Annotated in this window: 109 protein-coding genes, 1 tRNA gene and 2 pseudogenes (2 of these 112 only partly in view); 41 read left to right on the top strand and 71 right to left on the bottom strand. The window is 70.2% G+C overall.

From position 1 onward, the window contains the following. Positions 1-645: the 5' portion of a hypothetical protein gene (locus OG589_RS39125; RefSeq protein ID WP_405143627.1), read on the bottom strand. Its footprint begins 420 nt before the window's first position; the window shows 645 of its 1065 coding nt (coding positions 1-645); its start codon is at positions 643-645; its stop codon lies off the left edge, out of view. A gap of 146 nt (positions 646-791) precedes the next feature. Between OG589_RS39125 and OG589_RS39120 the strand changes: the two genes are divergently transcribed. Continuing rightward, the gene (locus OG589_RS39120; protein ID WP_405143626.1) at positions 792-1100 is read left to right on the top strand and encodes a PLDc N-terminal domain-containing protein; all 309 of its coding nucleotides are present in this window, start codon (positions 792-794) and stop codon (positions 1098-1100) included. A 124-nt stretch (positions 1101-1224) separates the two neighbouring features. Here the strand turns inward: OG589_RS39120 and ccsB are convergent, their stop codons facing one another. From ccsB to OG589_RS39055, 13 genes are all read right to left on the bottom strand, one after another. Further along, on the bottom strand, positions 1225-2208 hold the full coding sequence (gene ccsB, locus OG589_RS39115; RefSeq protein WP_405143625.1) for a c-type cytochrome biogenesis protein CcsB: 984 nt from the start codon (positions 2206-2208) through the stop codon (positions 1225-1227). Continuing rightward, complete coding sequence (locus tag OG589_RS39110; RefSeq protein ID WP_405143624.1) at positions 2198-3781, bottom strand: cytochrome c biogenesis protein ResB; 1584 nt, start codon at positions 3779-3781, stop codon at positions 2198-2200. Before OG589_RS39110 ends, ccsB begins: the two co-directional genes overlap by 11 nt. Continuing rightward, positions 3781-4512, bottom strand: coding sequence for a cytochrome c biogenesis CcdA family protein (locus OG589_RS39105; RefSeq protein ID WP_405143623.1), 732 nt, complete (start codon positions 4510-4512; stop codon positions 3781-3783). The genes OG589_RS39110 and OG589_RS39105 overlap by 1 nt, the downstream gene beginning before the upstream one ends. Before the next feature lie 12 nt (positions 4513-4524). Further along, complete coding sequence (locus OG589_RS39100) at positions 4525-5103, bottom strand: TlpA family protein disulfide reductase (protein WP_405143622.1); 579 nt, start codon at positions 5101-5103, stop codon at positions 4525-4527. 89 nt (positions 5104-5192) lie between these two features. After that, positions 5193-5834 carry a histidine phosphatase family protein gene (locus OG589_RS39095; RefSeq protein WP_405143621.1) on the bottom strand — a complete coding sequence of 214 codons (642 nt, stop codon included), beginning with the start codon at positions 5832-5834 and terminating at the stop codon, positions 5193-5195. Positions 5835-5847: 13 nt separating this feature from the next. After that, positions 5848-6819 (bottom strand): LysR family transcriptional regulator, encoded by a 972-nt coding sequence (locus OG589_RS39090; RefSeq protein WP_405143620.1) that lies wholly within the window; start codon positions 6817-6819, stop codon positions 5848-5850. A gap of 49 nt (positions 6820-6868) precedes the next feature. Then, positions 6869-8173, bottom strand: coding sequence for a glutamate-1-semialdehyde 2,1-aminomutase (gene hemL / locus OG589_RS39085; protein WP_405143619.1), 1305 nt, complete (start codon positions 8171-8173; stop codon positions 6869-6871). Between the two features lie 60 nt (positions 8174-8233). After that, the gene (locus OG589_RS39080; protein ID WP_405143618.1) at positions 8234-8887 is read right to left on the bottom strand and encodes a bifunctional DNA primase/polymerase; all 654 of its coding nucleotides are present in this window, start codon (positions 8885-8887) and stop codon (positions 8234-8236) included. Positions 8888-8969: 82 nt separating this feature from the next. Then, complete coding sequence (hemB, locus tag OG589_RS39075; RefSeq protein WP_405143617.1) at positions 8970-9959, bottom strand: porphobilinogen synthase; 990 nt, start codon at positions 9957-9959, stop codon at positions 8970-8972. A gap of 76 nt (positions 9960-10035) precedes the next feature. Next, positions 10036-11664 (bottom strand): uroporphyrinogen-III synthase, encoded by a 1629-nt coding sequence (locus tag OG589_RS39070; RefSeq protein WP_405152214.1) that lies wholly within the window; start codon positions 11662-11664, stop codon positions 10036-10038. A gap of 50 nt (positions 11665-11714) precedes the next feature. Next, positions 11715-12647, bottom strand: a complete 933-nt coding sequence (gene hemC, locus OG589_RS39065; protein ID WP_405143616.1) for a hydroxymethylbilane synthase — start codon at positions 12645-12647, stop codon at positions 11715-11717. Then, positions 12644-13987: a glutamyl-tRNA reductase gene (locus OG589_RS39060; protein WP_405143615.1), complete on the bottom strand. Its 1344-nt coding sequence runs from the start codon at positions 13985-13987 to the stop codon at positions 12644-12646. The genes hemC and OG589_RS39060 overlap by 4 nt, the downstream gene beginning before the upstream one ends. Beyond that, on the bottom strand, positions 13984-14679 hold the full coding sequence (locus OG589_RS39055) for a redox-sensing transcriptional repressor Rex (protein WP_405143614.1): 696 nt from the start codon (positions 14677-14679) through the stop codon (positions 13984-13986). Before OG589_RS39055 ends, OG589_RS39060 begins: the two co-directional genes overlap by 4 nt. A 243-nt stretch (positions 14680-14922) precedes the next feature. Here OG589_RS39055 and OG589_RS39050 point away from each other — a divergent pair, with 243 nt between their 5' ends. Then, positions 14923-15171: a glutaredoxin family protein gene (locus tag OG589_RS39050; protein ID WP_405143613.1), complete on the top strand. Its 249-nt coding sequence runs from the start codon at positions 14923-14925 to the stop codon at positions 15169-15171. Positions 15172-15179: 8 nt separating this feature from the next. On the opposite strand, the gene OG589_RS39045 is transcribed toward OG589_RS39050, so the two are convergent. Then, a complete protein-coding gene (locus tag OG589_RS39045) occupies positions 15180-16799 on the bottom strand; it encodes an antibiotic biosynthesis monooxygenase (RefSeq protein ID WP_405143612.1) in 1620 nt (539 codons plus the stop codon). 175 nt (positions 16800-16974) lie between these two features. Between OG589_RS39045 and OG589_RS39040 the strand changes: the two genes are divergently transcribed. From OG589_RS39040 to OG589_RS39030, 3 genes are all read left to right on the top strand, one after another. Continuing rightward, positions 16975-17628: a sigma-70 family RNA polymerase sigma factor gene (locus tag OG589_RS39040; protein ID WP_405143611.1), complete on the top strand. Its 654-nt coding sequence runs from the start codon at positions 16975-16977 to the stop codon at positions 17626-17628. Positions 17629-17748: 120 nt separating this feature from the next. After that, positions 17749-18438, top strand: a complete 690-nt coding sequence (locus OG589_RS39035) for a DUF5667 domain-containing protein (protein WP_405143610.1) — start codon at positions 17749-17751, stop codon at positions 18436-18438. Between the two features lie 179 nt (positions 18439-18617). Continuing rightward, positions 18618-19484 carry an HAD family hydrolase gene (locus OG589_RS39030; RefSeq protein ID WP_405143609.1) on the top strand — a complete coding sequence of 289 codons (867 nt, stop codon included), beginning with the start codon at positions 18618-18620 and terminating at the stop codon, positions 19482-19484. A gap of 146 nt (positions 19485-19630) precedes the next feature. Here the strand turns inward: OG589_RS39030 and OG589_RS39025 are convergent, their stop codons facing one another. Then, positions 19631-20098 (bottom strand): hypothetical protein, encoded by a 468-nt coding sequence (locus OG589_RS39025; RefSeq protein ID WP_405143607.1) that lies wholly within the window; start codon positions 20096-20098, stop codon positions 19631-19633. A 371-nt stretch (positions 20099-20469) separates the two neighbouring features. Between OG589_RS39025 and OG589_RS39020 the strand changes: the two are divergent. Further along, a pseudogene (locus tag OG589_RS39020) lies at positions 20470-20781 on the top strand (alpha/beta hydrolase); the annotation flags it as partial. A gap of 14 nt (positions 20782-20795) precedes the next feature. Here the strand turns inward: OG589_RS39020 and OG589_RS39015 are convergent. The 10 genes from OG589_RS39015 to OG589_RS38970 form a co-directional block, all read right to left on the bottom strand. Further along, positions 20796-21740: a lysophospholipid acyltransferase family protein gene (locus tag OG589_RS39015; RefSeq protein WP_405143605.1), complete on the bottom strand. Its 945-nt coding sequence runs from the start codon at positions 21738-21740 to the stop codon at positions 20796-20798. Continuing rightward, the gene (locus OG589_RS39010; protein WP_405143603.1) at positions 21737-22777 is read right to left on the bottom strand and encodes an NAD-dependent epimerase/dehydratase family protein; all 1041 of its coding nucleotides are present in this window, start codon (positions 22775-22777) and stop codon (positions 21737-21739) included. Before OG589_RS39010 ends, OG589_RS39015 begins: the two co-directional genes overlap by 4 nt. A gap of 105 nt (positions 22778-22882) precedes the next feature. Continuing rightward, positions 22883-22981 (bottom strand): 30S ribosomal protein bS22, encoded by a 99-nt coding sequence (locus OG589_RS39005; protein WP_018654693.1) that lies wholly within the window; start codon positions 22979-22981, stop codon positions 22883-22885. A 342-nt stretch (positions 22982-23323) separates the two neighbouring features. After that, positions 23324-23527: a helix-turn-helix domain-containing protein gene (locus tag OG589_RS39000; protein WP_030456159.1), complete on the bottom strand. Its 204-nt coding sequence runs from the start codon at positions 23525-23527 to the stop codon at positions 23324-23326. Positions 23528-23848: 321 nt separating this feature from the next. Next, a complete protein-coding gene (locus OG589_RS38995; RefSeq protein WP_405143598.1) occupies positions 23849-24646 on the bottom strand; it encodes a phosphatase in 798 nt (265 codons plus the stop codon). Positions 24647-24731: 85 nt separating this feature from the next. Next, positions 24732-25895: an acetoin utilization protein AcuC gene (locus tag OG589_RS38990; RefSeq protein WP_405143596.1), complete on the bottom strand. Its 1164-nt coding sequence runs from the start codon at positions 25893-25895 to the stop codon at positions 24732-24734. A 189-nt stretch (positions 25896-26084) separates the two neighbouring features. After that, on the bottom strand, positions 26085-27269 hold the full coding sequence (locus OG589_RS38985; RefSeq protein ID WP_405143595.1) for an ABC transporter permease: 1185 nt from the start codon (positions 27267-27269) through the stop codon (positions 26085-26087). Beyond that, on the bottom strand, positions 27266-27991 hold the full coding sequence (locus tag OG589_RS38980; RefSeq protein ID WP_405143593.1) for an ABC transporter ATP-binding protein: 726 nt from the start codon (positions 27989-27991) through the stop codon (positions 27266-27268). The genes OG589_RS38985 and OG589_RS38980 overlap by 4 nt, the downstream gene beginning before the upstream one ends. Beyond that, the gene (locus tag OG589_RS38975) at positions 27988-29400 is read right to left on the bottom strand and encodes an efflux RND transporter periplasmic adaptor subunit (RefSeq protein WP_405143591.1); all 1413 of its coding nucleotides are present in this window, start codon (positions 29398-29400) and stop codon (positions 27988-27990) included. The genes OG589_RS38980 and OG589_RS38975 overlap by 4 nt, the downstream gene beginning before the upstream one ends. Positions 29401-29473: 73 nt before the next feature. Further along, a complete protein-coding gene (locus OG589_RS38970; RefSeq protein ID WP_405143590.1) occupies positions 29474-30721 on the bottom strand; it encodes an MFS transporter in 1248 nt (415 codons plus the stop codon). A gap of 239 nt (positions 30722-30960) precedes the next feature. On the opposite strand from OG589_RS38970, the gene OG589_RS38965 reads away from it, so the two are divergent. Beyond that, the gene (locus OG589_RS38965) at positions 30961-31179 is read left to right on the top strand and encodes an EF-hand domain-containing protein (RefSeq protein WP_405143588.1); all 219 of its coding nucleotides are present in this window, start codon (positions 30961-30963) and stop codon (positions 31177-31179) included. Positions 31180-31267: 88 nt separating this feature from the next. On the opposite strand, the gene proC is transcribed toward OG589_RS38965, so the two are convergent. Then, positions 31268-32062 carry a pyrroline-5-carboxylate reductase gene (gene proC / locus OG589_RS38960; RefSeq protein WP_405143586.1) on the bottom strand — a complete coding sequence of 265 codons (795 nt, stop codon included), beginning with the start codon at positions 32060-32062 and terminating at the stop codon, positions 31268-31270. Between the two features lie 96 nt (positions 32063-32158). Next, a complete protein-coding gene (locus OG589_RS38955) occupies positions 32159-33073 on the bottom strand; it encodes a proline dehydrogenase family protein (RefSeq protein WP_405143585.1) in 915 nt (304 codons plus the stop codon). A 211-nt stretch (positions 33074-33284) separates the two neighbouring features. Between OG589_RS38955 and OG589_RS38950 the strand changes: the two genes are divergently transcribed. The 8 genes and pseudogenes from OG589_RS38950 (at position 33285) to OG589_RS38915 (ending at position 43306) form a co-directional block, all read left to right on the top strand. Then, the gene (locus OG589_RS38950; RefSeq protein ID WP_405143583.1) at positions 33285-34847 is read left to right on the top strand and encodes an alpha/beta hydrolase; all 1563 of its coding nucleotides are present in this window, start codon (positions 33285-33287) and stop codon (positions 34845-34847) included. 128 nt (positions 34848-34975) lie between these two features. Next, positions 34976-35431, top strand: coding sequence for a hypothetical protein (locus OG589_RS38945; protein ID WP_405143581.1), 456 nt, complete (start codon positions 34976-34978; stop codon positions 35429-35431). 229 nt (positions 35432-35660) lie between these two features. Continuing rightward, positions 35661-37544, top strand: coding sequence for a molecular chaperone DnaK (gene dnaK, locus OG589_RS38940; protein ID WP_405143580.1), 1884 nt, complete (start codon positions 35661-35663; stop codon positions 37542-37544). Further along, positions 37541-38197 carry a nucleotide exchange factor GrpE gene (gene grpE / locus OG589_RS38935; protein ID WP_405143579.1) on the top strand — a complete coding sequence of 219 codons (657 nt, stop codon included), beginning with the start codon at positions 37541-37543 and terminating at the stop codon, positions 38195-38197. Before dnaK ends, grpE begins: the two co-directional genes overlap by 4 nt. A 35-nt stretch (positions 38198-38232) precedes the next feature. After that, entirely contained in the window at positions 38233-39420 is a 1188-nt protein-coding gene (gene dnaJ, locus OG589_RS38930; RefSeq protein ID WP_405143578.1) for a molecular chaperone DnaJ, read from the top strand. Positions 39421-39440: 20 nt separating this feature from the next. Continuing rightward, positions 39441-39693 (top strand): annotated as a pseudogene (locus OG589_RS38925) (heat shock protein transcriptional repressor HspR); the annotation flags it as partial. Between the two features lie 222 nt (positions 39694-39915). Beyond that, the gene (gene clpB / locus OG589_RS38920; RefSeq protein ID WP_405143577.1) at positions 39916-42495 is read left to right on the top strand and encodes an ATP-dependent chaperone ClpB; all 2580 of its coding nucleotides are present in this window, start codon (positions 39916-39918) and stop codon (positions 42493-42495) included. A gap of 97 nt (positions 42496-42592) precedes the next feature. Next, positions 42593-43306 carry a hypothetical protein gene (locus tag OG589_RS38915; RefSeq protein ID WP_405143576.1) on the top strand — a complete coding sequence of 238 codons (714 nt, stop codon included), beginning with the start codon at positions 42593-42595 and terminating at the stop codon, positions 43304-43306. 125 nt (positions 43307-43431) lie between these two features. Here the strand turns inward: OG589_RS38915 and OG589_RS38910 are convergent, their stop codons facing one another. Next, the gene (locus OG589_RS38910; RefSeq protein WP_405143574.1) at positions 43432-43974 is read right to left on the bottom strand and encodes a tetratricopeptide repeat protein; all 543 of its coding nucleotides are present in this window, start codon (positions 43972-43974) and stop codon (positions 43432-43434) included. Positions 43975-44134: 160 nt separating this feature from the next. Here OG589_RS38910 and OG589_RS38905 point away from each other — a divergent pair, with 160 nt between their 5' ends. Then, on the top strand, positions 44135-44470 hold the full coding sequence (locus OG589_RS38905) for a hypothetical protein (protein ID WP_405143573.1): 336 nt from the start codon (positions 44135-44137) through the stop codon (positions 44468-44470). Positions 44471-44477: 7 nt separating this feature from the next. Here the strand turns inward: OG589_RS38905 and OG589_RS38900 are convergent, their stop codons facing one another. From OG589_RS38900 to OG589_RS38880, 5 genes are all read right to left on the bottom strand, one after another. Beyond that, positions 44478-45320: an alpha/beta fold hydrolase gene (locus OG589_RS38900; protein ID WP_405143572.1), complete on the bottom strand. Its 843-nt coding sequence runs from the start codon at positions 45318-45320 to the stop codon at positions 44478-44480. Positions 45321-45351: 31 nt separating this feature from the next. After that, a complete protein-coding gene (locus tag OG589_RS38895; RefSeq protein ID WP_405143570.1) occupies positions 45352-46212 on the bottom strand; it encodes a phosphotransferase in 861 nt (286 codons plus the stop codon). A 198-nt stretch (positions 46213-46410) separates the two neighbouring features. Then, positions 46411-47184 carry a TetR/AcrR family transcriptional regulator gene (locus tag OG589_RS38890; RefSeq protein WP_405143568.1) on the bottom strand — a complete coding sequence of 258 codons (774 nt, stop codon included), beginning with the start codon at positions 47182-47184 and terminating at the stop codon, positions 46411-46413. 23 nt (positions 47185-47207) lie between these two features. After that, complete coding sequence (locus OG589_RS38885; protein WP_405143567.1) at positions 47208-48923, bottom strand: SDR family oxidoreductase; 1716 nt, start codon at positions 48921-48923, stop codon at positions 47208-47210. 70 nt (positions 48924-48993) lie between these two features. Further along, entirely contained in the window at positions 48994-50136 is a 1143-nt protein-coding gene (locus tag OG589_RS38880) for a CapA family protein (protein WP_405143565.1), read from the bottom strand. Positions 50137-50261: 125 nt separating this feature from the next. On the opposite strand from OG589_RS38880, the gene OG589_RS38875 reads away from it, so the two are divergent. From OG589_RS38875 to OG589_RS38855, 5 genes are all read left to right on the top strand, one after another. Further along, complete coding sequence (locus OG589_RS38875) at positions 50262-50678, top strand: Fur family transcriptional regulator (protein ID WP_405143563.1); 417 nt, start codon at positions 50262-50264, stop codon at positions 50676-50678. 93 nt (positions 50679-50771) lie between these two features. After that, positions 50772-52220, top strand: a complete 1449-nt coding sequence (locus OG589_RS38870) for a catalase (RefSeq protein ID WP_405143561.1) — start codon at positions 50772-50774, stop codon at positions 52218-52220. 295 nt (positions 52221-52515) lie between these two features. Further along, positions 52516-54696 carry a molybdopterin-dependent oxidoreductase gene (locus OG589_RS38865; RefSeq protein ID WP_405143559.1) on the top strand — a complete coding sequence of 727 codons (2181 nt, stop codon included), beginning with the start codon at positions 52516-52518 and terminating at the stop codon, positions 54694-54696. 60 nt (positions 54697-54756) lie between these two features. Then, positions 54757-55368, top strand: a complete 612-nt coding sequence (locus tag OG589_RS38860) for an HD family hydrolase (protein ID WP_405143557.1) — start codon at positions 54757-54759, stop codon at positions 55366-55368. Between the two features lie 63 nt (positions 55369-55431). Further along, positions 55432-56373 carry a Rieske 2Fe-2S domain-containing protein gene (locus tag OG589_RS38855; RefSeq protein ID WP_405143555.1) on the top strand — a complete coding sequence of 314 codons (942 nt, stop codon included), beginning with the start codon at positions 55432-55434 and terminating at the stop codon, positions 56371-56373. 3 nt (positions 56374-56376) lie between these two features. On the opposite strand, the gene OG589_RS38850 is transcribed toward OG589_RS38855, so the two are convergent. The 4 genes from OG589_RS38850 to OG589_RS38835 all read right to left on the bottom strand — a co-directional run bounded on the left by OG589_RS38850 (position 56377) and on the right by OG589_RS38835 (position 59332). Beyond that, on the bottom strand, positions 56377-56604 hold the full coding sequence (locus OG589_RS38850) for a hypothetical protein (RefSeq protein ID WP_405143553.1): 228 nt from the start codon (positions 56602-56604) through the stop codon (positions 56377-56379). Positions 56605-56634: 30 nt separating this feature from the next. Then, positions 56635-57393 (bottom strand): sulfite exporter TauE/SafE family protein, encoded by a 759-nt coding sequence (locus tag OG589_RS38845; RefSeq protein ID WP_405143551.1) that lies wholly within the window; start codon positions 57391-57393, stop codon positions 56635-56637. Positions 57394-57481: 88 nt separating this feature from the next. After that, positions 57482-58402, bottom strand: coding sequence for an SPFH domain-containing protein (locus tag OG589_RS38840; RefSeq protein WP_405143549.1), 921 nt, complete (start codon positions 58400-58402; stop codon positions 57482-57484). 135 nt (positions 58403-58537) lie between these two features. Next, the gene (locus OG589_RS38835; protein ID WP_405143547.1) at positions 58538-59332 is read right to left on the bottom strand and encodes an ABC transporter ATP-binding protein; all 795 of its coding nucleotides are present in this window, start codon (positions 59330-59332) and stop codon (positions 58538-58540) included. 134 nt (positions 59333-59466) lie between these two features. Here OG589_RS38835 and OG589_RS38830 point away from each other — a divergent pair, with 134 nt between their 5' ends. Next, positions 59467-60261 (top strand): hypothetical protein, encoded by a 795-nt coding sequence (locus OG589_RS38830; protein WP_405143545.1) that lies wholly within the window; start codon positions 59467-59469, stop codon positions 60259-60261. On the opposite strand, the gene OG589_RS38825 is transcribed toward OG589_RS38830, so the two are convergent. Together OG589_RS38825 and OG589_RS38820 are read right to left on the bottom strand one after the other, a co-directional pair. Continuing rightward, positions 60243-60899, bottom strand: coding sequence for a response regulator (locus OG589_RS38825; protein WP_405143544.1), 657 nt, complete (start codon positions 60897-60899; stop codon positions 60243-60245). The two genes, OG589_RS38830 and OG589_RS38825, sit on opposite strands and share 19 nt — an antisense overlap. Continuing rightward, a complete protein-coding gene (locus tag OG589_RS38820; protein ID WP_405143542.1) occupies positions 60896-62053 on the bottom strand; it encodes a GAF domain-containing protein in 1158 nt (385 codons plus the stop codon). The genes OG589_RS38825 and OG589_RS38820 overlap by 4 nt, the downstream gene beginning before the upstream one ends. Positions 62054-62239: 186 nt before the next feature. Here OG589_RS38820 and OG589_RS38815 point away from each other — a divergent pair, with 186 nt between their 5' ends. The 4 genes from OG589_RS38815 (at position 62240) to OG589_RS38800 (ending at position 65479) form a co-directional block, all read left to right on the top strand. Beyond that, positions 62240-62941 carry an SDR family NAD(P)-dependent oxidoreductase gene (locus OG589_RS38815; RefSeq protein ID WP_405143541.1) on the top strand — a complete coding sequence of 234 codons (702 nt, stop codon included), beginning with the start codon at positions 62240-62242 and terminating at the stop codon, positions 62939-62941. Next, positions 62938-63951, top strand: coding sequence for an S-adenosylmethionine:tRNA ribosyltransferase-isomerase (locus OG589_RS38810; RefSeq protein ID WP_405143539.1), 1014 nt, complete (start codon positions 62938-62940; stop codon positions 63949-63951). The genes OG589_RS38815 and OG589_RS38810 overlap by 4 nt, the downstream gene beginning before the upstream one ends. A 75-nt stretch (positions 63952-64026) precedes the next feature. After that, positions 64027-64602, top strand: a complete 576-nt coding sequence (locus tag OG589_RS38805; RefSeq protein ID WP_405143538.1) for a hypothetical protein — start codon at positions 64027-64029, stop codon at positions 64600-64602. Positions 64603-64906: 304 nt separating this feature from the next. Further along, positions 64907-65479 (top strand): hypothetical protein, encoded by a 573-nt coding sequence (locus OG589_RS38800; protein ID WP_405143536.1) that lies wholly within the window; start codon positions 64907-64909, stop codon positions 65477-65479. Positions 65480-65568: 89 nt separating this feature from the next. On the opposite strand, the gene OG589_RS38795 is transcribed toward OG589_RS38800, so the two are convergent. Next, positions 65569-66423, bottom strand: coding sequence for a lysophospholipid acyltransferase family protein (locus OG589_RS38795; protein WP_405143535.1), 855 nt, complete (start codon positions 66421-66423; stop codon positions 65569-65571). Further along, positions 66420-67271 carry a GNAT family N-acetyltransferase gene (locus OG589_RS38790; protein ID WP_405143534.1) on the bottom strand — a complete coding sequence of 284 codons (852 nt, stop codon included), beginning with the start codon at positions 67269-67271 and terminating at the stop codon, positions 66420-66422. The genes OG589_RS38795 and OG589_RS38790 overlap by 4 nt, the downstream gene beginning before the upstream one ends. Before the next feature lie 112 nt (positions 67272-67383). Between OG589_RS38790 and serB the strand changes: the two genes are divergently transcribed. Continuing rightward, positions 67384-68640 carry a phosphoserine phosphatase SerB gene (gene serB / locus OG589_RS38785; RefSeq protein WP_405143532.1) on the top strand — a complete coding sequence of 419 codons (1257 nt, stop codon included), beginning with the start codon at positions 67384-67386 and terminating at the stop codon, positions 68638-68640. On the opposite strand, the gene OG589_RS38780 is transcribed toward serB, so the two are convergent. The 4 genes from OG589_RS38780 to OG589_RS38765 form a co-directional block, all read right to left on the bottom strand. Beyond that, entirely contained in the window at positions 68606-69094 is a 489-nt protein-coding gene (locus OG589_RS38780) for a SixA phosphatase family protein (RefSeq protein ID WP_405143531.1), read from the bottom strand. The genes serB and OG589_RS38780 overlap by 35 nt on opposite strands. A 103-nt stretch (positions 69095-69197) precedes the next feature. Further along, the gene (locus OG589_RS38775) at positions 69198-71534 is read right to left on the bottom strand and encodes a sodium-translocating pyrophosphatase (RefSeq protein WP_405143530.1); all 2337 of its coding nucleotides are present in this window, start codon (positions 71532-71534) and stop codon (positions 69198-69200) included. A 667-nt stretch (positions 71535-72201) separates the two neighbouring features. Then, a complete protein-coding gene (locus tag OG589_RS38770; RefSeq protein WP_405143528.1) occupies positions 72202-72675 on the bottom strand; it encodes an ATP-binding protein in 474 nt (157 codons plus the stop codon). A 2-nt stretch (positions 72676-72677) separates the two neighbouring features. Continuing rightward, positions 72678-73028: an STAS domain-containing protein gene (locus OG589_RS38765; protein WP_114029683.1), complete on the bottom strand. Its 351-nt coding sequence runs from the start codon at positions 73026-73028 to the stop codon at positions 72678-72680. Positions 73029-73183: 155 nt separating this feature from the next. Here OG589_RS38765 and OG589_RS38760 point away from each other — a divergent pair, with 155 nt between their 5' ends. Then, positions 73184-75520: a DEAD/DEAH box helicase gene (locus tag OG589_RS38760; RefSeq protein ID WP_405143525.1), complete on the top strand. Its 2337-nt coding sequence runs from the start codon at positions 73184-73186 to the stop codon at positions 75518-75520. Between the two features lie 91 nt (positions 75521-75611). On the opposite strand, the gene OG589_RS38755 is transcribed toward OG589_RS38760, so the two are convergent. The 8 genes from OG589_RS38755 to OG589_RS38720 all read right to left on the bottom strand — a co-directional run bounded on the left by OG589_RS38755 (position 75612) and on the right by OG589_RS38720 (position 84440). Further along, on the bottom strand, positions 75612-75953 hold the full coding sequence (locus tag OG589_RS38755; protein ID WP_405143523.1) for an Rv3654c family TadE-like protein: 342 nt from the start codon (positions 75951-75953) through the stop codon (positions 75612-75614). A 20-nt stretch (positions 75954-75973) separates the two neighbouring features. Next, positions 75974-76606, bottom strand: coding sequence for a TadE family type IV pilus minor pilin (locus OG589_RS38750; protein WP_405143521.1), 633 nt, complete (start codon positions 76604-76606; stop codon positions 75974-75976). 231 nt (positions 76607-76837) lie between these two features. After that, on the bottom strand, positions 76838-77134 hold the full coding sequence (locus tag OG589_RS38745; protein WP_405143520.1) for a DUF4244 domain-containing protein: 297 nt from the start codon (positions 77132-77134) through the stop codon (positions 76838-76840). A 382-nt stretch (positions 77135-77516) separates the two neighbouring features. After that, on the bottom strand, positions 77517-78092 hold the full coding sequence (locus tag OG589_RS38740) for a type II secretion system F family protein (RefSeq protein WP_405143519.1): 576 nt from the start codon (positions 78090-78092) through the stop codon (positions 77517-77519). Between the two features lie 744 nt (positions 78093-78836). Next, positions 78837-79559, bottom strand: a complete 723-nt coding sequence (locus OG589_RS38735) for a type II secretion system F family protein (protein ID WP_405143517.1) — start codon at positions 79557-79559, stop codon at positions 78837-78839. A 524-nt stretch (positions 79560-80083) separates the two neighbouring features. Continuing rightward, positions 80084-81250 carry a TadA family conjugal transfer-associated ATPase gene (locus OG589_RS38730; RefSeq protein WP_405143515.1) on the bottom strand — a complete coding sequence of 389 codons (1167 nt, stop codon included), beginning with the start codon at positions 81248-81250 and terminating at the stop codon, positions 80084-80086. Positions 81251-81587: 337 nt separating this feature from the next. Next, the gene (gene ssd, locus OG589_RS38725; RefSeq protein ID WP_405143513.1) at positions 81588-82628 is read right to left on the bottom strand and encodes a septum site-determining protein Ssd; all 1041 of its coding nucleotides are present in this window, start codon (positions 82626-82628) and stop codon (positions 81588-81590) included. Between the two features lie 981 nt (positions 82629-83609). Beyond that, complete coding sequence (locus OG589_RS38720; protein ID WP_405143511.1) at positions 83610-84440, bottom strand: oxidoreductase; 831 nt, start codon at positions 84438-84440, stop codon at positions 83610-83612. A 417-nt stretch (positions 84441-84857) separates the two neighbouring features. On the opposite strand from OG589_RS38720, the gene acs reads away from it, so the two are divergent. The 4 genes from acs (at position 84858) to OG589_RS38700 (ending at position 89265) form a co-directional block, all read left to right on the top strand. Beyond that, complete coding sequence (gene acs / locus OG589_RS38715; RefSeq protein WP_405143510.1) at positions 84858-86834, top strand: acetate--CoA ligase; 1977 nt, start codon at positions 84858-84860, stop codon at positions 86832-86834. A 441-nt stretch (positions 86835-87275) separates the two neighbouring features. Next, complete coding sequence (locus OG589_RS38710; protein ID WP_405143509.1) at positions 87276-87797, top strand: phage holin family protein; 522 nt, start codon at positions 87276-87278, stop codon at positions 87795-87797. A gap of 8 nt (positions 87798-87805) precedes the next feature. Beyond that, on the top strand, positions 87806-88732 hold the full coding sequence (locus OG589_RS38705; RefSeq protein ID WP_405143508.1) for an alpha/beta fold hydrolase: 927 nt from the start codon (positions 87806-87808) through the stop codon (positions 88730-88732). 29 nt (positions 88733-88761) lie between these two features. Continuing rightward, positions 88762-89265: a DUF309 domain-containing protein gene (locus OG589_RS38700; RefSeq protein ID WP_405143507.1), complete on the top strand. Its 504-nt coding sequence runs from the start codon at positions 88762-88764 to the stop codon at positions 89263-89265. Here OG589_RS38700 and OG589_RS38695 read toward each other — a convergent pair. After that, the gene (locus tag OG589_RS38695; protein WP_405143506.1) at positions 89262-90452 is read right to left on the bottom strand and encodes a MarP family serine protease; all 1191 of its coding nucleotides are present in this window, start codon (positions 90450-90452) and stop codon (positions 89262-89264) included. The genes OG589_RS38700 and OG589_RS38695 overlap by 4 nt on opposite strands. Positions 90453-90798: 346 nt before the next feature. Between OG589_RS38695 and OG589_RS38690 the strand changes: the two genes are divergently transcribed. Next, a complete protein-coding gene (locus OG589_RS38690) occupies positions 90799-91419 on the top strand; it encodes a HEAT repeat domain-containing protein (protein ID WP_405143505.1) in 621 nt (206 codons plus the stop codon). Positions 91420-91426: 7 nt separating this feature from the next. Here the strand turns inward: OG589_RS38690 and OG589_RS38685 are convergent, their stop codons facing one another. Both OG589_RS38685 and nth read right to left on the bottom strand, forming a co-directional pair. Beyond that, positions 91427-92077 (bottom strand): NUDIX hydrolase, encoded by a 651-nt coding sequence (locus tag OG589_RS38685; RefSeq protein WP_405143503.1) that lies wholly within the window; start codon positions 92075-92077, stop codon positions 91427-91429. A gap of 95 nt (positions 92078-92172) precedes the next feature. Next, the gene (gene nth, locus OG589_RS38680) at positions 92173-92829 is read right to left on the bottom strand and encodes an endonuclease III (protein WP_405143501.1); all 657 of its coding nucleotides are present in this window, start codon (positions 92827-92829) and stop codon (positions 92173-92175) included. 192 nt (positions 92830-93021) lie between these two features. On the opposite strand from nth, the gene OG589_RS38675 reads away from it, so the two are divergent. Continuing rightward, positions 93022-93702 carry a Crp/Fnr family transcriptional regulator gene (locus OG589_RS38675; RefSeq protein ID WP_405143500.1) on the top strand — a complete coding sequence of 227 codons (681 nt, stop codon included), beginning with the start codon at positions 93022-93024 and terminating at the stop codon, positions 93700-93702. Here the strand turns inward: OG589_RS38675 and OG589_RS38670 are convergent. The 4 genes from OG589_RS38670 to OG589_RS38655 are packed head-to-tail and all read right to left on the bottom strand — an operon-like array spanning position 93684 to position 96004. Beyond that, entirely contained in the window at positions 93684-94481 is a 798-nt protein-coding gene (locus OG589_RS38670; RefSeq protein ID WP_405143499.1) for an MBL fold metallo-hydrolase, read from the bottom strand. The genes OG589_RS38675 and OG589_RS38670 overlap by 19 nt on opposite strands. Next, positions 94478-95338: an NUDIX hydrolase gene (locus OG589_RS38665; protein ID WP_405143497.1), complete on the bottom strand. Its 861-nt coding sequence runs from the start codon at positions 95336-95338 to the stop codon at positions 94478-94480. The genes OG589_RS38670 and OG589_RS38665 overlap by 4 nt, the downstream gene beginning before the upstream one ends. A gap of 52 nt (positions 95339-95390) precedes the next feature. Beyond that, positions 95391-95852 carry a RidA family protein gene (locus OG589_RS38660; protein WP_405143496.1) on the bottom strand — a complete coding sequence of 154 codons (462 nt, stop codon included), beginning with the start codon at positions 95850-95852 and terminating at the stop codon, positions 95391-95393. Next, entirely contained in the window at positions 95849-96004 is a 156-nt protein-coding gene (locus OG589_RS38655) for a DUF4177 domain-containing protein (protein ID WP_344934403.1), read from the bottom strand. Before OG589_RS38655 ends, OG589_RS38660 begins: the two co-directional genes overlap by 4 nt. Positions 96005-96443: 439 nt before the next feature. On the opposite strand from OG589_RS38655, the gene OG589_RS38650 reads away from it, so the two are divergent. Together OG589_RS38650 and OG589_RS38645 are read left to right on the top strand one after the other, a co-directional pair. Further along, positions 96444-97448 (top strand): ArsA-related P-loop ATPase, encoded by a 1005-nt coding sequence (locus OG589_RS38650; protein ID WP_405143495.1) that lies wholly within the window; start codon positions 96444-96446, stop codon positions 97446-97448. A 65-nt stretch (positions 97449-97513) separates the two neighbouring features. Next, complete coding sequence (locus tag OG589_RS38645) at positions 97514-98614, top strand: ArsA family ATPase (protein ID WP_405152213.1); 1101 nt, start codon at positions 97514-97516, stop codon at positions 98612-98614. Between the two features lie 120 nt (positions 98615-98734). On the opposite strand, the gene OG589_RS38640 is transcribed toward OG589_RS38645, so the two are convergent. After that, the gene (locus OG589_RS38640; protein ID WP_114029663.1) at positions 98735-99031 is read right to left on the bottom strand and encodes a WhiB family transcriptional regulator; all 297 of its coding nucleotides are present in this window, start codon (positions 99029-99031) and stop codon (positions 98735-98737) included. Between the two features lie 269 nt (positions 99032-99300). Between OG589_RS38640 and OG589_RS38635 the strand changes: the two genes are divergently transcribed. Then, complete coding sequence (locus tag OG589_RS38635; protein ID WP_405143493.1) at positions 99301-101580, top strand: transglycosylase domain-containing protein; 2280 nt, start codon at positions 99301-99303, stop codon at positions 101578-101580. 238 nt (positions 101581-101818) lie between these two features. On the opposite strand, the gene OG589_RS38630 is transcribed toward OG589_RS38635, so the two are convergent. After that, positions 101819-102274, bottom strand: coding sequence for a GatB/YqeY domain-containing protein (locus OG589_RS38630; protein WP_405143491.1), 456 nt, complete (start codon positions 102272-102274; stop codon positions 101819-101821). A 176-nt stretch (positions 102275-102450) separates the two neighbouring features. On the opposite strand from OG589_RS38630, the gene OG589_RS38625 reads away from it, so the two are divergent. Further along, positions 102451-103356: a metallophosphoesterase gene (locus OG589_RS38625; protein ID WP_405143489.1), complete on the top strand. Its 906-nt coding sequence runs from the start codon at positions 102451-102453 to the stop codon at positions 103354-103356. A gap of 121 nt (positions 103357-103477) precedes the next feature. Further along, positions 103478-103551, top strand: a tRNA-Pro gene (locus tag OG589_RS38620). A 181-nt stretch (positions 103552-103732) separates the two neighbouring features. Here OG589_RS38620 and OG589_RS38615 read toward each other — a convergent pair. Next, positions 103733-104065, bottom strand: a complete 333-nt coding sequence (locus OG589_RS38615; protein WP_405143487.1) for a winged helix-turn-helix domain-containing protein — start codon at positions 104063-104065, stop codon at positions 103733-103735. Beyond that, on the bottom strand, positions 104065-104538 hold the full coding sequence (locus OG589_RS38610; RefSeq protein WP_405143485.1) for a hypothetical protein: 474 nt from the start codon (positions 104536-104538) through the stop codon (positions 104065-104067). The genes OG589_RS38615 and OG589_RS38610 overlap by 1 nt, the downstream gene beginning before the upstream one ends. A 166-nt stretch (positions 104539-104704) precedes the next feature. Between OG589_RS38610 and OG589_RS38605 the strand changes: the two genes are divergently transcribed. Beyond that, a complete protein-coding gene (locus OG589_RS38605; RefSeq protein ID WP_405143483.1) occupies positions 104705-104842 on the top strand; it encodes a hypothetical protein in 138 nt (45 codons plus the stop codon). On the opposite strand, the gene OG589_RS38600 is transcribed toward OG589_RS38605, so the two are convergent. From OG589_RS38600 to OG589_RS38585, 4 genes are read right to left on the bottom strand one after another with little or no spacing between them, the layout of a single operon-like run. After that, on the bottom strand, positions 104843-106651 hold the full coding sequence (locus OG589_RS38600; protein ID WP_405143481.1) for a dipeptide ABC transporter ATP-binding protein: 1809 nt from the start codon (positions 106649-106651) through the stop codon (positions 104843-104845). Then, on the bottom strand, positions 106648-107568 hold the full coding sequence (locus OG589_RS38595; protein ID WP_405143479.1) for an ABC transporter permease: 921 nt from the start codon (positions 107566-107568) through the stop codon (positions 106648-106650). The genes OG589_RS38600 and OG589_RS38595 overlap by 4 nt, the downstream gene beginning before the upstream one ends. After that, on the bottom strand, positions 107565-108545 hold the full coding sequence (locus OG589_RS38590) for an ABC transporter permease (RefSeq protein WP_405143477.1): 981 nt from the start codon (positions 108543-108545) through the stop codon (positions 107565-107567). Before OG589_RS38590 ends, OG589_RS38595 begins: the two co-directional genes overlap by 4 nt. A 33-nt stretch (positions 108546-108578) precedes the next feature. Beyond that, entirely contained in the window at positions 108579-110255 is a 1677-nt protein-coding gene (locus OG589_RS38585) for an ABC transporter substrate-binding protein (protein ID WP_405143475.1), read from the bottom strand. A gap of 640 nt (positions 110256-110895) precedes the next feature. On the opposite strand from OG589_RS38585, the gene OG589_RS38580 reads away from it, so the two are divergent. Next, complete coding sequence (locus tag OG589_RS38580; protein WP_405143474.1) at positions 110896-111699, top strand: polysaccharide deacetylase family protein; 804 nt, start codon at positions 110896-110898, stop codon at positions 111697-111699. On the opposite strand, the gene OG589_RS38575 is transcribed toward OG589_RS38580, so the two are convergent. Both OG589_RS38575 and OG589_RS38570 read right to left on the bottom strand, forming a co-directional pair. Next, the gene (locus OG589_RS38575; RefSeq protein ID WP_405143473.1) at positions 111678-112781 is read right to left on the bottom strand and encodes an acyltransferase family protein; all 1104 of its coding nucleotides are present in this window, start codon (positions 112779-112781) and stop codon (positions 111678-111680) included. The two genes, OG589_RS38580 and OG589_RS38575, sit on opposite strands and share 22 nt — an antisense overlap. 75 nt (positions 112782-112856) lie before the next feature. Further along, positions 112857-113273, bottom strand: the final stretch of a protein-coding gene (locus OG589_RS38570; protein WP_405143472.1) for a hypothetical protein. 939 nt of this gene lie beyond the right edge of the window; only the last 417 of its 1356 coding nucleotides appear in the window; the start codon falls outside the window, past its right edge — the gene reads right to left on this strand; its stop codon occupies positions 112857-112859.

Raw genomic sequence — 113273 nt, 5'->3', positions numbered from 1 at the left:
GCCGCCCGGCCCGACGTAGATGCCGTCGAGTCCGACCGCCAGGAGGGCCTTCAGGCGCTCGGGGAGCCTGGCGAGGCTGTCCACGGCGCGCACCGCGTCGGCCGACGGGGGGCCGTCCAGGGCGTCCCACTGGCGGTAGAGGATCTGTTCGAGCGGCCCGCAGTGCCGCAGCCCGTCGCGCAGGTCGGGCGTGTCGGGCGAGTTGGGCTGGGCCAGCGGGGGCTCGTCGTCCAGCTCGAAATCGCGCCAGATGTACTGCGGCCTGTCGACCACGGGGGCGGTGACGGCCCGCATGGCATCGGCCCTGGGCTGCTCGCCCTCCCAGAACGCGTCGGCGCGGCTCTCGCGGCGGTTCGCCCTGCGCCCGCTGTCGCGGTAGTCCGCGCGGTCGCGCGCCTGGTCGGCGCGGCCCTCGCGGCCCTCGCGGCCCTCGCGGAACGACTCAGGACGGCCCTCGCGGAAGGACTCGGGACGCCCGTCCGAGGGCTCGGGGGTTCCCTCGCGGGGGGCCTCTCCACGGCGGGGAAGGCCGTACGGCGCCTTCTGCCGCCAGCGCGGGCCCCTGCGATGGCGACCCCTGTCGCCGGAGTACGCCGTCAAGGCGACGGCCAGGGGGCCCGAGCGAGCGCGAACATCTGCACGCACCTCTCCCGTCCGCGAAGCGTGGTCACGGTCCACGGTACGACGAGGCCGCGCGGGAAGTCATCAGGAATCTCCTACGGGGATGGATCCGCGGCACGCTGTCACGCCCCGAAAACACGATCTACCGTCGAATGGCTTACGCTGCGGACATGCCTAGCGTGCTTCTTGGCCTGGCCCTGTTAGCCTTCTGGCTTTACTGCCTGTTCGATGTGATCACCACACCGGAGGAGGACGTAAGAAACCTGCCCAAGCTTCTGTGGGTTCTCATCGTCGTCCTCCTGGTCGACCTCGGCGGCCTCCTGTGGCTGCTGCTCGGCCGCCCCCAGAGTGAGCAGGCAGTTCAGCGGCAGCGCATCGGCCGCTCCGGCCGCCCCCGGCCCTCCGTGCCCCGTGGACCCGACGACGACCCCGACTTCCTCCGCGACCTAGACCGTCGCCTCCGCAGGGAGGACGACTGACCCCCCGCGCGTCTCCCTGACCGCCTGGAGACAGCACGCCCGTGCCGGCCCGATCGGCGGGCACGGACGCCGAAACGGCCCGCTCGTAGGGGAGCAGCGGGCCGTTCAGGGGACGCTTAGGGGCTCAGGGCACCTGCGCGTAGGAGTGCAGGCCCGACAGGAAGATGTTCACGCCGATCAGGTTGAACAGCAGGCACCCGAAGGCGACCAGCTGGACGATCACCGCCGCCCTGCCGCGCCAACCGGCGGTGGCCCTCGCGTGCAGGTACGCCGCGTACGCGATCCAGGTGATGAACGCCCAGACCTCCTTGGGGTCCCAGCCCCAATAGCGGCCCCACGCCTTGTCCGCCCACAGGGCGCCCGCGATCACCGCGAACGTCCAGATCGGGAAGGCGATCACGATGGCCCGGTGGGCGACGCGCTCCAGATCGTCGCGCCCGGGCAGCCGGGAGGGGCCGTCCTTGCGCGCCAGGAACAGGATGCCAGAGACCCCGGCGACGATGAACAGGCCGCTCGCGAAGATCGCCGCGGTGACGTGGATGGCGATCCAGTACGAGTTGAGCGCGGGCACGACCGGCCCCGCCTGCACGTGGAGGTAGCGGACGGCGAAGCCGAGCCCGAGTGCCGCCGCGACCGAGACGAAGGCCCCGAGGAACCTCACCGGCTGGCGGGCCTGCATCACCAGGAACGCGGTCACGGCGGCGAAGCAGATCGCCACCACGAACTCGTACATGTTGCCCCACGGCCAGCGGCCCACCGCGACGCCCCGGGTGATGATGGCCCCGAGGTTGGCGGCCCACCCGAGGCAGCTCACGGCGACCGCGAGAGTGCCCGCCCGGGCGGCCCAGGCGGGCGGTGTGCGGCCCGCGTCACCCGCGCCCGTGGAGCCCGCTCCGGCCTCCCCCGTACGGGCGGCGGTGGTGCCGGCCTCGGCGACGGCCGTGCCGCCGCCGACCGGGACGAGCTCGCGCGCCGCCTCGGCCGGCCGGGCCCGGCCGAAGCCGAGGTCGAGCGCGTAACCGATCATGGCGAGGACATACAGCAGGACGGTCGCCAGTATCAGCTGGTCGCTGAGCGTGGCGAGCCCTGAGTTGACGTCAGTGGGCATCCTTTACTCCTTGACGCGAGGCGGCATCGCCGGCCTCGGGACCTCGAAGGGCCGTGACGATCTGGGAGAACTCCTCGGCGAAGCCGGGGCCGCCCTCGGTGCGCGTCAGCCCGCCGACCTCGACCTCGGTGGAGCCCTCGCCCTCCTTCACCCGCGCCCAGACCCGGCGGCGGCGGACGGTGAGCGAGAGCACGAGCCCGAGGACCGAAAGGCCCGCGGCGAGCAGGGCCGGGATCCTGCCGGGGTCGTAGGCGATCTGGAGGCTGATCCATTCGCGCACCCCGGTGAGCTGGATCGACCCGGCGCCGCCCGGCAGCGGCAGGGTTTCGCCGACGGCGAGCGGCTTGGTCTTGAGCCCCATGACCAGGGGCTTGAGGTTCTTGGTGTCGAGCTGGTAGACCGACTGCGGCTCCCCCGACTTCATCCCGAGGTCGCCGGAGAAGGCGAACACCTGGGCCGTGGGGTTGGCCGCGCCGGGGAAGACCGAGACGTACGAGCCGTCCTGCGCGGGAACCGTCGTCGGCAGGAAGCGCACCAGGAATCCGAGCTGGTCGGGCACGGCGTCCGGCACCTTGATCACGCACTCGGACGTGTAGGTCACCTGGTCGGCGGTCAGGCACGGCACCGAACCCTCGAAGGCCACCTGCCCCTTCCCGTCGAGGACCTTGAACGTCGGGGCGTACCCGTGCCCGATCAGGTAGGTCTGGGTGCCGTTGACGTCCAGCGGCTCGTTGACCCGCAGGTCGTACGGCCGCTCACGCGCGCCTGGGCGGTCGGTCACCATGAGCGCGGCCGAGAAGTCGAGCGGCTGCCCGCGCCGGTCGCCCGTGGCGACGTAGGTGGCCTGGAAGTCCTTGAGCGTGAAGGAGAACGGCTCCAGCGACTCCGCCGACACGTTCTGGCCGGGGATGTACCTGTCGTACGCCGCCACGGTGTTGGCGAAGCCGTTGCCCTCGACGATCAGCACGTTGCCCCGGTAGCCGTACAGGCCGCCCGCGCCGACCGCCACCAGCAGGGCGAGCAGGGCGACGTGGAACAGCAGGTTGCCGGTCTCGCGCAGGTAGCCCTTCTCGGCGGCCACCCAGCCCGGGCCGGTGACCGTGCGGAAGCGCTTCTTCCTGAGCTGCGCGGCGATGGACTCCACCGTGGCGCCGGGGGCCTCGAAGGACGCGTGCTGGGGAAGCCTGGACAGGTTGCGCGGGGCGGCCGGAGGCGTGCGCCGGACCTCGCGCAGGTGGGCGGCCGCCCGGGGGATGACGCATCCGGCCAGCGAGAGGAACAGAAGCAGGTACGTCGCCGCGAACCACGGGGAGGTGAAGACGTCGAAGAGCCCGAGCCGGTCGAGCCACTTGGCCGCGCCGGGGCTGTCCTTGAAGTACTGCGCGACCTTCTCGGGGCTGATCGACCGCTGCGGGTAGATCGAGCCCGGCACGGAGGCCAGCGCGAACAGGAACAGCAGGATCAGCGCCGTGCGCATCGAGGTGAGCAGGCGCCAGGCCCAGCGCAACCAGCCCACCGGGCCGAGACCGGCGGGGCGCACCGGGTCAGCGCGGACCTCCTGGGTGAATGTCATCAGATCATCGGCTCGAATCCGCCCACCCAGCCCTGCATGCCCGCGATGATCTGGCCCCAGAGGCCGGTCACCAGCAGCACGCCGACGAGGACCAGCATGGCCCCGCCGATGCGGGTGATGAGCTGGGAGTGGCGGCGAACCGCCTTGAACGTGTGGAGCGCCCTGCGGTAGGCGAGGGCCGCGAGGACGAACGGCAGGCCGAGGCCCAGCGCGTACGCGAAGGCCAGCACCGCGCCCCGCACCGCGCTGCCCTGGTCGAGCGACAGCGTGAGCACGGCCGACAGCGTGGGGCCGATGCACGGGGTCCAGCCGAGGCCGAACACCACGCCGAGCAGGGGCGCGCCCGCGATGCCGGCGGCGGGGAAGCGGTGGATGCGCACGTCCCGCTGAAGGCCGGGGATCAGGCCGAGGAAGCCTAGGCCGAGCACGATCGTGAGGCCGCCGAGCACGCGGGTGACCACCTCGGCGTTGCCGAACAGCATCTGCCCGAGCCCGCCGAACAACGCGCCCCCCAGCACGAAGACCAGGGAGAAGCCCAGCACGAACAGGGCGCTGCCCGCCACCATGCGCCCGCGCCTGGGGTCGCCGCTCATGCCCGTGACGTACGACAGGTATCCGGGGACCAGCGGCAGCACGCACGGCGACAGGAACGACACCAGCCCGGCCGCCAGCGCGATGGGCAGGGCCACGATGAGCGAGCCGGCCGCGACGGTGGTCGTGAGGTCGCTCACGGCGCACCGCCGCTACTTCTCATCGCCGACCTTGGTGACCACGTCGTAGAGGTCGGAATACTTGACCTCTCCGAGGGCGCGGGCCGCGACCCTGCCCTGCCGGTCGAGCACGAGCGTGGAGGGGATCGCGGCGGGGTTGACCATGCCGTGGAACGCCAGCGCGACCTTGCCGGGCTGGTCGTACAGGCTGGGATAGCCGGGCTGCTGGGTGCGCTGGAAGGCCATGGCCTGCGCCTTGTCGTCCTTGAAGTCGACGCCGAGGAACTGGACGCCGAGGTCCTTGGTCTTGGCGGCGATGTCCTTGAGCACCGGGGCCTCGCTGCGGCAGGGCGCGCACCAGGAGGCCCAGAAGTTCAGCACCACGACCCGGCCCTTGTGGTCGGCGAGGCTCGCGGGGGTGCCCTCCAGCGTCTCCCCCTCGATCGCGGGGGCCGCCTGCCGCTGCCCGGCCGGGAAGAGCTGCACCGCGCCGTTGCCCGCCACGAAGCGCGTGTCGCCCGACTGGGGCTGTGATGCCTGGGTTCCGGCGCAGCCCGCGAGAGCCGTCATGGCCAGCACCATGGTGACGAGGGCACGTGACTTCGCGGACACGGAGGAGGATCTCCTTGCACTACAAGCGGTAGAGCTTCAAACCCTACCGAGCGCACCGCACGCCCTCGAAATCGGGGCGGCTCCGGTGACTACCGCCGTTTGGCCGATTTGAGTAGTTTAGGCGGTTTGATGAGCGCCCCTGCCGGTTCGCTGTAGCCCACGCTGGTCAGCCGGTCGCCTTCGAAGGTGAAGCTGGTGAGGCTCGCGAGCGCGCACTGGCGCCTGCGGGGGTCGTGCGCCAGCCTGCGGCCCTCGGCGGCCAGCCGGATGATCCAGATCGGGAGCTGGTGGCTGACCAGCACGACCTCGTGCCCCCGCGCCTTTGCGCGCGCGTCGTCGATCACGGGGCGCATGCGCTTCACGATGTCGACGTACGGCTCGCCCCAGGAGGGACGGGCGGGGTTCCACAGATGGCGGTAGTTGGCGGGCGCCCGGAACATCCCGCCGACGGCCAGGCCCTCGAAGACATTGTCGGCCTCGATCAACCTGGCGTCGGTCTGGATCGGGAGCTCCAGCGTCTTCGACAGGGGGGTGGCGGTCTCCTGGGCGCGCTCCAGCGGGGAGCTGTACAGCGCGACGATGTCGCGCCCCGCGAGCGCCTTGGCCACCATCTCGGCCATCGAGCGACCGTTCTCCGAGAGGTGGTATCCGGGCAACCTGCCATAGAGCAGACCCTGGGGATTGTGCACCTCTCCATGGCGGAGCAGGTGAACAACGGTGCTTTCAGTCATGACGGACACCAGCCTACTGGCCAGAACGGGCCGCGGCATGACCTGACGTGGCGGACGTGCCGACATCGCCGGAGACGGACAGCAGCCCCGGGGGCGGGGTCATCTGCCGCAGCACGTCGACGGCCGCCCGGATCGCCGGGCGCCTGGCGGCGTCGGTGCGCCACAGGGCGAAGATGCGGCGGGTCGGCCGAGGCAGGATCGGCACCGCCCGGACGTCGGCCGACAGTGTCTCCCTGCCGAGGCGCGGCACGATGGCACAGCCGTGCCCGGCCCCGACCAGGGCGATCTGCGTCGGGTACTCGTCGGCCATGCAGGAGAACTCCGGCTCCAGCGACGCCGTCCTCAGGGTGAACACCAGCCAGTCGTGACAGACCGTGCCCGGTGAGGAGCTGATCCACCGCTCGCCGTGCAGCTCGGCGAGGTCGATCTCGCGCCGGTCGGCCAGGGGATGGCTCGCGGGCACCACCACGTCGGCCACGTCGTCGAAGAGCGGGGCACGCGAGAGCCCCTCAGGGATGGCCATCGGACGGTTCAGCCAGTCCTGCACCAGGGCGAGGTCGAGCTCGCCCCGGGCCACCTCGCGCACCTGACGCTCGGGCTCCCGCTCGTAGAGCACGAGGTCGAGGTCGGGATGGCGGTGCTTCAGCTCCCTCAGTGCGCTCGGGAGCACGCCCCTGGCGGCCGTCGGGAAGGCGGCGATCGACAGGCGCCCGACGACCGTGCCCCGCAGCGCCTCGAAATCGGCCTCCGCCGTCTCCACCAGTGCCAGGATGCGCTCGGCGTGCTCGGCGAGCAGGCCGGCCGCGTCGGTGAGCTTCACCCCGCGCCCGCTGCGCTCGATGAGCGTGGAACCGGTCTCGCGTTCGAGCTTGGCGAGCTGCTGGGAGATCGCCGACGGGGTCACCATGAGCGCCTCGGCGGCGGCGCCGACCGAGCCGTAGACGGCGACGGCGTGCAGGGCCTTGAGACGGTGCAAATCCAGCATATAGCGATGCTAAACGATTTATCGTGTAAGTCTCGCCTGAGCTGAAGGGTCAGCCTCGCGAGGACGCGGAAGCGGCGGCCTTCGCGGCGGCGGGCAGCGCCTCGGCGACCCGGGTGATGGCCTCCTCGTCGTGCGCCGCGGACAGGAACCACGCCTCGTACGCCGACGGCGGGAGATAGACGCCCTGGTCGAGCATGGAGTGGAAGAACGCGCGGTACGCCAAGGTGTCCTGGGTCTGCGCGCCCGCGAAGTCGGTGACCGGGTCGGCGGTGAAGAAGACCGAGAACAGGTTGCCCGCCGTCTGCAGCCGGTGGGGCACCCCTGCGGTGGCCAGGGCGTCCGACGCGGCGCGGCCGATGATCAGGGCCGCGGCGTCCACCCGGTCGTACACCTCCTCGTCGCAGGCCCGCAGGGTGGCGAGGCCGGCGGCGCACGCCAAGGGATTGCCCGAGAGGGTGCCCGCCTGGTAGACGGGGCCCTCGGGCGCGAGACGGTCCATGACCTCGGCCCGGCCGCCGAACGCCGCTGCGGGCAGGCCGCCGCCCATGACCTTGCCGAACGTCATCAGGTCGGCGTCCACAGGGTCCAGGCCGTACCAGCCGGAGGCGGAGACGCGGAAGCCCGTCAGCACCTCGTCGATGATGAGAAGGGCGCCCCTGGCCGTGCACAGCTCGCGCAGCAGCGCGTTGAACCCCGGGCTGGGCGGCACCACGCCCATGTTGGCGGGGCAGGCCTCCGTGATCACGCAGGCGATCTCGTCGCCGAAGGCCTCGAAGGCCTCGGTGACCGCCTCGGGCGAGTTGTAAGGAAGGACGATGGTGTCGGCCGCCGACGCGCCCGTCACACCGGGGGTGTCGGGCAGCCCGAAGGTCACCACGCCCGAGCCCGCGGAGGCGAGCAGCGCGTCCACGTGCCCGTGGTAGCACCCGGCGAACTTGACGACGCGGGAGCGGCCGGTGAAGCCGCGCGCCAGCCGCACCGCCGACATGGTGGCCTCGGTGCCCGAGCTGACCAGCCGGACCTTCTCGACCGGGTCGACCCGGGAGACGATCTCCTCCGCCAGCTCGACCTCACCCGGCGTCGCCGTGCCGAAGGACGTGCCGCGCGAGACGGCCTCGGTGAGCGCCTCGACGACGGCGGGGTGCCGGTGGCCGAGGATCATCGGACCCCAGGAGCAGACCAGGTCGACGTAGCGGTTGCCGTCGGCGTCGACGATGTAGGGGCCCTGCCCCGACTCCATGAACCTCGGGGTGCCGCCGACGGCGCCGAAGGCGCGCACCGGGGAGTTCACGCCGCCCGGCACGACGGCCCGGGCGCGCTCGAACAGGTCCTCTGAGATCTTCGTAAGGCTCACGCGTCAAGGTTAGTCCCCGCGTTGCGAGGCCCGTCAGCCGAGTAGGGGGCGCGACGGCTCTCAGTCGATGGCGTCGGCCAGGCGGTCGAGGACGTGCAGCGGGTCGGGAAGGGGACGCCCGTCGGGTGGCCGCAGCCAGCGGGCCTGGCTGCCGTCGGCCAGCGACGACGGCGGGGCGATGACGTAGCTGTCGCGGCAGTGCCAGCGGAGCCCTGGGGAGTCCTCGATGGTCTCGGGGCCGTAGTCGAGGTGGCAGGACCACCACTCGTCCTCGTCCTCGGGAGCGCCTCGCGTGGCGACGTAAAAAAGGACCCGGTCGCCGCCTGCGGCAACCGGGCCCGTCGCGAAGCCAGAGGCCTCCATGGCGGCGAGGGTGGTCTGGCCCGCCGCCGCGGGTACGTCGAAGACGTCGAACACCCTGCCCGTGGGAAGGATCACGCTCGCCTCGGGATTCTGCTCCCACCAGCGGGTGAGCAGCGCGGTGTCCGTGGTGGCCATCATCTGCCAGGCCGGAGACAGCGGATGGGCCCCCGGGTCGGGACAGCCGACGCGGTCGCACGAACACGCCCGGCGTCCCTCACGCAGTGGATGGGCGCCCAGACAGCTCGCCCACCCCAGCTCGGCGTACTCGAGCACCGAGGCGATCGTCTGCGCTTTCGCATGGGAACGACCGCGCCTTTTCGCCCGGCGAGCCGTCAGTGGTACCCCCACCATCGTGTTCCTCCCCCACCCTGCCTTTCCCCGATGATGCCCGATGGCGACCGGGTCAGGTGACCCGACCCCCGGAAATGGCCCGTCAGGATAGTCTCCTGGCCACTTCTGTAGCCCAATAGGTGAGGATCATGTCCGCCCCGGCGCGCCGGATGGCGATGAGCGACTCCATGATGATGCGCTCGCGGTCGATCCAGCCGTTGGCCGCGGCCGCCTCGACCATGGCGTACTCGCCACTCACCTGGTAGGCCGCGACGGGCACGTCTACGCTGTCGCGGACCTGCCGCAGGATGTCCAGGTAGGCCAGCGCGGGCTTGACCATGACGGCGTCCGCGCCTTCGGCCAGGTCAAGGCGCACCTCGCGGAGCGCCTCGCCCACCGGGCCCGCGGGGTCCTGCTGGTAGCCGCTGCGGTCCCCGAACCGCGGAGCGCACTCGGCCGCCTCCCTGAACGGCCCGTAGAAGCCCGAGGCGTACTTGGCGGAGTACGCGAGGATCGGGATGTGCGAGAAGCCGTTGGTGTCCAGCGCGGCGCGGATCGCGCCGACCTGGCCGTCCATCATGCCGCTGGGGGCGACCACCTCCGACCCCGCCGCCGCCTGGGCGACCGCCACCGACGCGTAGCGCTCCAGGGTCGCGTCGTTGTCGACCTCGCCGTCGGCGGTGAGGATGCCGCAGTGCCCGTGGTCGGTGAACTCGTCGAGGCAGGTGTCGCTCATCACCACGATCGAGTCGCCGAGGTCGGCGCGCAGGTCTCCGAGTGCCAGCTGGACGATGCCCTCGGGGTCGTCGCCCGCCGATCCCCTGGCGTCCTTGACGGCCGGGATGCCGAACACGATCAGCGCGCCCACGCCCGCCTCCGCCGCCTCGTGGGCGGCCTTGCGCAGCGAGTCGCGCGTGTGCTGGAACACGCCCGGCATCGACGTGACCGGCTGGGGGTCGCTCACGCCTTCCTTGACGAACATCGGCAGCACCAGCTCGGCCGGGTGCAGCCGAGTGCCCGCCACCATGCGGCGCATGGGCGCGGTGCGCCGCAGCCTCCGAGGCCGTGCCACCGGAAACTCCGCGTTGCTCATCCTGTCTCCCCTCCCCGACCCTGTCCCGGATCTCGCGTACGCGCGAGGCGCGACGATGGGGAAATCGACTGTTCGGTTATCTGGCCCGGCGGCGAGCACCCCTGCGCGTCTGCGAGGGCCGCCGGGGGACGTCACCGGCCGCGACGGCCGCCTGACGTTGCTTGGCGCCGTACTCCGCCAGCGCGGACGCCAGCGCCGACGCCGAGGGGTTGTCGGCCATGATGTCGACCCGCAGGCCGAACTCCTCGGCGGTCTTCGCGGTCTGCGGCCCGATGACCGCGATCACCGTGACGTTGTGCGGCTTGCCCGCGATGCCGACGAGGTTCCTGACCGTGCTGGACGAGGTGAACAGCACGGCGTCGAAGCCGCCGCCCTTGATCGCCTCGCGGATCGGGGCGGGCGGCGGGGCCGCCCGCACCGTGCGGTAGGCGGTCACGTCGTCGCACTCCCAGCCGAGTTCGGTGAGCCCGGCGATGAGCGTTTCTGTCGCGATGTCCGCCCGGGGCAGCAGGACCCGGTTGATCGGGTCGAGCATGGAGTCGTACGGCGGCCACTCGGCGAGCAGCCCCTCGGAGGAGTGCTCGCCCACCGGCACGAGGTCGGGCTTGACCCCGAACTCCACCAGCGCCCTGGAGGTCGCCTCGCCGACGGCCGCGACCTTCAGGCCGGCGAACGCCCGAGCGTCGAGGCCGTACTCCTCGAACTTCTCCCTGATCGCCTTGACGGCGTTGGCCGAGGTGAACGCCACCCACTCGTAGCGGCCGGTCACCAGGCCCTTGATGGCGCGGTCCATCTGCTGGGGGGTGCGCGGCGGCTCCACGGAGATCGTCGGCACCTCCTCCGGCACCGCGCCGTACGACTGGAGCTGCTCGGACAGCCCGGCCGCCTGCTCCTTGGTGCGGGGAACGAGGACGCGCCAGCCGAACAGCGGCTTGTTCTCGAACCACGACAGGCGGTCGCGCGTGCCGACCGCGTCGCCCACGACGATCAGCGCGGGCTCGGCGATGCCCGCGTGCTTGAGGTCGGCGGCGAGCCTGCCGAGCGAGGACACCACGGTGTACTGCTCGGTGGTGGTGCCGCTCTGGGTCACGGCCACCGGGGTGGTGTCGGGCTTGCCCCCGGCGATGAGGGCCTTGCCGATGGCGACCGCCTCGGTGATGCCGTTGTAGATCACCACGGTGCCCGCGGAGGCGGCGTGGACCGACCAGTCGTCGACCTGGGTGGCGTCCACGATGCGGAACTCCGGCACCGCCACGGCCGGCGCGATGCCCGCGTAGGTGAGCACCGCCGTGGCCGGCGGCACGCCGGGGACGATCTCGAAGTCGACCTCCGCCTTGGCGCAGGCCGCCACCTCCTCGGTGACCGAGGAGAAGAAGCCGGGATCGCCCGCGCACAGGCGCACGACGCGGCATCCCGCCTTGGCCTCCTGCACGGCCTTCAACGACACCGCGCCCATCTCGCCGGCGACGTCCACGACCTTGACGTCCTCGGAGCAGTGGCGCAGCAGGGCCCCGTACGCCTCCCTGTCGAGGACGACGACGTCGGCCCGTGACAACAGGTCGGCGCCGCGCAGGGTGAGGAGGTTCTCGTCACCCGGCCCGGCTCCCACGAAGGCGACGAACCCGGCAGGGCGCTCACCGGCCGTCTCCGTCGCACCCGTCGTGGCCGCGCTCCTCTCCACTGCCTCGCCGCTCTCATCAGTCATGGTGCCGGCCGTCGTGGTGTCGGCCGTCTTGCCGGTCTTGCTTCCGGAGCTCAATGGGTCCGCTCCCCCATCAACATGCCGGCCCCCTCGGAGATCATGGCGGTCGCGAGTTCGCGTCCGAGCTCCATGGCTGCCGAGGGATCACCGGCGGTGGACTTGCGCACCGACCGTGTGCCATCGAAGGCGACCACGGCGGCGGTCAGGTTGAGAATGTGCCCGTCATCGGCCGCGTACGCACCTACGGGCGCGCTGCAACCGGCTTCGAGGGTGGCGAGCACGGCGCGCTCGGCGGTCACCGCGGCGCGTGTGCGCGGGTCGTCGAGCACTCCGAGCAACTCGATCAGCGCCGCGTCGCCGGCGCGGCACTCGACCGCGAGCGCCCCCTGCCCCGGCGCGGGAAGCATCTCGGAAACTTCGAAGAGCTGGGCGATCTCGGTCTCGCGCCCGATGCGGCCGAGCCCGGCGGCGGCGAGCACGATGGCCCGCAGCTCTCCGGAGGTCACCTTGCCGATGCGGGTGTCGGCGTTGCCGCGGATCGGGACGTACTCGAGATCGGGCCGCAGCACGCGCAGCTGGGCCACGCGGCGCGGGGAGCCGGTGCCCACCAGGGCGCCGGGGGCCAGGTCGACGAGCTTGGCGGAGCCGACGAGGGCGTCCCTCGGGTCGTCGCGCGGCGGTATGGCCGCGATGACGACGCGCGGGTCGGGCTTGGTCGGCAGATCCTTGAGGGAGTGGACCGCGAAGTCGATCTCACCATCGATCAGCTTGTCGCGAAGGGCGCTGACGAACACGCCGGTGCCGCCGAGCTGCGCCAGGTGGGTCTTGGTGACGTCGCCGAAGGTCGTGACGCCGACGAGCTCCACAGGACGCCCTGTCAGCTCGGTCAGCCGGTCGGCCACGAGCTGCGACTGGGTGGTCGCCATGAGGCTCCGCCGGGTGCCCAGCCGGAGGACGCTCCGCGCTGTGATCAGGCCCTCGGTCATGCCTCCTCCTCGCCGGCTCGACCGGTCAAGTCGGTCTCCACCTCGGCCACGTCGGCTCTCGTCACTGCCTCGGGCACCTTCGGGTTCAGGTCGAACAGCTCGCGCAGCGCCTCAGCATAATGATCGCCCGCTGGGGACGCCGCCAACCTTTTGACACGCACAGTCGGCTCGTGGAGCAGTTTGTCCACGACCCTCCTGACGGTCTGGGAGATCTCACCGCGCAGCCGCCCGTCGATCTCGGGCACCCGCGTGACGAGGCGCCCCAGCTCGGCCTCGACGACGTCGGCGGCCTTGGCCCGCAGCGCCACCACGGTCGGCGTGACCTTGGCCGCGCGCTCGGCACGGAGGTACTCGCAGACCTCTGCGGCCACGATGGACCTGACCGCGACGATGTCGTCGGAGCCGCCGCCCTGGCCCTGATCACCGACCCCCGCCTCCTGCATCGACTCGAGGTCGACGAGCGTGACGCCCGGAAGCGTGCGCACGCCCGGGTCCACGTCGTGCGGGAGCGCGAGGTCGAGCAGGAAGAGCGGCTTCTCGCGTACGGCTCGCGCCACCATTTCGGTGCCGATGACAACGCTACCCGCTCCTGTGCAGGAGATGACCAGGTCGGCGCCCGGCAGCTCGCGCTCGACCTCCGCCAGCTCGACGGCACGGCCGCCGACGGTCTGGGCCAGGCGGGCGGCGCGCTCGAAGGTGCGGTTGGCGACCACGATGTCGGTGACCCCGGCGCGGGCGAGCGTCGCCGCGGACAGCGCGCTCATCGACCCGGCGCCCACCACGAGCGCCCGCCTGCCCGCGATCGGGCCGAGGACGCGCTCGGCGAGGGTGAGGCCGACGCCGACGAGGGAGGCGCCCGCCCGGTCGATGCCGGTCTCGGTGTGGGCGCGCTTGCCGACGCGGAGCGCCTGCTGGGCCAGCTCGTTGAGCACAGTGCCCGCTGTGCCCTGCTCCTGGGCCAGCCGCAGCGACTGGCGCACCTGGCCGAGGATCTGCCCCTCGCCCACCACCATCGAGTCGAGACCGCAGGCCATCGTGAACAGGTGCTCGACGACGCGGTCCTCGTAGTGGACGTAGAGGTGGCGGGTCAGCTGCTCCTGGGGGACCCCGGAGTGGTCGCTGAGAAGGTCGGTGACGGCGGTCACCCCGGCGTGGAAGCGGTCGACGTCGGCGTAGACCTCGACCCGGTTGCACGTGGAGACGATCATGACCTCGGACACGTGCGCGTCGCTCCGCAGATCGTGCAGGAGCTTCACGAGGGCGTCGCCGGTCACCGCGACGCGTTCGAGCAGCGCCACCGGCGCTGTCCTGTGGCTGAGACCAACCGCGAGAAGGCTCATGCGTCCATCGCCTCGGCCCAGTCTCCGGCCATCATGGGACTCCCTGTTTCGCGATCCGCTTTGCGCTGCTCATGAAACGCAAGAATTTGCAGTTCGATCGAGAGATCGACCTTGCGGACATCGACTCCGTCAGGCACGGTCAGCACGACGGGGGCGAAGTTCAAGATACTCGTGATCCCGGCTGCGATGACCCGGTCGGCCACCTGCTGCGCCGCCGTCGCGGGTGTGGCGATCACCACGATCGAGACCCCCCGCTTGTCGATCACGCTTTCGAGCTGGTCTATGTGGTCGACGGCCATGCCGACCAGGCGCTCGCCGACCACGCTCGTGTCGGCGTCGAACAGCGCGGCCACCCGGAAGCCCCGGGAGACGAACCCGCCGTAGTTCGCGAGCGCCCGTCCGAGGTTGCCCACCCCGACGATGGCCACGGCCCAGTCCTGGGTGAGGCCCAGCTCGCGGGAGATCTGGTAGATCAGGTACTCGACGTCGTAGCCGACGCCGCGCGTGCCGTACGACCCGAGGTGCGACAGGTCCTTGCGCAGCTTGGCGGAGTTGACTCCGGCAGCGACCGCGAGATCCTCCGAGCTCACCGTGGCGATGCCCCGCTCCGCGAGCCCGTTCAGAGCGCGCAGGTACAGCGGAAGCCTCGCGACGGTCGCATCGGGGATGCCACGCTCACGCGCTTGGGACATGCGGCGGATCACTTGGCCGGAACTCCAGGGGACGGGCGGCCGGTGCGCCCCCGGCCGCGCTCGCGGTTGACGGATGTCGAGGAGAGGGCGCAGGCATCCAGGTTAGTACCTTTGTGAAGCTATGCACAAAGTGCGAGCGCGGACTCTCGGGTGTCAACTTTCCCAGGTAGGGGTGGCGGTCCGGGATCCGGCCCTCATGACTGTGATCCATGACACGGCCGGCGGGGCCGTTAGGCTGGGCTCATGGCTCCGCGAGACCACACGATCACCCTGCTCGGCAAGCCCGGGTGCCACCTGTGCGACGACGCCAGGGCCGTCATCCAGCGCGTGGCCGCCGATCTCGGGGTCTCCTGGGAGGAGCGCGACATCACCGCCTCCGAGGCCGACCAGCGGGACTACTGGGAGATGATCCCCGTCACGCTGATCGACGGCGTGCAGCACGACTTCTGGCGCGTCGACGAGACCCGCCTCCGCGCCGCCCTGACCTCGTAGCTCTTTCGTCAGACGCGGAACGCCGTGGGCAGCGGCACCACCTTGGCGGCGTTGACGTTCAGCTCGATCACGTTCGCCGCGAGCACGTGCGCCACCCGCTCGCGGGCGAAGCGCTCCATGTGCGCCTGTCGCTGGTGCTCGGTGAACGCCACCTCGTCGCGGTAGAGCTCGTAGACGATGCGCTGGAGCGGCGCCGACTTGACCGCGTGGCAGATGAAGATCAACGTGTCCGGCTCGCTCCGGCGTACGGCCTCGACGGTCTCCTCGGCGAGGCGGTCGAACGCCTCACCGGCTCCGTCCATCAGCGTGAAGACGGTGAGCAGGCCGTAGATGCTGGGCGAGGGCCTGACCGAGCCGGAGCCCACGAGCGGCACGTCGGCGCGGCGCCCTCCTCCTGAGGCGGCGGCCTGGTCGAGACGTCCTCCGAAGGGCGGCTGCAGCTCGTTGCCGGGGAACAGCGCGCCGGTGGCGGGCATGGAGTAGTCCTGCTGCCCCGGCGCGTGGTGCGACCCGTTCTGCCCGGGGTAGCCCGGGTCGGATGGTCCGGGAAGTGGGTTCTGGGCGTGCCGCGACCCGGGCTGGCCCGGCATGTTGGACCCGGTCACGCCTCCGAGGCCGGGCCCACCTTGTCCAGGGAGACCTTGTCCGGGGAGGCCTTGTCCGGGGAGGCCGCCGGCCGTGTCCGGGCCTATGACCTCGCCGGTCCTCGGGCCGCCCGAGGCGCCGTACCCGCCGGAGGGCTGCATGCGGGCGGCGAAGTCCACATCACCCTGGTCGCCCGCGCGGTACTCCGCCACGAGGTCGCCGAGGCCGGAGCGTCGCGGAGGCGGCGTCGAGGCGGCGGCGGGGGTGGCGGGCAGCGGCCCGGACTCGTACGCGGCCTCGGGAGCCTGGCGGCGGAAGGGCGGGCGCTCGTCGTCCCAGTCATCGTCGTCGGAGTCGTCCCGCTCCTCGTCGTACGGCGCGAGCGGGCGGGCGACGGCGTACCACACGGCCCCGACCATGAGCGTGATCACGAGCGCCGCGAAGACGCCGGGGATCGCGAAGCGGACGGCGCCCACCAGGGCGAGCCCGGTCGGCGCCAGCACCACGCCCGCGTGCATGTTGTCGGCGTCGAGGTCGTCCCCATTGCGCCAGCGCAGCACCGCGACGATGAGGCAGCCGATCAGGATCAGGTACGTGAGGGCGTGGGCGGCGTTCAGCAGGGCCGTCGGGATGATGGTCCAGTGGATGTCGCCGAGCGGCAGGGTGTAGGCGAACTTGTCGGGGTCGCTGATGGGGTCCAGGATCATGATCACGGTCGTGATCAGCGTGAACGCGATGCCCAGCAGCCAGGCGGCGAACTTCGCGGGCGCCTTCTGCGCGAGCATCTGGATCATGCCGACCGCGAGCCAGAACGGCGCCAGGAAGGCTCCGGTGATCTGGTAGACGCGGAAGGTGACGGGCCCGAACTTCATCAGGTGCCCGACGGCGACCGCGCCGAGTGCGAGGCAGAGCGCTGAGGTGGTGATGGTCCAGGCGATCAGCCAGCCGCTCCGTTCGTCCCGGAGACGTCCGACCAGGATGCCAGTGGTGATGGCGGCGAACAGTGCACCGGCGAAGGCGGTGACGGCAACGAGGACTTCCATGATGGCCCAACTCTGCCGGACATTACCTCCAAACCGGTAGCCGATGCCCGAACTGCCGCATCACTCCTGTTACGCGTGGTAGTTACTGAGGCAAAGTGGATTGTGTAATTTCCCGATGATTTCTAGAGTGTTCGAGCACGCACGCGCCCTTCCCTTTCCTCCCCAGGGATACCGGATGTCGAACTCATGGTCGGTCGCCGGGCTTTCCCCTCCAGGATCGGCCGACACTGTGAACTCCACGCGCGCCGCCGCTGACCAGCGGGAGCGCCCCTCCCCGGACATCGATGAGCTCCGGAGAGTGGTCCTCCGCGCCAAAACCGGCGACGCCGACGCCTTCGCGTCGTTGTACGACCGATACGTCGATCTTGTGTATCGCTATGTCTACTTCCGGGTCGGCTGCCACGCCCTCGCGGAGGATCTGACCAGCGAGACGTTCCTGCGCGCCCTCCGGCGCATCGCCGACTTCACCTGGCAGGGCAGGGATTTCGGCGCTTGGCTGGTGACGATCGCCAGGAACCTCGTGACCGACCACTTCAAGTCCGCCCGCTACCGCATGGAGGTCTCCACCGCCGAGGTGCTGGACACCCCGATGGACGGCCCGCACATCCCCGAGAACGCCGTGGTCACGACCATGATCAACGAACGCATCCTTCGGGCGGTGCGCGATCTCGGACCAGAACAGCAGGAATGCGTGGTCCTGCGCTTCCTGCACGGTATGTCGCTCGCCGAGACAGCGCTGATCATGGGGAAGAAGAGCGGCGCGATCAAGGCCCTCCAGTTCCGCGCGATCCGCGCCCTGGCCAGGGCACTCCCGGACGACCTGAGTTGATCTATGGTGACGCTCGTGAGGAGACCGGAGTGAGCAGGGCAGCCGTAACCTGAGGGCTCCCCGCATCGTTGGGCAAGTAGCACCTATGGATCATCGTAGTGCGCGCGGCAGGGAGCTTTCATGGGCAAGTGGGGGCCTACGCGGTGGCTGCTCAGGCGTTGGGCGGCCGCCACGCGACGGGAGCCCCAAGCCCATTTCGTGTCCCGGCTCAACGAGATCGGCGCCGAGCCCGGCCACGGCCCTCGGCCCGACTTCCGCGCCCGGCTGCGTGGAGAGCTGCTCGCCGCCCAGGCGACCACCCCGGAGACCGCTCCCGAGACCGCCCGGCACGCGCGTCGCATCCCCATGCTGGTCCGGTTGCGCCCGGGGGCGCTCATCGTGACGGTGACGGGCCTGATGCTCTTCACCGGGGTGGAGACCTACGGCTCGGTGCCCGGCGACCGCCTCTACCCGATCAAGCGCGCGGCGGAGGCCACCCTGCTCAGCCTCACGACCGACGACGTGGAGCGCGCCCAGCGCGAGCTGAGCGCCGCGCACTCCCGCGCCACGGAGGCCGCCGCGCTGCTCGGCTATCCCGACTCCCGGCGCTCCGAGCTGATCGGGCCGACCCTGGACGAGATGACCTCGACGACCCGCTCGGCCCTGTCCGCCCTGGGCCACGTGAAGCGCCCGGATACGCACGCGCCCGCGTTGAAGCGCTTCACCGAGGAGCAGCGGGACGTGGTGGAGCCGATGATCCCCCAGCTCGGCGACGACGACCGCATGAAGGCCAGCGCGTACCTGGACATGATCGACGACCTGACCCCGTGACGTACGCGGGAGGACGCCTCTTCACGACGTGGGCGGGACACGCCCATGACCTGCACGATCTTCCTGTCTCCCTCAGGTCCGCCTACCTGGGCGCACCCTACGACGTGCGCCAGACGTCACGCCACGCTAACGCCACGTACACCGACTCCACCCCCTGCTCCCAGTTAAGCTGAGGTGCTATGAGGCGGTTACTGCGACGGCGCACCGAGGCGGAGATGGCCGGAGAGGTCGCTGCCGCGGCCGCCGTGGCCGCGCCCATCGCCGATCCCGACCCGACCGCGGCGGCGTTCTTCGACGTCGACAACACGATGATGCGAGGCGCCTCGATCTACCACTTCGCCCGGGGTCTGGCCTCCCGGGGGCTGTTCACCACCAAGGATCTTCTGAGGTTCGCGATGGGCCAGGCGCTGTTTCGCGTACGCGGCAACGAGAACCCCGAGCACATCGCGCAGGCCAAGGAGACCGCGCTCGCCTTCGTCGTCGGGCTCAAGGTCAACGACGTCGTACGGCTCGGCGAGGAGATCTACGACGAGGTGATGGCCGACCGCATCTGGGCCGGCACCCGCGCCCTCGCCCAGAGCCACCTGGACGCCGGCCAGCGCGTGTGGCTCGTGACCGCCACGCCTGTCGAGCTCTCGCGGGTGATCGCCCAGCGCCTCGGCCTCACGGGCGCACTCGGCACGGTCGCCGAGACCGAGGACGGCGTCTACACCGGCCGCCTGGTGGGCGACCTGCTGCACGGACCGGCGAAAGCCGAGGCCGTGAAGGCCCTGGCCCGGCGCGAGGGCCTCGACCTGTCACGCTGCACGGCCTACAGCGACTCGGCGAACGACCTTCCTCTGCTCCAGCTCGTCGGCCACCCTTGCGCGATCAACCCCGACAGCGAGTTGCTGGAGCACGCCAGGGACAACAACTGGATGATCAGGGACTTCCGCACCGGCCGCAAGGCCACCATGATCGGCCTCCCCATCGCAGCGGGCGCCGGCGCCATCGCCGGCGGCGTAGCCGCCGCCATAGCCCTGAGAAAGCACTACCGCTCCTCCTGAAGCTCTCTCGGCCTGAAGGTCAGCGTCGGCGCTGGTTCTCTGACGCTTGGGACAGGAGCGCGGACCACCCTTGCGCGGCTTGGCGGTCTACGAGGCACACGACCCAGCCGGTCGGCCGTCGTGCCTCGTCGCCACGACCCAACCTCTCACTCATTGGTCGTGCTGGGTCGTGGCAAGTCAGTGGCGGTGGTGGTGTCGAAGGGCCCGCGAAGGCGGCGGGCGAGTTCGGGGTCGGAGTAGATCTCAGCGGTGGACATCCATTCGCGCAACGCGCGGGAGAACGGTACGAGCAGCCCAGTGTCGGCACCGGCTAGCAGGTGGTCCAGCAGTTCGGTCACGCACTCGGGACGGGCCTCGGCGGGCAGCCACTTCAACCACGGGAGCTCTTCGGAGAAGGCCTCTTCAGCAACGCTGCGATTCGAGCGCGCGATGATCGACAGAGACCGAGCCGCGAGGCGAAGACCTTCGGTCATGGCCTGGAACCGCTCAGAGCGCATCAAGACGAGGTTCTCGGCATCCCTCCGTTCCAGGATGACATCGGCGTCGTCCAGCGCCGGGAACACGCTGGTCTGCTTGTTGATCAGCGTCGAGAACGGAAACGACCGTGTTGTCATGCCACCACCCTACCGCTCAACTTCGAAAGTAGTTCAGTTATCGTCTCCAGTCTCCGAACTCCACGTCCCGCACCGGCCGGCTCGAACGGCCGGCGCATGCCTTAGACGCGAACGTCGAGGTCCGCCTGACCCCCCGCGCTCCAACGGCCTGAGCCCCGGTCACGTCTAGGGAAAGAGCCTCGCTCCGCTCGGACTGATACGCGAGGCACTACCGCCGCCCGCGAGTCAGCCCGGCGGCGGCGCCGCCGAGAATGTCGGCACCGTCGCCTAACCTCACCACGAAACCGGAAGCGCGGCCTGCTCGTCGATTTCACCGGAGCCAGGCTGCAGGTGGCGTCTCGATCGGGATCTGAGCAGCGGAAGGGGGCTGGGTGACCACATTCGTCTTGATCCACGGCGCTGGCGATGTCGGCTGGTACTGGCATCTGGTGGAGGCCGAACTGCGTGCACGAGGTCATGACACCATCGCGCCGGATCTTCCATGCGACGACGACTCGGCGGCCCTGCCCGAGTACGCGGACACCGTGACCGGCGCGATCGGCGACCAAACCAATCTAATCGTCGTCGCGCAATCGCTCGGTGGCTTCATCGCCCCGCTCGTCTGCGACCGGGTGGCGGTGGAACTGCTCATCCTGGTCGCGCCCATGATCCCCGCGCGCACCCGTTTTCGCCGCCTGGGCCGGCGGCTCTGGCCGGGTCAGAAGAACGGGGGGAAGGCGTGGCCGCGTTGGAGGCGGAGACGGTTGAGTTGTTGCTGCACCAGCTCGCGGACCTGGTCGGTGAGGTTGAAGACCAGCATCGGGTCGTCGGCCTCCTCCGGGTCGTACTCGTCGGTGCGCACGGGCTCGCCGAACTGGATCATCCACTTGGACGGCAGCGGCAGCAGGCCGAGCGGCCCGAGCCACGGGAACAGCGGCGTGATCGGGATGTACGGCAGGCCGAGCAGCCGCGCGAGCGACCGGATGTCGCCGATCTTGGGATAGATCTCCTCCGCGCCGACGATCGAGCACGGGATGATCGGCACTTGGGCCCTGATCGCGGAGGCCACGAAGCCGCCCCGGCCGAATCGTTGCAGCTTGTACCGCTCCGAGAAGGGCTTGCCCACGCCCTTGAAGCCCTCGGGGAACACCCCGACCAGCTCGCCCTTGCGCATCAGCCGGTCGGCGTCCTCGGGGCAGGCGAGCGTGTGGCCCGACTTGCGTGACAGGTGGCCGAGGATCGGAAGCTGGTAGACCAGGTCGGCGCCGAGCAGCCGCAGCGGGCGGTGCGCGGGATGCTCGTCGTGGAGGGCCACCTGGAGCATGAGGGCGTCGACCGGGACGGTGCCGGAGTGGTTGGCGACGACGAGCGCCCCCGCCTCGCGCGGCACGTTCTCAAGGCCCACGGCCTGCACCCGAAACCAGTGCCGGTAGAGCGGGCGGATCAGCTCAAGGAGCACCTTGTCGTTCAGCTCAGGGTCGAAGCCGAACTCGTCGACCTCGTACTCCCCGGCGAACCGGCGCCGCAGGAAGGCCAGGAACTCCGCGAGGCGGTCCTCGACGGCGTCGGCCCTGCCGTTGCCGGAGCGCCGCCGCGCAGCCGTGATGGGGATGACCTGAGCGTCTCGGGACTCCTCATCGCGCAAGTCGTGCGGTAGCTTCACCGTTTCACCCCTCCACCCATGACTGTCGTGATCCAGTCGATCACAGCGAGTGGCATACCACCAAACAGGCCACGCGAGTGGAGGAAGTCATCGAACGCCGACGCGGTGGTGAACTTGGGCCGCCAGCCGAGCTCGGCCACGAGCCTGTCGGGGTCGACGGCGCGCCCGTAGCTCATCAGGGCGAGTTGCTCGGGAGAGAAGTCGACCCGCCCGACACTGCGGGCGAGGTCACCGATGACGCGGAAGGCGGTGGCCGGCACCGGCACCGTCGGCCGGCCGCTCCTGCGTACGCACTGCGACAGCAGCATGACGCCGTCACCGACCACGTTGAACGTGCCGGGGTGGTCCTCCACGGCCATGCGGCGCAGCACCTCCACCCCGTCGTCCTCGTGGACGAACTGCAGGCGGGGGTCGAAGCCGAGCACGGTCGGCAGGACAGGCTGGACGAAATAACGCGTCAACGGCGAGTCGACGCCCGGCCCCATGAAGTTCGCGAAGCGCAGGGTCGAGACCGTCACGTCGGGCCGCCGCCGGGCGAAGCCGCGGACGTACGCCTCGACCTCGGTGGCGTCCTTGGCGTAGCCGGAGCTCGCCACCTCGATCGGCTCGGCCTCTTCTGTGAAGACCGCCGGGTCGTGCGAGGAGGAGCCGTACACCGCGGTCGTGGAGCGGACCACCACCCTGCGCACCGTCGCCGACCGCTGGCAGGCCGCCAGCAGCTGCATGGCGCCGATGACGTTGTGCTCTTTCATGTACAACCGGCCGGCGCTCTTCGAGGGAGCGCTGACCAGGCTCATGTGCACAACGGTGTCGATGTCGGCCGCCGCGATGACCTGTGCGATGTCCGGGCTGCGCAGATCAACCCGGACGAACTCCGTACGGCCCAGCGCGACGCCGCCGCCGTCTCGCGTGAGCGAGGGCGGCGGCACGGTGTCCACTCCGATGACCCGGTCGATGTCCGGGTCCGCTGCGAGGACGCTCGCCACTCGGGCGCCGATGTGTCGGGAGACCCCGGTGACAAGCACTGTGTGGGTCATCGGCGCCTCGCAGAATCACGTTTGTGGGTCGCGCTTGCTCGGGTGCTCACCGGGCTCGTGATCCCTCACACCCGGCCCGCCGCTCTGCGTCGTCGGTCCGCGCTGTTACTTCTTGTTACGCCGCTGGATGCGGGTCTTCTTCAGAAGCTTGCGGTGCTTCTTCTTGGCCATGCGCTTACGACGCTTTTTGATCACAGAGCCCACGGGACCCCCAGGTGAAGGTAGGTTTTGTCAAGTCGGTGTGTGCCCTCCGGCGAGTCGCGCGCCGCCCTGAGCGCCTGGACACGCCGTTGCCACGGCATACCCGGGAACCCAGATCGGCGCCTCGCAAGAAGCACACCGATTCAACAGCCTACCGGCGATTCACGGTCGATCGCTCCCCGGGGGGAACCCGCGTAGCCCGCCGAGGGGTCGCGCCCCACGACCGGCCAGACGTGGGCGGTCGGCCGCCCACCCCGCTCCGGTCGGTTTCGCACCCCTGGCGAACCATGCGCTCATAGTCCAGCGGTCTCGACCAGGTGAACGGTTATGTCGCTACTGGTCCAGTCAACCCGCTTCGATGAACGCATCCCTCAGGTAGTCGTGCACCGCTTGCTCAGGCACCCTGAAGGATCGCCCGACCCGGATGGCCGGTAACTCACCCGAGTGGACGAGCCGGTACACCGTCATCTTGGACACCCGCATGACAGTGGCAACCTCTGCCACCGTCAGGAACTTCACCTCGCTGAGAGGTCTTTCGCCTGCACCCATCGGACGCCTCTTCCGCACGTGTTTCCGGGTTATCCCCACTGGTGCCATTGCTCACGCACGTGTACTGCTGTCAGCGTAGAACGCGTCTCCGATCGCGCAAACCCCCTATTCCATCAGTCTGCGGAGACGCCTGCCACCAGAACGGAGAAAATCGCTGGCCAGCAGCCAGGCCGAGCCCTGATCCTGATCTTGTGGCCGGTCTAACTGTGTCCCATTAGAGTCGCCCGGGATCATAAAAAAGTTGGCAAACGGTCGACGTCAGACCCCGAATGCGCGCGCGAAACAGCGGTTAGGGGACGACCGGATTGGGTGGAGGTCGCCTCACAGGCCACTCTCGACCCGTGAGACCAGATAGCGCGTCAACGGATCGTAGTGACGCGGAAGCACGTTGTCATCGAGCGGCACGGTCACGGCGATCTTGCCCTCGGCCTCGCCGACGAACAGCCCGGGGTCGTTGCTGTCGGCGAATCCGACCGTCTCGACCCCCGCCTCGCCCGCCGCACCGGCCCAGCCGTGATCGCCGATCACCAGATCGGGCTTCTCGTCCCCGAGCTCCGCGAGCATCGCCTGCATCGGGGCGGGGTCGTGGGTGTGGACCAGGGCGCCACCGTCGTCCAGCATCGCCACGTCGTCCAGGTAGCGGATGCGGCGCTTGCGGCCGAGGCCTCCGCTCGCGAAGGACCGCTGCTCTCCGGGGGTGAGGATCGTGGCCCCGTGCCCCCTGGCGAGCCGCGCCAGCGCGAGGTGCGTGGTGAGAAGCCCCGTGGGGTGGCCCGTGGCGATGAGGACCCTGGGGTTGTCGCGCTTGAGCACGGCGGCGATGCGGTCGCCCATCGCGTCGAGGGCGTCGATCGTGCGGTCGGGGTCGATCGTGTCCTGCCCGTGGCGGTACTCGGGGTCGGCCACGACCCCGGCGGCCTTCGACATCAGCGAGAGGATGTCGCGGTAGGTCCAGTCACCGTCCATGGTGAGGCCGAACATGTAGTGGGGATCCCGTACGGCGAGCGAGCGGTAGTGATCTAGGTTGTTCTCCCGGCTGGTGGCCACGTCACCGGCGATCTTCGTCCGGATCAGGTGGTCTCTCAGCTCTTCCCGCGAAAGAGCAGTCGCGGTCTCCATCGTTCACTCCGTCCACTTTGCAGGTTGTGCACCCTTGTGCAACCTTCACGGCAGTACGCACCGGCGGCCACCACGCCTGGCGGGATCAGGGCAGGGGGTCCAGCCCGTGAAAAGGGAAGATCGCCTTCCGCGTTGCCATGATGGCTCGGTCAATAGCGTCCCCAGGGTCGTAACCACCGGAGAAATGCTGAAATTCCGGGCTACGGCCGTCGGTCATGGTCAGCGGCGGCACCTCGCCCGTACGCACCCTGACGAAATCACGCCAGCTCTGCGGCGTCGGCGTGCCCGGGTCGACCGGGTCGCCCGCGGCCTCGGCGATCAGATGGCTCCACGCGCGGGGGACCACCTGCACCAGCTCGTAACCGCCACCGCCCGTCGCCAGCCACCTGCCGCCCGCCGTCTCGTGGGCCAGCGAGTGCAGCGCGGCGTACGCCTGGCGCTGGCCGTCGAGGCTCAGCATGAGGTGGGCCAGCGGGTCGAGGGCGTGGCTGTCGCAGCCGTGCTGGGTGACCAGCACCTCGGGGTCGAACTCCCGCAGCAGCGGCGGGACCACCGCGTGGAACGCCCGCAGCCACCCGGTGTCCCCGCAGCCGGCCGGGAGCGCGACGTTGACGGCCGTCCCCTCGGCGCCGGTCTCGGTGGGGAAGCCGGTGCCGGGGAACAGCGTGCGCGGGCTCTCGTGCAGGCTGATCGTGAGAACCCTCGGGTCGTCGTAGAACATCGCCTGGACGCCGTCCCCGTGGTGGACGTCGACGTCGACGTACGCGATGCGCCGCGCGCCCTGCGAGAGCATCCACGCGATGCCCAGCGCCGGGTCGTTGTACACGCAGAAGCCGCTCGCCGACCCCGGCATGGCGTGGTGCAGCCCTCCTGCGATGTTCAGCGCGTGCTCGGCCCCGCCCGTCCACACCGCGCGGGCGGCGGCGAGCGTGGCGCCCGCGACCAGGGCCGACGCCTCGTGCACGCCGACGAAGGCGGGGTTGTCGGGCGTGCCCAGCCCGCACGCGAGGTCGGGCCTGCCGTCGGCGGACACGCGCCGCACCGCGTCGATGTAGTCGCGCTCGTGCACCAGGGCCAGCTCGTCGTCGGTCGCCGGGGCGCACCCCACCAGCTCGACCTTGTCGAGCACTCCGAGCTCGCGGGCCAGCGCCATCGTCAGCTCGACCCTGACGGGCGCCAGAGGATGATCCGGCCCGAAGTCGTACGAGACCAGTTCGTCGTCCCAGACAACCCGCACGGACCGGCTCACGCCATCACCTCGCCCACGACGGATCGGCCACGGCGGAGCGTAAAGGCTCGGCCGGACCGGGGGCGCGGGATCGAAAGCTCACCGCGCACGCTCATGAAAACGACCGTACCGCACCGCTTGTGATCACCCGCCGACGCCGTCACCCGTACGAACCAGAACACGGCAGTACGGCCCCATGTGTCACGTGGGTCACTCCGCTCGCAGGGCGATGACGGGATCGAGGCGGGCGGCCCTGCGCGCCGGGGCGACGCCGAAGAAGACGCCGACCGCGACCGAGACGCCGAAGGCCAGGACGATCGACCACCAGGTGATCGCGGCCGGCACCGGCGAGACCGCCTGGATCAGCAGGGAGCCGCCCACCCCGATCAGGATGCCGAGCACCCCGCCGATCGTGGTGAGCAGCACGGCCTCGATGAGGAACTGCCCGAGGACGTCCCGCTGGCGGGCGCCGAGCGCCTTCCGCAGCCCGATCTCCCGCGTGCGTTCCCGCACGCTGACCAGCATGATGTTGGAGACGCCCACGCCGCCGACCAGCAGGGAGATGCCCGCGATGGCGGCCAGGACTCCCGTGAGCATGCCGAGCACGCTCCCGATGGTGCCGAGGAGCTGGGTCTGCGTCACGGCGCTGAACCGCTCGCCGGGGTAGCGCCCGCCGAGCGCCTGGACGACCCGCTCTCGCAGCGGCTCGATCTCGTCCGGCCCCGAGGCCCCGACGGCGATGCCGTTGATCCGCGAGAGCCCGATCAGGCGCTGCGCGGTCGTGACGGGGACGTGGACCTCCTGGTCGCGGGCCACGCCGAACGTCGCGCCCAACGGCTCGTACAGGCCGATCACCCGGAACCGCACCCCGGAGATCGTGACCTGGCGGCCGACCGGGTCGACGTCCCCGAACAGCTTGGCCCCGACCTCGGAGCCGAGGACCGCCACCCGCCGCCGCGTGTCCACATCGGTGGCGCTGAGGTAGCGGCCCCGGCGGAGCGGCCGGTCGAAGATGTTCGGCAGGTTCTCGTCGGTGCCGGTGATGGTGGCGAAGACCTCGGTGCGCCCCACCCGCACCGATTCGCCCGAGTTGACGGCCACCGTGACCTTCGCCGGGTCGCCCACGACCCGGCGGACGAACGCCACGTCCGCGAGGTTCAGACGGCTCTGGGTGGGCGCGGCCCCGAGGCCCACCTGCCCGGGGACGACCAGGATGATGTTGCTTCCGAGCCCCGCGATCTCCCTCTCGATCGCCTCCTTGGCGCCGGTGCCGATCGCGACCAGGATGACCACGGCCAGCACCCCGACCACGACGCCGAACATCGTCAGCGCGCTGCGCAGCCGGTTGACCCTCAGCGCCTCAAGCGCCATGCGCAACGCCTCGGCGGTCCTCACGGCGCGCCCTCGTCGCCGTCCCCGTGTGCGGTGTCGAGCTCGATGAGGCCGTCGCGGACGTGGATACGCCGATGGGCCAGGTCGGCGACCTCGCGCTCGTGGGTGACCAGGACCACGGCCACGCCGCTCTCGGAGTTGAGGTCGGCCAGGATGCCCATCACCTCCTGGCCGTTGCGCGAGTCCAGGTTGCCGGTCGGCTCGTCGGCCAGCACCACCTTGGGATCGCCGACCAGCGCCCGGGCGATCGCCACCCGTTGCTGCTCGCCTCCGGACATCTGGGACGGCCGGTGGTCCAGCCGGTGCGCGAGACCGACCGCCGAAAGCGCCCGCCTGGCCCGCTCGCGCCGTTCGGCCCTGCCCACTCCCCTGTAGACGAGCGGCAGCGCGACGTTCTCCAGCGCGGAGGTGCGGCCGAGCAGGTGGAAGGACTGGAACACGAACCCGACCGCCTGGTTGCGCAGCTCGGCGAGGCCGGTGTCGTCCAGCGTGGACACGTCGACGCCGTTGACCCGCAGCGTGCCGGAGGTGGGCCGGTCCAGGCAGCCCAGCAGGTGCATGAGCGTCGACTTGCCCGACCCGGAGGGACCGATGATGGCGACGAACTCGCCCCGGTCGATGCGGAGGCTCACCCCGCGCAGCGCGTCGACCGACACCCCCTCCAGCTTGTAGGACCGGGCGAGATCTATGGCCTCGAACGCGGGAGCGCCGTCCAGGTCGGTCACGTGAGCTTCTGACCTGGGCGTACGGTGTCGGCGCCCTTGACGACGACCCGCTCGCCCGGGGAGAGGCCCCGCGCCACCTCGACCACGGCCTCGCCCTGGGCGCCGAGCTTGACCACCCTGCGCTCCGCCGAGCCGTCGGCGCGTACCACCCACACCACGGTCTCCCTGCCGCTGGTCACGATGCTGGACGCCGGCACGGCCACCGCGTCCTGCGACTCCCGCACGGTCAGCCGGACGACCGCGCTCATGCCCGGTTTCGGTACGGGCGCGTCTCCCCCGTCGTCGTACGCCCCCTGGCCGAGCGTGAGACGTACGGGATAGCTCACCCCTCCGGTGGTGCCCTCCTTGGGGGTGACGCCCACCCCGGTGACCTTCGCCCGGTAGGTGGCCCCCGAGGCCGCGTCGAGCTCGACCTCGGCCTTGGTGCCGGGACTGACCATGAGCACGTCGGTCTCGTCCACATCGGCGGTGAGGGTCAGCCTGGAGATGTCCGTCACGGTCGCGATGGCGTCGCCCGCCGCGACCGGGACGCCCGTGGCGATCGTGCCCCCGGAGGTCGCGGCCCCCGCGCCGCCGGACGAGCCCGCGGCGGCGCCCGCCTGGCCGGCCAGGTCCGCGGGGAGCTGCCCCAGCAGGGAGCCGAGGCCCGGAGAGCCGCCGCCCGACGGCCCGCCCAGGGTGACCACCCCGTCGAAGGGAGCCTTGATCACCAACCCCTTGACGTTCGTCTCGGCGATCTTCACCGCGGCCTTCGCCTGCGACTTGGACGCCGCCTGGAGGGAGGACATGGAGGACGCCAGCCCGCCCAGCCCCGCTCCGATCTGGCCGCTGACCTGGGAGAGCACCTGGTTCACCGATCGCGTCAGGCTCTGGGTGATCTGGTTCAGCGCGGCGCGCTGGGCACGGTGCTGCGTCTCGGCGCCGTCGATGGCGGCGAGCAGTTGCGCCCTCACCTGGCGGTCCTTGATCTTCCTCGCCGCCGCGCGCGCCCTCGTGAACCCTCGCGCGACCTTGCGGTCGAGGGACGAGGGGGTGCGGAGGCCCGCGAGCCGGATGGCCGGCGCCGCGACCCCGCCCCCGAGCCGCACGGGCCTGGACGCCTGCCGCTCGGCCTGCCGGGCCTGCTTGAGCTGGTCCTCGGCCTGGGGGGAGCTGATCCTGGCGAGGATCTCCCCCTTGTCGACCGTCTCGCCCTCACGGACGTACAGCTTGGTGACCGTGCCCGCCGCGGAGGACCGCAGCGTGGCGGTGGCTCGGGCGCCGACGGTCGCCGGGGCCTCGACCACCTCGCTGACCGGGGCGCGCCTGACCTCACCGATCTGCACCTTGGGCGTCTCGTCCTGCGAGCAGGACGAGAGCAGCAGCGTGAGACCGACGACGAGCGGGGGGATACCGCGACGAATCGTCACCTGGCCATCGTAGGAGCGGAAGCCCTGCCCTGCTCGGGCAATCCGGATGCGAAGCCGTACGGGCCGGCGTGGGCTACGACGGGGCGGACACGCGGCGCAGGCGGCGGATCGCGGGCACGGAGAGCAGGACGACGCATCCGGTGACGGCGACCGCCGAGGAGATCGCCAGCACTTCCCTGGCCCCCAGCAGGGAGGCGACGGGACCGGCGAGCGCCTGGCCGACCGGGAGGGCCATGACCGAACCGGCGACCTCGTAGGCGTGGACGCGGTTCAGCACCTCGCGGGCCACCTGGGTCTGCACGCTGGTCATCCACATGACGCCCCAGAACGCGGACCCCATGCCCGCGATGAGATGGCAGGCCGCCATCAGCGCCAACGGCAGGCCGAGCGCGATCGACAGCGGTTCCAGCGCGAAGAAGCACATGGCCAGGGCCCCGGCGGCGAGCGGCCGTCGCGGCTTGACCCTCATGGCGATCAGGCCGCCGACGATCGTGCCGGCGCCGTGGGCGGAGACGACGAACCCGTACCCGGTGGCGTTGTAGGCGGAGTTGACCAGGATGGAGCCGAGCGGGACCACGGGACCGAAGGCCGCGATGCCCATGACCGCCCAGATCACGATCACCCCCCACATCCAGGTGCGGGAGCTGAACTCGTGCCACCCCACCCTGAGGTTGGTCCAGATCGACCCCTCCTCGGCCGCGCCCGTGCCGGGGGTCAGCCGCAGGAGGGCGAGGCAGAGCGCGCTGACGCCGAAGCCGGCCGCGTCGATCAGGAACACCACGCCCACGTCGGCGAACGTCACCAGGAGCCCCGCGACCGAGGGGCCCATCAGTTGCATCGCCGACTCGGACGTGCGCTGGGTCGCCACGGCCCGCTGCACGTCCCGGGCTATCTGGGGGATGAGGCTCGCCAGGCCGGGCTGGAACATCGCCGCGGCCGACCCGTTGACGGCCGAGACGACCATGAGCTGCCAGAGGGCGGGCGTGCCGGTGAGGAACAGCACCGCCGTGACCGACTGCGAGACCAGGCGGACGATGTCGGCGCCGACCATCATGCGGCGCGGCGTGAACCGGTCGGCGAACACCCCGCCGAAGAGCACGAGGAGTGCCATCGGCACCGTCGAGGACGCGAGGGTGTAGCCGACGCCGCTGGCGCCGTACCCGGCCTGGATGACGCCGAGCGTCATCGCGACCGGCACCATGGCCGTGCCCAGCATGGACACGGATCTCGCGGTGAAGAAGAGCCGGAACTCGCGGGTCCAGACGGCCGGCCCCTCCGGCCGCCCCGTCTCCTGATCCGTCGCCCCTGCGGCTGCCGCCACGATGCCCCCATGTCCGCCGTTCCCACCGCCGGCCATGATGCACTCTAACTACAAAGTTTCCTATCGATTTAACGGCCCCACCACCACCCACCTGGTGCGACTCCACCGCTACCCGGCGACAGGGGCGCCCACGCCCGTCACACACGGGCGTTCGGGACAGGCCCGCGCTCGTCTCGGCCCTGTGCCCGAACTATGGTGTTCGCCGTACGAGTCACTTCTCGCGTCGGAGGCGGATCTCCTTGTCGGCAGTACCCGCGGATCAGCGATGGGCGCAGCTCAAGAAGCAGTTCGAGTCGATCGACGGCGACGGTGACGGCTTCATCACCCATGCGGAGTTCGCCGAGCACTTCCCGCACCTTCCCGCCGAGGCGCTCGGAGCGCTGGACCGGGACGCCGACGCGGACGGCGACGGCCGCCTGTCGTTCGAGGAGTTCGTCAGGCTGGCCTCCGGCGGCTGACACGGCGGCCGGCCTCGGCCGGCCCGAGGCTCAGGTCGTGCGGGTCAGGCCGTGCGGGTCAGGCCGTGCGGGTCAGGGAGCGCGCGGGTCAGCCGGAGGCGAGCTGGCTGCTGCGGTCGCGCGCGGCCTCGATGGCGGCGAGGAACGCCGCCCGGACGCTGTGGCGCTCGAGCTCGGCGATCGCGGAGATCGTGGTGCCACCGGGCGAGGTGACGGCCTCCCGCAGGATGACCGGATGCTCGCCGGAGTCGCGGAGCATGATCGCCGCGCCGACGATCGACTGGGTCACCATGTCGAGCGCGGCGGCGCGGGGCATGCCCAGCAGGATGCCCGCGTCGACCATGGCCTCGACCAGATAGAAGAAGTAGGCGGGGCCGCTGCCGGACAGGGCGGTCGCGGCGTCCTGCTGGGACTCGGGGATGCGCAGCACCTTGCCGACCGGCTTGAGAAGGTCCTCGGTGTGCTTGAGGTGGATCTCGGAGGCGTGCGCCCCGGCGGAGATGACGCTCATGGCCTCGTCGACCAGCACCGGGGTGTTGGACATGACCCGCACGACCGGCACCTCGTCGCCCAGCCGGGACTCGACGAAGGAGGTGGTGATGCCCGCCGCCACCGAGATGACGAGCCTGCCGGCGGGCACGTGGGCACCGATCTCGCCGAGCAGCGCGGCCATGTCCTGCGGCTTGACGGCGAGGATCAGGGTGTCGGCGATCTTGGCCGCCTCGCTGTTGGACACGATCTGCACGCCATAGCGCTCGTGGAGCGCCCGCGCCCGCTCCTCGCGCCGCGCGGTGGCAATGATCTCGCCCGGATCGACGCCGGCGCGCAGCAGCCCGGACAGCAGGGCCTCACCCATCTTGCCGGTACCGAGAATCGCGATCATTTGAAGGCACCTCGCGTAGGAGTCGGGAAACTCTCGCAGCCTACCGACTCCCCGCTGGTACGAGCCCTGCCGCCGGCCCGCCTGTGGACAACTCGGCTAGCGCCTCACCAGCGAGCGCGCGAGCAGGGCGAGGTTGGCCGGGCGCTCGGCCAGGCGGCGCGTGAGGTGGCTGTACCAGTCGACCCCGTACGGGATGCGCACGCGCACCTGCGAGCCGAGGTCGGCGAGCCTCCGCTGCTCGGCCAGGCGCACGCCGTACGACATCTGGTACTCGAAACCGCCGGGCTCGCGCTCATTCAGCACGGCGAGCGCGGAGGCGACCTCGATGAGCCGCCGGTCGTGCGTGGCGACCATCGGGTGGCCCTGGCCCGCCATGAGCGCCTTGAGGCAGCGCACGTACGAGCGGTCGATGTCGGCGGGCGAGGTGTAGGCGATCGAGGCCGGCGCGTCCACGGCGCCCCTGGTCAGGCGTACACGGCCCGAGGCCAGCGACCGGCAGTGGTCGTCGGCGCGGCGCAGGGACGACGCGATGGAGACGCCGGTGGCGGGGTGGTCCTCCAGCAGCGCGGCGTGCACGCCCAGGGCGGACTCGATCACCGCGGCGTCCTCGGTGTCGAGGGTGACCGTGACGCCGACCTCGCGGGCCGCCTCGCAGACGCGCGCGGCGTTCTCCTTCGCGAGCTTCTCGTCGACGTGGAGCCCCACGGACGTGAGCCGCAGCGACAGGTCGGCGCCCTTCGCGATGCCGCGCCTGGCGAGGGCGTCGAGGAGGCCGAGAGAGGCCTTGACCGCGCGGGCGGCCTGGTCGGGATGCCTGGTCTCCTCGCCGAGGTGGTCGAACGTCACCAGCAGGCCGTCGGCGATGACACCCGCGGCCACCGAGGCGGCGTCCTCCGCGGTGTTCCCCGCCACGTAACGGCCCATCAGCCTGCGGGTCACCCCAGCAGTCCTGACGACGCTCTCGACACGGTCACTGCTCGAAGCGGCCAGCAGAACCTCACGCAACACCATTGGCACCCTTCCCGGCACGACGGCTGTTGGGGAGAGACCTCCCCACCCTACGGCGGTTCAGGCGTCGATCATCGGGATCAGAACCTCATGTTGCGGTTTGACAACCAAGTGAAGACACGTGTCGTCTTATTAGTTCTTTATCCGCATGATCTACCCGATGGTGCCATAAGTCGGTTCCAACGATGGATCCGCGGGCATCGAAGGGGTAAACGTGAAGAAGATCCTCATAGCGCTGGCCACAGCCGGCCTGGGTCTGAGCGGAGCACTGGTCGCGGCGCCCGCGACGGCCGGAACCCAGAAGGCCCCCGACTACACGCCACCCGCTCCGCAGTGGGCGCAGTGCGCCGACCTGCCGGAGGGCATCGAGTGCGCGTCGGTCACGGTTCCGCTTGACTACGACCGCACCTCGGGCAAGAAGATCAAGATCGCCGTCTCACGAAAGAAGGCGACCGACACCGCCCACTACCAGGGCGCGATCCTGTTCAACCCCGGCGGCCCCGGCGGCAGCGGCCTCTCCTACCCGGCGGTGATGCAGAACCGCCTGGGCGCCCCTCTGGCCGCGCAGTACGACCTGATCGGCTTCGACCCCCGCGGCGTCGGCTCCAGCGAGCCCGCGCTCCGCTGCGACCCGCACTTCTTCGACCCGGTGCGCCCGGACTACGTCCCGGCCAACTGGGGCGAGGAGGCGGCCTGGGTGAAGAAGATGCAGAACTACTCCAAGGCCTGTGACGCCACCTACGGCGACCTGCTCAAGCACATGACCACGGTCGACGCCGCCAAGGACATGGACCAGATCCGCAAGGCCCTCGGCCAGAAGCAGATCAGCTATGTCGGCTACTCCTACGGCACCTACCTCGGCGCCACGTACGCCACCCTGTTCCCCGGCAATGTGCGCCGTCTGGTGCTGGACAGCATCGTCAACCCCGAGCGTGTCTGGTACGACGCCAACATCGACCAGAACCACGCGTTCGAGGCCCGCGCCAAGGCCTTCTTCGCCTGGATCGCCCAGTACGACGCGAACTACCACCTCGGCACGGCCGCGGCCGACGTCGAGAAGGCCTTCTACGCGGCCCGCGCCAAGCTGAAGGCCACCCCGGCCGAGGGCAGGGTCGGGCCGTCCGAGCTCGACGACACCTACCTTGCGGGCGGCTACCTCAAGAGCCGCTGGCCGCTCCTCGCCAACGCGCTGTCGAGGTACGTGACCGCCGGCGAGACCGCTCCCCTGGCCCAGGCGTACGCGACCTACGGCGACAGCAGCGGCGACGACAACACCTTCGCGGTCTACTCGGCCGTGGAGTGCAGCGACGCCCGCTGGCCCCGCGACTGGGGCACCTGGCACCGCGACTGGTGGGAGTCCTACCGCACCGCTCCCTTCCTGACCTGGGGCAACGCCTGGTTCAACGCCCAGTGCCAGTCGTGGCCGGTACGCGGGCACGAGGACCTGCGCATCAACGGCAAGTCCGTCAAGAACGCCCTGTTCTTCCAGGACACCAAGGACGCGGCGACGCCCTACCAGGGCGGCGTGGAGATGCACAAGCGCTTCCCGTCCTCGCGGCTGGTGGTCATGGACGGCGGCGGCAACCACGGCCTCACCGGCCGGGGCAACGCCTGCATCGACGACATCTGGAAGGCCTACCTGACCGACGGCACGCTGCCGGCGAGCCTGCCAGGACCCGACGCGCACTGCGCGCCGTTCGCCGACCCGGTGCCGCCCGCGGCGAGCCTGCGTTCCGCGCCCACGGCCGACGACGACTGGGTGCCCGGCGAGCGCTGAGCCCCGCCGAGCCGCCTGAAGGGCCCCCGACCGCCACGGTCGGGGGCCCTTCCCCGTAGGTGGCACGATCCGGACGCCCGGCGAGGTTCGAACCCGCGCGAGACCGGATACGTCAAAGAGATATGCGGATGATGACGGCGACACTGGCGACCGGATCCCTGCTACTTAGCCTGGGCTGCGGCAACGCTCCGAGCGCCACGACCACGAGCCCCGCCCCCGAACCCCCCGTGGCGTCGAGCGCCGGCCAGTCGGGCGGCACGACCACGCCGGCGACCGCCCCCTCGCCCACGAAGCCGAAAGGCCACACGATCAAGCCGCACAAGGTGCGGTGGGTGAAGGCGACCCCCTCGCGCGACGGGCGCAAGCTCAAGATCGTCTGGTGGTCGGGCGTCGAGCCGTGCAACGTGCTCGACCACGTGAAGGTCAAGGAGACCGCCAAGAGCGTGACCGTCACCCTGTACGAGGGGCAGGCACGCCGGTCGCCTGACGTCGCGTGCATTGAGATCGCCATCCAGAAGACCACGACCGTCAAGCTCAAGGCGCCCCTCGACGGGCGCAAGATCATCGACGGCGCCCGTCACTGAGCCGGGGTCCTAGTAGTCGCGCTACCAGCGCTTTTACCGGAACTCGGGATGAGTGCCGCCCGTTTCCAGGATATTCACGCGAGTTTGCCAGCTTTCTTGCCCCCAGGCCCACGGAATGCGTCAGGCGCGCGTAGGGTTGAGCCGGTTAGACTCAAGTCGCTTGACAAACGGTCGAGCGGGATCCACCATTGAGTCATACAGACTCAACTTTGACTACAAGGACGTACTCATGGCACGTGCGGTAGGTATCGACCTGGGGACGACCAACTCCGTCGTCTCGATTCTCGAGGGCGGTGAGCCCACGGTCATCGCCAACGCGCAGGGCTCGCGGACCACGCCGTCCGTGGTCGCCTTCGCGAAGAACGGCGAGGTCCTCGTCGGCGAGGTGGCCAAGCGGCAGGCCGTCACCAACGTCGACCGGACCATCCGTTCCGTGAAGCGGGAGATGGGCTCCAACTGGAGCGTCGAGATCGACGGCAAGAAGTTCTCTCCCCAGCAGATCAGCGCCTTTGTACTGCAGAAGCTCAAGACGGACGCGGAGGCCTACCTCGGCGAGAAGATCACCGACGCGGTGATCACCGTCCCGGCGTACTTCAACGACTCGCAGCGCCAGGCCACCAAGGAGGCCGGCACCATCGCGGGCCTCAACGTCCTGCGCATCATCAACGAGCCCACCTCGGCCGCTCTGGCCTACGGGCTCGACAAGGACAAGGACCAGACCATCCTGGTCTTCGACCTCGGCGGCGGCACCTTCGACGTGTCCCTGCTCGACGTCGGCCAGGAGGACGGCCACGGCTTCGTCGAGGTCAAGGCCACCAGCGGCGACAACCACCTCGGTGGTGACGACTGGGACCAGCGCGTCGTCGACGAGCTGGTGACCCGCTTCAAGAACGCCCACGGTGTCGACCTCTCCAAGGACAAGATGGCGCTCCAGCGCCTGCGCGAGGCCGCCGAGAAGGCCAAGATCGAGCTGTCGGCCCAGACCGAGACCTCGGTCAATCTGCCCTACATCACCGCCTCCGCCGAGGGCCCGCTTCACCTTGAGGAGAAGCTGACCCGCTCGGAGTTCCAGCGCATCACCGCCGACCTGCTCGAGCGCTGCAAGGGCCCGTTCCACCAGGTCATCAAGGACGCCGGCATCAAGGTCGCCGACATCGCCCACGTGGTGCTCGTCGGCGGGTCCACCCGCATGCCGGCCGTCAGCGAGCTGGTGAAGGAGCTGACCGGCGGCAAGGAGCCCAACAAGGGCGTCAACCCGGACGAGGTCGTCGCCATCGGCGCCGCCCTGCAGGCCGGTGTCCTCAAGGGCGAGGTCAAGGACGTCCTGCTCCTCGACGTCACCCCGCTGAGCCTCGGCATCGAGACCAAGGGCGGCATCTTCACCAAGATCATCGAGCGCAACACCACGATCCCGACCAAGCGGTCGGAGGTCTTCACCACCGCTGAGGACAACCAGCCGTCGGTGCAGATCCAGGTCTTCCAGGGTGAGCGCGAGATCGCGGCCTACAACAAGAAGCTGGCCACCTTCGAGCTGACCGGCATCGCCCCGGCGCCGCGCGGCATCCCGCAGATCGAGGTCACCTTCGACATCGATGCGAACGGCATCGTCAACGTCGGCGCCAAGGACCTCGGCACCGGCAAGGAGCAGTCGATGACGATCACCGGCGGCTCCGCGCTGCCGAAGGACGACATCGAGCGCATGATGCGCGAGGCCGAGTCCTACGCCGAGGAGGACAAGCAGCGCCGCGACGACGCCGAGACGCGCAACAACGCCGACGCCCTCGCCTACCAGACCGAGAAGTTCCTCCGCGAGAACGACGAGAAGGTCCCGGCCGAGGTCAAGACCGAGGTCGAGGAGGCACTCTCCGAGCTCAAGAAGACGCTGGAGGGCACCGACTCGGCCGCCATCCGCGCCTCGGCGGAGAAGCTCGCCACCGTCAGCCAGAAGATGGGCTCGGCGATCTACGCCCAGTCGCAGGCCGCCGGAGAGGCCCCGGCCGACGCCGCCGGCGCCACCGGTGGGCCCGGAGCCGGCGCCAAGTCCTCCGACGACGACGTCGTCGAGGCCGAGATCGTCGACGACGAGCCGAAGCGGGAGGGCGGTGCCGCGTGACGTCCCCGAACTCTGGGAGCGAGCACGAAGGCCTGGTGATCCGCGACAACCGGCGCATCGACCCCGAGACGGGGGAGGTGCGTGAGGGGGCGGGCAAGACGGCCGACAAGTCGTCGCCCGCCGCCCCTGCCGGGGCACCCAGGCCGGACGACGGTCTGGCCGCCGAGCTGACCGCGCAGCTCGCCGAGCGCACGGCCGACCTCCAGCGGCTCCAGGCCGAGTACTCCAACTACCGCAAGCGCGTCGAGCGCGACCGGGTCGTCGTCCGCGAGCAGGCGGTCGCCAACGTGCTGACCGAGCTGCTCCCGGTGCTCGACGACATCGGCAGGGCGCGCGACCACGGCGAGCTCACCGGCGGGTTCGCCAAGGTCAGCGAGGCGCTCGACAGCGCGGTGGGCAAGCTGGGCCTCACGGCCTTCGGCGCCAAGGGCGACGCGTTCGACCCGACCGTGCACGAGGCCCTGATGCACAGCTACTCCTCCGAGGTCATCGAGCCCACCTGCGTGGAGATCCTCCAGCCCGGCTACCAGATCGGTGACCGCATCCTGCGCCCGGCGCGGGTCGCCGTCGCCGAGCCCGAGGGGCCGGCGGCCGGCTCGGAGCCGGGGGCGGGCGAGGCGGGGGAAGCCGCGGCCGACCCCGAGGACAATTGAGCGACTACCCCTTTGGCTCGCGAAGGAAGAGATAGATGAGCACCAAGGACTACCTGGAAAAGGACTATTACGCGGTCCTTGGTGTGTCGAAGACCGCCACCGCCGAAGAGATCAAGAAGGCGTACCGGAGACTGGCCAGGAAGTACCACCCGGACGCCAACCAGGGCAACACCGAGACCGAGGCCAAGTTCAAGCAGGTCTCGGAGGCCTATGACGTCCTCTCCGACACCAAGCGCCGCAAGGAGTACGACGAGGCGCGCGCGCTGTTCGGGTCGGGTCTCGGCGGGTACGCGGGGGGCGGCGCCCCCCGCGGCGGCGGTGGCGGTTTCCCGTTCGAGTTCGGCGACCTCTTCGGAGGCACCGCGCAGGGCGGAGGCACGGGCGAGCGCATCGGCGACCTGTTCGGCGGCCTGTTCAACCGCGGCGGGCGTCCCAGCTCCACCACCGCGACCAGCCGCCCCCGCCGAGGGCAGGACATCGAGTCCGAGGTCACGCTGTCCTTCACCGAGGCCGTGGACGGCACCACGGTCGCGCTCCGGCTCACCAGCTCCTCGGCCTGCACGGCCTGTCACGGCACGGGGGCCAAGGCCGGCACGACCCCGAGGGTCTGCCCGACCTGTGAGGGCACCGGGGCCGCCAGCCGCAACCTCGGCAACTTCGCCTTCTCCGAGCCGTGCCGCGACTGCAAGGGCCGAGGGCTGCTCGTCGACGACCCCTGCCCGGTGTGCGAGGGCAGCGGGCGTGGCAAGAGCACCCGCACGCTCCAGGCGCGCATCCCCGCCGGGGTGGCCGACGGCCAGCGCATCCGGCTCAAGGCCAAGGGCGCGCCCGGCGAGAACGGCGGGCCGGCCGGCGACCTGTACGTCCAGATCCACGTGAAACCGCACACCATCTTCGGCCGCTCGGGCGACAACCTGACCATCACGGTGCCGGTCACCTTCACGGAGGCGGCTCTCGGCGCCGAGATCAGGGTGCCGATCCTGCAGGGCATGCCGGTGACCCTGAGGATCCCCGAGGGCACGCCCAACGGCCGCACATTCCGCGTGCGCGGCCGGGGTGTCACCCGCAAGGACGGCACCAAGGGTGATCTGCTCGTCACCGTGGAGGTCGCGGTGCCCCAGCACCTCGACGACAAGGAAAGATCCGCCCTGGAGGAGTTCCGGTCGGTCTCCGACTCGGCAGACCCCCGGGCCGACCTGCTCAAACAGGCAAGTAGCGAGTAGCCCGAAGGGAGGCGACGCCGATGGACGCCAACTACTTCGACCTGTCCGACGACACTCCCGTGTACGTCATCTCGGTCGCCGCCCAGCTTTCCGGGCTGCATCCGCAGACACTCCGGCAGTACGACCGTCTCGGCCTGGTCAGCCCAGGCCGTACGGCCGGCCGTGGCCGGCTCTACTCCACGCGCGACATAGTGATGCTGCGCGAGGTCCAGCGGCTCTCCCAGGAGGAGGGCATCAACCTCGCGGGCATCAAGCGCATCCTGGCCCTCGAGACCGAGAACCTCCGCATGCGCGAGGAGCTCAGCCGCCTGCGGGGCGAGATGACGATGATCAGAGCACTGATCCAGTACCAGCTTCCCCCCGCGTGAGGGCACCCACGCCGAGCCCCCGGGCGCGTCCCGCGCCGGGGTCTGCGGCGCACATATAGCGAAGCGGCGCGGCACCGGCCGCCCGGCGAGCACCCGGCCGGCCGCCATGCGAGAAAGGCGAGGAACCGTGGACTACAAGCTGACGCGTAAGAGCCAGGACGCCCTGTCGGGGGCCATCCGGCGCGCCGCCGCCGAGGGTCACCCCGAGGTCTCCCCGGCCCATCTGTTCACCAGCCTCCTCGCCCAGAACGACGGCACCGCCGTGCACCTGCTGGAGGCCGTCGGCGCCGACTGGAAGCGCCTGCGCACCGAGGCCGAGCAGCAGCTCGAACTGCTGCCGAAGGCCCAGGGCGCAACGGTCAGCGCCCCGTCCAGCTCGCGCCAGCTGCTGGTCGCGCTCAACACCGCGGCGGCCCGCGCCAAGCAGTTGGAGGACGAGTACGTCTCCACCGAGCACCTGCTGGTCGGCCTCGCCACCGACGGCGGCCAGATCGCCGAGCTGCTCAAGGCGCAGGGCGCCACCCCGAGCGCGCTGCTGGACGCCTTCGAGAAGGTCCGCGGCCACGCCCGGGTCACCAGCGAGAGCCCGGAGGACACCTACCGCGCGCTGGAGAAGTACGGCGTCGACCTCACCGAGCAGGCGCGGGCCGGCAAGCTCGACCCGGTCATCGGCCGCGACAACGAGATCCGCCGCGTCGTCCAGGTGCTGAGCCGCAGGACCAAGAACAACCCCGTGCTGATCGGGGAGCCGGGCGTCGGCAAGACCGCCGTGGTCGACGGCCTAGCCCAGCGCATCGTGGCCGGCGACGTCCCCGAGAGCCTGCGAGACAAGCGCCTGGTCTCGCTCGACCTCGGCGCGATGGTCGCGGGCGCGAAGTTCCGCGGTGAGTTCGAGGAGCGGCTCAAGGCCGTGCTCAACGAGATCAAGGAGAGCGACGGCCAGGTCGTCACCTTCATCGACGAGCTGCACACCATGGTCGGCGCGGGCGCCGCCGAGGGCGCGATGGACGCCGGCAACATGCTCAAGCCCATGCTGGCCAGGGGCGAGCTGCGCATGATCGGCGCGACCACCCTCGACGAGTACCGCGAGCGCATCGAGAAGGACCCCGCCCTGGAGCGGCGCTTCCAGCAGATCTACGTCGGCGAGCCCACGGTCGAGGACACCATCGCGATCCTGCGCGGCCTCAAGGGGCGCTACGAGGCACACCACAAGGTGCAGATCTCCGACGGCGCCCTGGTGGCCGCCGCCACGCTCTCCGACCGCTACATCACCGCGCGCTTCCTGCCCGACAAGGCGATCGACCTCGTCGACGAGGCCGCCAGCCGCCTCCGCATGGAGATCGACTCACGCCCCGTGGAGATCGACGAGCTGCAGCGGGCCGTCGACCGGCTCAAGATGGAGGAGCTCGCCCTCACCAAGGAGACCGACGAGGCCAGCATCCAGCGCCTGGAGAAGCTCCACAAGGAGCTCGGCGACCGCCAGGAGGACCTCGACGCCCTCGTGGTCCGCTGGCAGAAGGAGAAGGCCGGGCTCAACCGCGTGGGCGAGCTGAAGAAGCAGCTCGACGAGGCCAGGTCGGCGGCCGAGCGCGCCCAGCGCGACGGCGACTTCGAGGCGGCCTCCCGCATGATGTACGGCGACGTGCCTCGCCTGGAGAAGGAGCTGGAAGAGGCCAGCGCCCAGGCCCAGCCCGAGGACCCCATGGTCAAGGAGGAGGTCGGCGCCGACGACATCGCCCAGGTGATCTCCGCGTGGACCGGCATCCCCGCCGGGCGCCTCCTGGAGGGCGAGACGGCCAAGCTGCTCCGCATGGAGGACGAGCTGGGCCGCAGGCTCGTCGGGCAGCGCGAGGCCGTGCAGGCAGTCTCGGACGCCGTGCGGCGCGCGCGGGCGGGCGTGGCCGACCCCGACCGGCCGACCGGCTCGTTCCTGTTCCTCGGTCCCACCGGCGTCGGCAAGACCGAGCTGGCCAAGGCCCTCGCGGAGTTCCTGTTCGACGACGAGCGCGCCATGACCCGCATCGACATGAGCGAGTACGGCGAGAAGCACAGCGTGGCCCGCCTGGTCGGCGCCCCGCCCGGCTACGTCGGGTACGAGGAGGGCGGCCAGCTCACCGAGGCGGTGCGCCGCCGGGCGTACACCGTGGTGCTCCTCGACGAGATCGAGAAGGCCCACCCCGAGGTGTTCGACATCCTGCTCCAGGTGCTCGACGACGGGCGGCTCACCGACGGGCAGGGCCGCACGGTCGACTTCCGCAACACGATCCTGATCCTGACCTCCAACATCGGCTCGCAGTACCTCGTCGACCCCACGCTCGACACACCGGTCAAGCGCGACAAGGTCATGCAGGCGGTCAGGGGCTCCTTCAAGCCGGAGTTCCTGAACCGGCTCGACGACGTGATCCTCTTCGACGCGCTCGGCTCCGAGGAGCTGTCCCAGATCGTCGAGCTGCAGGTGGCGAGGCTCGCGCGGCGGCTGTCCGACCGGCGGCTGACGCTGACCGTGACGCCCGCGGCCCGCGATTGGCTGGCTCTCACCGGCTACGACCCGATGTACGGCGCCCGGCCGCTGCGCCGGCTGGTGCAGTCCGCGATCGGCGACAAGCTCGCCAAGAGCCTGCTGTCGGGCGAGATCCACGACGGCGACGAGGTCACCGTCGATCTCGACGCCGCCGGAGACACCTTGACCGTGCGGGCCTCTCGGTAAGGAATTCGCCAGCATTGGGTTAACGACCCGCCGACGGCGAAGCTCCCTGACTACTTTCAGTCCTCGTCAAAGCACTGGAAGTAGTCAGGGAGTCTTCATGCGTACGTCACTCAGTATCCGCGGGGTCATCGCGGTGGCCGCGGTCACGGCGGGCGCCGGCTGGCTAGGGATGGGCAGCGCGCTCGCCGCGACGCCCGCCGAGAGCCGCCCGCTCACCTCCCCCGCGGACATCTCGCCGAACACCGTCAACGGGCTCAGGCTGCCGGCGCTGCGCGTGGCCGGTCGCGGCGGCTACGGCGACGGCGGCGACCTGATGCTCGGCATCGAGCAGATCGGCCGGTCGTCCGGCATGCCCACCCGCACCACCACGGTGGTCGGCCTGACCGACCTCCCCGCCATCGTGCGGAGCACCGGACTCCCCCGCGTCATGAGGGGGCAGTACGTCTACGACGTGGCCCGCGGCAGGGACCTCTCGCACGTGCTCCGTCGCGAGGACCCGCCCGTCCCGGGCGATGACGCCGCGCTGAACACTCCGGGGCTGGACACTCCGGGGCTGGACACTCCGGGGCTGAACACTCCGGGGCTGAACACTCCGGGGCTGGACCCGGCGCCGGGCCTGAATTCCACGCCCGGCCTGGACTCCACGCCCGGCCTGGACTCCACGCCCGGCCTGGGCTCCGCGCCGGACGTCCTCATGCTGCCCGTCGAGCCGCAGACCCCCGTCCTCGTGGACCCGGGTAACGACGGCACCGTGGTCACCGCCGAGATCCCCTCCCTCGGCACGTCGCTCAGGGACCTGCGGGTCCGCTGACGCGCCCGCCTCAGGGCGGCCACCAGCGCCGTGCGGGCCGTGGCACTTGGGGGTCACGGCCCGTGCGGCCCTCACACGAAGACGGCCCTGCGGCCTTTGCGTTAAGGCGGGCCGTCTCGTGGGGCTCAGCGGGAGACGTCGAGGAGCGCGTCGATGTCGTCCTCAGGGAGGCCGAGGTCGACGCGGATGCGGTAGCGCGTACGCAGGAGCGCCTCGCGCGTGCCGCCGCCCGCGCCTTCGCCGGCGAGCACCCCCTCGGTGGCCCACTCGTGCGCCCGGTTGAGGTCGCCGTAGGCCAGCAGGGTCTCGGCGACGTGCAGGGCGGTGCTGGGATCGACCCGCCCGTCCGCCTTGATGGACTCGATCAGCTCCTGGGCCTCGGCGGGCCGGTCGAGCTCGAACAGGGTGTCGGCGATGCCGGCCCGTGGATCGACGCTCACCTCACCCCCGTCGTCCAGCGCCCGCTGGAAGCATTCGAGAGCCCTCGCCGGCTGGCCCGCCTGCCGCCACTCCTCGGCGGCCAGCACCAGGATCGCGGCACGGGACACCTCACCGGACGCGTAGCCGCGCGCCAGATCGTCGAGCCTCCCGGCGAGAGCCCCGTGATCGTCGTGCAGGAGCGCCTGTTCGAGCAGCCGATCAAGCTGCCCACGCGTCACATGTGCCACAAGACGAGATTACCGAGCGCCGCTCAACTATGCGCGGACAACAGCAGGCATTGCTCCGGTACTGATTCGCACATGTTTGACTACGCTCCGCGTGTCCCCCGAGACGAGCGGGCATATTCGCTCCGCCTGGAAGGTCACAAACGCCGTTCGAGGAGCTGCGATGGACATGTCCTGGCAGACGACCTTCACCCTCGCCTGTGCCGCCGTGCTCGCCGCGATCGTCCCGGGCACCCTCGGATACACCAGTGCCCGGCTGGAGACCGCCGCCCAGCAGCGCCAGGAGCTCGTCAGGTTACGAGCTGAGCTCCAGGCGGCCCGGCAGGTCGTCCAGCAGGTGTCCACGCCGTGCATGCCGCCGGTCGCCGGCCCTTCCGACGACCCGGCCCACCTGCCGCCGCAGGCGAAGTCGGAGAGGCACGTGGACCCGCCTCCCACCGGCGTGACGTCGCCCGAGCAGGAGACCGACCCGGCCATCGCGCCGCACGACCAGGAGTAGCCCCGCCTCACGGACACTCGCCGAGGACCTCGCGCAGCCGTACGGCGAACGCCTTCGGGTGGGTCGTGGGCCCGTTGTGCCCGCCGGGGAACTCCGCCACGGCGGTTCCGAGATGGCGGGCCAGCTCCTGGACGCACTGGAAGTCGAAGAACCCCCGCGAGGTCGTACGTCCCGCCGCCGGCACGACGCGGACCCGCGCGGCGCTCAGCGCGGCGACGTCCGCGACGCCCACCTCGCAGCGGCGCATCGCCGGGATGTCGTACGTGAAGAAGAATTTCATGTTGGCGATGCGCTCCCTGGAGAGCGGCGGAGGCAGCTCGACGTCGGGCTCCCTTCCCTCGGAGCCTGAGCCGGTGATCTCCGCCAGCTTCTTGAAGGCGGCGCCCCAGCCCTCGTCGCGGTAGGTCTCCTCCAGCTCGTCGAGGACGCGCTCCGTACCCTCCCGCGCGGGCTCGGGGAGGAGCCGGACCGCGGGAGGCTCGTGGGTGACCAGCGTGCCGATCTGGCGCGGGTGGCGGACGGTCAGCGTGAGCCCGACCAGGCCGCCGAAGCTGGAGCCGAACACGATCGCGGGCTCGGTGGTCAGCTCCGCCAGCAGGCGATGGGCGTCGTCGGCGTGCGTCTCCATCGTCAGCGGGGCCGCCGGGTCGTCGGGCCTGCTCCGCGACAGGCCCCGGCGGTCGTAGGTCACCACCGTGTAGTCGGCGGCGAGCCGCGTGACCAGGCCGCCCGTGCGCCCGGCGTCGCCCTCCCCGCCCTGCGACACCAGCAGGAGCGGCCCGGTCCCCCGCACCTCGTAGTAGATGCGGGCACCGGGCACGGCCAGCATGTCGTTCTTCATAACGCTCATCGGTTTCCTCCCCTGCGGGGGATACCCACCGTCAGCCGCCCCTGCCCGCACGCCACTGGTCGAGCGCCGCCACCACCCGCGCGACCTCCCCGGGAAACGCCCGCCCCTTCGCGAGCATCCACAACGCACCCTGCATCCGCCGCGCCCGGAGGAACAACTGGAGCCCCGGGTCGTCCGGGTCCGCACCGTACTCCCGGAGGGCCTCCGGCCCGTCGAGCAGCCCCGTCTTCACCAGGCATGCGAGGTCCCAGCCGACGGGGCCCGAACAGGTCTCCTCGAAGTCGATCCAGAGCGGTCCGCGGGCGGTGGCGAGGAGATTCCCCGGGTGGGCGTCACCGTGAAGGGCCTGCGCGGGACCGGGCGCGCCGCGCAGTTCGGCGCCCAGCCGATCGAGGTCGTCGCGCAGCCCGGCGAGCGTCCCGGCGTCGACACCCGGCAGCGGGGCCAGGCGGTCGAGCAGGCAGGCCGTCTCGTCCAGCGCCGGGCCGAGATAAGGCAGCTCACCGGGATACTCGCGAAGGACCTCGTGCAGCTCCGCCAGGGCCCGGCCCACGTCCGCGGGCTTGTAGCGCCGGTCGCCGTCGTGCTCGGCGTAGGTCCAGAAGGACACCGCGTAGCCGTCCTGCTCGAAGGGCCCCGGCGGCAGCAGATCACTCACTGGGACGACCGGCACCCCGCGCTCGTACAGGAAGGAGACGACGGACACCTCGCGCGCCAGCGCCTCTGCGGGGCGGGGGCGGCCGAGCGCTGTGACCGTGGGGACGCGCGCCACGATCGGCGCGGGACGCAGGTGGACCCGGATGCTGAACGAGTCCTTCAGCACCACCGGATCGGCGACGCGCACCCCGTGGCGCGCGGCGACCGACACGGCGGCGGCGACGGCGGGCCTCACGCGAACATTGTGGCCCATCGGGCGTGGCGGGGGTTCAGGTCAGGTCTTTGGCGGGGCCGCGCCGCAGCAGGGGGATCAGCACGGACGCCAGGGCGAGGTGCATCAGGGACAGCGTTCGCCAACGCCTTCAAGCGGGAGTACGGCACAGCCCCCGGCAAGTACCGCCGCCAGGGGCGACCCGAGCCGGCGCCGGCAGGCTCATAGCCGGCCGGCCGGGCCGGCGTGGGAGGCGGCGGACGCCTGGGGGTCCGCGGGGCTCTCCGACGTCGTGGCCTGTGGCTGGTCCTCGGAGGTGCGGCGACCCTTGAGGCCCGACTGCGTGCGGCGGAGCTGGCTCGAAAGGTATTCGCGGATCAGCCGCTTGGCCTCGTCGACCAGCGGCGGCCATCCCATCGGGTCGCGGCGGAACGCCAGCGCGAGCACCGCGCCACCCGCCTCGACCGCGACGGTGAGGCTCAGGTCGAGCTCCTCGCTGTCGGCCATGCCGAACTCCGCGAGGAGCAGGCCGCGGAGCCGACCGGCGATCACGGTGTTGTTCTCCGAGACCGAGTCGAGCAGGTTGAGGTCGACGGCGTCGCCGAAGCGCAGCGAGCGGAAGCCTGGAACGGTCCTGTGCATGTCGACGTACTCGCCGATGATGGCGTCGACCGCGTGCCACCAGCCCGGGTAGTCCTCGGTCATGAAGCGCCTGCCGACGCGGGCGATGAACAGCTCCACATTGCGCTGGGTGAGCGCCTGGGTGATCGCCCGCTTGTCGGGGAAGAACTGGTAAACGGAGCCGATCGCGACGTCGGCCCGCTCGGCTATGCGCGTGGTCGAGAGGGCGTCGTAGCCGATCTCGTCGAGCAGCTCGGCGCACGCGTCGAGCATGCGCTCGACGCGCCGCGCACTGCGGCGCTGGGAGGGCTTGCGGCGCAGCGGAGGCTGTTCGTCGTCACAGTGGTCAGTGGGCGAGCTGGACACGGAATTCATATTGCCCCCTCGATGTCCAGCGGTCAGTCCTTCCCGGCCAGTCGTCCTATATCGGAAGCCGCAATTCGGGCGAGCCCCCGCATCAATCCCGGAGACAGGCGCGACAGCGCGTACCCTATCTTGCCCTCCGCGTTCACCGGCACGACCGCGGTGTCGCGGTGGACGGCCCGCAGGATGTGCGCCGCGACCCGCTCCGGCGGGTACGCGCGCCGCTGGAGCGCCGACTCGCTCAGCGACCGGTCTCCCCCTCGGTACGTCGCGTTGCTCGCGATCGCGGTGGAGACGAACCCCGGGCAGATCACGCTCACGCCGACGCCCTTGCCCGCCAGCTCGGCGCGCAGGCAGTCGCTGAGCATCTTCACCGCCGCCTTGGACGTCGAGTACGCGGGCAGCAGCCGCGACGGCATGAAGGCGGCGAGCGAGGCGACGTTGACGATGTGCCCGCCTTCCCCGCGCTCGACCATCTGCCGCCCGAACAGGCGGCATCCGTGGACGACGCCCCAGAGGTTGACGCCGATGGTCCGCTCCCAGTCGCCGAGCTCGTGGTCCAGGAAGGGGCCGGTGACGGCGATGCCCGCGTTGTTGACCACGATGTCAGGGACGCCGTGCCCGTCCCGCACGGCCTGGGCGAACCGTTCCATGTCCTCCGCGCGGGAGACGTCGACCTGGTGGGCGTGGGCGGTCCTGTAGAGGCGCTCGATCTCGGCGGCCGTACGGCGGGCGGCGTCGAGGTCGAGGTCCGCGCAGACCACCTCGGCGCCGTGGGCGGCGAAGGCGCGGGCCGTGGCCCTGCCGATGCCGCTTCCCGCTCCCGTGACCACCACGAGCCTGTCGTCGTACGGCCCGCGCACCCCGGCGACGCGCGCGCGCCGGAGCTCGCGGGAGGGCTCGGTGCCGTACTCGATGTGGCGGGCGAACTCGCCGATCATGCGGGCGACCGTCCCCGGGCTGCCGCGCTGCGCCCAGTGGCCGGCCGGGATCGTACGGTGCCACATGCGCGGCACCCAGCGGTGCAGGGACGCGAGCAGGCGCGCCGAGACGAACACGTCCTTCTCGGCCTCGATGAGCTGCAGCGGGACCTCGACGTACGGCTCGGGCACGACGTCGCGCGCGGTGAACATGTTCGCCCGGTAGAGGTTGACCCCGTTCGTCCCGTCCCGGACCAGCGTGTCCGCCGGGTGGCCGTCACGCGGCGCGATGCCTTCCGACAGCCGCATGACGCGGGCGAGCGCCCGGGGCATCACCGTGCGCCAGGCCAGCTCGGGCACCCCCGGCGCCTGGAACGCGGCCATGTACCAGGACCGCAGCGCCTGCCCGGCGACCTCGCGCCTGCCGGCGTTCCTCATGAAGTCGGCCCACTGGTGCAGGCCGGGACCCCCAAGGGACGTGAACGAGGCGAACCTGCGGGGGAACCGCCGCGCGGCCTCCCATCCCTGGATGGACCCCCAGTCGTGGCCGGCCAGGTGCACGGTGTCCTTGCCGATCGCGTCGAGCACGCCGGCGAGGTCGTCCACCAGGCGGTCGAGGGTGTAGCCGCGGGTGTCGCGCGGGGCCGACGAGCGGCCCGCTCCCCGCACGTCGTACCGGACGATGTGGAAGTCCGCCGCGAGCAGGCCGGCGACCTCGTCCCACACCCGGTGGGTGTCGGGGTACCCGTGGACGAGCAGCATCGTGGGCTTCGCCGGGTCACCCTCCTCGTAGAGCGCCAGCCGTACGTCGCCCGCCTCGATGAACCGCATACGCCCCACTCCACACCCTGGAAGGCTGTTGGACAACATGTCCAAAGCTAGGACGTGAAGGAAGCCCGCCTCAGGCCTTGGATTCCAGCCCCGCGCAGCTCCGCAGGGCCTTCCAGCTCGTCACGGCCTGCTGCTTGGCGGCGCCGGTCACCGGGATCGGGATGCCCCCGTTGATGCGCGCCGGAGTCCACTGGTCCTTGAGCACCTTCCTGCCGTTGATCGTCAAGGTCAGCACGCCGGTCGCGCCGGTCTCAGGGCCGGAGTTGTAGAAGACGAAGTTGCCCATGCCGTAGTTGACGTAGCGGCCCTGGAGGTAGCCGCTGCCGAGCAGGATGTGGGCGTGACCGCCGACGATCACGTCGGCACCCGCCGCGATCAGCTTGGGCGCGAGCGCGAGCTGCGCGGGGTTCGGGCACTTCTGCAGCTCGGTGCCCCAGTGGAGATGGACGATCACGGTGTCGGAGGTCCTGCGCGCCTGCTTGACTGCCTGGATGAGCCGCTCCTCGTTCTTGGCCGAGGCGAGGCCGCCCTGGGTGTTCGTGGCCGTCCACGCCTGGATGAACTCGGAGTCCAGCACCTGGGTGGCGCCGATGATGGCGACCCGGTTGCCGTTGACGGTCCTGCGGAACGGCTTGTACGCCTCCGCGGCGTTCTTGCCGATGCCGACGATCGGGAACTTCGAGGCGCGGATCGCCGCGAGGGAGTCGCGCAGCCCGCTCTGCATGTAGTCCATGCCGTGGTTGTTCGCCATGGAGGCGACGTCGACCCCGGCCGCCTTGAGCGCGGTGAGCGCGGCCGGAGGCGCGCGGAAGGTGAACTGCTTGCCCGGCGCGGGAGTGCCGCCCGTGGTGATGGCGGTCTCCAGGTTCACCATGGCCAGGTCGGACCGGCGCAGCACCGAGGAGATCGGGCCGAGGGCGGTGCGGGGGGCGGCGAGGCGGTTCCTGAGCACGCCCTCGAAGTGCACGTCACCACCGAAGGAGATGGTGAACGGCTTGCGCTGCGGTTTGTCCTTGGGGCCCGCCGACGCGGGGGCGGACGAACCGGTCTCCTTGGCCCCGGGGCCGGCCGACTCCGCGGCCGAGCACGCCGCGGCCGGCACGGCGGCGAACGAGGCCACCAGCGTGACGGCGGCGAAACGCCGGGCACGCGCTCCGGCGAGGGGGATCTTCGGCGGGTCGGGCAGGGCGGGCGTGACGGGGTGACTTCTCATCGCTCCAAGAGCATGCCATCTTCCGCCCGTAGATGGACACCGCCACCCCAGTCCGATCGACATTCGCCAAACTGGGAGGATTCCTTTACTTGAATGATTCAGGTTTAGCGCCTAAGGTGCAGGTCGTGGGTGATATCGAGCGACTTCGTGACGCCGGGCTGCGGGTGACAGCGGCCCGAGTCGCGATCATGCACACCGTTCGAGAGGGCGACCACCTCGATGTGGACGCCATCCATCGCGGTGTGCGCGACCGAGTGGGCCAGGTGTCCCTCCAGGCCGTCTACGACGGGCTGCACGCGTTACACCGAGCCGGGCTCCTCCACAAGATCGAGCCCATGGGCAGTCCCGCCCGCTACGAGGCCAGGGTGGGTGACAACCACCATCACCTCGTCTGCCGCCGGTGCGGCACGGTGACCGACGTCGACTGCGCGACCGGGGAGGCTCCTTGTCTCGATCCCGTGGACGCCGCCGGCTTCCTGGTCGAAGAGGCCGACGTGATCTATTGGGGCATCTGCCCCGGCTGCCGATCCCCAGGCGACTGACCGCCGCACCCAGCACTTCACACGGAGTTCAGGGCACCAGCCGTACTCCATCAATAGCCGTACTCCATCAATGACGACCCGGAGGACCGCGCGATGACCGACCGGCCCATCACCACTACGGACGCGGGCATTCCCGCGCCGAGCGACGAGTTCTCGCTCTCCGTTGGCCCCAACGGCCCCCTGCTGCTGCAGGACCACTACGTCATCCAGAAGATGGCCCAGTTCAACCGGGAACGGGTTCCCGAGCGCGTGGTGCACGCCAAGGGCGGCGGCGCACACGGCGTACTGCGGATCACCGAGGACATCAGCCAGTACACCAAGGCCAACCTGTTCCAGAAGGGGAAGGAAACCCCCCTCTTCATCCGCTTCTCCTCGGTGGCGGGCGAGCTCGGCAGCCCTGACACCCAGCGCGACCCGCGCGGCTTCGCGATCAAGTTCTACACCGACGAGGGCAACTACGACATCGTCGGAAACAACACCCCGATCTTCTTCATCCGCGACCCCTCGAAGTTCTCGGACTTCATCCACAGCCAGAAGCGGCGCGCGGACACCAACCTGCGCGACCACAACATGCAGTGGGACTTCTGGACTCTGTCCCCCGAGTCGGCCCACCAGGTCACGTTCCTCATGACCGACCGCGGCACGCCGACGAGCTGGCGGCACATGCACGGCTTCGGCTCGCACACGTTCCTCTGGTACAACGCGAGCGGCGAGAAGTACTGGGTGAAGTACCACTTCAAGACCGACCAGGGAGTGGAGAACTTCACCGACGCCGAGGCCGGCGCCGTGATCGCGCAGGACGCCGACCACCACATCCGCGACCTGCACACCGCGATCAAGAACGGCGACCACCCGTCCTGGACGGTCAACGTGCAGATCATGCCGTTCGAAGAGGCGGCGGACTACCGCTTCAACCCCTTCGACCTGACCAAGGTGTGGCCGCACGGCGACTACCCCGAGATCACGATCGGCAGGTTCACCCTCGACCGCAACCCGGAGAACTACTTCGCCGAGGTCGAGCAGGCCGCCTTCGAGCCGGCCAACCTCGTGCCGGGCATCGGCGCGTCGCCGGACAAGATGCTCCAGGGCCGGCTGTTCTCCTACCCCGACACCCACCGCTACCGCATCGGGGCGAACTACCTTCAGCTCCCGATCAACCAGCCCATGTCGCCCGTCCACAGCTACAACAAGGACGGCGCGATGCGCTACAGCAACCCCGGCGACCCGGTGTACGCGCCGAACACCGCCGGCGGCCCCGCGGCCGACCCGGCGTTCTTCGCCGGCGAGAACTACCAGGTGGCGGGCGAGATCATCCGTAGCGCCTACCAGAAGCACGCGGAGGACGACGACTTCGTCCAGCCGCGCGCCCTGTGGGAGAACGTCCTGTCCGACACCGACCGCTCCCACCTCGTGAGCAACATCGTCGGCCACGCCTCCGCCCCGGAGGTCACCGGCGACATGAAGAAGCGCGTCGTGGAGTACTGGACCAACGTCCACAAGGACCTCGGCGACAGCGTCGCCAACGGTCTGGGCGTTCTCTGACCGGTAGATGAGCGGCGGCCCGCCGGTACGAACCGTGCCGGCGGGCCTTTCGCCGTCCTGGGCCGTTTCCGGCCGCGAGAGGCCGGGCCGAAGGCTGCCACCTCGCGGCCCGGCGGGGGGTTGAGAACAGTTGAGAACACAGAATCCGAGAACCATCGAAGGGCGTCTCTGATCGCGGGACCACGGTACCAAGCCGGTCCTGAATTCTCAGGGTTTGCGGCCCACAATCGCCCTTCCATGCGATCGACATGCGCGGTAAAGATGGGTTTGTCCCTCGAAGCTCAGGAGGCAGACCATGCGTACGGCGCACCGCACGTGCCCGCTCTGTGAAGCTGTCTGCGGCCTCACGATCACCCTGGACGACGACGACCACGTGGTGGGAGTGCGAGGGGACGACGCGGACCCCTTCAGCAAAGGGTTCATCTGCCCAAAGGGCGCGAGCCTCGGCCGGCTCGACGAGGACCCCGACCGCCTGAGCGTGCCGCTGATCCGCGAGGGCGGCGAGTGGCGGGAGGCAAGCTGGGCGGAGGCCTTCGAGGCGGTCGAGCGCGGCCTCGCCGCCGTTCCCGGCCCCGCTCGCGGCGTCTACCTCGGCAACCCGAGCGCCCACACGATGGCGGGAGCGCTGTACGGCGCTCCGCTGATCCGCAGCCTCGGCACCCGGCAGGTCTACTCCGCCAGCACCGCCGACCAGATGCCCAAGCACGTGGCAGCGGGCCTGATGTTCGGCCACCCGCTCACGATCCCGGTGCCGGACCTCGACCGCACCGCGTACCTGCTCATGCTGGGCGCCAACCCGCTGGAGTCGAACGGCTCGCTCTGCACCGCTCCCGACTTCCCAGGACGCCTCAAGGCCCTGCGCAGGCGGGGAGGGCGCCTGGTCGTCGTCGACCCGCGCCGCACGCGCACGGCCGCGCTCGCGGACGAGCACGTCTTCATCCGCCCGGGAACGGACGCCTACCTGCTGATGGGCATCGCCCACACGCTCTTCGCCGAGAAGCTGACGAACGTGCGCGTGCCGGTGAACGGGCTGGCCGAGGTCGAGGCGGCGGTGGCGGCGTTCACCCCCGGGGCCTGCGCCGCCGCGTGCGGGGTGCCCGCCGAGCTGATCGTACGGCTGGCGCGCGAGCTGGCCGCCGCGCCCTCCGCCGCCGTGTACGGACGCATCGGCACGTGCACGGTGGAGTTCGGCACGATCGCGCAGTGGCTGGTCGACGTGGTGAACGTGCTGACCGGCAACCTCGACCGGCCAGGCGGCGCCATGTTCCCCCGTCCGGCCACCGAGGGCCCGCGCCGGCGCAAGCCGTACGCGATCGGGCGCTGGCACAGCCGCGTGCGCCACATGCCCGAGGCCAACGGCGAGCTGCCGGTGGCCACGCTGGCCGACGAGATCGAGACGCCCGGTGAGGGGCGCATCAGGGCGCTGATCACGGTCGCGGGCAACCCGGTGCTGTCGGCGCCGAACGGCTCGCGGCTCGACCGGGCGCTTGCCGGCCTGGACTTCATGGTCAGCGTCGACCCCTACCTGAACGAGACGACGCGGCACGCCCACGTCATCCTGCCTCCGCCGCGCGTGACGCAGGCGGGGCACTACGACTTCGCGCTGCTGGGCTTCGCCGTGCGCGACTACACGCGCTACTCGCCGCCCGTGGTCTCCCTGGAGCCGGGACGGCCCACCGAGGCGGTCATACTCGCGCGGCTCGCCATGATCGCGTCCGGGCAGGGCGCGGGCGCCGACCCCTCCGCCCTGGACGAGCTGATCCTCGGCGAGATGCTCCGCAAGGCGACGGAAACGCCCGGGTCACCCGTCGAAGGGCGCGACCCGGCGGAGCTGCGAGCCCTGCTCACCGGCTCCAGCGGGGCCGAGCTCCGCCTCGACGCGATGCTGCGCCTCGGCCCGTACGGCGGCTGGGGCGGGGACGACGGCCATGACCTGTCCCTGGCGCGGCTGCTGGAGAGCCCGCACGGCATCGACCTCGGCCCGCTACGGCCCCGGCTCCCCGGCATCCTCAGCACCGCCTCAGGGGCCGTCGAGCTGGCCCCAGACCCGATCCTGGCCGACGTCGGACGGCTCCGCGAGGCGCTCGCGAGGGAGGCCGGCGGCTTCGTCCTCATCGGACGGCGGCACCTGCGCTCCAACAACAGCTGGATGCACAACGTCGCGCCGCTGGTGGGCGGCACCAACCGCTGCACGCTGCAGATCAACCCGCAGGACGCCGCCGAGCTGGGGCTGGCCGAGCAGGCGGTCGTACGGTCGGCGGCCGGCGAACTCACCGTACGGCTCGAACCGACGGACACGATCATGCGAGGGGTGGTGAGCCTGCCCCACGGCTGGGGCCACGCGGGCACCTCGCAGCTCGTGGCGGCCAAGAACGCCGGGGTGAGCGCCAACACGCTGACGGACGAGTCGATCGTGGATCCGCTGTCGGGAAACGCGGTGTTCAACGGGGTGCCGGTGACGCTCGCACCCGCCTGATCGGGGGTCAAGGCGCGGGCCTGGGCAAATCCGGGCGCTTCCGGTAATAGGCTGTGGCGCGTGACCACCGTGCCCGATAAGGAACGTCTGCTGGCCCAGGTCGGTTTCGCCGTGGAAATCGACAAGCTGAAGCGTGTGCTCCGCCGCAACACCCTGATGGACGGCTCCCGCAGGGAGAACGACGCCGAGCATTCGTGGTACCTCGGGATGCTGGCCATGGTCCTCGGCGAGCACGCGCCACCCGGCACCGACCTCGACCGCGTCTGCGCCATGCTGCTCGTGCACGACATCGTCGAGATCGACGCCGGCGACACCTTCATCTACGACCTCGCGGCGGTCGAGTTGCAGGAGAAGGCCGAGCGCGCCGCGGCGGACCGCATCTTCGGCCTGCTGCCCGAGGACCAGACCACCACACTGCGTGCCCTGTGGGAGGAGTTCGAGGAGCGGAAGACGCCCGAGGCGAGGTTCGCGAGGGCTCTCGACCGGCTGGCGCCGATGATGGCCAACCATCAGAACGAGGGTGGAAGCTGGGTGCGCCACGGGGTCACCGTCGATCAGGTGATGGAGAAAGTCGAGATCATCCGGGAGGGCTCAGCGGCCCTCGGCGACTACGCCGCCGAGATTGTCGAGCTGTCGGTGGCCCGCGGCCACCTGGCCCGGAGCCGCGCGTAGTCGCCTTCGCGGTGTTCTCTTCGGTTCTGGGGGGTAGGTCCCCTAGGGCGAGAGGGGGCGAAAGTGGAGGAAACTTCGAAGGCCGTCAACTCGCGACGCCGTACGCTCATGGAGTCCCTCGGCTTCGGCCGAATGTCCGTTCCGGTAGGCCTGACCGAACGCCTTGAGCACGTGAGGGCGCTCGACCGCGTGGTCGTGCCGGTGGCGAAGACGATCCGGCGCAGGCTCCCGTCCGGGAGCGCGCTCAGGGACATGCTGCACGGCGTGCCCACCGGGCATCCCCTGCACCCCCCGCTGGCGACGATCAGCCTGGGCTGCTGGACGGCGACGGCGGTGCTCGACCTCATCGACGTGGATCCCCGGGCGTCCCGGGCCGTGCTGGCCACGGGCATCGCCGGCGCCATCCCGGCCGCCGCCGCGGGCATCACCGACTGGTCGATGCTGCACCTGGAGCAGCAGAGGGTGGGATTCGTCCACGCCATGGTCAACCTGGCGGCGCTCGGGCTCTACTCGGGGTCGCTCATGATGCGGCTGTCCGGGAGGCACCAGGCGGGGCGCGCGCTGGCGTTCGCCGGCCTCGGCGCCGCGGGCCTGGGCGGCTACCTCGGCGGGCACCTGGCCTACCGCATGGCGGCCGGGCCGACCCACGCGGAGCCGACGACGCACCTCGTGCCGCTCGGCTGGCATGACCTGTGCCGCTTGTGGGACCTGCCCGACGGGCGTCCGGTCTCGCGCCGGCTGGGCTACATCAACCTCTTCGTCCTGCGGCACGGTGCCCAGGTGAAGGTCCTCGCCGACCGCTGCTCGCACCTCGCGGGCCCGCTGCACCAGGGGCGGCTGAAGCTGGAGAACGACGAGGCCTGCGTCGTCTGCCCGTGGCACGGCAGCACGTTCCGCCTGGAGGACGGCGCCGTGGTGCACGGGCCCGCCACCGCGCCCCAGCCGGCCTTCGAGGTCAACATCAGGGGCGACGGCATCGTCCAGGTCCGTCCGCGCGAGGTCTGAGGCTCATTCGTCCTCGCGGTCGGCGGCCGGGTACTCGACGAGGGCGAGGATGCGGCTCGCCATGAAGCGGGCGGTCCGCACGGCCGTACCGCTCCTGGTCACCTCGCTGACCTCCACGAGGCCTCTCCGGGTGGCGACGTCGACCCGCCGCCCGGCCTTCGTCGCCACGACCTCGTACGTGCGCGGAGCATCGCCCGCGTCTATGACGATCTCGACCCGGTCACCCTTCATGTCCAGATAAATACCCACTTGTGGGTGTGGTCAGCCGTACACCAGTTTGATAATCGCGACGATGCCGACGCACACGATCAGGCCGCGCAGCACCAGGGCGGGCAGCCTGCGGCCGACGCGCGCGCCGAGGAACCCGCCGACCAGCGAGCCCAGCGAGACCAGGAGCACGGCCCACCAGTCGACGGGCGCGATCAGCGCGAACAGGATGGCCGCCGTGCCGTTGACCACCAGCGACAGCACGTTCTTCGCGGCGTTGACGCGTTGCAGGTGCTCGTCCAGGAAGATGCCGAGCAGCCCGATCAGCACCACTCCCTGCGCGGCGCCGAAGTAGCCGCCGTAGACCCCCGCTCCGAACACGCCGAGCCAGAGCCACGGCCCGCCGTGCGGGTGGGGGCTGTCCTGCCGCTTGGAGAGCCAGGCGTTGAGCCGGGGCTGCGCGACGACCAGCACACAGGCGAGCGCGATCAGGATGGGGACGATCACCTGGAAGGCCTTGGCGGGCAGGGAGAGCAGGAGCAGGCCTCCCGCGAGCGACCCGACCATCGAGCCCACGGCGAGCCGCAGCAGCCGCTCTCGCTGGCCCTTGAGCTCGGCCCGGTAGCCCAGCACGCCGGTGACGTTGCCCGCCACGAGCCCGACGTTGTTGGACACGTTCGCGACGATCGGCGGATACCCGAGCGCGAGCAACGTCGGGAACGTGATCAGCGAACCCGACCCGACCACGGCGTTGATGCCCCCGGCCGCGAACCCGGCCGCGAGGACCGCGACCACCTCCCACGGTGTCAACATGCCACCTTTCGTACGGCTTCGCCCGATGGTAGGCGGCACCCGTACCCAGCCGGCGGGGAGGGGTCACACCGGACGGCCCACCGGGCGCTCACCGGGCGGGAGGGCCCTCCTTGGGCTGGGAGAAGAGACCGCCCAGGCTCTCAAGGGCCTTGCCCATCTCGGAGGGCACGATCCAGAGCTTGTTGGCGTCGCCCTTGGCGATCTCGGGAAGCGTCTGGAGGTACTGGTAGGCGAGCAACTGCTGGTCGGGGTTTCCCTCGTGGATGGCCCGGAACACCATCGCGATGGCGTCCGCCTGGCCCTTGGCCCGCATGGCCTGGGCCTCGGCGTCGGCCTGCGCGCGCAGCACGGCGGCCTCGGCCTCCCCGCGCGCCCTGAGGACGGCGGCCTGCCGCTCGCCCTCCGCCGTGAGGATCGCCGACTGCTTCTGCCCCTCGGCCGACAGGATGGAGGCGCGCTTGTCGCGGTCGGCCCGCATCTGCTTCTCCATGGAGTCCTGGATGGAGGCAGGCGGGTCGATGGCCTTGAGCTCGACGCGGTTGACCCGGATGCCCCACCTGCCGGTGGCCTCGTCGAGCACCCCGCGCAGCTCGGAGTTGATCTCCTCGCGGGAGGTCAGCGTGCGCTCGAGATCCATGCCGCCGACGACGTTGCGCAGGGTGGTGACCGTGAGCTGCTCGACGCCGGTGAGGAAATTCGCGATCTCGTACGTCGCGGCCTTGGGGTCGGTCACCTGGAAATAGATCACCGTGTCGATCGACACGACGAGGTTGTCGGAGGTGATGACCGGCTGCGGGGGGAAGGAGACGACCTGTTCTCGCAGGTCGACGGTGGTCTTGACCCCGTCGATGAAAGGCACGACGATGTTCAGCCCCGGGGTGAGCGTGCGGTGATAACGCCCGAGCCGCTCGATGATGTACGCCTGTGCCTGCGGCACGATGCGAATGGTGCGATATAAAGCGAACCCCGCGATGGCCACCACGATCATGGCGACGACAAGTTGTGTCATGAGCCACTCCGACCCGACGAATCCGATGAGCCCCCGGCCGGAATGATATTTGGTTTGGCCTTTACTTGTTCGATAACCACGCGGGTGAATCGGCTCGAATCGAAAATCATCCGCCCGCGTGGCCGATTTACCCGATCACCCCGGAAGCGCGCGGGCGTACCACCGGCCGTCCGCGCTGCGCTCAAGGCTCAGGGGCACGCCGAAGGTGCGAGAGAGGTTGTCGGCGGTCATGACGTACTCGATCGGGCCCTGGGCCACCACGGACCCGTGGCGGAGCAGCAGCACGTGCGTGAACCCGCTCGGCACCTCCTCCACGTGGTGGGTGACCAGCACCATGGTCGGGGCCTTGGCGTCGTAGGCGAGCGCCGACAGGCGGCGCACGAGGTCCTCACGGCCGCCGAGGTCGAGCCCGGCCGCCGGCTCGTCGAGCAGCAGCAGCTCGGGGTCGGGCATGAGGGCCCGCGCGATCTGGACGCGCTTGCGCTCGCCCTCGGACAGCGTGCCGAACTTCCGCCGGATCAGATGGGCGCAGCCGAGCTGGTCGATGAGCTCCACCGCGCGCGTGACGTCACCCGAGTCGTACTCCTCGTTCCAGCGGCCGAGGATGGCGTACGACGCGGTGAGCACGAGGTCGATGACCTTCTCCTCCGGCGGCACCTTCTCGGCCAGCGCGGCGCTGGCGAGGCCGATGCGAGGCCGCAGGTCGAAGACGTCCGTCTGGCCGAGCCGCTCGCCGAGGATCTCCACCGAGCCCTCGCTGGGATAGAGAAGAGCCGCCGCGACCTGCAGCAGCGTCGTCTTCCCCGCCCCGTTGGGGCCGATCACGACCCAGCGCTCGTCCTCCTCGACGGTCCAGTCGATGCCCCGCAGCAGGGCCGCGCCATCTCTGCGGACGGCGACGTCCTGGAGCCGAAGCACCTGACCACCCATCCCGAATACCTCCTGACCTGTTCACCCGGATCAACCCGGTTCATCCGGATCAACCCGGCGCCACCGGGCGAGTCGCCCCGCCCAGTGTCCCTCCGGACCAAACCTATTGCAGCATCAGCGCATATCGTGGTTCGGTGCACCCCGATTCACCGATCTCCGCCACCTTGGTCGCATGGGGCAACGCCTGGCTTGCCGGACATGTCGGCCTGGACGAGGCCGTCGACCGGCTGGAGCGCGCGGCGGGACCACAGGTCGTCTCGAGTGAGGTGACCGACACCCCCTTGCGCCGGTTCCTCGCCGACCTGCGCGTCGAGGGCCTTAGCGCCCTGCGCCTGGCTCTTCCCGCCGCGGGCGACCCGCTCGGCCTGACCGGCCCTCCCCCGTTCAACATGGCCGCCGTGGACGCCGGGCAGGCGGCCACGGCCGTGCTCCCCGGCAGGTCCCTGGGCCTGGTCCCCTCCCTCGACCGTCGCGGCTCGTCCTACTCCGGAGTCCGCTGGACCTCGATGGAGGCGGGCACGGCCGCGCCGGACCTCCCCGGCCTCACCGACGCCGAGCACGCGCTCACCATGGCCATGCGCTCGGCGACCGACGCGCTGCTGTCGGTCGAAGGCCCGGCCAAGGCCCAGCCCTCGATCAGCACCACCGACGACGGCCTCGCCCCGGGATACCCCGCCCGTGCCCACAGGGTGGCCGCCCTCACGGCGCGCCTCGCCTCGGTGCTGCGCGTCGCGGACGAGCGCGGGCTCACCTCCGGGCAGATCGCCGTACGCGACGAGGCCCTGCGCGACCTCGACCGCGCGGTACGCCGCGCCCGCGTGGCCGCCCACCACGCGATCATCGAGGCCCGTCACTCGCCCGACTCGCTGAGGACCCCTCCCGGCGGCTCCCGGCCCCGGCCGGACAACGCTCATCCGCGCGGCGCGTAGCCGTGACGCACGGCGTACAGGGCGGCCTGCGTGCGGTCCTGTACGCCGAGCTTCATCAGCACGTTCGAGACGTGGGTCTTGACGGTCTTCTCGGCCACCACGAGCTCCCTGGCGATCTCGCGGTTCGACCGTCCTGATGCGATCAGCGCGAGTACCTCGCGCTCGCGCTCGGTCAGCACGGCGATGGGCGCGTGCTCGGCCGGGGCCTCCGTGCCGGCCGGCACGTCCAGCCCGGTCAGCATGGCCTCCGCCGCCTCGGGCGCCAGCAGCACCTGGCCGCCGCGCACCGCGCGGATGGCCTGCACGAGCGCCGCCGGGTCCACGTCCTTGTAGAGGAAGCCCGACGCCCCCGAGCGCATGGCGGGGGCCACGTCGCCCCTGTCGCTCACCGAGGTCAGCACGATCACCCGTACGTCGAGGCCGCGCTCGGACAGCTCGCGCAGGGCGCCCAGGCCGTCCAGCACGGGCATCTTGAGGTCGAGCAGCAGCACGTCGGGGGCCAGCGACGCGACCAGGGCGACGGCCTCGGCCCCGTCCGCGGCCTCGCCCACGATCTCGAGGTCGTCCTGCAGGTCGAGGAAGGTGCGCAGGCCCTGGCGCACGACGGGGTGGTCGTCCGCGATGAGAACACGGATCACGCGGGCACCTCCAGCCGGACGACCGTCCCCGCGCCCTGCTCCGAGGACACCAGCAGCGAGCCGCCGGCCGCCTCGGCCCGATCTCTCATCGACACGAGCCCGAGGCCGCGGAAGGCGGGCGTCTCGACCTCGAAACCGTCTCCGTCGTCCCTGACCTCCAGCGTGAGGCGCGATCCCTCGGCCTGGAGGCACACCTCTATCGACGACGCGTTCGCGTGCCTGAGCGCGTTGTGCAGGGCCTCCTGGGCCACCCGCAGCACGGCCACCTCCGTCGCGGGGGGCAGGTCGCCGGACGGTGCGGACGCGAAGGTGATCGTCACGGGATACAGGCGGTCGAGCAGGGTGACGTGCTTGCGCAGTGTCTCGGCCAGCCCGTGCCGGTCGAGCTCGGCGGGGCGCAGCTCGACGATCACCGCCCTCAGCTCGGCCAGCGCCTCTCCCGCCAGCCGCTGGACGCGCTCGATCTCGGCCATCGCCCGCTGCGGGTCCGAGGTGACCAGCGAGGCGGTCGCCTGGGCCGTGAGCCGCAGCGAGAAGAGCTTCTGGGTCACGGCGTCGTGCAGCTCGCGCGCCATGCGGGTGCGCTCCTCGACGATCGTCAGCTCGCGGCTCCGCTCGTACAGCCGGGCGTTGGTCAGGGCGATCGCCGCGTGCGCCGCGAAGAGGGTGAGCAGATCCTGGTCCTCCTGGGTGAATCCGCCGGGCGTGCGCTTGTTGGACAGGAAGATGATGCCGAGGATCTGGTCGGCGTCCCGGATCGGCACCCCGATGAAATCCTTGAGCACCGGGTGCGCTGCCGGCCACCACTCGAAGCGCGGGTCCTCACGGATGTCCGGCAGGCGCACCGGAGCCGCCTCCTGGAGCATCGCGGCCAGCATGCCGTGCTGGCGAGGGAGCGGGCCGATGGCGTCCCACTGCTTGTCGCTGACGCCGTCCGCGACGAACTCCGCGAACGAGCCGTCGTCGTCGGGCACGCCGAGCGCGGCGTAGCGGGCGGCGAGCAGCGTGCGCGCCGAGCGCACGATCACCTGGAGCACCTCGCGCACCGAGAGGTGCCGGGTGACGGCGAGCACCGCGGAGCTGACCGCGTGCAGCACGGCGTCGCGCTCGATGTCGCGCCCGGTGTCATGCTCTGTGGCCGGTTCGGTCGTCACGACCACACTGTAGGCGCGGCGGCCACCTGGGGCGGCTCGGCCGATGGTCCTAGGTCCGTACCACCGCGCCGCCTAGGTCTATGAGCCCGGGCGGGAGGGACCGGAGGCCCGATGTCCCGCGGGCGCCCCGCTCCTAGCGTCGTGGCCATGGCTGAAGACATCCGACCCACCCCAGACACTCGGCCGGTGACGGGCACCCCGTCCCCGGCGGGCACTCCCGCGCGGTCCCGGCCCACGGCCCTGGTCACCGGGGCCTCGCGCGGTCTCGGACTCGCCCTGGCCCGCGCCCTCGCCACAGACGGCTGGCGGCTGGTCGTCACGGCGCGCGGCGCCGCCGACCTCGCGGAGGCCGCGCGGGAGACCGGCGCGACGGCACTGGCCGGCGACGTCGCCGACCCGGCGCACCGCGAGCGCCTGGCACAGGCCGTACACGAGCTGGGCGGCCTGGACCTGCTGGTGAACAACGCCGGTTCGCTCGGAGCCGTGCCGCTGCCCCCGCTGGCGGCCTACCCCCTGGACACGCTCTCCGAAGCCCTCGCGGCCAACGTGCTCGCGCCTCTCGGGTTGATCCAGGCGACGCTGCGCGGGCTGCGCGAGCACAGGGGCGCCGTGATCAACATCTCCTCCGACGCCGCCGTGGAGGCGTACGAGGGCTGGGGCGGCTACGGCCTGACCAAGGCCGCGCTCGACCAGCTCTCCCACGTGCTGGCCGTCGAGGAGCCCGACCTCGCCGTCTGGTGGGTGGACCCCGGGGAGATGCGCACGCGCATGCTGGCGGACGCCATCGGCGAGCGGGACGCGGCGAGCGCGGCCGATCCGGATACCGTGGCCCAGTTCCTGGTCGACCTGGTCAAGAGGCGGCCCGAGAGCGGCCGGGTGACCCGGTGATCGCCTTCGACCTGCCGAGGGTCCGCGAGGCGCACGAGCCGCCGGAGGCGCGCGGACTGGCGCGCGACGCCGTACGCCTCATGGTGACCGGCACCGACGCGGGCTCAGTCACCCACCACACCTTCACCGACCTGCCCGACCTGCTGCGTCCCGGTGACGTGCTCGTGGTCAACGACTCGGCGACCCTGCCCGCGGCCGTGCCGCTGGACCGGCTCGCCGTGCACTTCTCCACCGAGCGCCAGGACGGCTCGTGGCTGGTGGAGCTGCGGCGCCGCTCAGGGTCCGCCACAGGGCCGTACGCGGGAGGGGAGCCCGGGGAGTGGCTGCCGCTCCCCGGAGGCGCCACGCTGCGCCTGCTGGAGCGCGAGACGCCGAGACTCTGGCGGGCGACCGTCGACCGGGACGTCCCGAGCTACCTGAGGGAGTACGGGCTGCCCATCCGGTACTCCTACGTGGAGCGCGACTGGCCGCTGTCGGCCTACCAGACCGTCTTCGGCGTGCGGCCGGGCAGCGCCGAGATGCCGAGCGCCGGGCGGCCGTTCAGCCACGAACTGGTCACCGCCCTCGTCAGCAGGGGCATCGTGGTCGCACCGATCACCCTGCACACCGGCGTCGCCTCGCCGGAGAAGGACGAACCGCCCTACCCCGAGCGCTTCGCGGTGTCACCGCAGACGGCGCGCCTGGTCAACCAGGCCGAGGGCCGGGTCATCGCCGTGGGCACGACGGTCGTGCGGGCTCTGGAGACGGCCGTGCTGTCCGGCACGGGAGAGGTGCGCGCGGCCGAGGGCTGGACCTCGCACATCGTCACGCCCGCCGTGGGCGTCCATGCGGTGGACGGGCTGATCACCGGACTGCACGAGCCCCGTTCCAGCCATCTCATGATGCTGTCGGCCATCGCGGGCGAGGAGCTTTTGTCCAGGTCGTACGAGGAAGCGCTCCGCGAAGAGTACTTGTGGCATGAATTCGGTGACCTTCACATGATCACACCGCATCAAATCCGCATAAAGTGATGCACAAGGACGTTCCAAGTCGATAGCTCGATGCTGGATCGCGTCCATTCGAGCCACTTCTACGGGAGATCACCCATGCGTCGGCACCTCTCCGCACTTGCCGCACTCACCCTCGCCGGGTCCCTGGCGGGCGCCTCGCTCGCCATTCCCGCGTCGGCGGACACCGCAGCGGCCACCACCGCGGTCACGGCCGCCCCCGCGAGCGCCACAAAGGCGGTCGCCGCCCCGCAGTCACCGCTTTACACCCGCGTCGTCTGGAACAAGGCCGTTCGGCGTGGCGGCGTCATCACGTATTCACTGAAGAGCACCAACAAGGGCGAGTGGCCCACGGACCTCGCCGGCGTCTTCGGCCAGCTTCCCAAGGGCGCAAGCAAGGCCCGCGTGGTCGGAAAGGCCTCGTCGACCTACTGCGGGCTCTCGGGCCGCGACCTGTTCTGCGTTTTCGACACGCTCAAGCCGAACCGCTCGACCACCCTCAAGATCCGGGTGTGGCTGAAGAAGAGCACCAAGGGAACGGCCGTCGCCCAGTTCGCCCACTTCTCGGTGGACGTCCCCGAGGGCGTCGACGTCACCAACGAGGAGGAGCTGGACAAGCTCGACCTTCAGAACCAGCTCAACTACCGCGCGTTCAAGACCAAGATCCTCCGCTAACGTTCATGTAGCCCTTTCCTGAGCGGCCACCGCACACGCGGTGGCCGCTCCTTCGTCTGGTTCGGGGAACTTCTCCGGACGCGCGGTCGTTTCACTCGTCTATCCGTCAGGGCGCTTTTTGTAAGCATTTCAGGAACAATGTCCGGATAAAGGCTAATTGAGTGGTCAGGGCGCAGTGGATCATGATAGAAACACTGCGGTTTACCCATGGACTTTCCGGTCCGCACCCCTGGACAAGCCCGTGTTCCCCGCCCGGGAACCACGAGTTCCCGCCTCTGTTCCCTGACCCCCCTGGGAGACGTGCATGCGCCACCCCCTTGGCAAGATCGCGACTACGGTCGTCACCGTCCCGCTCGCGGGCGCTCTGCTGTTCGGCGCCGCCCCCGCCTCCGCCGCCCCGGCCACCAGCGCCGCCGCCAAGACCAGCACGGTCAAGGCCGCCGGCGACCCCTACTCCACCTTCTCGGTCAAGGTGACCGCGACCAAGAAGGTCAAGCGCGGCGGCATGATCACCTACCGGATCAAGGGCCTCAACAAGGGCCCCTGGCAGGCTGACGACTTCTACTTCGGCGGCATCCTGCCGAAGGGCATCAGCGGCACCATCTACTACGACGGCCCGAAGGGCACCAAGTGCGACTTCTTCCCTGACGGCTTCTGGTGCTGGCCGCCCTACGTCCTGGAGAAGGGCGAGGACAGCTGGCTGACCATCTCGTTCAAGCTCAAGAAGAGCGTCAAGGGCACCGTGAAGGCGGACCTCGGCGTGAACAGCTGGGACTGGCCGACCGGTTCTGAGGACCTCAGCAGGGACGAGCTGAAGAGGCTCGGCATCAAGGGCTGGTACTTCACCAAGAAGGTGAAGACCACGGTCGTCGGCTAGCCGTACGATCTCCGAGGCCGCCCGCCGGCGCGCGGGCGGCCTTTTCGCGCCCGGTGCGCCGCGCGGCCGTACGGCGCCGGACGGGGCGGTCAGGCGGCGATGGCGGCGTCGTGCCGCAGGCGGGGGCCGCCGGACACCGTGGCCTGGGCGATCCCGGCGAGGACGCGCCTGGTGGCCTGCCCCTCGGACGCGTATGTGATGACCGGGAACATCGTCACCTCCACGACGAGGCCCCTGGCCGCGATCACCCGGCCGAGGGAGGCCAGCAGGGTGTCGTCACCCACGAACGCGGGGCCGGTCGCGAGATCGCCCTCGCGGTCGCAGAACTTCAGGCCGATCGGCCTGACCGGCGCGCCCGCGTCGATCGCCGCCTGGAACACCGCCGGCCGGAACGGGCCCACTGCCCGCCCGCACCAGGTGGTGCCCTCCGGGAACGCCGCCACCGACTGGCCGCCGCGCAGCGCGTCCGCCACCGCGCGCACGGTCGCGGGAAGCGTCGAGAGACGATCCCGGTCGATGAAGATCGCACCGCCGCCCGCCACCAGGGAACGGATCACGGGCCATGCCGCGATCTCGCTCTTGGCCAGAGGCCGGCACGGCACCGTCGCCGCGATCACCAGGGGGTCCAGCCAGGAGACATGGTTGGCGACCAGGAGGGCGCCACCCGGCCCCTCGGGCGCCGGGGGAAGCGCCTGGTCGCCCACCTGGTGGACCTCCAGGCGAATCCCGAGGACCCGCAGGAACAGCCTGGCCCAGACCATGGCGACCACCGCGCGACGGGCGTCGCCGAACCGATGCGAGACGAGGGCCCAGGGAAGGCCCGCCAGCACCACCAGGACGGCCCCCAGCGTGCGGAGGGCGCGCCGGGCCGGTCCGGCCGCGTCCGCCGGGGCGGCGACGCAGGAGGCGACGGTGCACGGCGCCACGGGCAGCCAGGGGCTCATGCCGTCACCCCGAGGAAGTGCCGCAGGTACCGGGTGTCGATGTTGGCCAGCGAGAGCAGGACGAAGAAGTCCGCCGTGCCGAAGGCCGGGTCGTGCGCGGGAGCGCCACAGATCCACGAGCCGAGCCTCAGGTAGCCGCGCAGCAGCTTCGGCATCACGAACTCACCCGGACGCGGCACACCCTCGCCGGACCAGGGGTTGCGCGGCGTCACGCGGTACTCCTCGGGCCCGAGGGGGATCCTGTCCAGTACGCCCGCGGCCGTCGCCCCGCCGTCGTCCAGCGGGATCGAGCAGCATCCCCCTAGCCAGGTGTAGCCCTCGCTGATCATGTAGCGGGCGATGCCGGCCCACATCAGCCCGACGACCGCCCCACCGCGATGGTCGGGGTGCACGCACGTACGCCCCACCTCGACCATGCCCCCGCGGATGCCCGCCAGCGCGGACAGGTCGAACTCGCTGTCGGAGTAGAGCCGGTCGGCCCGGCCCGGCGCCAGCATCCGATAGGTCCCGACCACCGTGTCGCCGGAGCGCACCAGCAAGTGGTCGCAGTAGGTGTCGAACCGGTCGACGTCCAGCCCGGAGATCGGGGAGTCCAGCTGGGCCCCCATCTCCTCGGCGAAGACCTCGTAGCGGAGCCGCTGGGCCGCCCGCATGTCGGCGGCGGTCCTGGCGAGTCCCACGGTGTAGCGGCCGCGCGCGTCGGCGAGGACTCGATCGTCGAGACGGGCACGGGGGCCGGGGCCGGGGTCCGTGAAAGCACCGGCGGAGTCCGTGAAGGCACCGGCGTTGTCCGTGAGGGCACCGGCGCCGCTTCCGCCGTGGACGGGATGGGCAAAAGCCTGGGTCATGGCATGCCTCCTCATGTGGCACACCCATGAAGACATGGGCAGATGGCCATCTCCCGTCCGTATGGTGAACCGCTTGCACGCTCACTCTGAGCGGTCGGTAGCGTTGTCCGCGATGAAGCAGCGCACGCTTTTGATCACGCTGACCGGCCCCGACCGGCCTGGAGTGACATCCAGGTTGTTCACCGTGCTGGCCTCCTTTCCCGTCAACGTCGCCGATGTCGAGCAGGTCGTCATCCGCGGCCGGTTGATCCTCGGCGTACTCGTCTCGTACGCCGGCGGGCCCCCGACCGGCACAGGCGGCACGCTCGGCGCCATGTGGGCCGCCGTGGAGCGCGTCGCGGAGGACCTCGGCATGGAGGTCGAGCTCACCACGGGCACCGACCTCAAGGAGAAGCGCCGCCGGGGGCGCCTCCACGTGACCGTCCTCGGCAACCCCCTGCAACCGGCCGCCATGGCCGGCATCGCGGGCCGCATCGCCGCGGCGGGGGCCAACATCGACCGCATCGAACGGCTGGCGCACCTGCCGGTCACGTGCATCGAGCTGGCGATCTCCGGGGCCGACTCCGCCGCCCTGCGCGCCGAGCTCACCGCCGAGGCCGTCCTCCAGCAGGTCGACGTCGCGGTGCAGCGCTCGGGCCTCCACCGCAGGGCCAAGCGGCTGATCGTGATGGACGTCGACTCCACGCTCATCCAGGCCGAGGTGATCGAGCTGCTGGCCCGCCACGCGGGCTGCATGGACGAGGTGGAGAAGATCACCACGTCGGCCATGCGCGGCGAGCTGGACTTCGCGGCGTCCCTGCGCGAGCGGGTCGCGCTGCTCGAAGGGCTCCCTGAGAGCGTCTTCGACCTCGTCCGCAAGGAGGTCGTGCTCACCCCGGGCGCCCGCACCCTGGTGCGCACCCTGAAGCGGCTCGACTACCGCTTCGCCATCGTCAGCGGCGGCTTCACCCAGATCACCGACTCGCTGGTCTCCGAGCTCGGCATCGACTACTCCGCCGCCAACACCCTTGAGGTCGTGGACGGCAAGCTCACCGGCCGCGTAACCGGGGAGATCGTCGACCGTCCCGGCAAGGCGCGCGCCCTTGAGCGGTTCGCCAAGCAGGCGGGCATCCCCATCAGCCAGACCGTGGCGATCGGCGACGGCGCGAACGACCTCGACATGATCGCCGCCGCGGGGCTGGGCGTCGCCTTCAACGCCAAGCCGGTGCTGCGCCAGGCCGCCGACGCGGCGGTGAACGTGCCGTACCTGGACGCGATCCTTTACCTGCTCGGCATCTCGCGCGAGGAGGTAGAGGCCGCCGACGCCGAGGACGGCCTGCCGCCGCAGACCTCGCCTACGCTGGGTGGTCCTTCGGGTTCCAGCGGCTGACCAGGCGCCCGTCGCCCGGGCCGAGGTCCGCCCAGGCTCCCGTCTCCAGCACGGCGAAGGCACCGGGCGGGAAACCCTCGTCGTCGTGCGAGAGGGTGAGGTTCAAGATCAGCTCGTGCACGCCGGGGTTGTGCCCGACCAGCAGGAGCGTCGACACCTCGTCGTCGGTGCGGCCGATGAGCTCCAGCAGCTCGTCGGGATAGGCCTCGTAGATCTCGCTTTCCAGGTGCACCGGGGCGTCCGGGGCGAGACCCGCAAGGGCCAGCTCCGCGGTCTGCCGGGTCCTCGTGGACGGCGAGCACAGCACCAGATCGGGCGACAGGCCCATCTGCCGCAAAGTCTCCCCCGCCCGCCCGGCATCCCGCTCGCCGCGATCGGTCAGGGGACGTTCCCTGTCGGCGAGCCCGGGCACGTGGGCGGCCTTGGCATGTCGGAGGACGATGAGCGTGTTCACTCCCCCAACTATCCCATTACACGCGTACGGCTACCGCCCTGATCGGGCGGTAGCCGTACGTTCTTGACCTACCAGGCGCCCTGTCGCCGGCGCCAGGGTGAGGTCAGCTCGACACCTTCTCGGTCTCGACCTTCTCGCTCTCGTCGCCGTTGGCCGGGGCGATGCTGTTCGAGCGCCGCTTGGAGACGACGATGGCACCGACGACGATCACGACCGCGACCACCGTGACGCCGATGCGCAGCACAGCGTTGTCGGCGTAGGTCACGACGGCGGGGGCGATGAGCAGGGCCACGAGGTTCATGACCTTGATCAGCGGGTTGATCGCCGGGCCCGCGGTGTCCTTGAACGGGTCTCCGACGGTGTCACCGATGATCGTGGCCTCGTGCGCGGGCGAACCCTTGCCTCCGTGGTGGCCGTCCTCGACGAGCTTCTTGGCGTTGTCCCAGGCGCCACCGGAGTTGGCCAGGAACACCGCCATCAGCGTGCCGCAGGCGATCGCGCCCGCGAGGTAGGCGCCGAGCGGCGCGTACCCGAGGGCGAAGCCGACGGCGATCGGCGTCATCACGGCGAGCAGGCCGGGCGTGGCCAGCTCGCGCAGCGAGTCGCGGGTGCAGATGTCGACCACGCGGCCGTAGTCGGGCAGCTCGGTGCCGGCCATGATGCCCGGCTTGGTGCGGAACTGCTCGCGCACCTCGAACACGACCCGCCCGGCCGCACGGCCCACGGCGCTGATGGCGAGCCCGGAGAACAGGAACACCACCGCGGCGCCGATGATCAGGCCGACGAGCACGTTCGGCGAGTCGACGCTGAGGCTGAAGGAGCTGAACGAGCCCAGCGCCTCCTTGACCCCGGCGCTCGCCTTGGCCAGTTCGAGCTCGACCGCCGTGCGGAACGACCCGAACAGCGCGGTCGCGGCGAGCACGGCCGTCGCGATCGCGATGCCCTTGGTGATCGCCTTGGTGGTGTTGCCCACCGCGTCGAGGGAGGTGAGGATGCGGGCACCCTCGCCCTCGACGTCGCCGGACATCTCGGCGATGCCCTGGGCGTTGTCGGAGACCGGGCCGAAGGTGTCCATGGACACGATCACGCCGACGGTGGTGAGCAGGCCCGTACCGGCCAGGGCGACCGCGAACAGCGCCACGGTCACATTGCCGAAGCCCAGCAGGAACGCCCCGTACACCGCACCACCGATGAGCAGCGCGGAGTAGACGGCCGACTCCAGGCCGACGGCGATGCCGGACAGGATGACGGTGGCCGGACCGGTCAGCGAGCTCTCGCCGATGTCCTTGACCGGGCGGCGGTTCGTCTCGGTGAAGTAGCCGGTGAGCACCTGGATCGCGCTCGCCAGCACCAGGCCGATCAGCACCGCGCCGATCGCGATCAGGCGCGGGTCGGAGTTGAGCCCGGCGATGCTGGGGCTGACGTCGGTCAGCTGGGAGAAGGAGCTCGGCAGGTAGGCGAACGCCGCCACCGCGACCAGGACGGCCGAGATCGCCGCTGAGATGAAGAAGCCGCGGTTGATCGCCGCCATGCCGTTGCGGTCGCCGCTCCGGGGAGCGGTGGCGAAGATGCCGATGATCGCGGTGAGCACACCGATCATGGGAACGATCAGCGGGAACACCAGGCCCTCGGTGCCGAAGGCGGCCTTGCCCAGGATGAGGCTCGCGACCAGCATGACCGCGTAGGACTCGAACAGGTCGGCCGCCATGCCGGCGCAGTCGCCGACGTTGTCGCCCACGTTGTCGGCGATGGTGGCGGCGTTGCGCGGGTCGTCCTCGGGGATGCCCTGCTCGACCTTGCCGACCAGGTCGGCGCCCACGTCGGCGGCCTTGGTGAAGATGCCGCCGCCGACTCGCATGAACATCGCGAGCAGCGCCGCGCCGAAGCCGAAGCCCTCAAGAACGCTCGGGGCGTCGCCCTTGTAGACGAACACCACGATCGCGGCGCCCAGCAGGCCGAGCCCGACGGTGAACATGCCGGCCACGCCGCCGGTGCGGAAGGCGATGCGCATCGCGACCTTCTCACCGGCGTCACGGGCGGCGGCGGCGACGCGGACGTTGCCGCGCACGGCCAGCCACATGCCCATGAACCCGGTCAACGCGGAGAACACCGCGCCGACCACGAAGAACACCGAGCGGCCGATGGCCACGCCGGTCGTCTCCGCGGGCAGCAGGAAGAGCAGGAACGGGATGATAACTACAAAGATCGCAAGCGTCCGGAACTGCCGCGTGAGATACGCGGCGGCGCCTTCCTGTACGGCTCGCGAGATGTTCTGCATTCGCTCGGTGCCTTGACCGGCAGCGAGCACCTCTCTAACGAGACCACCGGCGACGGCGAGCGCGAGCAGCGCCACCGCGGCCACCACGATCACGATCGTGAGATGGGAACCACTAAGGGATACCGCTGCGGCGTCGTCAGCGGCGAGATAGAGCCTAGACATCCGTCCTCCTCGGCCAGACGGGTAGGTCCAAGCCCGAACCGCGCTGCGAAGTCAGTCGGGGGGCGGCGCGCATCCGAGCTGGATTGGCAGTGCCGCTTCCGGTAACGTCCGCAGACCTTCCCGCAGGGCGACGTCGATCTGCGGGGACAAAACCTTGGCCGGTGCGGGGAGTCTACGCAGGCACGCGCGAGATATGAAGCCTCTTCAGCAAGCCAATTAGGGACTGGTCCAGTAAGCCGCGCGGCTTTGCCCAGTAACAACGCGGTTTTCCCTGCCCAGGCGGCGGCGACGTCCGCATTACGGACAGCGCTTTATTGCCAAATTATTAGCGCCCATATACCTGCGGACATGCCGAAACCCAGCACCGAAGCGACGTGCGGTCGCCTCGAACTTGGGAATGGACGTTTCCACCTGCGTGCGAGCCGGTCGCGCGGGAAGATCACCGCGCAGGCTGAACCCGATCGGGGTGCTGGAGGGGACCGGGTGGCGGAAGGAAGGCACCCGACCTGGCTCGGGAGTAGTCCGAGCTGGTCGGGCGGGCATCCGGCCGCTTCAGGCGGTCACCGCGGGTGGCCCTTCAGGCGGCCACTGCGGATGATCGCCGCAGGCGGCCACTTCAAGCGCGTGCCCAAGAGGCCGCCACAGGCGGCTAGTCCTGGAAGACGCTTCAAGCGGTGGCGAAGCCGGTGGTGGCCGCGGGCCAGCTCATCCTGATCCGCAACCCTTTCGCGCTCGGATACACCTCGACGTCATCGGCCAGCGCGGCGATGACGGCGATGCCGAACCCGGACATCAGCGTGTCGGCGGGGAGCAGGCTGGCCAACGCGGTGCCGTTGACGGCGGTTGGCGGGCCATCTTCCTCGTCCTTGTACGCCTGTTCCAGGTCGTCACTAGGTGCCGAGTCGGTGACCGTGACCTCGAAGCGTCCCGACTCGTCGCACAACTCGATGCGGATCGGCTCGCCGGGGCAGTGAACGCGATGTGCCTCCACTGCCCGCGAGCAGGCCTCACCCACAGCGAGCCGCACTTCGTCCAGCAACGCCTCCGCGACCCCAGTGCGGCGGGCGATGGCCGTAGCGACCAGCCGCGCCGTGCGCACGTGAGCCGGAAGTGCGCTGAACGTCAGCTCAACGGTGGCCATGACTACTTGTCTCGGCCGTGAGCTTCCTTGGCCTCTTCGACCGAGGCGTAAATCCCGAAGACCTTGGTGAGACCGGTGATCCGGAAGATCTTCAGGATGCGCTCCTGCGTACAGACGAGCTCCAGGGAGCCGTCGTGCGCACGAACGCGCTTGAGCCCGCCGACCAGGACGCCAAGTCCAGTGGAATCCAGGAAGTCCACCTTCTCCATGTTCACGAGGAGGTGGAAGTTACCCTTGTTGACCAGGTCGATCAGCAGCTCACGCAGCCTCGGCGCGGTATAGACGTCGATCTCACCCTCGACTTCCACGATGGTGAGTCGGTCTTCAGTGTGGTGGTCCAACTTCAGATCCACAGATCCTCCAGCGCCTTGCCTGCTGAGTCCACGACGAGGGGTCTGACATGCTGGGACCCCAAGTCCCAGCGCGCAATACCCTGACGCGCGGCATTCAACCACGCCCCGCCTTCGTGTCTATACGAAATCACGACTCCGGGCGACTCTCCCCCAAGATGCCAAACTGGAAACCAGTGACTCCGACTACCTCACCCTCACGGCGAGCAGGCCCGATACTCTCGCGCCTGCTCGCGGCACCCGCGCGCCGGGAACGTGTCACCCATATAGAGCACGTTCCCGCACGTCAGGCGGGCGAAGCGCGCTGGCCGGCCTGGGTCGACGAGCTTCTTGTAAGCCGTCTGCGAAATCAGGGCGTGGACGGACTCTGGGAGCACCAGGCGACCGCCACCGAGCTGGTTCACCGTGGCCAAAACGTGATCATTGCCACAGGCACCGCCTCGGGAAAATCACTGGCCTACCTGGTGCCGGCCGTCTCGGAGATACTCTCCGGGGGTTCCGTCCTCTACCTCACGCCGACCAAGGCGCTCGCCGCCGACCAGTTGCGGGCGCTGAGAGATCTCAAGCTCGCGCAGCTCCGGGCCGCGACCTACGACGGGGACACCCCGCCCGAGGAACGCCAGTGGGTGCGCCGGCACGCCAACTACGTGCTGACCAACCCCGACATGCTCCACCGGTCGATGCTGCCCCACCACTCGGCGTGGTCGTCGTTCTGGCGGCGGCTGAAGGTGGTGGTCGTGGACGAGTGCCACGGATACCGGGGCGTGTTCGGCTCGCACGTGGCCCAGATCGTGCGCCGCCTGCGCCGGATCTGCGCGAAATACGGCTCCGATCCGGTGTTCGTCCTCGTGTCGGCTACGGTCAGCGACCCCGCGGCTGCGGCGATGCGCCTGACGGGCCTTGAGATGGCCGAGGTGACCACGGATGCCTCTCCCCGGGGTTCCACTACGTTCGCGCTGTGGGAGCCGCCTCTGACGGACCTGCGGGGCGAGGGCGGCGCCCCGGTCAGGCGCACCGTGACGGCCGAGACCGCCGACCTGCTGTCCGATCTGGTGATCGACGACGTGAGGACCCTCGCCTTCGTACGGTCCCGCCGCGCCGCCGAGTCGGTCTCGCTGATCGCCCGGGGCAACCTGGAGGAGATCTCGCCCGAGCTCCCGGCCCGGGTGGCGGCCTACCGTGCCGGGTACCTCGCCGAGGACAGACGCGTGCTGGAGAAGGCGCTGCGATCGGGCTCGATCATGGGCCTGGCGACGACCAACGCCCTGGAGCTCGGCATCGACGTCTCCGGGCTGGACGCCGTGCTCATCGCCGGGTGGCCGGGCACGCGGGCCTCGCTGTGGCAGCAGGCCGGGCGCGCCGGCCGCGACGGCCAGGACGCCCTGGCGGTGCTGATCGCCCGCGACGACCCCCTGGACACCTACCTCGTCCACCATCCGGAGGCCCTTTTCGGCCAGCCCGTTGAGGCGATCGTGCTCGATCCGGACAATCCGTACGTCCTCGGGCCTCACCTGTGCGCGGCCGCGGCCGAGATCCCCCTGACCGAGGCCGACCTGGCCGTGTTCGGCCCGTCGGCGGAAGAGGTGCTCGACGACCTCGTAGGGCGCGGCATGCTGCGGCGACGCCCGCAGGGATGGTTCTGGACCCGCCGGGAGCGCGCCGCGAACCTGGCCGACATCAGGGGCTCGGGCGGAGCGCCCGTCCAGGTCGTGGAGTCCTCGACGGGGCGGCTGCTCGGCACCGTCGACGAGCCGTCGGCCCACACCGCAGTGCACACCGGCGCCGTCCATCTCCACATGGGGGACACCTATCTGGTGGAACTGTTGGATCTGGACGCCGGTGTCGCGCTGGTCTCGGCCGCGGAGCCCGACTACTCCACCTTCGCCAGGGACGTCACCGAGATCTCGGTGCTGGAGTCCCTGCGGTCGCACCCCTTCGGGCCGGGCGAGCTGCACTTCGGCACCGTGGAGGTGACCCGGCAGGTCGTCTCCTTCCTGAAACGCCGCGTCCAGACCGGGGAGGTGCTCGGCGACGAGCCCCTCGACCTGCCGCCTCGCACCCTGCGCACGCGGGCCGTGTGGTGGACGCTGCCCGACGATGCCCTGGCCCCCCTCCTCGCCGAGGGCCTGGACCTCGGCGGCGCGGCCCACGCGGCTGAGCACGCCTCCATCGGCCTGCTCCCGCTGTTCGCCACCTGCGACCGCTGGGACATCGGCGGCGTGTCCACCGAACTGCACCTCGACACCGGGCTTCTCACGGTCTTCGTCTACGACGGGCACGAGGGCGGAGCCGGGTTCGCCGAACGCGGCTACGCACGCGCCCTCGACTGGCTCACCGCCACGCGCGAGGCCATCGCCTCCTGCGAGTGCGACCGAGGCTGCCCCTCCTGCATCCAGTCCCCCAAATGCGGCAACGGCAACGAACCGCTCGACAAACAAGGCGCCCTCCGCCTCCTGGCCACCCTCCTCCCCGCCACCAAGAAAGCACGTCAATGATCTTCAGCCAATCCCGACCACTCGCTGAAGCTGTAGCACCGGCCACAGCGTCTGTAGTGCCGTGCCGCCCCGCGCACCCAGGTGAACAAGGTCAGCGGGGCCCCGCCCGGGACTCGGCGACGGCAGAGCGTTCGCCCAGCCCGGGAAGGACCAAGCGGACGGCGACCCGCACGTCCACGACTCCGGCTCGGACTACGCATCGTCTGATCGAAGCCTGGTTCGCCTCCGCAAGCTCGCGAGCTCGCCGACATGCCTTTTCGGGAGCGGCAAGCGCTTGAACCGCAGCCGCCAGAGCACTCAGATCAGCGGCTGACTGGGCGCGATGGTGCGCCGTGCGGGCCGCCCCGACGAGCAAGAACGCCGCCGCCAGGAACCAGATCAGCACCATCACCCCGAGAACCCACACGCTAGCCGCACCGCGGTCCCCAGTCATGAGCTTGTTTCACAGTCCATCTAAGGGTCCCCCCACGACGAACGAGTCGGCGTTTCCCCAGGAAGAGACCGTGCGCTCCCCTCTCTGAGAAAGTCCGCCCCGACTCCGGAAACGCCCGTTCCTCCGGAAACGCCCGCTCCAAGTTCGGGAACGCCCGCTCCTTCGGGAACGCGCGCTCCGAGTTCGGGAACGCCCGCTCCGAGTTCGGTCGCGGAGCTCGCTGAGGCTCCCACCGGGACCGCCGGCATTGCGATCAACCAGCTCGGACGGACTGACGCCGAGATGGTCACCCTGCTCAACTCGGCATCGCGCGTCACCGAGACGGTGGCACCTGCCGGTGCGGCCTCACCCGCCGCGTGCCTCACCGCTTCGAGGGGCTCCCCTCTTGCGGCGGCTCTGGCCCCCGCCCGGGCGGCGTCAACACATTCCAGTTGGGCCGTCACCGCCGCGATCGCCCACAGAGCCGCTCCCAGCACCAGTACGAGCGACGGAAGCGCCACCGCCATCTCAGCCGTGGCGGAACCCCGATCAGCTCCCAAGAGACCATGACGCCTGGCCCAAACGGCGAGCGCTCCCCGTGCTACGAAGCTCCAATGGCTCGATAGAGGCGGGCCATAGGCCGAGGCACCTGACCGGAACCTCCAATAGATCACGATGCACCTCCTCCAACATGAGTGCCGCAGTGCGACCCGGCCCGCTCGGCAAGACCGGGTCAATCCTTCAGACCCAACCCCTTTGGCCGGGTTATGGAGCGAGCAGTAGATGGAGCCGGACGGCGGCAGAGCGGGCCTTTCCTGCTCTGCCGCCGAACTGCTTCAGCTGGTGGTTGGACAAGGCCGAGAACCCGTTCCCCCGTTCCGCTGGTCAGGTTGCGGGTCGGCTTCTCATCCGGCGAGTTTCAGGGCTCGGCTGATGATGTCGGACAGCATCTTCCGTACCTCCGGACTGCTCACGATCTTGAACAGCAGTCCCGCGAACGCGCAGGCGGCGATGGTGCCCACCGCGTACTCGGCGGTGGACATACCCGCCTCCGAGCGCGTGCGCGCCACCATGGCCAGCCTGCGTGCCGAGGCCCGGGCAGAGTCGAGCCGCTTTCGCAGACGCTGCTCGACCACAAAGCCCTTCCTGATCAGCGCCGCTCCCAGCGTTCGCCGACCGCACTCCCGGATCCACCTGCGCATCGGACCTCCCCTTGAGTCGTCATCGCGGCCGTGTGGATGACCCGCACCGGCCCCAACAGGTGAGATCAGGGTGGCTCACAGGAGGTACGCGATCCGGGGCCGAGCCCGATTCTGTGGACGGATACCCGCCATCCTCCGAATCTGTGGAAAACAGCCCCTGGTTCTGTGGACAACTTCCGCCACACCTGTGGATAAGGCTCCTCAGGGTGGTGGACAAAGGATCTCGGTCCTGGGTATGGAGTCCGGGTCCTGCGAAGAGACGAGAGTCCTCGGTCCTCTACTCGACAAGGATTCCTCGGTCCTGTGCCCGGAGAAGGATCCCCGGTCCTGTGCCCCAGGGATGGTGTGCCGCACAAGGGGGAAGGCGCCGGCCTCCGGTAGCTCAGTTGCCGAAGACCTGGGCGGCGAGACCGGCGACGACCGGGATGATCCCGAGAAACACGAAGGCGGGGAGGAAACACAGTCCAAGCGGGGCGACCGCCTGGACTCCCACGCGGCGCGCGGCGGCGGAGGAGGCGGCCCGGGCCTCATGACGGGCGTCATCAGCGAGCCTGGTCAGCACGTCGGCGACGGGCGCACCGCTGAGAGAGGCACGGGTCATGCCTCTGGCCAGGGCGGCGAGGGGGCGGTCATGCTCCAGTGCCGACCAGGCGGCCTCAGGCAGCGCCCCCAGCCGCAGTTGACCGTTCACCCACGCCAGACGCTCGCCCAGGGGACCACCCATCGCCCGCGCCGCTGCCTCAACCGCCCCGCTGACGGGTTGACCCGCCCGCAGACAGGCCACCATGAGGTCGATCGCGAACGGGAGATCAGCGGTGACGCGTGCCCGCCTCCGGCGTACCTCACCTGGTTCCCTGCGGCGGGCGAACACCGCCCAGACCACGCCGAGTCCGGCGCCTCCGAGCAGGCCCGGTAGCCCACCGACGAAGAGAAGACCTCCCAGCGCCGCGAGGACCACGGAGACAGCGCCTCGCAGCGCATGCCAACTCGGCTCTCCTTGCGCCGGACCTATCCGCTCCTCTCGTGTCGAGCCGTCCGTTCTCAGTCGGAGGAGACGCTCGGTGGGATCCCAGGGCGTCAGCCACAACCACGTCGAGAGTGCAGCAAGCCCCGCAGCGAGCAGGATGCCCATAGGTCAGTCCGATCGTTAAGAAGTTCTCCGTCAGCGGCCGGCCCGGGGCAAGGCATCACGAGCCCTGTCCCGCCGTGGTCGCCGAACCAGGAAATGGCTAACCCGTCGAGCCTGGGTCGACGGCCTCAGGACCGGCCAACCCGTCCCGCCAAGATCAACCGATCACGGACAACGAACCCGTACCGCCGCGGCCAACGGGTCCGGGCAACGGCCAGCCCCCGAGCCACAGCCTCGCGATCAAGAAACTGCCAACCCATCCCGCCAAGGTCGACCGGTCACAGATGGCGAACCCGTAGCGCCGCGGCCGACGGATCCAGGCAACGGCCAGCCCCCGAGCCACAGCCTCGCGATCAGGGAACGGCCGGACCATCCCGCCAAGGTCGACGGGGCAGGGATGGCCGGCCCATAGCGCCTTGGTCGGCGGATTGAAGGAATTCACGAGCCACGGCCTCTGGATCAGGAAACTGCCAGCCCATCCCGCCAGGGTGGAGGGGATCCGGGAACGGCCGGCCCGTCGTGCCATGGCCGACGGGACAGGGGACCGCCAGCCAGTCGAGCTTTGGCCGGTGGTCATGGGCCTGTTCGCTGGGCGTGGGCTACCAGTCGGTTGGTCCACCACACGCCCGTCAGGTCCAAGAGCACGCCTGCGCTGAGGCAGGCGAAGCCCGCCAGGCCACCGAACAAGAAGGAGAGCGGTCGCAGGCCCAGTCCCGCCGCCAGAAGCAACCCGAGCACGGGGAGAACCGCCAGCAGCCGGGCTGTGGAACGAGGACCGGCAAGCTGCGCCGCCACCTCGGAGCGATGAGCCTCCGCTTCCCTGAGGGAAACGCCGACACGCTCGACCAGCGCGGCCAAGCCTCCCCCCACGGTGAGGCTGACGCGCCAGCAGGCGGCGAGCCGCACAAGCCCTTCCCCTCCATGGTCGGGAGCCGCCCGTTCCAGGGCCGTGGCGACGTCTCCGCCGTCGCGCGCGATGGCGATGACCGGACGAAGGACGCCGGGGTCGGGAGGTTCGAGGCAGGATGCCGCCCGAGCCAGGGCTTCGCCAGGCGTGCGGCCGGTGGCGAGCTCGGCGACGAGGCTCTGGCACAACTCGATCGACGCAATGCGCCAGGCTGCCGCCTCACGCGCCCGGCTTGGCCTACGCGCCAGCCGCAGCAAACGAGCCGCGAACCTCCACCGCGTCTCTCCATCGCGAGAACGGATCAGAGACAGCAGCCGGGCCGTCTCCGGATCAGGCCCCGTCCACAGCAGTGCGGCCGCCGCGGCCAGGAGCACAGCCACCACCAACACGTGAACCCCCTTCCAGATCAGATCGGTACGAGCCAACGACGACGGCCACGCAAGCCGCCAACCCCACCGCTGAACCATCCCTAAGCACCGCGAGCGAACGACCCGCTCCTAACAGCCCCGGGACGCGGGCCGGGGGAAACAGTGCGGTGCTCACCGGACTGCTCATCGCACTCTCCTTCGCCCGCGAGGGGACGTGGCCCGCCGGGAGCGGCAGGACGCAAGCCGCACCACCTCTCTCGCTACCGCGACCACCAAGCCATGCCAGCGTGACGAGCACGCGATCGACGCATCGCAACTCAGCACAGACCCAGCCCCTCGACCGCCAGCGCCGAGCCATAGCCGGCGTGGCCGACACGCGACCACCGCCCCTCACGACCCCGGGCAGGCCGCATACGCCTCGGCCGCTACGGCCACCGCTGAGCCGCGCCTAGTGCGGGCGAGGTGGCGAACACGGTGGGGCGGCGGAAGCCTGGGGCGGCCCGCATCGGCTCTAGCGGGCGCGGTGAGCGGTGTGGTGAGGGGACTTAGGGCGTTAGGTAGGGGGTGTGGGGGGCTCGGGAGAGGAGGGCGGGGAGGGCGGGGCCGGGGTGGGGGGCGCCCGTTGGGGGGAAGGTGAGGGCCGACACGACGCGGACCAGCCCGGACGGCTCGCGCTCCATGAGGCAGATCTCGGCGACCCGGCGCCGCCCCCCTCGGGGCTCACGGACCACGTGGATCACCGCATCGAGCGCCGCCGCGATCTGGCTGTGGACCGCCTCCCTGGTCAGCCCCGCGGCGCAGGCGAGGGCCTCCAGCCGGGCGGGCACGTCGGCGGGGTTGTTCGCGTGCAGGGTGCCGCAACCGCCGTCATGGCCGGTGTTCAACGCGGCCAGGAGATCGACGACCTCGGCTCCCCGCACCTCTCCCACGACCAAGCGGTCAGGCCGCATGCGGAGCGCCTGCCGGACCAGGTCTCGCAGACCGACCCCGCCGGCGCCTTCGAGGTTGGACGGTCTGGTCTCCAGGCGGACGACGTGGGGATGAAGTGGGCGAAGCTCCGAGGAATCCTCCACGAGAAGCAACCGCTCGCCCGGATCGGCCAGTGACAGCAGCCCGGACAACAGCGTCGTCTTTCCCGTGCCAGTGCCGCCCGTCACCAGGAAGGCCAGCCGAGCGGCCATGATGGCGCGAACCGCGGCGGCGGCCTGACCGGGAACCAACTCCTCCAGCGTGAACGACCTGCGCGGTGGAAGCCTGAGAGACAGACACGTGCCCTCGGGGGCGACGGGCGGCAGGACCGCGTGAAGCCGCACGCCACCGGACAACCGCGCGTCGACATACGGGCAGGCGTCGTCCAAGCGTCGTCCCGCCGCCGCGGCCAGCCGCTGGGCGAGTCGCCGTACCTCGTCGTCACCGGAGAAGACCACCGAGGTGCGCCGCAGGCCGTGGCCGTCGTCGATCCACACTTCGCGGGGACCGTTGACCAGCACATCGGTGACCTCGGGCTCGGCGAGCAACGGCTCAAGAGGCCCCGCACCGATCAGGTCGGCACGCAGGGCACGGGCGACCGCGAGGATCTCGGCGTCACCGAGGACCGCCCGCTCCGCGCGGAGGGCGGCGGCGACCTGGGAAGCCGAGGGATCGGCTCCCGTACGGGCGAGGCGCACCCTGACGGCCTCGACGAGCTCGGGTGACACCATGCCGCGGCTCATCCGAACTCCAGCGTACGGAGGAAGTCAGCGCGGAAACGCCTCAGAGGGGTGCGGCGGCCGGACGGGGGCGCGTCTCCGCGACTCACCGGAGCTCCAGCATGCGGAGGAACTCGGCGCGAAAACGGCCAAGAGGGCATCCGGGAAGGGAGTGCAACTCTGCGACCCAGCGGAGCTCCAGCATGCGGAGGAACTCGGCCCGGAGACGACCAAGAGGGCATCCGGTCGCCGGACGGGGACGCGGCTCCGCGACTCACCGGAGCTCCAGCATGCGGAGGAACTCGGCGCGGAGACGACCAAGAGGGCATCCGGTCGCCGGGCGGGGGTGCGGCTCGGGGGGTCATCGGAGTTCCAGGGTGTGGAGGAAATCGGTGCAGAAGCGGCCGAGGGGGGTGCGGTCGCCTAGTGGGGGCGCGTCGCCGCGGTTCAGTGCTTCGGCGAGGCCTCGCTGGTCGGCCAGGACCCCGTTGCAGGGGAGACCGAGGGAAGTGGCGATCACGTCGGGATGCAGCCCGCCATCGCGCACCACCACGCCAAGGGCCGAGGTGTGCCGGCGCAGCTCGATCAGCACCTGGGACGCGGCCAGCACGCCCCTCACGTCGGCGGGCACGAGCAACAAGGTCGAGGACGCCCGTGACAGCGCCTCGGCCGCGGCCGGGCTCACATGGCGAGGGAGGTCGACGACGACCAGATCGCAGCCTCTGTGGGCCGCCTCCAGCACCGCCCGCATCGCCTCGGGGGGAATGGGCGGGGACTCGCCACGGTGCCACGACAGCACAGTGAGCTCTCCGATCGTGGGCAGGGCCTCCTGGAGGGCGGCGAAGCTCACCCGGCCCTCTCTCTCGACGACGTCTGGCCATCGCGCGCCGGTGGCCTGCTCCTGGCCGAGGACGACGTCGATGCCGCCGCCGAGGGGGTCGGCGTCCACGAGCAGTGTGCGCAGCCCCCGGCGGGAGCCCGCGAGGGCGAGGGAGGCGGCGAGCACGCTGGCGCCCGCCCCGCCCCTGCCGCCGATGACAGAGACCGTGTGCCCGGCCCTGACCATGGGCTCGGAGGCTTCGGCGAACTCGTCGACCAGCTGTCTTTCCGCGGCGGGAAGCTCGAGGACGGCCTGCGCGCCGACGGCCACGCACCTGCGCCAGACCGTGGGGTCGTCGGGAGCGCGTGTCACCAGGAGCACCCCTTGCCGTGGTGGCGGGCCGGTCGCCGCCAGCGCATCGGCCGCGTCGGTGCCGACGACGACGAGCGGCGCCCGCTTCCAGTAAGGCCGGGCGTGCGTGGCCGCGTGAGCGACGTCGATCTCCACGCCGGCCGCGGCGGCGACCCGGAGAAGGTCGTCGAGCAGGTCCTGATCTTCGGTGATCACCAAGGGACGGTTCACGTGATGGCCTCCCTGTCGTTGGGAGACCCACCTTGCGCGTCCTCACGCCACGCCCATCGCCCCGAACAGCGTTCTGGGGATAACTCGGAGCCGAGGTGGCCGACTCCAGCCCGCAGCGGAAAGGGTGCCCAGAGAAAAGGGGCGACCCCCGCCGGGGGGGGGAGAGCGGGGGTCGCCAACCGGTCCGGCTCCGGGGGGGTAGAGCCGGTCCCGTTTTAGAAGAAAGCCTTCATCGTTGACCGAGGCCTGGCAAGGAAGCGGCAAAAGCTAACCCAAGCACGATCGCCTCTGTCATGTAGACACCAACGTATGGTGCCCGATGAACTCAAGTTCCGTCGAGGAGCAATCTCTGATTTTCACTAGTTTTTTTTCGCCGTAGCGGAGCGGCTACTGGAAGTATGCGAAAAACGGCCGCCGGAGTCCGATCACCCTCGGTGATCGGGGTGGTTTCACACTCTGATGTCAGGAAGGTCGGCAAGTGCGGCGCAGCAGGGATTCGCGGCCCGCTTGGCACCCCGTCCGCGCCGGGGTCGCGCCCCTCCACGACTCAGTAAAGGTCTTGCTCCGGGGGGTTCCCATCAGGCGGGATCGGACGTAGAAAGGTGGCACGGACCGAGTGTCCGAGTACGGCCGCCGGGCACCCACGCGCGACCAGCCGCGGGAGGCGCGTCGAGACGGGCTTGACCCGCTCCGACGATTTGAGGTGCACGCTTGGTAACCCGGTGTGGCGTACTGGCGACGGCGTCCCAGACCAGGGACGCCGTTCGCTTGTGTAAAGGTTGCTCGCGTTCGCGGCCCAGGAGTGCAAGATTTCATCTCCTGACGGCATTCTGGCGCACCTGGCCGCACTCACCCGCGACGGATCGTCAGAGCTTCCTGTGTCCCCGCATGCGAGCGCCGCGAGACTCCCGCCCGGCCGAGGCCACGACCGAAATCGCCCGAGCGCGGCCCACCAGGCCCCGGAAGGACATGAGCCGTCGCTCAGCCTCGCTGGAGTGCCTCGCAGATGGCGGTGGACTCGCGGGCGCCGAGCTCCACAGCCGTGGCGCAGTGCCGCACCCAGCCCGCGACGCCTTCCGAGGTGCCCTTCAGGTACCCCCTGAGGCTCTCGCCGTACGCCTCTCCCGAATCGGCGTGGCCGACCTCGACCGCCACCAGGGACTTGGGGTCCAGGCCGAACTCGACGAGCGTGAGCCGCTCCGCCGCCCTCGCCACCAGTCCGTCGGCGGTTCCGAACGGGCGCAGCACCACCAGCTCGGCGTGGACGATCGCGGCGAGCACCAGCGCGGGAGCCTTCGAGGGGGTCGTGAGGAGCGTCACGAGGGAGGCCATGCGTGCCGCGGCGGCCTCCGCCCCGGGCGCCGGCCCGAGGCCGAGAGGGTCGGATGTCGCCGGTCCGGTTCGGGGCCGTCCCAGCATGTCTTCGTCCACGACAGGACCGGCCAGCCCCCCGCCACCGGGTTCGGCGACGCGGTGGAGGTCCGCCGCGGCCACGGCGTGCAGGCGCGCGAGCACCTGCCGCGGCGCCGTACGCCAGGTCTTGGAAAGCCTCCCCACCTCGGAAGACGCCCGAAGGGCCCCTTGGGCGACCGGCGACTCCGCCGTCCCCGACCGCAGTGACTCCAGCGGGATGTCGGCGCCCTCCAGCGCCGCGGAGGCCCGCGCGCCGCGCAGGGCGGACTCGGCCGACACCTCGGGCCCGCGTCGGCGCAGCACGCGGTGGCCGTAGAGTCGGTCGACGGCCGTACGCGCGTCCTGTACGGCCTCGGGGACGCCGGGAAGCCGGGCGATGACAGCCAGTGGGTCGCTCACGCCTCCCGACTTTACCCGCGAGTAGGGCGCGGCCATGCAGCGGTGCAGGTCAACACAGGGTCAAGGGAAGTTCAGGGAAGTGTGAGCAAAGTCGCAGGCGGTTCAGAAGTCCGCCATCGGGGAGTCAAGAGACGGGCGGAAGGGTGGCGCCCGGCGAATGCGGGAACCGTTCGGCGCGCGGTTCGGACCGTTCAACGAGGCCCGCTGAAAGCCGCTCTTGCATCTGTCACATTTATTGTTAGATATCATTCCCGCAACGAATCCGCAGCTTTTGTGACTGTCTGTAAAGCCGGTTGTGAACCGCTTCGGGCATGATCACCGACCGGCGCGGCCGGTCGCACCCCTTGTCCCCGCCGCCCCCAGCCTGGTGAAGTGGGACCCAGCCCAATCGAGCCAGGCCATGTGAAGGAGTACGTTGTGGCCCCGGAAACCCCTGGTCGCGAGACCCAGGAGACGCTGTCGAACCTGCTGCACGAGACCCGTCGTTTCGCACCCCCGGCAGAGCTGGCGGCGGCCGCGAACGTCACGGCCGACGCCTACGACGAGGCGGCGACCGATCGTCTCGGCTTCTGGGAGCGCGCGGCCGACCGGCTGAGCTGGGGCCGGCGCTGGGACACCACCCTGGAGTGGAATCCCCCCTTCGCCAAGTGGTTCCTGGGCGGCACGCTGAACGTCGCCTACAACTGCGTCGACCGTCACGTCGAGGCGGGGAACGGCGACAAGGTGGCGTACTACTGGGAAGGCGAGCCCGACGGCGACAACCGCACGCTCACCTACTCTGACCTGCTGCGCGAGGTGAGCAAGGCCGCCAACGCCCTCACCGAGCTGGGCGTGGGCAAGGGCGACCGGGTCGCGATCTACATGCCGATGATCCCCGAGCTGCCGATCGCCATGCTGGCCTGCGCCCGCATCGGCGCGATCCACTCGGTCGTCTTCGGCGGGTTCTCCGCCAGCGCGCTCAGCGGGCGCATCAAGGACGCCGACGCCAAGCTCGTCATCACCGCGGACGGCGGCTACCGCAGGGGCGCGCCGAGCGCGCTCAAGCCGACCGTGGACGAGGCCGTCGCCGAGTGCCCGGGCATCGAGCACGTGCTCGTCGTCCGCAGGACCGGCCAGGAGCTCGCCGCGACCGAGAAGGACATCTGGTGGCACGAGCTGGTCGACCGGCAGAGCGAGCGGCACGAGCCCGTGCAGCACGACGCCGAGGATCCCCTCTACATTCTCTACACCAGCGGCACGACCGGTAACCCGAAGGGCATCCTGCACACCACCGGCGGCTACCTCACGCAGGTCGCCTGGACGCACCACGCGGTGTTCGACCTCAAGCCGGAGTCGGACATCTACTGGTGCACCGCAGACATCGGCTGGGTAACCGGGCACTCCTACATCGTGTACGGCCCCCTCGCCAACGGGGCGACCAGCGTGATCTACGAGGGCACGCCCGACACGCCGCACAGGGGCCGTTTCTGGGAGATCGTCCAGAAGTACGGCGTGACGATCCTGTACACCGCGCCCACCGCGATCCGCACGTTCATGAAGTGGGGCGACGACATCCCCGCGAAGTACGACATGTCCAGCCTGCGCGTCCTCGGATCCGTCGGCGAGCCGATCAACCCCGAGGCGTACGTCTGGTACCGCGAGCACATCGGCGGGAACCGCAGCCCGGTCGTGGACACCTGGTGGCAGACCGAGACGGGCGCCATCATGATCAGCCCGCTGCCGGGCGTGACCTCCGGCAAGCCCGGCGCCGCGATGCGCCCGCTGCCCGGCATCGTGGCCGACGTGGTCGACGACGAGGCCAAGTCCGTGCCCGACGGCGGCGGCGGCTTCCTGGTCGTCCGCGAGCCGTGGCCGTCGATGCTCCGCGGCATCTGGGGCGACGACAAGCGCTACGCCGACACCTACTGGTCGCGCTTCGAAGGGATGTACTTCCCCGGAGACGGCGCCAAGCGCGACGAGGACGGCGACCTGTGGCTGCTCGGCCGGGTCGACGACGTCATGCTCGTGTCAGGTCACAACATCTCGACCACCGAGGTGGAGTCGGCGCTGGTGTCGCACCCGAAGGTCGCCGAGGCCGCGGTCGTGGGCGCCACCGACCCGATCACCGGCCAGGCCATCGTGGCGTTCGTCATCCTGCGCGGCAGCGCCGAGGAGGGCGAGAACATCGCCAAGGAACTGCGCGACCACGTGGCCAAGGCCCTCGGCCCGATCGCCAAGCCGCGCCAGATCCTGGTCGTGCCCGAGCTTCCCAAGACCCGCTCCGGCAAGATCATGCGCCGCCTGCTCCGCGACGTGGCCGAGAACCGCAGCATCGGCGACGTCACCACCCTGGCCGACAGCTCGGTGATGAACCTCATCTCCGAGAAGCTCCCCTCGGCCTCGGCAGAGGACTGATCCACCGGCACACGGGGAAGGCGCGGATCCGGCTGCGGGTCCGCGCCTTCCGCGCGTCCGGGAAGCAACCCTCGACGGCGAAGGACGAAAGCCCTCGCGCGGCCGGGCACGACCGTACGGCGATCACGTTCAGTAGTCTTGGGAGGGGAGTGCCCAGATGTCCGGTTGGTTCGGGAGTCCGACCGATCTGAACGGATCTTTGGTGATCGTGATAGCCGGCCCCGCGATCGGGCAGTTCCCCGGCATATCAGGTGGCGCGTGGTTGTCCGTACGGCACGCTCTGGCCAGACTGTCGGAGGAGTCGGGCCGCGGTGCCGGGGGGAGCGCGCGGCGATCTCGCCTGAGGTGCGCGTCCGAACCCGCGGACCGTGCGGCGAGGCGCGACGATAAGCACCATCGCACAAGATGAATGTGTCCGGAATTTCCGTTAGGAGAGCACACATGGCCGCTCCGCCCGAGGAGGAATCGCTCGGCGCCCTCGTCGCCCAGGCGAGCCACCACATATCCACCCTGGTCCGCTCGGAGATCGAGCTGGCGAAGGCCGAGCTGAAGTTCGACGCGAAACGGGTAGGCACAGCGGCCGGGCTCTTCGGCGTGGCCGCGTTCATGCTCCACCTGTGCCTGATCCTCGCGTCGTTCGCGATCGCGTACGGGCTCGTGCAGCTCGGCATGATGCCATGGCTGGCGTTCACTATCGTGACCGCGTTCTACCTCATCATGGCCCTGCTGCTCGCCTTCGTCGGCTACCGCAGGCTCAAGGGCCTCGCCGGGATGAAGCGCACCACCCGGAGCCTGAAGAACCTCAAGGACGGCGGCAGGCAGGACGAGGTCGGCACGGGCCCCACGCGCGTGCCCGAGCCGTATCGCGGCCCCACGGCGGGGCAGGTCGGCCACCACCGCGTGCCCGTGACCGCCGAGACCGCCGCCGTCCCCGACCCCGGGCATACGAGCCCCCGGCCGTGAGCTACGCCATGAGCGCGCGCCCCGACGAGTCGCTGGCCCGGATACCCGGGCCCTGGACCCATCGTTCCGTCCACGCGGGGAACGGCATGTTCCACATCGCGGAGGCCGGCGAGGGGCCGCTGGTGCTGCTGCTGCACGGCTTCCCGCAGTTCTGGTGGACCTGGCGCCGTCAGCTCGTCTCCCTGCCCGAGGCCGGGTACCGGGCCGTCGCGGTCGACCTGCGCGGGTACGGGGCGAGCGACAAGCCGCCCCGGGGGTACGACCTGCCCGCGCTGGCGGGCAGCGTCTCGGGGCTGATCCGCGCGCTCGGCGAGACGTGCGCGGTCGTGGTCGGCCACGACTGGGGCGGCCTGGTGGCGTGGACGATGGGGGCGACCGACCCCAAGGCCGTGCACCGCCTGGTCACCGTGTCCGCCCCGCATCCCCTGCGGCTGCGCCAGGCCATGCTGACCCAGCCCTTCGGGCAGCTCAGGGCCAGCGGCTACCTCTTCGGCTCCCAGCTTCCCTGGCTTCCCGAGCGGCGGCTGACCAAGGACGACGCCTCGCGTGTCGGGCAGCTGCTGGACACCTGGTCGGGTCCCGAGTGGCCAGAGGAGGAGGTCGCCGGCACGTACCGCGACGTCTTCCGCATCCCCACGGTCGCCCACTGCGCGCTGGAGTACCACCGCTGGTTCGTCCGCTCGCAGGTCAGGCCGGACGGCATGCGATACCGCAGGCTCATGCGCACCGAGATCGAGATGCCGACGCTGCAGATGCACGGCTCGCTCGACCCGTGCACGCTGCCGCGTACGGCCCAGGGGTCCAGCAGGTACGTCGCCGCGCCGTACCGCTGGCGGCTCATCGAGGGCGCCGGGCACTTCCCGCACGAGGAGCGCCCCGAGCAGTTCGACGCGGAGCTGCTGGGCTGGCTCGGCGACCCCGAGCCCGACAGATGACGGCACCGGAACCAAGCGAGGAGGCCACCGTGACCGGGCAGCCGGTGAGGCGAGACAGGGATCCCGCGGGACGGCCGCGCAACGCCCGTCCCCGGGACGCGCTGGGCCGTCCCCTGCCCAAGGGCGTGCCCGGCGTGGAGCGCGTCCCCGACGACTACGCGCCCGGCGCGGACGAGGCCGTTAGGGACGCGGTCGGCTACCTCGCCGAGGGGCGGCCCTTCCACGCCCACGAGGTGCTGGAGGCCCGCTGGAAGACCGGGCCCGCGGAGGAGCGCGAGCTATGGCAGGGCATGGCGCAGGTCTGCGTCGGGCTCACCCACCTCCAGCGGGGCAACGCCCGAGGGGCGGCCACCCTGCTCAACCGCGGCGCCGACAGCATCGCCCGATATGGGCTCCTGGACGAGGGACGGCCGCCTCGGCCCTTCGACCTCGACGACATGGTGCGCACCGCCCGCGAGCTGGCGGAGCGGCCGGCGTCCGATCCCGGCGCCGCGATCGCCCGCGTGGCCGAGATCCTTAAGGGACGCGGCTAGTCGCAGTCCTGGGTGTCGACGCGAGCGAGGGCGCCGCTGCCGTCGTCGGCGTCGGGCCGCACCTCGGCAGCGGTGAGCGCGTACCCGGTGTCCGGCTCGTCGGTCGCCGCGGCGAAGATCACCCCGTACACCTGGCCGGTCGGGGTGAGCAGGGGGCCGCCGGAGTTGCCGGCCTGCACCAGCCCGCGGATCGCGTAGACCTCGCGGGTGACGGTCTTGCGCGAGTAGATGTCCGAGGCCTTGGCGTTCTGCTTGATGCGGATGCGGGCCGGCTTGGTGGTGAAGCCCTTGCCCTTGGGGAAGCCCGCGATGATCGCGTCGTCCTGGCTCTCGGCCGTGTAGTCGAACTTCAGCGGCGTAACGTCCAGGTCGGGGACGTACAGGATGGCGATGTCCCTGTCGGGGTTGTAGAGCACGACCTGGGCGTCATGCCCCACCCGGTTCTCGTCGGTGATCCTGAGCTCCTGGGTGACCCCGGCGACCACGTGCGCGTTGGTCATGATGCGGTGCGGCGCGAAGACGAACCCGGTGCCCTCGATGCGCTTGCGGCAGGCGGGCGCCGTGCCCTGGACCTTGACGATCGCGCGCCGGGCCTTCTGGAGCTGGGGCCCCTTGACCACGCTCGCGTCGGGCGGCGGCACGTCGACGAACTGGCCGCCGCCGATGGCGTTGAACACCTGCGGGAACTCCGAGGTGTCCACGAACTTCTTGAAGGAGAGCCGCCAGTCCTTGGCCCGCTCGGGCATCGCCGTGTCGACGGTCTGCAGCAGGAGCGAGCCGTTGGTCTGCTGGCGAAGCCAGGGAAAGGGGGCCACGGAGAGCAGCGAGCCGATCAGCCACGCGATCACGAGCACGGACAGCGCGCTGGTGAAGGTGCCGCCGACCGCGTCGACCGTGCGCGCGGGCTCCCAGGTGACGTGGCTGCGCACCACCGCGCCGATCGTGGAGGACGCGAACTGGCCGATGACCGCCGCGAGGAACACGATCACGATGGCGAGCAACGCCTGCTCCGGGGAGGCGCTGACGACCGCATGGGCGATCGGCGGCGCGATCAGGACCCCGAGAAAACCTCCCCCGACGAAACCGAGGAAGCTGAAAGCCCCGATGATGAAGCCCTGCCGGTAGCCGGAAACGGCAAAGGCAATCACGAGAACAATCAGGATGAAGTCGAGGAGATCGCCGCTCACGCTTCAACGGTATCCAGCGCGGCCACACGCCGCGCACCCGTTGGCTCGATATCGTTGCCGCATGGTATCGATCGGGGGGTCGAACGACAGGCGTACGGACGGGCACCCCGGCACGGGCACGGGCGCCAGGAGCCGCTCCCACGGGAGCGCGGGCACCGGCGCGCGGCCCGGCCCAGGAAACCCGCACGAGCCTGGCACGGGGAATGCAACCGGCCAAAACTCGGAAAACGCGTACGAATCCGGCCAAGCCAGCGTACGAAACCCTGAATCCGCCGACGTGCGAGAAACGGGGGCCGAAAGTTCGGCGCCGGAGAACATGGAGGAACGACACCAGGGGTGGGAAAACGTGCTCGAACCGACACCAGGCAACGTCAGGGAGCCGAGCTTAGGACGGCCGCACGACCCCGGGAGGGCGCATCCGCGGTGGGAGGGCACGGGCCTTCCCACGAGCCACGGCCTGGCCGCGCGCGGCGTCGGCGAGCTGATCGAGCTCGCGCTGGCCGACGAGGACCCTGACGGCCCGATCAGATGGAAGGCCGTGGGCGCCCTTCACGCGAGAGGCGACCTCGAGACCTTCACCGAGGCCAGGAGGCTCTGCGCGAGCGACTCCCGCGCCGAGCGGGTGCTGGGCGTGGACATCCTCGGCGAGCTGGGCGCGCCGCAGCGTCCCTTCGTCGACAAGACCCTGTCCGTCCTGCGCTACCTGGCCGCCGGGGACGACGACGTACGGGTGCTCCACGCGGTGCTGATCGCGTTCGGGCACCTGCGCGACCCGAGGGCCCTGCCGTCGGTGATCGAGCTGGCCACGCACCACGACCCGACCGTGCGCTACGGGGCGGCGTACGCGCTGTCGCACGTCCTGGGCCGCCCGGCGGACCCTGCCGGGCTCGCTGCGCTGCGGCGGCTGGCCAAAGACCCCGACGACGACGTGGCCGACTGGGCGGCGCTCGGCCTGATACTTCCCTAGGGGAGGGTCAGCGCCGGGCGAGTCTGAGGACCTCGGGCGGCACGTCCTCGACGCGGTCGTCGTCCCAGGGCCGTTCGAACCCTGTGACGGCCAGCACGTCGTCGAGCACGCCGGCCGTGAAGCCCCAGACGAGCATGCCCCGCACCCGGAAGGCCGGCCCGGCGGCGTGGCCGCCGGGGAAGCGCAGCCGCAGACGGTTGCCGGGGTCGGCCAGCTCGGCGACCGGCACGCGCGCCACCGCGTCGACCTCGTCCGGCGACGCGGCATGCACCGCGCACGGCGTGTGCCACCAGCCCAGCACGGGCGTCACCCGGTTGTCGCTGCGCCAGATGTACAGCTCCGGCAGCGTGCCGATCACGTGCACCCCGCCGGGGTCCAGGCCCGTCTCCTCCTCGGCCTCGCGCAGAGCCGCCCCCACGGGGCCGCCGTCGCCGGGATCCACCCCTCCGCCGGGGAACGCGGGCTGGCCCGCGTGGTTACGCCCCTTCGCGCTGCGCTGGATGAGCAGGATGTCCGGCCCGTCGGCCGACTCGCCGAACAGCAGCAGGACCGCCGCGTGGCGCCCGCCGTCGAGCGGGGGTCGCAAGGGGTGGGGGACGGGACGGTCGAGGGCGTTCACCGCGAGGTCGTTCAGCCAGCCGGGCACGGGCGCAGTCATGCGATACCTCCTGCGGGGAGCAACATCAGCGGTATCCGGCTGCTTCCCGAGGAGGCATCGACTTCCCTGGAGCGGGGCGGCTCACATCCGATCGGTCACGAGAACGGGCCGGTGCGGACGAGCTTCGCCGCCTGCGCGGGGTCGGTCGGGCCCTCGCCGTACGAGGGGCAGAGACCGGCCAGCGGGCACACACCACAGGCGGGCCTGCGGGCGTGGCAGACGCGGCGGCCGTGCCAGATCAGGTAGTGGGACATCTGGGTCCACTCGCTCTTCGGGATCAGGTCGCCCACGGCGTGCTCGATCTTGACCGGGTCGGTCTCCGTCGTCCATCCGAAGCGACGGGTGAGCCGCTGGAAGTGCGTGTCCACCGTGATGCCGGGCACGTCGAACGCGTTGCCGAGCACGACGTTGGCGGTCTTCCTGCCGACCCCCGGCAGCGTGACGAGCTCCTTGAGCTTGCCGGGCACCTCGCCGCCGTAACGGTCGCAGAGCGCCTGGGCCATGCCCATGATGCTGTTCGCCTTGGCCCGGAAGAACCCGGTCGAGCGGATGATCTCCTCCAGCTCGTCCCGGTCGGCGCCCGCATAGTCAGCGGCTGTCCGGTATTTGGCAAAAAGTACTGGAGTAACCAGATTGACCCTTTTGTCCGTACACTGCGCTGAGAGGATCGTTGCGACCAGCAGCTCCAGCGGGTTGCCGAAGTCGAGTTCGCAATGGGCATCGGGGTAGGTCTCCGCCAGGATTCGGGTCATTCGCCGAGCTCGGCGCACCAGAGCGAGCCGGGACTCCCCAGCGGAGGTTACTTTGCGGGGCACCCCGACAGCCTACGCGGACGGGCTCCATGAGACCCGCTTGGTGCGGTACGTCACAATGTCTAGCAGTGAGCGCGATCCCAGGTGTGGAGCGCAGTCGTGTTGGCGCGACCACTGGAGCGAGGAGGCACGGTGAATACCGACGATGTGCTGGGCAAGGCCCCTTTGTTCTCCGCGCTCGACCGTGAGAGCGCGGCCGCGCTCCGTACGGGCATCTCGGAGGTGGAGCTCCACAAGGGGCAGACGCTCTTCAGCGAGGGCGAGACGGGCGACAGACTTTACGTCGTGCTGGACGGCAAGATCAAATTAATCCGCACCGCCCCCGACGGCCGCGAGAACCTGCTCAGCGTGCTCGGCCCGAGCGAGATGTTCGGCGAACTGTCCCTGTTCGACCCCCGCCCCCGTACGGCGAGCGCGATCGCCCTGACCGACGTGCTCCTGGCCGGTCTCGGCCACGACGACCTGCGGCCCTGGCTGACCGGACGTCCTGAGGTGGCCCTCCACCTGCTGCGCGCCCTCGCGCAGCGGCTGCGCCGCACCAACGACGTCATGGCGGACCTCGTCTTCACCGACGTGCCCGGCCGGGTCGGCAAGGCGTTGCTCGACCTCGCGGAGCGCTTCGGGCAGCGCACCGAGGAAGGCCTGCGAGTCCATCACGACCTCACCCAGGAGGAGCTGGCACAGTACGTCGGCGCCTCGCGCGAGACCGTCAACAAGGCCCTCGCCGACTTCGCCCAGCGCGGCTGGCTGCGCATCGAGGCCAAGGCCGTCGTCATCATGGACGCCGACCGCCTCTACAACCGTTCGAGGTAGGCGAGCTGCGCCCGTACGGACATCTCGGCGGCGGGCCACAGCTCCTCGGCCAGCCCGGCGTAGACGACCTTGACGATCTCTCGCGGTGTCTTGGCGCCCTCTCGCCGGGCCCGCCGGATCTGGTCAAGGCGCTCGCGCCGGTGGGCGATATAGCCGTCCAGCGCCGCGATCGGGTCCGGCAGCACCGGCCCATGCCCGGGCAGCAGGGCCGTGGCCGCCAAGATCTCGGCGCTCGCCCGCAGGCGGTCGAGGCTGCGCAGGTAGTCCGCCAGGTCGCCGTCGGGCGCGATCACCGTCGTCCCCCGGCCGAGGATCGTGTCCCCGGTCAGCATGGCCCCGTCGCCCGGCAGCCAGAAGCACAGCGAGTCGAACGAATGGCCTGGTGTGCCGACGACCCTGAGCTCGACGCCGCCCGCCGTCACCACGTCCCCGTCCCGCAGGCCTTCGTCCCCGAGGACGTGCCGGGGGTCCAGGGCCCGTACGGGGGCACCGGTCATCTCGGCGAACCGCCTGGCTCCGCCGCTATGGTCTTCGTGCCCGTGCGTGAGGAGGATCGCCTCGACGCGCCGACCGGCGAGGTGGCCCGCCACCCTGAGAAGGTGCTCCTCGTCGTCGGGTCCGGGGTCCACGACGAGGACGGCCCGCGCCTCCGGCTCGCCGATGACCCAGGTGTTCGTGCCGTCCAGGGTCATCGGAGAGGCGTTGGGCGCGAGCAGGTTGGTCGCACGGGCCGTACCGGACCCGTCCGGGCCGCTCAGGGGGATTCGGAGACCACTCATGACATTCTGTAGTCCTCGCCGGGGATGACCAGCCACATCTCGCCGTCCACCTCGGCCGCGCGGGGCTGGAAGGTCACGATCCGCCGCTCGCTCGCCAGCACGGCGGCGACGTCGTCGAACGCCGCCAGCTCCGTCAGGGTGCGGATCGTCGGGGGCATGAGGAAGATCTCGCCGTCGTTCGCGCGACCGAGCGCCCGCGCGGGAGGCAGCCACGCGACCTGGTCGGCCTCGCCGCCCACGTCGCGCGTGCGCTGGCCGGGCGGCATCGCGGCCACGAAGAACCGCGTGTCGAACCGCTTGTGCTCGACCTCGGGCGTGATCCAGTGCGACCAGGGCCTGAGCAGGTCGGCGCGCAGGACCAGGCCCCGCTTGTTCAGGAACTCCCCGAGCGACAGGCGCCGGTCGACCAGCGCCTCGCGGTCGGCCTCCCAGTCGTCCCCCGTGGTGTCGGCGACGACCGTGTCCGCGCTCGGCCCGGCCAGCAGGACGCCGGACTCCTCGAAGGTCTCGCGTACGGCCGCGCAGACCAGGCCGCGGGCGGTGCCGGTGTCGGCCCCGAACAGGCGGCCCCAGGTCTCGGGCGCCGGCCCGGCCCAGGCGACGGTCTGGTCGGCGTCACGAGGGTCGACCGAGCCGCCGGGGAAGACGTAGGCGCCGGCGGCGAACGCCATGCTCGCCTTGCGCCGGATCATGTAGACCTCAAGCTCGCCTTCGGCCTCCCCGGGCCCGCCGAGGCCGTGGACGCGGCGCAGGAGCGCCACGGTCGCGGCGTCTCTGGCGGGCACGGGGGTGATGTCGCCCGCGAGGATCGCGCGGGCGCGCTCACCGAACTCGCCGGGCAGCGGGATGCCGTTCATGCCACCTCCGTGATCCAACCGAATCAAGCTCGGCCGGACCATGGTGTCACGGTCAGCGCACTTCGGCGATGAGCTCGACCTCGACGCATGCGCCCAGAGGCAGGGCGGCGACCCCGACGGCGCTGCGGGCATGGCGGCCCGCGTCCCCGAGCACCTCGCCGAGCAACTCGCTGGCCCCGTTCACGACGTGCGGCTGCCCGGTGAACTCGGGGGCGCTGGCGACGAAACCGACCACCTTGACGACGCGCACGATCTGCGACAGGTCACCGGCGACCGAGGCCACCGCCGCCAGGGCGTTCAGCGCGCAGATGCGGGCCTGCTCCTTGGCCTGGTCGGGGTCCACCTCGGCGCCCACCTTGCCGGTGAGGCCGAGCTTGCCGTCGACCATGGGAAGCTGCCCGGAGGTGTAGACGTAGTTACCGGTGCGCACGGCCGGCACGTAGGCGGCCAGGGGCTTCACGACCTCCGGAAGGGTCAGCCCCAGCTCCGCCAGGCGCTCCTCGGGGGTGCTCATGCCTTTTCCCGCTTCATGTAGGCGACCAGCTGCTCGGGGTTCGGACCAGGGATGACCGTGACGAGCTCCCAGCCGTCCTGACCCCAGTTGTCCAAGATCTGCTTGGTGGCATGGGTCAGCAGAGGGACCGTCGAATATTCGTAGCGCTTCATGGTGGCACTGTAGACGGGAGAGAGGTGGTCAGGTGGCGGTGCTACCCCTGTTCCCTCCAACCTCATCGGTCACGGCGTCCGTTCCCCGTGGGTGTGCGCCGCCATTGTGACGATCCGCATATTGACCTTTTGCCGGCGATCGACAATTGGAAGAAAGCGGGTCAAGACCCGGAACGTCAACGATCGGCGGAGCCCCTGGAACAATGTTCCGATCATGCTTCCCATCCCCGTGGCGGCGGCATGAGCGGAGCCGATCCACGATCATCCCGGGCCCCCTCCGCGGTGCGGCCCCCATTGTCGGGCCCTCCCTTTACGCGGACGGTCAGGGAGCCAGGGAAAACGAGTTTCCCCGGCACTCCGGGTGTGAGGTGCGTCGCAGCCCGCTTCAGAAAGCCGGGCACGGCGAATCGCGAAGTAACCGTTGGGTAGCCTTCGGAACGTGAGCGCTCGCGACACCGATTGGGACGGCGTACGGCTACATGTCGTAACCGGCAAGGGTGGCACCGGAAAGACGACGGTGGCAGCCGCGCTGGCCCTTGCCCTCGCGGCGGGCGGCCGCAGGGTGCTGCTCGTCGAGGTGGAAGGCCGCCAGGGCATCGCCCAGGTCTTCGACACCCCGCCCCTGCCGTACGAGGAGCGGAAGATCGCCGTGGCACCGGGCGGCGGCGACGTGTACGCGCTCGCCATTGACCCAGAAGAGGCGATGCTCGAGTACGTCGAGATGTTCTACGGGATGAAGCGGGCCGGCAAGGCGCTGAACAAGATCGGCCTCGTCGACTTCGCGACCACCATCGCCCCCGGCCTGCGGGACGTGCTCGTCACCGGCAAGACCAGTGAGGCCGTACGACGCCGCGACAAGTCCGGAAGGCGGGCGTATGACGCCGTCGTCATGGACGCGCCGCCTACCGGCCGTATCACCAGGTTCCTCAACGTGACGCAGGAAGTGGCCGGTCTGGCCCGCATCGGCCCGGTGAAGAACCACGCCGACCTGGTGCGCGGCGTGGTCGCCTCGCCCGAGACCGCTGTGCACTTCGTCACGCTGCTGGAGGAGATGCCGGTGCAGGAGACCCTGGACGGCATCGACAACCTCCGTGCCGCCAAACTGCCCGTGGGCGGCATCTTCATCAACATGGTCAGGCCCGAGCTACTGCCCGAGGCGACCCTGGACGCCGCGTTGAAGGACAGGTTCGATCCCGGTGAGCTGGCGCTCGGCCTCAAGGCCGCAGGGCTCGCCGACGGCGCGTCCGACGCGTCCGCGATCGCCGAGGCGCTCGCGGAGGAGATCGCCGAGCACGCCCACCGCAACCACCTGGAGCGTCGCGAGAGGCAGTCGCTCTCGGAGGCGAAGGCGCCGCACTACGAGCTGCCGTTGCTCGCCGACGGCGCCGACCTGGCCGGTCTGTACGAGCTGGCGGAAGCGATCCGTTCCCAGGGAGCAGCGTGAAGTCTCAGACGGGGAACACCCCAGCCTCCAAGCCGGGCCACCACGGGATCTCTCCCGTCCTCGACATGGACGCCGTGCTCGACGACCAGAACACGCGCATCGTGGTGTGCTGCGGCTCGGGCGGCGTGGGCAAGACCACGACCGCGGCGGCGCTCGGCCTCCGGGCGGCCGAACGCGGCCGGCGCGTGGTGGTGCTGACGGTCGACCCCGCGCGGCGCCTGGCCCAGTCGATGGGGCTCACCGAGCTCGACAACACCCCGCGCGTGGTCGCCGGGGTCGGCGGCACCGGCGAGCTGCACGCGATGATGCTCGACATGAAGCGTACGTTCGACGAGATCATCGAGGCGCACGCCGATCCGGAACGCGCCCGGCAGATCTTGACCAACCCGTTCTACGAGTCGCTGTCGTCGAGCTTCTCTGGGACGCAGGAGTACATGGCCATGGAGAAGCTCGGCCAGCTCCGCCGCTCCGACGAATGGGATCTCATCATCGTCGACACGCCGCCGTCACGGTCGGCGCTGGACTTCCTCGACGCGCCGGAGCGGCTCGGCCGCTTTCTCGACGGACGGCTCATCAGGATCTTGATGGCCCCCGCCAAGGTCGGAGGCCGGAGCGCGTTCAAGCTGCTCAACGCCGGTTTCGGCCTCGTCGCGGGCGCGCTGACGAAGATCTTGGGCGCGCAGTTCCTCAAGGACATCCAGACGTTCGTCGCGGCCCTTGACGCCGTCTTCGGCGGGTTCAGGCAGCGCGCCGACCAGACGTACAGGCTGCTCCAGGCTCCCGGCACCGCGTTCCTCGTCGTGGCCGCGCCGGAACGGGACGCGATGCGGGAGGCCTCGTACTTCGTGGAGCGACTGGCCGAGGAGAGCATGCCCCTGGCCGGTCTGGTGGTCAACCGGGTCCATCGGTCCCCGGCGCCGGCCCTCTCGGCCGCCCGTAGCGCGGCGGCCGCAGAGAACCTCGAAACGCGTGGTGAACACGAACTGACGTCCGCCGTGCTGCGGCTGCACGCCGGACGTATGCAGCTCGCCGCGCGCGAGCATCGAGAGCAGGAGCACTTCGCCTCGGCCCACCCCACAGTGCCGATCTCTCAAGTGCTCGCGATGCCTGAGGACGTGCACGATCTCGAGGGCTTGCGCAAGATCGGTGAACTCCTGGCGTCATGAAGTGGCCACCGCCACCGCCGTCGTGACCGCGTCAACCGATGAACGCGGTCGAGGGGCCCAGGCATGGCCCCTCGCGTCGTGGTACCGGGCATGAGACGGACACCGCCCCAGCCCCTGAACTCAGCCGGCAATCAGCTCGTTGGTCCGCTCGTACTCTTCCTTGGCGACCTCTAGCAGGTCGCGCCAAGACGTCACATCCGGCCGTCGCCTGAGCAGCGCACGCCGCTCACGCTCGGTCATCCCGCCCCACACCCCGAACTCGATGCGATTGTCCAGTGCATCCGCGAGGCATTCGGTACGGACCGGGCATCCTCGGCAGATGAGCTTCGCCCTGTTCTGGGCGGCACCCTGGACGAACAACGCGTCAGGATCCGCGCCCCGACAGGCGGCACGGGAGGTCCAATCCGTGATCCACATTTCGACCCCACTCCCCTATAGGTGGTCAGTCGTCACTTGGCGGCCGACGGGCGCGGGCGTCGAGCCTCCTTATTCAGTTGCCGCAGAGGAGAACGTACGCAACCAGACGTTCGGACCGACAGACCCCGGGCGGGTCAATTTCCCACATGGTCATGTCAGGCCATGTGGCCGGGAATGACTAGTCCTCCCCACCGCGAGTCGCCGACGAGTCAATGCGAAATGGACTTTGAGTACCTATTGAGTCAGCGACTCGGCATACGCTTGGTCTCGTGCAAGCTCAAGGCAAAGCCCACGGGTCGGTGTTCGGGAACCTCCTCCGCCTGATCGGAGCCGCTGTCGCAGCGGGGGTGCTGGCCGCCGCGATCGCGCTGCCGGCCGTGGGCGGAGCCGGCGTGGGGGTCAAGGGTGCCACCGATGTGCTCAACCTGAACCCCGAAGACCTCAAAGAGCCGCCGCTACCCGAGAAGACCGAGATCAAGGATGCCAGCGGCAAGCTGATCGCACAGTTCTACTACCAGAACCGCGAGTCCGTGCCACTGGCCAAGGTAGCGCCGATCATGCGGGACGCGATCATCTCCATCGAGGACTTCCGCTTCTACGAGCACGGCGCCCTCGACCTTGAGGGCTTCGCCCGCGCGATGATGAAGAACTTCCAGTCCGGCGGCGTCGCCCAGGGTGGATCCTCGATCACCCAGCAGTACGTCAAGCAGGTGCTGCTGAACAAGGCGGAGACCGAGGAGGAGAAGCTCGCGGCCATCGCCCCGACGGTCCCCCGCAAGCTCAACGAGCTCCGGTACGCCATGGCCGTCGAGCAGAAGTACACCAAGGACGAAATCCTTGAGCGGTACCTCAACATCGCCTACTTCGGCGCCAGCGCGTACGGCATCCAGGCCGCGTCCAAGCGGTTCTTCGACAAGCCCGCCTCCAAGCTGACCCTCGAAGAGGCGGCCACGCTCGCGGGGGCCGTGCAGAACCCCAACGCGACCGACCCGAACCTCGGCAAGCAGCACAAGGCCGCCCTGCTGGCGCGGCGCAACGTCGTCCTCGACCGGATGGCCGAGCTGCACAAGATCACGCTTGAGGAGGCCGCCACCGCGAAGGCCAAGAAGCTGGTCTACAAGGACATCTCGATCCCCGGTGGTTGCGAGCAGAGCGACTATCCGTACTTCTGCCTGTACGTCCAGCACGAGATCCTGAACGACAAGCAGTTCGGCAAGACCGAGAAGGCCCGCAAGGAGTTCCTCAACCGGGGCGGCCTGGTCATCAAGACCACTCTCGACACCAAGATGCAGAAGGCCGCCGACAAGGCCATCAAGAAGTGGGTCTACGCCTCCGACAAGCCCGTCGCCGCCGAGGCGCTGGTGGAGCCGGGCACCGGTGCCATCAAGGCCATGGCCGCCAGCCGCAAGTTCGGCGGCAGCAAGAAGAAGAACGAGTCCAACTACAACCTGGTCGCCGACGTCGCGCACGGCGGCGGCACCGGCTTCCAGGCGGGTTCGACCTTCAAGGCCTTCACGCTCGCCACGGCGCTGAAGGAAGGCCTGCGGTTCGGCGACGGTCTCGACGCGGGCAGCAGCTTCCAGGCGAGCGGCTACAGCGACTTCAAGAACTGCAAGGGCGAGAACGTCGGCGACCCGAACCACGTCGCGCACAACTCCGAGGGCGGCGGCGGCTTCAAGACCCTCCAGACCGGCACCTGGGGATCGGTCAACACGTTCTTCCTCGGCCTTGAGAAGAAGGTCGGGCTCTGCGACGTCGTCAAGACCGCCAAGGACCTCGGTATCAAGCGCGCCGACGGCGGGAAGCTCCAGGAGGTCGAGACCTTCACCCTCGGCGTCAACGAGATGGACCCCATCACCGTCGCCAGCGCCTACGCCACCTTCGCGGCCCGCGGCAAGTACTGCGAGCCCATGGCGATCACCGCGATCACCGACCGGGACGGCAAGACCACCAACTTCAAGCCCAACTGCAAGCAGACGCTCGACGAGAAGGTCGCCGACGCGGTCAGCGGCATCCTGTCCGGAGTGTTCACCAAGGGCACGATGCGGGGCGTCGGCGGCATCGGCAGGGACGCGGCGGGCAAGACCGGAACGACCGACGGATCCATGACCGCCTGGTTCGCCGGCTACACCCCCGACCTCGCCGCCGCCGTCAGCCTCGGCGACCCCCGCGGCTCGTACACCCACCCGCTGCGCAGTATCACCATCGGCGGCAGCTACTACGGCGAGGTGTTCGGCGCCACGATCTCCGGCCAGATCTGGAAGGCCACGATGCTCAGCGCGCTGAAGGACATCGAGGCCTCGTCCTTCACCCCGCCGGACATGAGCCGCTTCGGTGGCTGCAGCGGCGGCTGCGCGCCCAAGCCCCCGAAGAAGCCGATCGACAACAACGGCAACGCCTACCCCGTCCCGGACGGCAACGGCGGCAACGGTGACAACGGCGGAGGGAACGGCGGCAACGGCGGAGGGAACGGCGGGAACCGCGGCAACGGCAACACCGGACTCGAGCAGGTCACCCCCACCACCGCCCCGAACACCCGCAACGGCTGATCAACGAAGGGCGCCTCCCACAGAGTCATCTGCGGGAGGCGCCCTTTCGCTTGTAAGAACCACCAAGAGCCCAACCCGCGGCAGGACACCTCCCCCACCCCGGCCGCCCCACCCAGCCCCACTCAGGCCAACTCAGCCCCGCAAGGCGCGACACGAACGCCTCAGGCCCCTTCAGCGCCCGTCCAGGCTCGCCCGTTCAGGCCCGCCCGTTCAGGCCCGCTCGCTCAGGCCCGCTCGCTCAGCCCGCGAGACGGGCACGGACGGCCTGGGCCACCCTGCCGCCCTCCGCGCGCCCGGCGACCTTCGGGTTGAGGACCTTCATGACCTGGCCCATGGCCTTCGGACCCTCCGCGCCGCTCTCGGCGATGGCCTCGCCGACGAGCCGGTCCAGCTCCTCGTCGCTCAGCTGGGCGGGAAGGTACTCCTCGAGCACGGCGTGCTCGTCCTGCTCCGCCTGCGCCTGCTCGGCCCGTCCAGCGCCCGCGAACGCCTCGGACGCCTCGCGGCGCTTCTTGGCTTCCCTCGTCAGCACCTTGACGATCTCGTCGTCGGTGAGCTCGCGGGCCGACTTGCCCGCGACCTCCTCGGTGCTGACGGCCGCGAGGGCCATGCGCAGCGTCCGGGTGCGCACCTCGTCACGCGCCTTCATCGACGTCGTGAGGTCGGCCTTCAGCTTGTCCTTCAAAGCACTCATGGTCACCATCTTGCCGTGTCGCCGCAGCCCGATCGCCGTCATCTCCCTTTGACCGGCGTTCCGCTCCCTGGCGACTACGCGTCGAAGAGGACTTCCTCCGTGCTCTGTGGGACCACCAAAGGCCCCGTTCTTCGCGTTGGGAGGCAGCATGCCGTGCCCTCGGGCATCATGAAGGGGTGAGGAAAGCTGCCGCGATACCCCTGTCCTTGCTGGGCCTCGGCGTTGCCGGGATCGGCTACGCCTCGGTCATCGAGCGCAACTGGTTCCGGCTCAGGCGCTTCGACGTGCCGGTCCTTGCGCCGGGGCAGCGGCCCGTGCGCATCCTGCAGATCTCCGACCTGCACCTCACACCCGGGCGCACCCGCCTGATCAACTGGGTCCGCTCGCTGGAGGCGCTCGATCCCGACCTCGTGGTCAACACGGGTGACACCCTGGCCCACCCGGACGCTGTGAGCTCTTACCTGCACGCGGTAGAGCCCCTGCTCTCCCGGCCCGGCCTGTTCGTCTACGGGTCTAACGACCTTTACGCCCCCAAGCCCAAGAACCCCGCCCGCTACCTCTGGCGATCGTCCAAGAGCGACAGGCGCCAGCACATCCCCAACCTCCCGTGGGACGAGCTGGGCGCCGGCATGACCGCCGCGGGCTGGCTCGACATGAACAACACCACCGCGCGGGTCAAGGTGGGAGACCTCGACGTCTTCGTGGGCGGCATCCACGACTCCCACATCAACCGCGACCGGTACGACCAGATCGCCGGGCCCGCTCCCGCCGACGCCGACCTCCGGCTGGGGGTCATGCACTCCCCCGAGCCCAGCAACATGTCGCGCTTCGCCGACGACGGCTACCAGTTGCTCCTGGCGGGGCACACCCACGGCGGCCAGCTGTGCGTCCCCTTCTACGGAGCCCTGGTGACCAACTGCGGCATCGACCGCGCCCGGGTCAAGGGCCTGCACCGCCACGAGTCCGCCTGGCTCCACGTCTCCGCCGGCCTCGGCACCTCTCCCTACGCCCCGGCACGCTTCGCCTGCCCGCCCGAGGCGACCTTGCTCACCCTCGTCCCCCGCCGTCCCACCCGCCCCTGACGTACAACACCGCAGGTTCTCGCAACGCCTGACGCGGCAGGCCCTTTCGCCCCTCCCGGATGACGCGAGCACCACCAAAGTCCGCTAGACTCATGCGAGCACAAGCAAAGCGCCTGTGCACCGGGGTGTAGCGCAGCTTGGCAGCGCGCTTCGTTCGGGACGAAGAGGCCGTGGGTTCAAATCCCGCCACCCCGACCCAGAAGTACCAGCTGAAAGGCCGGTTCCGATCTTCGGAACCGGCCTTCTGCATGTCCTGGGTGACTAGAGACGCTATATGAGCAGTTCGAAGGTCCGTGGCCGTTGCCTGATAAGGAAGAGGTCCCAGACTTAAACGCGTGTCGCAGGCGTGCCAGACGGGACGGTCAACGAGGGGGATTCATGGACCGCTGCCGTCGGGGCGCGCTGTGGGCTTGCCCGGGGCGCTGGCGACCGCGACGATCCGTTCCAGCGCCGCCGCGTGCCGCTGGAACGCGTGCCGTCCTTGCGGGGTGAGTTGTACGGAGGTACGCCGTGCCCGGCTTTGCTGGTCCTTCCGCACCGTGACATACCCGGCCTCGGCCAGCGCCGAAAGCTGCTTGGACAGCGCCGAATCGCTGGTCCCGATCGTGTCCCTCAGGAAGCCGAAGTCCACCCAGTCGGCCGGTGCCAGCAGGGCGACGATCGACAGCCGCGCCGAGACGTGGAGGAACTCGTCGAAGTAAGGGTCCATCAGACGCGTCCCCCGTCGCGCCGCGTGATCGTCTGGAGGGTCCGACGTACTAGCGGCGTCATCGCGACATACGTCGCAGCCGTCGCGGCGGCGGCGAGCGTGCCCTGCGACAGCAGTCCCTGCGCCGGCAGAGCGAACCACGCCCAGGCGGCGATCCGGAAGACGCCGAACAGCAGCATGAGCCCGGCCAACAATCCCGCCCAGAACAGCCACTCCGGGCCGGCGGGCTTCCTGTGGACGAGGGCGCGGTGCTCCTGCACGATCCCCACTCCCACATACAGGCCGAATCCGAGCAACAGGGCGGCGGTGCTCCAAGGGTTCTGGAGGTCAAGGGAGGCCAACCCGACGAAGAGCCCAAGGGCCGCGAGCAGGACGTAGGGACGGGCGAACCTTTGGCGGACGATCTCCTTGCGAGTCCTGTCCTGGAAGCGGCGGATGTCGTCAAGCGAGGACTGGGCGTCGTGAGGGTCCATGGGGCCATCCCTAGTCGATAGGACTACTTTCCTCTAAGGAAACTACCACGGACTTTCCTCATGGGAAAGCAGTTGCCCGAGGTGCTGTCTACAGCAGCCGGATACAGCAACGTCGCCTCACTTGACCACCCGCCACCAGCCCCTACCTACCTCACGAGCAGGGCACATGACCGCCCCGAACAGGTGCCATGCGGAGGCGTGCGGGTCGATCGGGTCTGCGGCCATGACACCCCTCGTGATCGTGGTCCGCCGGATCGAGGTCACCGACGAGGGCGCGCAGACCATGCCGAGCACCCCCCCGTGATCATTCAGCGGACGTGCTGTGGCCTGCCGCCGGCTCGTCCAGTGGGTACCAGCAGGCCACCGCGTGTCGCTCCAGGGACAGCGGCGGCACGTCCTGGTGGCACTGCGTCGGCCGGGCCACCAGGCACCGGTCGTGGAAGGCGCACCCGGCGGGGCGGTCCACAGCGGACGGCGGTTCGCCGGGGAGCAGCACCCGCGCGCGGCGTGCCGTCGGGTCTGATTTGGGCACCGCGTCGATGAGCGCGCGAGTGTAGGGATGCCGGGGATGCGAGAGGATCTCGTGGGCCGGCCCCGTCTCGATCACCCGGCCGAGGTACATGACCCCGATCCGGTCGCAGATCTGGCGCAGGACGGACAGATCGTGGGATACGAGGATGACCGCGACCCCGAGGTCGTCGGCGAGCCGGCGCAGCAGGCTCACGATCTCCCCGCCGGTGGACCTGTCGAGCATCGACACCGGCTCGTCGGCGAGCAGCACCCTCGGCCGCAGGACCAGCGCGCGGGCGATCGCCACCCGCTGCCGCTCGCCCCCGCTGAGTTCGTGGGGCCGCCGCGAGATGTACCTCTCGGCCGGTCTGAGTTCGGCCGCTTCCAGCGCCGCGATGACCCGGCGGTGGACCTCCTCGTCGGTGAGCCGCAGCTGGGCGAGCAGCGGTTCGGCCACCTCACGGTGGACCGTGAGCCGGGGGTTGAGGGATTGGTACGGATCCTGGAAGATCAGCTGCACCTGTGACCGCAGTGCGCGCCAGTCGGGTTTCCCGTCGCCACCGAGCTCCACGTCGCCGACCCGCACGGTGCCCTCGGCGATGTCGGCCAGTCCCACCAGCGCCGAGACGACGGAACTCTTGCCGCAGCCGCTCTCGCCGGCGAGTCCCAGGATCTCTCCTTCGCGTACCAGCATCGAGACGTCGTCGACCGCGGCGACGTACCGGGGGCGCCGCAGTGCGGCCAGCCCTCGGCCGGTCGCGTACCGCACGTGCACCCGGTCGAGACGCACCGCTGCCGGAGCCTCCTCACCTTCGCGGGCTCGCGGCGCCGGGACGGGTTCGTCGTGCAGGAGTCCACGGGTGTACGGGTGGCGGGGCGCGCGGAAGACGGTGCCGACCCGGCCGGACTCGATGGCCTCACCGTCCTTGAGCACGATGACCCGGTCGCAGATCTCCCCGGCCACGCCCAGGTCGTGCGTGACCAACAGCATGGACAGGCCCAGCTCGCGCTTGGCGTCGGCGAGCAGCGCCATGATCCGGTCCTGCACGACCACGTCGAGTCCGGTCGTCGGCTCGTCCGCGATCAGCAGGGTCGGCTGCAGCACCGTGGCCATGGCGATCAACGCGCGTTGCCGCATGCCCCCGCTGTACTGGTGCGGGTAGCCTCCGGACCGGTCCGCCCGGATGCCCACCCGGTCCAGGGCCTCCCGGGCGAGCGCGAACGCCTCATTTCGTGACATGTCGCGATGCGCCCGTACGACCTCGGCGATCTGCCGGTCGACCGGCTGTACGGGGTCGAGGGAGTTCATTGCCGCTTGCGGGACCAGCGCCAGCCGCTCCCACCTGAACCTGCGCAACATCTTCCCGGGGACCGTCGCGAGGTCGGCGCCCTCGAACGTGACCTGGCCCGACACCTGGGCGCCGGGTGGGAGCAGGCGGAGCACCGCCTTGGCCGCGGTGGTCTTGCCGGATCCCGACTCGCCGATCAGGCCGAGCACCTCGCCCGGCGCTATGGAGAAGGAAAGGTCGCGTACTGCCCGCACGGGACCGTTGCGGCTGGGAAACTCCACCCTCAGTCCGCGCACGTCCAGGATCGGGGTCATGACCGCACCTCCAGGTGGCGCCGTTGCAGGGACTCGTGCGCCCGTCCGAGCAGCGAGACGGCGAAGACGAAGAGCATGATGGCCAGCCCCGGGAACAGCGGCCACCACCACGCGCGGTTCATCTCCTGCGAGCTGAACGCGTCGAACATGATCGTGCCCCAGGACACGGCGTTCGTCGGCGCCATGCCGAGGAAGCTGAGGCCCGCCTCCGCCAGCACCGCCTCGGCGACGAGCAGCATTCCGTACAGGATGGCGAGCGAGGCGACGTTCGGGGCGATGTGGACGTACAGGACGCGCCGCCGGGACGCCCCGCCGACGACGGCCGCCTTGACGAACGACCGCTCTTTCAGCGACAGCACCTGCGCACGCACCACCCGCGCGGTCGTGCGCCAGAAGAGTAGGGCGATGGCGAGCACCAGCACGAAGTCCGACCGGCCGAGAATGCCCACCAGCACGATCGCCAGGGGCAGGAAGGGGATCGCGTACGCGGTGTCCGCGATCCGCATGAGCACGCTGTCGACCTTGCCGCCCAGGTAGCCGGCGATCAGGCCGACGTTGAGCCCGATCAGCGCGGTCGCGAGGGCGGCGACCCCGGCGACTGAGAGGGTGCGGCGGGTGCCCCAGATCACCTGGTCGAAGATGTCGCGGCCGAAGTTGGTGGTGCCGAACGGATGCGCGAGGCCCGGTGGCAGCAGCCTCGCCAGCCCCCCGTCCGCGGTGCGAACCCGCTCAAGGGGGCCGTACGGCGCTATCACCGGAGCGAGCAGCGCGGTCAGGAGGAAGACCCCGATGATGGCGATCGCTGCCCGGCCGCTGGGAGTCGACCACAGGTCCCGCCCGACCCTCCGGGCGCCCGTGATCACCTTGTCCCGCCACACGCGCCGCTTGGTCTTCGTCAAGGGATACGGAGTGGTCATGCCAACCTCACACGCGGGTCGAGGTACGCGTAGAGAACGTCGATGACGCCGTTGACGACGACGGCCATCACGGCGGTCAGCAGGAAGACGCCCTGCATCATCGGGTAGTCGAAGTTGTTGACGGCGTCGACGATGGCCCGTCCCATGCCCGGCCAGGAGAAGATGGTCTCGACGATCACCTGGCCGCCGATGATGGTGCCGGTCAGCGCGGGCATCAGGGTGACCACCGGAAGCAGCGCGTTGCGCGCCGCGTGCCGGTAGATGATCCGCGACGGGGACAGGCCCTGTGCCCGGCCGAGGGCGATGAAGTCCTCGCGCAGCACGTCCGCCATCGAGGTGCGCATGGTCAGCAGCGGCTCCGGCATGAAGTAGAGCGTCATGACGAGGAGCGGAAGGGCGAGGTGCCACCAGAAGTCCGGCGAGGCGAACAGTCCCAGGCCGGTGTTCGCGACGCCCCTGCCCGGTGTGGTCATCCCGATCGACGGCACCCAGTTCAGGTGGTAGCTGAACAGCAGCAGCGCGAGCGTCGCCGTCCAGAAGATGGGCGTGGCCCTTCCGACGAAGGCGCCGTTGCGCAGCACGGCGTCGATGGTCCCGCGCCTGGTGGCCGCGGCGACGGCGCCGAGGGCCGACCCGAGCAGCAGGGCCAGCACGATGGCGGGCACGGCCAGGACGGCGGTGTTGAAGAGCTTGTTCAGCAGGATGTCGCCGACCGACTGCTTGTAGTGGAACGAGATGCCGAGGTCACCGCGCGCCAGATTGGCCACATATCGGAGGAACTGAACGACGATCGGCTGGTCCACGCCGTAGCGGGCCCGCAGCATGGCGGCCACGGACGGGTCGAGGTCAGGCCCGACCACCGCCGCGCTGGGGTCCCCCGGCACCGCGCGGAACAGCATGAAGGTCAACGGCACGAGGATCACGATGGTCGCCAGCATCCGCGCGACCCGTCTCAGCGAGAATCGCAGCAGCGTCATGGCGCCTCCTTCCGTATCACCTGAATCACCTGGTCAGGTGGGCACGTTGTTGTCACGGAGGCGCTTGTCGTCGCGCGTGGCCGGGAAGTAGAGGACGCCCCGGCGGTCGAACACGTATCCCGCCTCCCGCAGCTCCCGCATCGCGGCCCGCATGTCGTACGGGAACGGCTGGAGCGACGGGTCATGCCACTTCGTCAGCGAAGCGGCGATCGGCGACCCGGCGGGCTTGCCCTGCCCGTCGAGGACCACGTCGATGATGTCGCGCACCGGGATGAGGAACGACAGCGCGCGCCGGAAGTGCCGGTCGTCGAACGGCTCCTTGCGCATGTTGTAGTGCAGGCCGGCCCAGCCGAAGCTCTCGTCGGACACCACCGTGATCCCGCTCTTGCCCCGCACCGAAGCGAGCTGGGCGACGCCCTGCACGTCGCCGAGCATGTCGAGATCGCCTTGGGCGAGCCCGCCGACCTCCGCGTCGAGGCTGCCCAGCACGATCATCACCAGGCCGTCGACCTTGGGTGCCGAGAAGTGCTCCTTGTTCGCGGTGAACCGGATCTCCGCGCCCAGTTTGCGACCGGCGAGGACGAAGGGCCCGGATCCGACAGGGGCGTCGTTGGAGAACTTCGCCGGTTGGGCCACCTTCTTCCACACGTGCTCGGGCAAGATGGGCAGCTGGGTCAGCACCGTGGGCACGAAGCTCGGCGACGGCTTGGCGAGGGTGATCTCGACCGAGTCGCCGGTCGCCCGCACGTCACGCACGGCGGCCAGCTTCTGGGCGAACAGCGGGGACTTCTTGTCGATCATGTATCTGACGGTGAACGCCACATCGGCGGCGGTGACCGGGTGCCCGTCGCTGAACCGCATGCCGGGCCGTAGCTTGGCGATCACCCGGGCGCCGTCGACCTTCACCGACTCGGCCGCCCAGTCGCGCAACTCACCTTCCGGGCCGATACGCACCAGGCTGTCGTAGATGTGCGACAGGAGTAACTGCGCCGCGGGCGACTCCAGGGCGACCGGATTGAGGGTCAGCGGCTCGGAGATCGTGCCGACCACCAGGGTGCGCTTGGCCGTCTTCGGAGTGGCTCCGATGGAGTTCCAGATGTTGAAGACCGGGTAGCCCAACGCGTGCTGGACACCGTCCCACCGGTCCGACCGGTACGCCCCGCCCACCACGGGGTGGGCGAACGGCCGGGCGGGCTGATGCTCGTACAGCAGCTTCTGCGCCTTCCGCACCGCGGCGACCCGCTCGTCCTCGTTCATCGCGAGCTGCTGAGCCTGGTACAACGCGTCGTAGTCTGCGTTGCGATAGCCGGACAGGTTCCAGCCGGAGACCCCGGCACGGGCGGAGGCGAACTTCGACAGGATGTTGTCGGGGTCGAGCCGGTCCGGCATCGGGCCGTAGACCAGCAGGGCCGCGTCGAAGTCCTTGCGGGTGAACGCGCGCCGACCCACCTCGGAGCCGCGTACCGCGAGCAGCTCGGCGGGGATGCCGGCCCGCTGCCAGGACTCCACGATCAGGCGCGCCTCCTCGAACCAGCGCGGATCCTCCGCGGCGGTCTTGGTGAGCAGCTGGATGGTCGGCACCGGGGTACGTCCGGTGACGTCGGCGACGACCGCACGGTACGCGGCCGCATCGGAATCGCCGCCGGCGTGGCCATTATCGCCGCACGCCGAAATCGTCAGCATGAGGGCGACGGCCATGCCGGCGCTCAATATTCTTTCCTGTGAACGCACACTTCTCCTCGTATGACTGATCGGGGGGAAGACTTCATTAGGGGGCGATCGAGCACAGCGCCGAAAACGGCCGGCCGCACGCCGGGGACGCTCTCGGCACGAGACCGAGAGCGTGGTGAAGCGAGTCGCCGGCTCATTTCCCGTCGCGTGGGTCGCGACGCCCGGCATCGGATTCGGAGGGGGATTCAGGGAAAGGCTGTAGATGCTAGAACAGGCGTCTGACCTGCGCCTGAGCGGTCAGGGAAACGGCCGGTGCAGCGCTGAGGGACGGGTGACCGGCACCGTAGGTCCATTCGCGGTAAATGCCATCAGGATGGAGTTCGGCGATTGTCACGACGTCTCCCTTCGCTATCAAGCGCCGCCCGGCCCGCATCCGGAAGCCCGACCGAATGAGGGAAGCATGAGCCGCATGGCGCGCACATTCAGTAATGCCCTCATTACTGTCCGCTTACACGCGTGTGCGCATTGTTTACCTAAGGGCGCGGATCCCCGTGGGCGACGCCGAATCGATGAGCCGAGCCCCTGATCACTCCGGGCCCGGGGCGGCGGTCAGGGGCTAGATCGCCGTAAGCGCGAGGTTTCACTAAGATTCGGCGGCATGTGGCGGAAAGTCAGAATCATGGTGGCCAGTGTCTGTGCGGTCGGCGTTCTAGGAGTCCCAGCGGCCGCCGAGGCCAGGCAGACGGATCCGGCCGGCCCGGTGCCGGCTGCCACGCAGGCCAAGCAGACCGGGACGGCCGCGGAGGCCGGGCAGGCGGGCCAGGCCGGTACGGCCCCGGCCGCGAAGGTGAAGAAGGCGGCCGAGCCGTACTGCGTCCGCTACAAATGCATCGCCCTCACCTTCGACGACGGTCCTTGGCCCTACACCCCCGAGCTTCTCGACACGTTGAAGAAGCACAAGGCCAAGGCCACCTTCTTCCTCCTCGGCAGGAAGGTCGGCAGCCGTGCCGAGCTGACGCGGCGCATCGTGGCCGAGGGCCACGAGGTCGGCAACCACACGTGGGACCATCCCGACCTGACCACGCTGTCCAACGAGGAGATCCTCGACGAGATGACGAGGACCTCGGAGGTCATCGACCAGGCCATCGGCAAGGCGCCGACGATGATGCGCCCGCCGAACGGCGCCACCGACGACCGGGTCACGCAGTTGATGGCCGAGCTGGCGCTGCCGCAGATCCTGTGGACCGGGTCCACCCTCGACTGGCAGTCGCGCGACACCGCCGTCATCGCCAAGAAGACGCTCAAGCTGGCCAAGCGCAACGGCGTCATCCTGCTGCACGACATCGTGCCTGAGACCGTCAAGGCCATGCCGACCGTGCTCAAGGCCCTGGAGAAGCAGAACTACCGCTTCGTCACGGTGACGACGCTGCTGCAGGGCCGGGAGCTGCGTGGCGGCGAGATCTACCCTTCGCGCTCCAAGTAGCCGTCGCCGGCGTGGAGCGAGCGGTCGAGCGCGGCCCTCAGCCTCGGTTGCAGGGGCACCTCCACCAGCCGGTTCACGCCGTAGGCGACGGCGAGCGCGACCGCGACGACGAGCGGCAGCGTGAGCCAGTTCCCGAGCGGCGTGTGGAGCCTGCCGATGAGCAGGAACCCGACGTGGTGGTGGAACAGGTAGAGCGGGTAGGTCAGCGCGCCCAGCCAGGTGAGCCAGCGCCAGTCGATGCCGTCGAGCCTGCCGAGGGCCACCAGGATCATGATCAGGAAGATGAGGGAGATCGCTCCGACCACGAGGGCGGACCCGAGGGGCACGCCGAATCGCACGATGGCCGGAGGGTTCTCCCCCAGCACCTGTACGAGGGCGATCGCCCAGCCGGCGCCCACGAACAGCCAGGGGTACAGCGACCCGCCGAAACGGTGGATCAGGTACAGGGCCATCCCGGCGATGAAGTACGGCGCGCTGAACGGGATGAGGAACGCCTGCAGCAGGTCGGCGTTCACGCGCTCGGCGATGGCCAGGAGCACCAGCCAGCCGCCGAGGAAGGCCAGGCAGCGGCGGTAGGTGATGCCGACCGCGGCGAACACCGCGATGAGCGCGTAGAAGACCAGCTCCTGCCAGAGCGTCCAGTACACGATCTCCAGGTCACGGATTCTCAGGCCGTGCTGCAGCATGGTGAGGTTGGCGAGCAGCTCGCTCAGGGTGGGCCGGTGGTCGGTGACGAGCCCCGCCACCGCCAGGCCCCCCAGGGCGATCACGCTGGCCCAGTACGCCGGGTAGAGGCGGGCTATGCGCGACGACGCGAACGCGCCGGGGCTCCGCCCCCACGCGCTCATCAGGATGACGAACCCGCTGATCACGAAGAACATGCGGACGCCGTACACGCCGAACATGGTCACCGCGCTCAGGGCGGGGAACGCGTTCGGGGTGCCCCAGGCCCGCGTGTCCCCGTAGTGAAAGAGCACCACCGCAAGCGCCGCGCAAAACCGCAGCAGGTCGAGAACGCGCAGCCGTCGCGGGTCAGGAAGTATGACCGGCGAATCGGAAATGCGGGGGGCTGAAACCAGCATATGCAGGAATATATCTAGAAAGATCGCTAACAACCTACAAACGCGTGACGGCCCCGAAACGCGGTCTGGGACGGGTCAGTGCTTCCAGCGCGTGCGGGCCGCGATCTCGTCGGGCGCCGCCCCGTCGAAGAGCGCGATCTCGCCTCGGCGTACGAGGGCGATCGTGTCGATCATGGCCTCGCCCAGCGCCTCCTTCAGCACGGCGTCGTTCTCGAACGCCTCCAGCGCCGCCCCGAGCGAGGACGGCAACGGCGTCACGGTGCCCAAGGAGTGCGGATCGACCTCCACGGGCGCAGGGAGCGCGCCCCCGCCCGCGAGCCCGGCCCGGCCCGTCGCGAGGAGGGCGGCCACGGCGAGATAGGGATTGGCCGCGGCGTCGAAGCACTTGACCTCCATGTTCGCCGCCCGGGACCGGTCACCGGCCGATCCGGTGACGAACCGCATCGCCGCCTCGCGGTTCTCCAGCCCCCAGCAGGCGTACGCGCCGGCCCA

This window comes from Sphaerisporangium sp. NBC_01403 (assembly GCF_045040145.1).
Classification (GTDB): domain Bacteria; phylum Actinomycetota; class Actinomycetes; order Streptosporangiales; family Streptosporangiaceae; genus Sphaerisporangium; species Sphaerisporangium viridialbum.
The sequence above is the reverse complement of the archived record's forward strand: the minus strand, read 5'-3'. Positions and strand labels throughout refer to the sequence as shown.

What these genes read in the sequence shown, in the direction of transcription:
- OG589_RS39045 (WP_405143612.1), bottom strand. Translation starts at nt 16,799, where the DNA reads ATGGAAGTCCTCGTTGCCGTCACCGCCTTCGCCGGTGCACTGTTCGCC.
- OG589_RS39050 (WP_405143613.1), top strand. Translation starts at nt 14,923, where the DNA reads ATGGCTCCGCGAGACCACACGATCACCCTGCTCGGCAAGCCCGGGTGC.
- OG589_RS39070 (WP_405152214.1), bottom strand. Translation starts at nt 11,664, where the DNA reads ATGACTGATGAGAGCGGCGAGGCAGTGGAGAGGAGCGCGGCCACGACG.
- OG589_RS38640 (WP_114029663.1), bottom strand. Translation starts at nt 99,031, where the DNA reads ATGTGGATCACGGATTGGACCTCCCGTGCCGCCTGTCGGGGCGCGGAT.
- OG589_RS38905 (WP_405143573.1), top strand. Translation starts at nt 44,135, where the DNA reads ATGGACATGTCCTGGCAGACGACCTTCACCCTCGCCTGTGCCGCCGTG.
- OG589_RS38615 (WP_405143487.1), bottom strand. Translation starts at nt 104,065, where the DNA reads ATGGACCCTTACTTCGACGAGTTCCTCCACGTCTCGGCGCGGCTGTCG.
- dnaK (WP_405143580.1), top strand. Translation starts at nt 35,661, where the DNA reads ATGGCACGTGCGGTAGGTATCGACCTGGGGACGACCAACTCCGTCGTC.
- OG589_RS39080 (WP_405143618.1), bottom strand. Translation starts at nt 8,887, where the DNA reads ATGGTGGGGGTACCACTGACGGCTCGCCGGGCGAAAAGGCGCGGTCGT.
- OG589_RS38670 (WP_405143499.1), bottom strand. Translation starts at nt 94,481, where the DNA reads ATGAGTGGTCTCCGAATCCCCCTGAGCGGCCCGGACGGGTCCGGTACG.
- OG589_RS38880 (WP_405143565.1), bottom strand. Translation starts at nt 50,136, where the DNA reads ATGAGAAGTCACCCCGTCACGCCCGCCCTGCCCGACCCGCCGAAGATC.
- OG589_RS38595 (WP_405143479.1), bottom strand. Translation starts at nt 107,568, where the DNA reads ATGACCACTCCGTATCCCTTGACGAAGACCAAGCGGCGCGTGTGGCGG.
- OG589_RS38575 (WP_405143473.1), bottom strand. Translation starts at nt 112,781, where the DNA reads ATGCTGGTTTCAGCCCCCCGCATTTCCGATTCGCCGGTCATACTTCCT.
- OG589_RS38655 (WP_344934403.1), bottom strand. Translation starts at nt 96,004, where the DNA reads ATGAAGCGCTACGAATATTCGACGGTCCCTCTGCTGACCCATGCCACC.
- OG589_RS38685 (WP_405143503.1), bottom strand. Translation starts at nt 92,077, where the DNA reads ATGACTGCGCCCGTGCCCGGCTGGCTGAACGACCTCGCGGTGAACGCC.
- OG589_RS38660 (WP_405143496.1), bottom strand. Translation starts at nt 95,852, where the DNA reads ATGAGCACCCCCGAGGAGCGCCTGGCGGAGCTGGGGCTGACCCTTCCG.
- OG589_RS39025 (WP_405143607.1), bottom strand. Translation starts at nt 20,098, where the DNA reads ATGACAACACGGTCGTTTCCGTTCTCGACGCTGATCAACAAGCAGACC.
- OG589_RS38605 (WP_405143483.1), top strand. Translation starts at nt 104,705, where the DNA reads ATGACCGCCCCGAACAGGTGCCATGCGGAGGCGTGCGGGTCGATCGGG.
- OG589_RS39095 (WP_405143621.1), bottom strand. Translation starts at nt 5,834, where the DNA reads ATGACTGAAAGCACCGTTGTTCACCTGCTCCGCCATGGAGAGGTGCAC.
- OG589_RS38945 (WP_405143581.1), top strand. Translation starts at nt 34,976, where the DNA reads ATGATGACGGCGACACTGGCGACCGGATCCCTGCTACTTAGCCTGGGC.
- dnaJ (WP_405143578.1), top strand. Translation starts at nt 38,233, where the DNA reads ATGAGCACCAAGGACTACCTGGAAAAGGACTATTACGCGGTCCTTGGT.
- OG589_RS38885 (WP_405143567.1), bottom strand. Translation starts at nt 48,923, where the DNA reads ATGCGGTTCATCGAGGCGGGCGACGTACGGCTGGCGCTCTACGAGGAG.
- OG589_RS39035 (WP_405143610.1), top strand. Translation starts at nt 17,749, where the DNA reads ATGGGCAAGTGGGGGCCTACGCGGTGGCTGCTCAGGCGTTGGGCGGCC.
- ccsB (WP_405143625.1), bottom strand. Translation starts at nt 2,208, where the DNA reads ATGCCCACTGACGTCAACTCAGGGCTCGCCACGCTCAGCGACCAGCTG.
- OG589_RS38805 (WP_405143538.1), top strand. Translation starts at nt 64,027, where the DNA reads ATGCGTCGGCACCTCTCCGCACTTGCCGCACTCACCCTCGCCGGGTCC.
- OG589_RS38915 (WP_405143576.1), top strand. Translation starts at nt 42,593, where the DNA reads ATGCGTACGTCACTCAGTATCCGCGGGGTCATCGCGGTGGCCGCGGTC.
- OG589_RS38795 (WP_405143535.1), bottom strand. Translation starts at nt 66,423, where the DNA reads ATGAGCCCCTGGCTGCCCGTGGCGCCGTGCACCGTCGCCTCCTGCGTC.
- OG589_RS39000 (WP_030456159.1), bottom strand. Translation starts at nt 23,527, where the DNA reads ATGGGTGCAGGCGAAAGACCTCTCAGCGAGGTGAAGTTCCTGACGGTG.
- OG589_RS38770 (WP_405143528.1), bottom strand. Translation starts at nt 72,675, where the DNA reads ATGGCCACCGTTGAGCTGACGTTCAGCGCACTTCCGGCTCACGTGCGC.
- hemB (WP_405143617.1), bottom strand. Translation starts at nt 9,959, where the DNA reads ATGAGCAACGCGGAGTTTCCGGTGGCACGGCCTCGGAGGCTGCGGCGC.
- OG589_RS38760 (WP_405143525.1), top strand. Translation starts at nt 73,184, where the DNA reads ATGCCAAACTGGAAACCAGTGACTCCGACTACCTCACCCTCACGGCGA.
- OG589_RS38900 (WP_405143572.1), bottom strand. Translation starts at nt 45,320, where the DNA reads ATGAGCGTTATGAAGAACGACATGCTGGCCGTGCCCGGTGCCCGCATC.
- OG589_RS38590 (WP_405143477.1), bottom strand. Translation starts at nt 108,545, where the DNA reads ATGACGCTGCTGCGATTCTCGCTGAGACGGGTCGCGCGGATGCTGGCG.
- nth (WP_405143501.1), bottom strand. Translation starts at nt 92,829, where the DNA reads ATGACCCGAATCCTGGCGGAGACCTACCCCGATGCCCATTGCGAACTC.
- OG589_RS39090 (WP_405143620.1), bottom strand. Translation starts at nt 6,819, where the DNA reads ATGCTGGATTTGCACCGTCTCAAGGCCCTGCACGCCGTCGCCGTCTAC.
- OG589_RS38850 (WP_405143553.1), bottom strand. Translation starts at nt 56,604, where the DNA reads ATGAAGGGTGACCGGGTCGAGATCGTCATAGACGCGGGCGATGCTCCG.
- OG589_RS38630 (WP_405143491.1), bottom strand. Translation starts at nt 102,274, where the DNA reads ATGAGTGCTTTGAAGGACAAGCTGAAGGCCGACCTCACGACGTCGATG.
- hemC (WP_405143616.1), bottom strand. Translation starts at nt 12,647, where the DNA reads ATGACCGAGGGCCTGATCACAGCGCGGAGCGTCCTCCGGCTGGGCACC.
- OG589_RS38645 (WP_405152213.1), top strand. Translation starts at nt 97,514, where the DNA reads ATGGACGCCGTGCTCGACGACCAGAACACGCGCATCGTGGTGTGCTGC.
- OG589_RS39030 (WP_405143609.1), top strand. Translation starts at nt 18,618, where the DNA reads ATGAGGCGGTTACTGCGACGGCGCACCGAGGCGGAGATGGCCGGAGAG.
- OG589_RS38955 (WP_405143585.1), bottom strand. Translation starts at nt 33,073, where the DNA reads ATGGTGTTGCGTGAGGTTCTGCTGGCCGCTTCGAGCAGTGACCGTGTC.
- OG589_RS38610 (WP_405143485.1), bottom strand. Translation starts at nt 104,538, where the DNA reads ATGGACCCTCACGACGCCCAGTCCTCGCTTGACGACATCCGCCGCTTC.
- OG589_RS38705 (WP_405143508.1), top strand. Translation starts at nt 87,806, where the DNA reads ATGAGCGCGCGCCCCGACGAGTCGCTGGCCCGGATACCCGGGCCCTGG.
- OG589_RS39055 (WP_405143614.1), bottom strand. Translation starts at nt 14,679, where the DNA reads ATGTCCCAAGCGCGTGAGCGTGGCATCCCCGATGCGACCGTCGCGAGG.
- OG589_RS38730 (WP_405143515.1), bottom strand. Translation starts at nt 81,250, where the DNA reads ATGAGCCGCGGCATGGTGTCACCCGAGCTCGTCGAGGCCGTCAGGGTG.
- OG589_RS38775 (WP_405143530.1), bottom strand. Translation starts at nt 71,534, where the DNA reads ATGTCTAGGCTCTATCTCGCCGCTGACGACGCCGCAGCGGTATCCCTT.
- proC (WP_405143586.1), bottom strand. Translation starts at nt 32,062, where the DNA reads ATGATCGCGATTCTCGGTACCGGCAAGATGGGTGAGGCCCTGCTGTCC.
- serB (WP_405143532.1), top strand. Translation starts at nt 67,384, where the DNA reads ATGAAGCAGCGCACGCTTTTGATCACGCTGACCGGCCCCGACCGGCCT.
- OG589_RS39040 (WP_405143611.1), top strand. Translation starts at nt 16,975, where the DNA reads ATGTCGAACTCATGGTCGGTCGCCGGGCTTTCCCCTCCAGGATCGGCC.
- OG589_RS39060 (WP_405143615.1), bottom strand. Translation starts at nt 13,987, where the DNA reads ATGAGCCTTCTCGCGGTTGGTCTCAGCCACAGGACAGCGCCGGTGGCG.
- OG589_RS38800 (WP_405143536.1), top strand. Translation starts at nt 64,907, where the DNA reads ATGCGCCACCCCCTTGGCAAGATCGCGACTACGGTCGTCACCGTCCCG.
- OG589_RS38790 (WP_405143534.1), bottom strand. Translation starts at nt 67,271, where the DNA reads ATGACCCAGGCTTTTGCCCATCCCGTCCACGGCGGAAGCGGCGCCGGT.
- OG589_RS38870 (WP_405143561.1), top strand. Translation starts at nt 50,772, where the DNA reads ATGACCGACCGGCCCATCACCACTACGGACGCGGGCATTCCCGCGCCG.
- OG589_RS38840 (WP_405143549.1), bottom strand. Translation starts at nt 58,402, where the DNA reads ATGACACAACTTGTCGTCGCCATGATCGTGGTGGCCATCGCGGGGTTC.
- OG589_RS38755 (WP_405143523.1), bottom strand. Translation starts at nt 75,953, where the DNA reads ATGACTGGGGACCGCGGTGCGGCTAGCGTGTGGGTTCTCGGGGTGATG.
- OG589_RS39110 (WP_405143624.1), bottom strand. Translation starts at nt 3,781, where the DNA reads ATGACATTCACCCAGGAGGTCCGCGCTGACCCGGTGCGCCCCGCCGGT.
- OG589_RS38995 (WP_405143598.1), bottom strand. Translation starts at nt 24,646, where the DNA reads ATGGAGACCGCGACTGCTCTTTCGCGGGAAGAGCTGAGAGACCACCTG.
- OG589_RS38665 (WP_405143497.1), bottom strand. Translation starts at nt 95,338, where the DNA reads ATGAACGGCATCCCGCTGCCCGGCGAGTTCGGTGAGCGCGCCCGCGCG.
- OG589_RS38580 (WP_405143474.1), top strand. Translation starts at nt 110,896, where the DNA reads ATGGTGGCCAGTGTCTGTGCGGTCGGCGTTCTAGGAGTCCCAGCGGCC.
- OG589_RS38745 (WP_405143520.1), bottom strand. Translation starts at nt 77,134, where the DNA reads ATGCGCAGGTGGATCCGGGAGTGCGGTCGGCGAACGCTGGGAGCGGCG.
- OG589_RS38710 (WP_405143509.1), top strand. Translation starts at nt 87,276, where the DNA reads ATGGCCGCTCCGCCCGAGGAGGAATCGCTCGGCGCCCTCGTCGCCCAG.
- OG589_RS38600 (WP_405143481.1), bottom strand. Translation starts at nt 106,651, where the DNA reads ATGACCCCGATCCTGGACGTGCGCGGACTGAGGGTGGAGTTTCCCAGC.
- OG589_RS38845 (WP_405143551.1), bottom strand. Translation starts at nt 57,393, where the DNA reads ATGTTGACACCGTGGGAGGTGGTCGCGGTCCTCGCGGCCGGGTTCGCG.
- OG589_RS39010 (WP_405143603.1), bottom strand. Translation starts at nt 22,777, where the DNA reads ATGACCCACACAGTGCTTGTCACCGGGGTCTCCCGACACATCGGCGCC.
- OG589_RS38890 (WP_405143568.1), bottom strand. Translation starts at nt 47,184, where the DNA reads ATGAATTCCGTGTCCAGCTCGCCCACTGACCACTGTGACGACGAACAG.
- OG589_RS39120 (WP_405143626.1), top strand. Translation starts at nt 792, where the DNA reads ATGCCTAGCGTGCTTCTTGGCCTGGCCCTGTTAGCCTTCTGGCTTTAC.
- OG589_RS38865 (WP_405143559.1), top strand. Translation starts at nt 52,516, where the DNA reads ATGCGTACGGCGCACCGCACGTGCCCGCTCTGTGAAGCTGTCTGCGGC.
- OG589_RS38835 (WP_405143547.1), bottom strand. Translation starts at nt 59,332, where the DNA reads ATGGGTGGTCAGGTGCTTCGGCTCCAGGACGTCGCCGTCCGCAGAGAT.